Source organism: Mesorhizobium sp. CA13 (assembly GCF_020165235.1).
Lineage (GTDB): Bacteria > Pseudomonadota > Alphaproteobacteria > Rhizobiales > Rhizobiaceae > Mesorhizobium.
Genome location: NZ_JAIUHS010000011.1, coordinates 1 through 115,343 on the forward strand (window position 1 = coordinate 1; position 115,343 = coordinate 115,343).

Annotated in this window: 96 protein-coding genes, 1 other RNA gene and 1 pseudogene (1 of these 98 running past the window's edge); 68 read left to right on the plus strand and 30 right to left on the minus strand. The window is 63.7% G+C overall.

Annotated elements, in window-relative coordinates; genetic code table 11:
* Window positions 1-14: 14 nt before the first annotated feature.
* The 5 genes from cysW to LB566_RS22385 all read right to left on the minus strand — a co-directional run bounded on the left by cysW (window position 15) and on the right by LB566_RS22385 (window position 11,156).
* On the minus strand, window positions 15-899 hold the full coding sequence (gene cysW / locus LB566_RS22365) for a sulfate ABC transporter permease subunit CysW (RefSeq protein ID WP_140552357.1): 885 nt from the start codon (window positions 897-899) through the stop codon (window positions 15-17).
* Complete coding sequence (gene cysT / locus LB566_RS22370; RefSeq protein WP_224627056.1) at window positions 892-1,743, minus strand: sulfate ABC transporter permease subunit CysT; 852 nt, start codon at window positions 1,741-1,743, stop codon at window positions 892-894. Before cysT ends, cysW begins: the two co-directional genes overlap by 8 nt.
* Window positions 1,744-1,764: 21 nt before the next feature.
* Window positions 1,765-2,790, minus strand: coding sequence for a sulfate ABC transporter substrate-binding protein (locus tag LB566_RS22375; protein WP_224627058.1), 1,026 nt, complete (start codon window positions 2,788-2,790; stop codon window positions 1,765-1,767).
* A gap of 562 nt (window positions 2,791-3,352) precedes the next feature.
* Window positions 3,353-5,446, minus strand: a complete 2,094-nt coding sequence (gene pbpC / locus LB566_RS22380; RefSeq protein WP_224627061.1) for a penicillin-binding protein 1C — start codon at window positions 5,444-5,446, stop codon at window positions 3,353-3,355.
* Window positions 5,447-5,657: 211 nt separating this feature from the next.
* Window positions 5,658-11,156 carry an alpha-2-macroglobulin family protein gene (locus LB566_RS22385; protein ID WP_224627063.1) on the minus strand — a complete coding sequence of 1,833 codons (5,499 nt, stop codon included), beginning with the start codon at window positions 11,154-11,156 and terminating at the stop codon, window positions 5,658-5,660.
* Window positions 11,157-11,427: 271 nt separating this feature from the next.
* Here LB566_RS22385 and LB566_RS22390 point away from each other — a divergent pair, with 271 nt between their 5' ends.
* The 6 genes and pseudogenes from LB566_RS22390 to LB566_RS22415 form a co-directional block, all read left to right on the plus strand.
* The gene (locus tag LB566_RS22390) at window positions 11,428-13,353 is read left to right on the plus strand and encodes an autotransporter assembly complex protein TamA (RefSeq protein ID WP_224627065.1); all 1,926 of its coding nucleotides are present in this window, start codon (window positions 11,428-11,430) and stop codon (window positions 13,351-13,353) included.
* 2 nt (window positions 13,354-13,355) lie between these two features.
* Window positions 13,356-19,409: a translocation/assembly module TamB domain-containing protein gene (locus LB566_RS22395; RefSeq protein WP_224627077.1), complete on the plus strand. Its 6,054-nt coding sequence runs from the start codon at window positions 13,356-13,358 to the stop codon at window positions 19,407-19,409.
* Window positions 19,410-19,673: 264 nt separating this feature from the next.
* Window positions 19,674-21,332, plus strand: a complete 1,659-nt coding sequence (locus tag LB566_RS22400; RefSeq protein ID WP_140553015.1) for an ABC transporter substrate-binding protein — start codon at window positions 19,674-19,676, stop codon at window positions 21,330-21,332.
* 150 nt (window positions 21,333-21,482) lie between these two features.
* Window positions 21,483-22,517: an ABC transporter permease gene (locus LB566_RS22405; protein ID WP_224627079.1), complete on the plus strand. Its 1,035-nt coding sequence runs from the start codon at window positions 21,483-21,485 to the stop codon at window positions 22,515-22,517.
* A 12-nt stretch (window positions 22,518-22,529) separates the two neighbouring features.
* Window positions 22,530-23,687, plus strand: coding sequence for an ABC transporter permease (locus LB566_RS22410; protein WP_224627081.1), 1,158 nt, complete (start codon window positions 22,530-22,532; stop codon window positions 23,685-23,687).
* Window positions 23,688-23,740: 53 nt separating this feature from the next.
* Window positions 23,741-26,038: pseudogene (locus LB566_RS22415) on the plus strand (dipeptide ABC transporter ATP-binding protein); the annotation flags it as partial.
* Window positions 26,039-26,465: 427 nt separating this feature from the next.
* Here the strand turns inward: LB566_RS22415 and LB566_RS22420 are convergent.
* Window positions 26,466-27,056: a transglycosylase SLT domain-containing protein gene (locus LB566_RS22420; RefSeq protein ID WP_140553022.1), complete on the minus strand. Its 591-nt coding sequence runs from the start codon at window positions 27,054-27,056 to the stop codon at window positions 26,466-26,468.
* Between the two features lie 217 nt (window positions 27,057-27,273).
* On the opposite strand from LB566_RS22420, the gene LB566_RS22425 reads away from it, so the two are divergent.
* Window positions 27,274-28,812: a trimethylamine methyltransferase family protein gene (locus LB566_RS22425; RefSeq protein ID WP_224627083.1), complete on the plus strand. Its 1,539-nt coding sequence runs from the start codon at window positions 27,274-27,276 to the stop codon at window positions 28,810-28,812.
* Between the two features lie 66 nt (window positions 28,813-28,878).
* A complete protein-coding gene (locus LB566_RS22430; protein WP_224627091.1) occupies window positions 28,879-31,320 on the plus strand; it encodes an FAD-dependent oxidoreductase in 2,442 nt (813 codons plus the stop codon).
* An 18-nt stretch (window positions 31,321-31,338) separates the two neighbouring features.
* On the opposite strand, the gene LB566_RS22435 is transcribed toward LB566_RS22430, so the two are convergent.
* On the minus strand, window positions 31,339-31,731 hold the full coding sequence (locus LB566_RS22435) for a DoxX family protein (RefSeq protein ID WP_140516674.1): 393 nt from the start codon (window positions 31,729-31,731) through the stop codon (window positions 31,339-31,341).
* A gap of 198 nt (window positions 31,732-31,929) precedes the next feature.
* On the opposite strand from LB566_RS22435, the gene LB566_RS22440 reads away from it, so the two are divergent.
* Window positions 31,930-32,418, plus strand: coding sequence for a hypothetical protein (locus LB566_RS22440; protein WP_181172624.1), 489 nt, complete (start codon window positions 31,930-31,932; stop codon window positions 32,416-32,418).
* A 72-nt stretch (window positions 32,419-32,490) separates the two neighbouring features.
* Here LB566_RS22440 and LB566_RS22445 read toward each other — a convergent pair whose 3' ends face one another.
* Window positions 32,491-33,267, minus strand: coding sequence for a VOC family protein (locus LB566_RS22445; protein WP_224627093.1), 777 nt, complete (start codon window positions 33,265-33,267; stop codon window positions 32,491-32,493).
* Between the two features lie 300 nt (window positions 33,268-33,567).
* Here LB566_RS22445 and LB566_RS22450 point away from each other — a divergent pair, with 300 nt between their 5' ends.
* The 5 genes from LB566_RS22450 to LB566_RS22470 all read left to right on the plus strand — a co-directional run bounded on the left by LB566_RS22450 (window position 33,568) and on the right by LB566_RS22470 (window position 37,793).
* Entirely contained in the window at window positions 33,568-34,932 is a 1,365-nt protein-coding gene (locus LB566_RS22450) for an NAD(P)-dependent oxidoreductase (protein ID WP_224627095.1), read from the plus strand.
* 2 nt (window positions 34,933-34,934) lie between these two features.
* On the plus strand, window positions 34,935-36,248 hold the full coding sequence (gene preA / locus LB566_RS22455) for an NAD-dependent dihydropyrimidine dehydrogenase subunit PreA (RefSeq protein ID WP_224627106.1): 1,314 nt from the start codon (window positions 34,935-34,937) through the stop codon (window positions 36,246-36,248).
* A gap of 109 nt (window positions 36,249-36,357) precedes the next feature.
* The gene (locus tag LB566_RS22460) at window positions 36,358-36,867 is read left to right on the plus strand and encodes an RrF2 family transcriptional regulator (protein ID WP_224627108.1); all 510 of its coding nucleotides are present in this window, start codon (window positions 36,358-36,360) and stop codon (window positions 36,865-36,867) included.
* 20 nt (window positions 36,868-36,887) lie between these two features.
* Entirely contained in the window at window positions 36,888-37,346 is a 459-nt protein-coding gene (locus LB566_RS22465; protein WP_140495113.1) for a carboxymuconolactone decarboxylase family protein, read from the plus strand.
* Between the two features lie 69 nt (window positions 37,347-37,415).
* On the plus strand, window positions 37,416-37,793 hold the full coding sequence (locus LB566_RS22470; protein ID WP_224627110.1) for a DoxX family protein: 378 nt from the start codon (window positions 37,416-37,418) through the stop codon (window positions 37,791-37,793).
* A 9-nt stretch (window positions 37,794-37,802) separates the two neighbouring features.
* Here LB566_RS22470 and LB566_RS22475 read toward each other — a convergent pair whose 3' ends face one another.
* Together LB566_RS22475 and LB566_RS22480 are read right to left on the minus strand one after the other, a co-directional pair.
* Window positions 37,803-38,525, minus strand: a complete 723-nt coding sequence (locus tag LB566_RS22475) for an SDR family oxidoreductase (RefSeq protein ID WP_224627113.1) — start codon at window positions 38,523-38,525, stop codon at window positions 37,803-37,805.
* Window positions 38,522-39,361, minus strand: coding sequence for an SDR family NAD(P)-dependent oxidoreductase (locus LB566_RS22480; RefSeq protein WP_224627126.1), 840 nt, complete (start codon window positions 39,359-39,361; stop codon window positions 38,522-38,524). The genes LB566_RS22475 and LB566_RS22480 overlap by 4 nt, the downstream gene beginning before the upstream one ends.
* Before the next feature lie 101 nt (window positions 39,362-39,462).
* Here LB566_RS22480 and LB566_RS22485 point away from each other — a divergent pair, with 101 nt between their 5' ends.
* Window positions 39,463-40,335, plus strand: coding sequence for a helix-turn-helix transcriptional regulator (locus tag LB566_RS22485; protein WP_224627128.1), 873 nt, complete (start codon window positions 39,463-39,465; stop codon window positions 40,333-40,335).
* A 15-nt stretch (window positions 40,336-40,350) separates the two neighbouring features.
* Here LB566_RS22485 and LB566_RS22490 read toward each other — a convergent pair whose 3' ends face one another.
* A complete protein-coding gene (locus LB566_RS22490; protein WP_224627130.1) occupies window positions 40,351-40,986 on the minus strand; it encodes a TetR family transcriptional regulator C-terminal domain-containing protein in 636 nt (211 codons plus the stop codon).
* Between the two features lie 227 nt (window positions 40,987-41,213).
* Here LB566_RS22490 and LB566_RS22495 point away from each other — a divergent pair, with 227 nt between their 5' ends.
* From LB566_RS22495 to LB566_RS22510, 4 genes are all read left to right on the plus strand, one after another.
* The gene (locus tag LB566_RS22495; RefSeq protein ID WP_140735079.1) at window positions 41,214-42,542 is read left to right on the plus strand and encodes an aspartate aminotransferase family protein; all 1,329 of its coding nucleotides are present in this window, start codon (window positions 41,214-41,216) and stop codon (window positions 42,540-42,542) included.
* 71 nt (window positions 42,543-42,613) lie between these two features.
* A complete protein-coding gene (locus LB566_RS22500; RefSeq protein WP_224627132.1) occupies window positions 42,614-43,864 on the plus strand; it encodes a Zn-dependent hydrolase in 1,251 nt (416 codons plus the stop codon).
* Window positions 43,865-43,927: 63 nt separating this feature from the next.
* On the plus strand, window positions 43,928-45,379 hold the full coding sequence (hydA, locus tag LB566_RS22505) for a dihydropyrimidinase (protein ID WP_224627134.1): 1,452 nt from the start codon (window positions 43,928-43,930) through the stop codon (window positions 45,377-45,379).
* A 2-nt stretch (window positions 45,380-45,381) separates the two neighbouring features.
* A complete protein-coding gene (locus LB566_RS22510) occupies window positions 45,382-45,759 on the plus strand; it encodes a hypothetical protein (RefSeq protein ID WP_224627136.1) in 378 nt (125 codons plus the stop codon).
* Window positions 45,760-45,782: 23 nt separating this feature from the next.
* Here the strand turns inward: LB566_RS22510 and LB566_RS22515 are convergent, their stop codons facing one another.
* Window positions 45,783-46,187, minus strand: a complete 405-nt coding sequence (locus tag LB566_RS22515; protein ID WP_140553046.1) for a cupin domain-containing protein — start codon at window positions 46,185-46,187, stop codon at window positions 45,783-45,785.
* A 130-nt stretch (window positions 46,188-46,317) separates the two neighbouring features.
* On the opposite strand from LB566_RS22515, the gene LB566_RS22520 reads away from it, so the two are divergent.
* The 6 genes from LB566_RS22520 to LB566_RS22545 all read left to right on the plus strand — a co-directional run bounded on the left by LB566_RS22520 (window position 46,318) and on the right by LB566_RS22545 (window position 51,304).
* Window positions 46,318-47,109, plus strand: coding sequence for an ABC transporter ATP-binding protein (locus LB566_RS22520; protein ID WP_224627138.1), 792 nt, complete (start codon window positions 46,318-46,320; stop codon window positions 47,107-47,109).
* A gap of 37 nt (window positions 47,110-47,146) precedes the next feature.
* Window positions 47,147-47,629 (plus strand): endonuclease domain-containing protein, encoded by a 483-nt coding sequence (locus tag LB566_RS22525; protein WP_224627149.1) that lies wholly within the window; start codon window positions 47,147-47,149, stop codon window positions 47,627-47,629.
* A complete protein-coding gene (locus LB566_RS22530; RefSeq protein ID WP_224627151.1) occupies window positions 47,630-48,508 on the plus strand; it encodes an ABC transporter permease in 879 nt (292 codons plus the stop codon).
* Window positions 48,505-49,659 carry an ABC transporter permease gene (locus LB566_RS22535; protein WP_224627153.1) on the plus strand — a complete coding sequence of 385 codons (1,155 nt, stop codon included), beginning with the start codon at window positions 48,505-48,507 and terminating at the stop codon, window positions 49,657-49,659. Before LB566_RS22530 ends, LB566_RS22535 begins: the two co-directional genes overlap by 4 nt.
* A gap of 38 nt (window positions 49,660-49,697) precedes the next feature.
* Window positions 49,698-50,669 carry an ABC transporter substrate-binding protein gene (locus LB566_RS22540; protein WP_224627155.1) on the plus strand — a complete coding sequence of 324 codons (972 nt, stop codon included), beginning with the start codon at window positions 49,698-49,700 and terminating at the stop codon, window positions 50,667-50,669.
* 185 nt (window positions 50,670-50,854) lie between these two features.
* Entirely contained in the window at window positions 50,855-51,304 is a 450-nt protein-coding gene (locus tag LB566_RS22545; protein ID WP_224627157.1) for a CHRD domain-containing protein, read from the plus strand.
* An 81-nt stretch (window positions 51,305-51,385) separates the two neighbouring features.
* Here the strand turns inward: LB566_RS22545 and LB566_RS22550 are convergent, their stop codons facing one another.
* The 3 genes from LB566_RS22550 to LB566_RS22560 all read right to left on the minus strand — a co-directional run bounded on the left by LB566_RS22550 (window position 51,386) and on the right by LB566_RS22560 (window position 55,217).
* Complete coding sequence (locus LB566_RS22550) at window positions 51,386-53,035, minus strand: thiamine pyrophosphate-binding protein (RefSeq protein ID WP_224627167.1); 1,650 nt, start codon at window positions 53,033-53,035, stop codon at window positions 51,386-51,388.
* The gene (locus LB566_RS22555; RefSeq protein ID WP_224627169.1) at window positions 53,032-54,204 is read right to left on the minus strand and encodes a CaiB/BaiF CoA transferase family protein; all 1,173 of its coding nucleotides are present in this window, start codon (window positions 54,202-54,204) and stop codon (window positions 53,032-53,034) included. Before LB566_RS22555 ends, LB566_RS22550 begins: the two co-directional genes overlap by 4 nt.
* Window positions 54,205-54,284: 80 nt before the next feature.
* Complete coding sequence (locus tag LB566_RS22560; protein WP_224627171.1) at window positions 54,285-55,217, minus strand: alpha/beta fold hydrolase; 933 nt, start codon at window positions 55,215-55,217, stop codon at window positions 54,285-54,287.
* Window positions 55,218-55,404: 187 nt separating this feature from the next.
* Here LB566_RS22560 and LB566_RS22565 point away from each other — a divergent pair, with 187 nt between their 5' ends.
* The 4 genes from LB566_RS22565 (at window position 55,405) to LB566_RS22580 (ending at window position 60,383) form a co-directional block, all read left to right on the plus strand.
* Entirely contained in the window at window positions 55,405-56,412 is a 1,008-nt protein-coding gene (locus LB566_RS22565; RefSeq protein ID WP_224627173.1) for a ribonuclease T2 family protein, read from the plus strand.
* Window positions 56,413-56,589: 177 nt separating this feature from the next.
* A complete protein-coding gene (ettA, locus tag LB566_RS22570) occupies window positions 56,590-58,239 on the plus strand; it encodes an energy-dependent translational throttle protein EttA (protein ID WP_224627175.1) in 1,650 nt (549 codons plus the stop codon).
* A 47-nt stretch (window positions 58,240-58,286) separates the two neighbouring features.
* Window positions 58,287-59,054, plus strand: coding sequence for a trans-aconitate 2-methyltransferase (gene tam / locus LB566_RS22575; protein WP_224627177.1), 768 nt, complete (start codon window positions 58,287-58,289; stop codon window positions 59,052-59,054).
* Between the two features lie 207 nt (window positions 59,055-59,261).
* Window positions 59,262-60,383 carry a beta-ketoacyl-ACP synthase III gene (locus LB566_RS22580; RefSeq protein ID WP_140553063.1) on the plus strand — a complete coding sequence of 374 codons (1,122 nt, stop codon included), beginning with the start codon at window positions 59,262-59,264 and terminating at the stop codon, window positions 60,381-60,383.
* A 17-nt stretch (window positions 60,384-60,400) separates the two neighbouring features.
* On the opposite strand, the gene LB566_RS22585 is transcribed toward LB566_RS22580, so the two are convergent.
* Complete coding sequence (locus tag LB566_RS22585) at window positions 60,401-60,967, minus strand: methyltransferase family protein (protein ID WP_224627179.1); 567 nt, start codon at window positions 60,965-60,967, stop codon at window positions 60,401-60,403.
* Window positions 60,968-61,147: 180 nt separating this feature from the next.
* Here LB566_RS22585 and LB566_RS22590 point away from each other — a divergent pair, with 180 nt between their 5' ends.
* The gene (locus LB566_RS22590; protein ID WP_224627181.1) at window positions 61,148-61,774 is read left to right on the plus strand and encodes an MOSC domain-containing protein; all 627 of its coding nucleotides are present in this window, start codon (window positions 61,148-61,150) and stop codon (window positions 61,772-61,774) included.
* A gap of 45 nt (window positions 61,775-61,819) precedes the next feature.
* Here LB566_RS22590 and LB566_RS22595 read toward each other — a convergent pair whose 3' ends face one another.
* From LB566_RS22595 to tsaA, 4 genes are all read right to left on the minus strand, one after another.
* On the minus strand, window positions 61,820-62,659 hold the full coding sequence (locus LB566_RS22595) for an SDR family oxidoreductase (protein ID WP_224627184.1): 840 nt from the start codon (window positions 62,657-62,659) through the stop codon (window positions 61,820-61,822).
* 135 nt (window positions 62,660-62,794) lie between these two features.
* Entirely contained in the window at window positions 62,795-63,751 is a 957-nt protein-coding gene (locus tag LB566_RS22600) for a D-amino acid aminotransferase (RefSeq protein ID WP_224627186.1), read from the minus strand.
* A gap of 129 nt (window positions 63,752-63,880) precedes the next feature.
* Window positions 63,881-64,195: a DUF2293 domain-containing protein gene (locus LB566_RS22605; RefSeq protein WP_140644196.1), complete on the minus strand. Its 315-nt coding sequence runs from the start codon at window positions 64,193-64,195 to the stop codon at window positions 63,881-63,883.
* Window positions 64,192-64,716, minus strand: coding sequence for a tRNA (N6-threonylcarbamoyladenosine(37)-N6)-methyltransferase TrmO (tsaA, locus tag LB566_RS22610; RefSeq protein WP_224627188.1), 525 nt, complete (start codon window positions 64,714-64,716; stop codon window positions 64,192-64,194). Before tsaA ends, LB566_RS22605 begins: the two co-directional genes overlap by 4 nt.
* Before the next feature lie 177 nt (window positions 64,717-64,893).
* On the opposite strand from tsaA, the gene LB566_RS22615 reads away from it, so the two are divergent.
* Entirely contained in the window at window positions 64,894-65,916 is a 1,023-nt protein-coding gene (locus tag LB566_RS22615) for an ArsR/SmtB family transcription factor (protein WP_224627190.1), read from the plus strand.
* Window positions 65,916-66,833, plus strand: a complete 918-nt coding sequence (gene metF, locus LB566_RS22620) for a methylenetetrahydrofolate reductase [NAD(P)H] (RefSeq protein WP_224627201.1) — start codon at window positions 65,916-65,918, stop codon at window positions 66,831-66,833. Before LB566_RS22615 ends, metF begins: the two co-directional genes overlap by 1 nt.
* Before the next feature lie 369 nt (window positions 66,834-67,202).
* Here the strand turns inward: metF and LB566_RS22625 are convergent, their stop codons facing one another.
* Complete coding sequence (locus LB566_RS22625; RefSeq protein ID WP_224627203.1) at window positions 67,203-68,132, minus strand: DMT family transporter; 930 nt, start codon at window positions 68,130-68,132, stop codon at window positions 67,203-67,205.
* Between the two features lie 205 nt (window positions 68,133-68,337).
* Between LB566_RS22625 and LB566_RS22630 the strand changes: the two genes are divergently transcribed.
* Window positions 68,338-69,558 carry an alanine racemase gene (locus tag LB566_RS22630; protein ID WP_140553076.1) on the plus strand — a complete coding sequence of 407 codons (1,221 nt, stop codon included), beginning with the start codon at window positions 68,338-68,340 and terminating at the stop codon, window positions 69,556-69,558.
* 77 nt (window positions 69,559-69,635) lie between these two features.
* Here LB566_RS22630 and LB566_RS22635 read toward each other — a convergent pair whose 3' ends face one another.
* Both LB566_RS22635 and LB566_RS22640 read right to left on the minus strand, forming a co-directional pair.
* Window positions 69,636-70,814 (minus strand): lytic murein transglycosylase, encoded by a 1,179-nt coding sequence (locus LB566_RS22635; protein WP_224627205.1) that lies wholly within the window; start codon window positions 70,812-70,814, stop codon window positions 69,636-69,638.
* A gap of 303 nt (window positions 70,815-71,117) precedes the next feature.
* Window positions 71,118-71,912 (minus strand): GH25 family lysozyme, encoded by a 795-nt coding sequence (locus tag LB566_RS22640; RefSeq protein WP_140553080.1) that lies wholly within the window; start codon window positions 71,910-71,912, stop codon window positions 71,118-71,120.
* Between the two features lie 316 nt (window positions 71,913-72,228).
* Here LB566_RS22640 and LB566_RS22645 point away from each other — a divergent pair, with 316 nt between their 5' ends.
* Window positions 72,229-73,608 carry a serine hydrolase domain-containing protein gene (locus tag LB566_RS22645; protein ID WP_224627207.1) on the plus strand — a complete coding sequence of 460 codons (1,380 nt, stop codon included), beginning with the start codon at window positions 72,229-72,231 and terminating at the stop codon, window positions 73,606-73,608.
* A gap of 4 nt (window positions 73,609-73,612) precedes the next feature.
* Here LB566_RS22645 and LB566_RS22650 read toward each other — a convergent pair whose 3' ends face one another.
* Both LB566_RS22650 and LB566_RS22655 read right to left on the minus strand, forming a co-directional pair.
* The gene (locus LB566_RS22650; RefSeq protein ID WP_224627209.1) at window positions 73,613-74,278 is read right to left on the minus strand and encodes a class I SAM-dependent methyltransferase; all 666 of its coding nucleotides are present in this window, start codon (window positions 74,276-74,278) and stop codon (window positions 73,613-73,615) included.
* On the minus strand, window positions 74,278-75,522 hold the full coding sequence (locus LB566_RS22655) for a DUF3419 family protein (RefSeq protein WP_224627211.1): 1,245 nt from the start codon (window positions 75,520-75,522) through the stop codon (window positions 74,278-74,280). Before LB566_RS22655 ends, LB566_RS22650 begins: the two co-directional genes overlap by 1 nt.
* Window positions 75,523-75,760: 238 nt before the next feature.
* Here LB566_RS22655 and LB566_RS22660 point away from each other — a divergent pair, with 238 nt between their 5' ends.
* From LB566_RS22660 to LB566_RS22690, 7 genes are all read left to right on the plus strand, one after another.
* Window positions 75,761-75,970, plus strand: coding sequence for a hypothetical protein (locus LB566_RS22660; protein ID WP_140495184.1), 210 nt, complete (start codon window positions 75,761-75,763; stop codon window positions 75,968-75,970).
* 152 nt (window positions 75,971-76,122) lie between these two features.
* Window positions 76,123-76,842 carry a J domain-containing protein gene (locus LB566_RS22665; protein WP_140639212.1) on the plus strand — a complete coding sequence of 240 codons (720 nt, stop codon included), beginning with the start codon at window positions 76,123-76,125 and terminating at the stop codon, window positions 76,840-76,842.
* Window positions 76,839-77,594 carry an N-acetylmuramoyl-L-alanine amidase gene (locus tag LB566_RS22670; protein ID WP_224627213.1) on the plus strand — a complete coding sequence of 252 codons (756 nt, stop codon included), beginning with the start codon at window positions 76,839-76,841 and terminating at the stop codon, window positions 77,592-77,594. Before LB566_RS22665 ends, LB566_RS22670 begins: the two co-directional genes overlap by 4 nt.
* Before the next feature lie 211 nt (window positions 77,595-77,805).
* Window positions 77,806-78,522, plus strand: a complete 717-nt coding sequence (locus LB566_RS22675; RefSeq protein WP_224627215.1) for a lytic transglycosylase domain-containing protein — start codon at window positions 77,806-77,808, stop codon at window positions 78,520-78,522.
* 65 nt (window positions 78,523-78,587) lie between these two features.
* Window positions 78,588-78,997: RNase P RNA component class A (gene rnpB / locus LB566_RS22680), an RNA gene on the plus strand.
* Window positions 78,998-79,165: 168 nt separating this feature from the next.
* Window positions 79,166-79,450 carry a type II toxin-antitoxin system ParD family antitoxin gene (locus LB566_RS22685; RefSeq protein WP_224627217.1) on the plus strand — a complete coding sequence of 95 codons (285 nt, stop codon included), beginning with the start codon at window positions 79,166-79,168 and terminating at the stop codon, window positions 79,448-79,450.
* Between the two features lie 70 nt (window positions 79,451-79,520).
* Window positions 79,521-79,685, plus strand: a complete 165-nt coding sequence (locus LB566_RS22690; RefSeq protein ID WP_224627219.1) for a type II toxin-antitoxin system RelE/ParE family toxin — start codon at window positions 79,521-79,523, stop codon at window positions 79,683-79,685.
* Between the two features lie 8 nt (window positions 79,686-79,693).
* Here LB566_RS22690 and LB566_RS22695 read toward each other — a convergent pair whose 3' ends face one another.
* Window positions 79,694-80,809: a cystathionine gamma-lyase gene (locus LB566_RS22695; protein WP_224627221.1), complete on the minus strand. Its 1,116-nt coding sequence runs from the start codon at window positions 80,807-80,809 to the stop codon at window positions 79,694-79,696.
* Window positions 80,810-81,217: 408 nt separating this feature from the next.
* Here LB566_RS22695 and mraZ point away from each other — a divergent pair, with 408 nt between their 5' ends.
* The 23 genes from mraZ to LB566_RS22810 all read left to right on the plus strand — a co-directional run bounded on the left by mraZ (window position 81,218) and on the right by LB566_RS22810 (window position 108,424).
* Window positions 81,218-81,676, plus strand: coding sequence for a division/cell wall cluster transcriptional repressor MraZ (mraZ, locus tag LB566_RS22700; protein ID WP_140495198.1), 459 nt, complete (start codon window positions 81,218-81,220; stop codon window positions 81,674-81,676).
* Window positions 81,673-82,704: a 16S rRNA (cytosine(1402)-N(4))-methyltransferase RsmH gene (rsmH, locus tag LB566_RS22705; RefSeq protein WP_224627223.1), complete on the plus strand. Its 1,032-nt coding sequence runs from the start codon at window positions 81,673-81,675 to the stop codon at window positions 82,702-82,704. Before mraZ ends, rsmH begins: the two co-directional genes overlap by 4 nt.
* A 3-nt stretch (window positions 82,705-82,707) precedes the next feature.
* Window positions 82,708-83,103 (plus strand): hypothetical protein, encoded by a 396-nt coding sequence (locus LB566_RS22710; protein WP_140553099.1) that lies wholly within the window; start codon window positions 82,708-82,710, stop codon window positions 83,101-83,103.
* Window positions 83,100-84,809 carry a peptidoglycan D,D-transpeptidase FtsI family protein gene (locus LB566_RS22715; protein WP_140495205.1) on the plus strand — a complete coding sequence of 570 codons (1,710 nt, stop codon included), beginning with the start codon at window positions 83,100-83,102 and terminating at the stop codon, window positions 84,807-84,809. The genes LB566_RS22710 and LB566_RS22715 overlap by 4 nt, the downstream gene beginning before the upstream one ends.
* 54 nt (window positions 84,810-84,863) lie before the next feature.
* Complete coding sequence (locus LB566_RS22720; protein WP_224627225.1) at window positions 84,864-86,318, plus strand: UDP-N-acetylmuramoyl-L-alanyl-D-glutamate--2,6-diaminopimelate ligase; 1,455 nt, start codon at window positions 84,864-84,866, stop codon at window positions 86,316-86,318.
* Entirely contained in the window at window positions 86,315-87,772 is a 1,458-nt protein-coding gene (locus LB566_RS22725) for a UDP-N-acetylmuramoylalanyl-D-glutamyl-2,6-diaminopimelate--D-alanyl-D-alanine ligase (protein ID WP_224627228.1), read from the plus strand. Before LB566_RS22720 ends, LB566_RS22725 begins: the two co-directional genes overlap by 4 nt.
* A gap of 24 nt (window positions 87,773-87,796) precedes the next feature.
* Window positions 87,797-88,879 (plus strand): phospho-N-acetylmuramoyl-pentapeptide-transferase, encoded by a 1,083-nt coding sequence (gene mraY / locus LB566_RS22730; RefSeq protein ID WP_140495211.1) that lies wholly within the window; start codon window positions 87,797-87,799, stop codon window positions 88,877-88,879.
* Window positions 88,880-88,886: 7 nt separating this feature from the next.
* Window positions 88,887-90,287: a UDP-N-acetylmuramoyl-L-alanine--D-glutamate ligase gene (gene murD / locus LB566_RS22735; protein WP_224627229.1), complete on the plus strand. Its 1,401-nt coding sequence runs from the start codon at window positions 88,887-88,889 to the stop codon at window positions 90,285-90,287.
* Complete coding sequence (ftsW, locus tag LB566_RS22740) at window positions 90,287-91,438, plus strand: putative lipid II flippase FtsW (protein WP_224627231.1); 1,152 nt, start codon at window positions 90,287-90,289, stop codon at window positions 91,436-91,438. The genes murD and ftsW overlap by 1 nt, the downstream gene beginning before the upstream one ends.
* Before the next feature lies 1 nt (window position 91,439).
* Window positions 91,440-92,567, plus strand: a complete 1,128-nt coding sequence (gene murG, locus LB566_RS22745) for an undecaprenyldiphospho-muramoylpentapeptide beta-N-acetylglucosaminyltransferase (protein WP_224627233.1) — start codon at window positions 91,440-91,442, stop codon at window positions 92,565-92,567.
* On the plus strand, window positions 92,564-93,964 hold the full coding sequence (gene murC / locus LB566_RS22750; RefSeq protein WP_140639201.1) for a UDP-N-acetylmuramate--L-alanine ligase: 1,401 nt from the start codon (window positions 92,564-92,566) through the stop codon (window positions 93,962-93,964). The genes murG and murC overlap by 4 nt, the downstream gene beginning before the upstream one ends.
* Entirely contained in the window at window positions 93,961-94,926 is a 966-nt protein-coding gene (gene murB, locus LB566_RS22755) for a UDP-N-acetylmuramate dehydrogenase (protein WP_140639200.1), read from the plus strand. Before murC ends, murB begins: the two co-directional genes overlap by 4 nt.
* Window positions 94,927-95,228: 302 nt before the next feature.
* Window positions 95,229-96,155 carry a D-alanine--D-alanine ligase gene (locus LB566_RS22760; protein WP_224627235.1) on the plus strand — a complete coding sequence of 309 codons (927 nt, stop codon included), beginning with the start codon at window positions 95,229-95,231 and terminating at the stop codon, window positions 96,153-96,155.
* Complete coding sequence (locus LB566_RS22765) at window positions 96,143-97,084, plus strand: cell division protein FtsQ/DivIB (RefSeq protein ID WP_140553116.1); 942 nt, start codon at window positions 96,143-96,145, stop codon at window positions 97,082-97,084. The genes LB566_RS22760 and LB566_RS22765 overlap by 13 nt, the downstream gene beginning before the upstream one ends.
* Entirely contained in the window at window positions 97,081-98,388 is a 1,308-nt protein-coding gene (gene ftsA, locus LB566_RS22770; protein WP_140553117.1) for a cell division protein FtsA, read from the plus strand. The genes LB566_RS22765 and ftsA overlap by 4 nt, the downstream gene beginning before the upstream one ends.
* 66 nt (window positions 98,389-98,454) lie before the next feature.
* Window positions 98,455-100,137, plus strand: a complete 1,683-nt coding sequence (gene ftsZ, locus LB566_RS22775; RefSeq protein ID WP_224627237.1) for a cell division protein FtsZ — start codon at window positions 98,455-98,457, stop codon at window positions 100,135-100,137.
* A 283-nt stretch (window positions 100,138-100,420) separates the two neighbouring features.
* On the plus strand, window positions 100,421-101,371 hold the full coding sequence (gene lpxC, locus LB566_RS22780; RefSeq protein ID WP_224627239.1) for a UDP-3-O-acyl-N-acetylglucosamine deacetylase: 951 nt from the start codon (window positions 100,421-100,423) through the stop codon (window positions 101,369-101,371).
* Between the two features lie 262 nt (window positions 101,372-101,633).
* Complete coding sequence (locus LB566_RS22785; RefSeq protein WP_224627241.1) at window positions 101,634-102,503, plus strand: outer membrane protein assembly factor BamD; 870 nt, start codon at window positions 101,634-101,636, stop codon at window positions 102,501-102,503.
* Between the two features lie 13 nt (window positions 102,504-102,516).
* A complete protein-coding gene (gene recN / locus LB566_RS22790) occupies window positions 102,517-104,190 on the plus strand; it encodes a DNA repair protein RecN (RefSeq protein WP_224627243.1) in 1,674 nt (557 codons plus the stop codon).
* Window positions 104,191-104,401: 211 nt separating this feature from the next.
* Window positions 104,402-106,606 (plus strand): NAD-dependent DNA ligase LigA, encoded by a 2,205-nt coding sequence (gene ligA / locus LB566_RS22795; RefSeq protein WP_224627245.1) that lies wholly within the window; start codon window positions 104,402-104,404, stop codon window positions 106,604-106,606.
* Window positions 106,606-107,298, plus strand: a complete 693-nt coding sequence (locus LB566_RS22800; protein WP_224627639.1) for a DUF2461 domain-containing protein — start codon at window positions 106,606-106,608, stop codon at window positions 107,296-107,298. The genes ligA and LB566_RS22800 overlap by 1 nt, the downstream gene beginning before the upstream one ends.
* A gap of 104 nt (window positions 107,299-107,402) precedes the next feature.
* Window positions 107,403-108,131, plus strand: coding sequence for an AzlC family ABC transporter permease (locus LB566_RS22805; protein WP_224627248.1), 729 nt, complete (start codon window positions 107,403-107,405; stop codon window positions 108,129-108,131).
* A complete protein-coding gene (locus LB566_RS22810; protein WP_224627250.1) occupies window positions 108,128-108,424 on the plus strand; it encodes an AzlD family protein in 297 nt (98 codons plus the stop codon). The genes LB566_RS22805 and LB566_RS22810 overlap by 4 nt, the downstream gene beginning before the upstream one ends.
* A 29-nt stretch (window positions 108,425-108,453) precedes the next feature.
* Here LB566_RS22810 and LB566_RS22815 read toward each other — a convergent pair whose 3' ends face one another.
* From LB566_RS22815 to LB566_RS22825, 3 genes are all read right to left on the minus strand, one after another.
* Complete coding sequence (locus LB566_RS22815) at window positions 108,454-110,298, minus strand: aminopeptidase P family protein (RefSeq protein WP_224627252.1); 1,845 nt, start codon at window positions 110,296-110,298, stop codon at window positions 108,454-108,456.
* An 86-nt stretch (window positions 110,299-110,384) separates the two neighbouring features.
* A complete protein-coding gene (locus LB566_RS22820; RefSeq protein WP_224627254.1) occupies window positions 110,385-111,257 on the minus strand; it encodes a 50S ribosomal protein L11 methyltransferase in 873 nt (290 codons plus the stop codon).
* A gap of 10 nt (window positions 111,258-111,267) precedes the next feature.
* Window positions 111,268-111,846 (minus strand): SCO family protein, encoded by a 579-nt coding sequence (locus LB566_RS22825; protein ID WP_140495247.1) that lies wholly within the window; start codon window positions 111,844-111,846, stop codon window positions 111,268-111,270.
* A gap of 220 nt (window positions 111,847-112,066) precedes the next feature.
* Here LB566_RS22825 and LB566_RS22830 point away from each other — a divergent pair, with 220 nt between their 5' ends.
* From LB566_RS22830 to LB566_RS22840, 3 genes are all read left to right on the plus strand, one after another.
* Window positions 112,067-112,570, plus strand: a complete 504-nt coding sequence (locus LB566_RS22830) for a CreA family protein (protein WP_224627255.1) — start codon at window positions 112,067-112,069, stop codon at window positions 112,568-112,570.
* Window positions 112,571-112,656: 86 nt separating this feature from the next.
* Complete coding sequence (locus tag LB566_RS22835) at window positions 112,657-113,298, plus strand: DapH/DapD/GlmU-related protein (protein ID WP_224627257.1); 642 nt, start codon at window positions 112,657-112,659, stop codon at window positions 113,296-113,298.
* Window positions 113,299-113,631: 333 nt separating this feature from the next.
* A complete protein-coding gene (locus tag LB566_RS22840) occupies window positions 113,632-114,072 on the plus strand; it encodes a low affinity iron permease family protein (protein WP_181169327.1) in 441 nt (146 codons plus the stop codon).
* A gap of 80 nt (window positions 114,073-114,152) precedes the next feature.
* On the opposite strand, the gene LB566_RS22845 is transcribed toward LB566_RS22840, so the two are convergent.
* The gene (locus tag LB566_RS22845) at window positions 114,153-115,019 is read right to left on the minus strand and encodes an SDR family NAD(P)-dependent oxidoreductase (protein WP_224627259.1); all 867 of its coding nucleotides are present in this window, start codon (window positions 115,017-115,019) and stop codon (window positions 114,153-114,155) included.
* Between the two features lie 158 nt (window positions 115,020-115,177).
* On the opposite strand from LB566_RS22845, the gene LB566_RS22850 reads away from it, so the two are divergent.
* Window positions 115,178-115,343 carry the 5' portion of a hypothetical protein gene (locus LB566_RS22850; protein ID WP_224627261.1) on the plus strand. The gene runs 116 nt beyond the window's last position, so the window shows 166 of its 282 coding nt (coding positions 1-166); the start codon lies at window positions 115,178-115,180; its stop codon lies off the right edge, out of view.

Below are 115,343 nucleotides of genomic sequence, written 5' to 3' on the forward strand. Positions count from 1 at the left end.
TTGGGCGACATGCATCAATGTCCACGCGCCGCGGCGATCTCGGCGCCGTAACGCATCTCGAGCAGTGTCTTCAGGACCAGCGTCACCAGCGCCAGGCCGGCCAGCAGCGAGGCGACGGCAAAGGCGCCGACGGCGTTGTATTCATTGTAGAGGATTTCGACATGCAGCGGCATGGTGTTGGTCAGGCCGCGGATATGGCCCGACACAACCGAGACGGCGCCGAACTCGCCCATGGCGCGCGCATTGCACAACAGCACGCCGTAAAGCAGCCCCCATTTGACGTTGGGCAGCGTCACATACCAGAAGGCCTGCCAGCCATTGGCGCCAAGCGACAGCGCGGCCTCCTCGTCGCCATTGCCCTGCTCCTGCATCAGCGGGATCAACTCGCGGGCCACGAAGGGGAAGGTGACGAAGATGGTGGCCAGCACAATGCCGGGCACGGCGAACAGGATGACGATGCCGTGCGCCTTCAGCCAGGCGCCGAGCAGCCCCTGGGCGCCGAACAGAAGCACATAGACCAGGCCCGAGATGACCGGCGAGACCGAGAACGGCAGGTCGATCAGCGTGGTCAGGAAGGCCTTGCCCTTGAACTCGAACTTGGCGATCGCCCAGGCGGCCGAGATGCCGAAGACGACATTGAGCGGCACCGAGATCGCCGCCACCAGCAGCGTCAGCCGGATCGCCGAGCGCGTGTCGGGATGGGCGAGCGCTTCGGTGTAGGCGCCGACGCCCTTGGCGAAGGCTTCGTTGAAGACGATGATCAGCGGCAACAGCAGGAAGATGCCGAGGAAGGCGAAGGCGATCGCCATCAGCACGGCCTGCGCCGGGCGGCTTTCGGTCACCGCCGCCGAGCGGCTGTCGTGATGCGGCTCGTAGGATTTGATCTCCGGATCAGCCATAGCGCTTGCGGCTCCATGTCTGCGCCAGGTTGACGACGAGCAGCATGAGGAATGACAAGGCCAGCATGATCGCGGCGATGGCGGTCGCCGCCGGGTAATTGTACTCCTCCAGCCGGATGACGATCAGGAGCGGCGCGATCTCGGATTTGTAGGGCAGGTTGCCGGCGATGAAGATGACCGAGCCGTATTCGCCGACGCCGCGCGCGAAGGCCAGCGCGAAACCGGTGACGATGGCCGGCGCCAGGCCCGGGAACAGCACCCGGGTGACGATCTGGAAGCGGCTGGCGCCGAGCGTGGCGGCGGCCTCCTCCACCTCCTTGTCGATCTCCTCCATGATCGGCTGCACGGTGCGCACGACGAAGGGCAGGCCGATGAAGACCAGCGCGATGACGATGCCGAGCGGCGTGTAGGCGACCTTGAGCCCAAGCGGCAGCAACAGCTTGCCGATCCAGCCATTGGGCGCGTAGAGCGTGGTCAGCGCGATGCCGGCCACCGCCGTCGGCAGCGCGAAGGGCAGGTCGACCATGGCATCGACGATGCGGCGGCCGGGAAAGCGGTAGCGCACCAGCACCCAGGCGACCAGCGTGCCGAAGACGACATTGACGGCGGCCGCGACAAAGGCGGTGCCGAAGCTGATGCGGAGCGCGTTGACGGTGCGCCGGTCGGTGGCGATCGCCCAGAAGTCGGTCCAGCCCAGCGCCGCCGAGCGCCAGATCAGCCCCGACAGCGGAATGAGGATGATGAGGGTCAGGTAGGCAAGCGAGAAGCCGAGCGTCAATCCGAAACCCGGAATGACGCTCGGCTGTCGAAACCGCCAACCCGCCCGAGCGGGTGCTGTGATCATATCGTCCTGAATATCGACTGCTTACTGGGGCTTGTAGATCTGGTCGAATATACCACCATCACCGAAATGGTAAGGCTGTGCTTTCTTCCAGCCGCCGAATTGTGGGTCGTCGATGGTGACCAGCTTGATCGGCGGTAGCTTGGCCAGGTCCTCTGCCGGCACCAGATCGGGCTTGGCCGGACGATAGTGGTTCTTGGCGATGATCGTCTGCGCTTCCTTGGAATAGAGCCAGCCCAGATAGGCTTCGGCGACCTTGCGCGTGCCCTTGGCATCCACATTGGCGTCGACCACCGCGACCGGCGGCTCGGCCAGGATCGAGGTCGGGGGATAGACGATATCGAAATTTTCGGCACCGAACTCGTCGAGCGCCAGATAGGCCTCGTTTTCCCAGGCAATCAGCACGTCGCCCAGGCCCTTTTGCGCGAAGGTCACCGTCGAGCCGCGCGCACCGGTATCGAGCACCGGGGCGTTGGCATAGAGCTTGCCGACGAACTCCTTCGTCTTGGCCTCGTCGCCGCCGTCATTGGCGTTGGCATAAGCCCAGGCGGCGAGATAATTCCAGCGCGCGCCGCCTGATGTCTTCGGGTTGGGCGTAATCACCTGGACGCCGTCCTTGACGAGGTCGCTCCAGTCGTGGATGCCCTTGGGGTTGCCCTTGCGGACGAGGAAGATGATGGTCGAGGTGTAGGGCGCCGAATTGTTCTCGAATTTCGTGCGCCAGTCCGGATTGATCTTCTTCGACTTGGAAACGATGGCATTGATGTCGCCTTCGAGCGCCAACGTCACCACGTCGGCGTCGAGGCCGTCGATCACGGCGCGGGCCTGGGCGCCCGATCCACCGTGCGACTGCTGTATGGTGACCGTTTCGCCTGTCTCGGCTTTCCAGTGAGCGGCGAAGGCCTCGTCATAGGCCTTGTAGAGCTCGCGTGTCGGATCGTACGACACGTTGAGAATGGTGGTATCGGCGAACGCGAAACCGAGCGTGCCGAACTGGACGGACGTGGCGACCAGTGCGCCGAGCAGTCTCCTGAAACGAGGTTTGGTCATTTCTGCCTCCGTTGAACCCACGTCAAATCTACCGAATTGATAGAATTTAGATGCATTAAATGTTGCCTTTTTTGCCGTTTTGGAGAAAATCTTGGACCTGATTTCGCGGTGCGGAGAAACATTTTCCCTCAAACGTCCCCTTGGCGAATCCCCATCGATCTATCTAGGAACAAGCGGTGCCGAAGCAAGGCTGTGGCATTCGGTCGGCACGTTATCCGGCTGGGACTGGGAAATCGAAGCGCTGCTTGGCGAAGGGCTCGTGATTCAGCGTGAGGTGCCGCCATTCGCGTGCATAGTTCTTGACTCCGGCCGAGTGCATCGCGCCGAGCACCAGCTTGCGGTACAGGAAAATTGTCCGTTCCGGCGTAACGGATACCCTGGCGGATCGAGGGGGCCGGCAAGGCGGACGAAGCCGGCGGGCAGGGCGTCGGCGCGGGCTGGGAGGAGATTGCGGGTAAAGGAACCTAGCGTCGCGAGTATTGTCGCCGCTACCGGTGACGGTCGGCGCGAGGCGCTGTACCTCAGGCGAAGAAGCGCAATCCCCTGAATCGCTTGTGCAATCTTATTCAACAAACACCTTCACACTTGCCGCGCGTCCCGCCGCATCGATCACGGTCAAGGTCGAGTAGCCGGTGCCGTCCGGTTGCCAGGTCGCGGTACGCCGGCGGTCGATGCCGGTCAGCGGCTTGCCGTTGGCCAGCCAGCGGAACGGCGCGCGCCCGCCTTGCAGCTTCAGTACCAGCGGGGAGGCGTCGGCCGAGTCGGTGGCGAGATCGACGCGGGCGCCGTCGGGCGGAAAGATGATGGTCGGCGCGGGCTCTGTGGGGGTCGAGGCCTGAACCAGGCCGTCGGACCCGGCGCCGAAGCGGGCAAGCGTCACCGGCAGGTCGTTGCGTCGAGGAGTGAAGGCGCCGGGGGGCTTGCCCGGCAGCGGCACGGTGGCGAGACCCGAGCGAACAAAGCCCTCGAACAGGATTGGGGCTGCCGACACATAGCCGGACAGGCCAGGCACCGCGCCGGCATCGGGACGGCCGACCCAGACGCCCAGCACGTAGCGGCCGTCGAAGCCGACAGACCAGGCGTCTCGGTAGCCGTAGGAGGTGCCGGTCTTGTACGCGATGCCGCGCTGCAACGCACCCTCGGGCGGCTTGACGCCCGACAGGATGTCGATGATCTGCCAGTTCGCCTGGTCATCGAGGATGGTCGTGGTGGTGCGCTCGGCATCGGCCGGCTCGGTGCCATCATGCAGCGTGTGCGTCTTGCCGCCATTGGCGAGCCCTGTATAGAGCTGGACGAGATCGCGCAGCGTAATTCCAACGCCGCCAAGGCCGATGGCCAGGCCCGGCGCCTCGTTAACCGGCAGGATCGGTTTTACCCCAGTCTGGCGGAAGCGGGCCGTCAGCCGCGCGGGACCGACCGCGTCGAGCACGCGGATCGCCGGCACGTTGAGCGACAGTTGCAGCGCCTGCCGGATGCTGACGTCGCCCTGATAACCCATGTCGAAATTCTTCGGCCGGTAGCCGCCGAAATCGGCCGGACTGTCCTCGATCAGGGTTTCCTGCGCCACCAGTCCCTGTTCGAAGGCAAGGCCGTAGATGAACGGCTTCAGCGTCGAGCCGGGCGAACGCACGACCTTTGTCATATCGATCCAGCCGGAGCGGCTGGCGTCGAAGAAATTGGCCGAGCCGACTTCGCCCAGAATGTCGCCGGTGCGGGAATCGGCCAGCACCATGGCGACGGAGAGACGCGGCCCAAGCTTGGTGGCGGCGTCGCGCGCTACCTGTTCCAGTCCTTCCTGGACGCTCTTGCGGACCGTCAGCTTGAGCGGCTGGCCGGGAACGGCCTTGGGCAGCATCGCATAGGCGGCGTGCGCGGCGAGCGCCGGCAATTTATGGCGCAGGCCAGACACATCGTCGAGCGCGGCGCGCGCGGCCTCGCGTTCGCCAAGCAGGCCAGCCGAGGCCATGCGGGTCAGCACGCGGTCGCGGGCGGCGTGCGCGATCGCGAGGTTGCGGTCGGGCCGGCGCTTCTCCGGCAGTTGCGGCAGGGCGACGAGAAGCGCGGCTTCCGAGACGGTGAGCCGCTTTGGCTCCTTGCCGAAATAGGCGAGCGAAGCGGCGCGTACGCCTTCGAGATTGCCGCCATAGGGCGCCAGCGTCAGATAGCGTTCGAGGATCTCGCGCTTGGACAGCCGCCGCTCGATCTGGATGGCGCGCAGCATCTGCTTGAGCTTGGAGCCGAGGCTGCGGCTCTCGCGCGGCTCTATCAAGCGGGCAAGCTGCATCGACAGCGTCGAGCCGCCGGAAACGATGTGGCCACTGGCGGCGAACTGGCCGGCGGCGCGGCCAAGCGCCAGCACATCGACGCCCTCATGGTCCCAGAAGCGCTTGTCTTCATAGGTGACCAACATCTCGACGAACTGCTTGTCGACCTGATCGAGGCGGGTCCCGAGCCGCCAATAACCGTCAGGCGTGGCGAAGGCGCGCAAAAGCTGGCCGTCACGATCCTGGACTTCCGTCGAGACGGTGAGCTTTTCCGGAAGCGGAGGCGGGAAGGCGCGGTCGAGCTGCCAGAGGGTAGCGGTTGAAAGAGCGATAACGGCCACCAAGGAGGTTCCAGCGATGGCTGCCCGGCGCAGCAGTGTTGTTGAGAGCATGGCGCTGCCCCTCATCCGCCTGCCGCCACCTTCTCCCCGTATAGTGACGGGGAGAAGAGGGCGGTCGCGATCGTCGGCACCTTTTCTGCAACGTTGGACATTGGCGAAAGCGTCGATGCAATCCTCTTTCTCCCCGTCACTATACGGGGAGAAATGCCCGGCAGGGTAATAAGGGGCAGCGCAAACCTCACGTTCATGTCCGTCAAGGCGCCTACGGCGCCTTGACCTCCATCATGCCGGTGGCGGTGCGGGCCGAATATTGCGGCCGGTACATGTCCTCCACCGTTGCGGCCGGATGGGCGTAGGTGCCCGGCGTCACGGCTCGTACGACATAGGCGAGCGTCAGATTGTGGTCGTGGTCGCCGTCGCTGGGGTTGAAGGCGGCGACGAAACGGTCGTCGCGGAACTCCAGATGCGCGGCGTCGGTCTGCGCTAGCCAGGAGAAGTTCGACAATTGGGCGCTGGAGACCAGGCCGGGATTGTCGATCTCGAAGCCGGCCGGCAAAAGGTCGGTGATTAAAAGACGCGAAGGCCAGTTGTTCTGTTCATTGACCTTCAGCACGACGACATAGCGTTCGTTCTGGGTTGCCTCCGTCACATTGGCTTCGGTGCCATCGAGCTTGTAATAGGTGCGCTCGATGGTGAACCCGTCACCCCCGGCCGGCAAGGGCTGCACCGGCGACGCCACGGTGGTGACGACGGCCTGCAGCGGGGTCTTGCCGGTGTTGGCGATGGTGAGCGGGCTGTCGGCCAGATCGCTGCCGTCGATCCTGTCGGAATAGCCGCCGGCGTGCGGCGCGCCATTGATGGTGAGCGTGATCGAGTCATTGCCCTCCTTCAGCGCCCGGGCCGCCAGCAGCATCCAGGATTCATCCTGGGTGCTGGTCCAGCGGACCTCGGCGCGTTCCCTGGTCACCAGCTTGATCAGCTCCGGTACGACCGAAGGCACCGGCTTCGAGTCCGCCGCAAGTGCCAGCATTGCCGCCCCGTCGCGCAGCGCCGAGCCGTAGTCGGAACGATAATAGTCATAGGCGGTGCTCGATTTGGCGAGCTGCAGCGCGGTCTTGAACGTTGCTTCCGAACGCTGCGTGTCGCCATACAGCGCCAGGCTCGCCGCCAGCTGGGCAACGGCCATCGGGCTGGTGAACGCCTCGAGCTGGGTGTCCGCGTAATAGCGCAGATCGCCGATCGAGGCCTTCTTGTTGCGGGCGAGCACGTAAAGCGCGTAGGCGATCTCGCTGCCGCGGTCCTGTACACTCTGGTCGTAACCGAGCGAGTTCTGCAGATTGCCCAGCGCCTGGTTCATGGCGAGCGCCGGCACATCGTATTTCTGCTCGCGCGCCCTGGTCAGGAAGTCGGTGACATAGGCGTCGAGCCATAGATCGCCGGAGCCCGGGCCCCACAGGCCGAAGCTGCCGGCCGAAGCCTGGTAGCTCAGCACCTTGTAGATCGCGTCCTGGATGCGGCCATGCAACTCGGGATCGCTCTCCATGCCGACGCCCGAGGCCATTTCGTTGACATAGAGCAGAGGCATCGCCCGGCTGGTGGTTTGCTCGGCGCAGCCATAGGGGTAGCGGTCGAGCGTCATCAGAAGCGAAGGCACATCGAAGGCCGCCGCCTGCGAAACGCCGACACTGACCGAAGCGCCGTCGAGCAGGCTTGCCGCCAAAAGCTCCTTGTCGACGCGCAGCGCGCCGCCATCGCCCTTGAGGTCGACCACCATGCGGGTGGTGACCGGCAGTTGTGCCGGACGGACCGGCACGTAGAGCGTCTGTTCGACCTTGGTGCCATCGGCGTGCGCCAGCTTGATGGTGAGTGAGGCATTGCCTGCCGTCTGGGCGATCAACGGCACGGTCAGGGTCTGGCGCTTGCCCTGCGCCAGCGTCAGTTTCTGGGGCAGGGGCTTGTCGCCCGTCGAGAGACCGCCCGTCGTGTCGATCGACAGCGCATAGTCGCCGGCCGGGCCGTCGGTGTCTGCGATGTCGAGCCGCATGACGGCGGCGTCACCGGGCGCCAGGAAGCGCGGCAGGCCGGCGGTGATCACCACCGGATCGCGCACGATCACGTCCGACTGGGCGTGGCCGACCGCTTCCTTGGTCCAGGCGACGGCCATGACGCGAACCGTGCCGTTGAACTGCGGAATATCGAAGTCGACGCGTGCCTTGCCGTCGGCGTCGAGCTGCACCGGACCGGAAAAGAAGGCGACCAGCTTTTCGGTCGGCGGGCTGCCCTGCGCCTGCATGTTGGCGCCGTCGCCGCCGGTCCTGAGCTTGCCCATGGTGCCGAGCGAACCGTCGATCAGGCGGCCATAGAGATCACGGATTTCCATGCCCAGCATGCGCTGGCCGAAGAACCAGTTGTCCGGGTCCGGCGCCTTGTAGTTGGTCAGGTTGAGGATGCCGACATCGACGGCGGCGACAGTGACATAGGCATTGCTGCCCGGCTCCACGCCGGCGACAGCGACCGGGATCGACAGCTGCTGGCGCGGCATGGTCTTGTCCGGCGGGGCGAGTGTGACGGCGAGCTTCTTCGATCCCGGGTCGACCTTCAGCCATTTCACGCCGATGGCGCGGGCCGGCATGCGGCTTTCCTGCGCCTCGCCAGGCCGGAACAGGGTTGCGGTGACATAGGCGCCGGCGCCCCAGTCGTCGCCGACCGGGATGTCGACCGTGCTGCCGCCGGCCGGCACCGACGCCGTGACGGTCTTCAACAGCTTGTCGGAACCGATGTTGACCAGAAGTTCGCCGGCAAAGTGCGGCGAGACCTTGAGCCTGGCCACTTCTCCGGCGGCATAATTGTCCTTGTCGAGGGCGATCTCGAGACCATCAGGCGTTTCGGTGGTGGTGGAGGAGACATACCAGCCGCCATCGAACTCATAGCTGGTCGCGGGCCCTTCCGGATCCGCCGTCTCGACTTCGAGCCGGTAGCGGCCCCAGTCGACCGGGATCGACACCGTCGCCTCGCCGTCGGCGCTAAGGTCGACCTGGCCATTGGCGATCGATTTGGTGAAGGTGACGGGTTCGTAATTCCATGAGTTGTTGGAGCGGTACCACTGGTAATTGCGCTCGACCTTGACCAGCGACCATTGCGCGCCTTCCAGCGCCTCGCGCTTGCCATCGGGGTCGACGGCGATCAGGCTGAACTTCGCCGTGCCGCCCTGCGGCACCTCGTCATCGGCGAAGTCCGGCCGGATGCCGATCATGTGGCCTTGCGGGCGGATGCCGATATTGAGCGAGCGCTCGATGGCGCGGCCGCCGGTCTCACGCATGCGAACCGTAACCTTGGCGTCGATAAGTTTCGTGGTCGACGGCAGTTGCTCGACGGAGACCGGGAAGGTCGCCTTGCCATCCTCGCCGACCACCGGAAGATCGGTGAACGGGGTGACGGTCGGTTCCGACGACTGCTCGTCGGCAAGGCCGAAGGAATAGCCCTTGAAGCGGTCCCAGTTACGTGCGGTCGACAGGGTCAGTTCGCCTTCGAGCGCGAGGCCGGCAGCCGGTGCGCCATAGAGAAAGCGGCCGTCCACGGTGATGTTGGCGGTTTGGCCCAGCGCGATCTCCTGCTTGTCGGCCTTCATGTCGAATTCGATGCGGTCCGGCACGAAATCCTCGACCAGGAACATCTGGCTGGCGACCGCCGGCTGTTTGGGATCGGTATAGATCGATACCGACCAGGTGCCGCGCATGGCGTTCGGCTGGAGCGGCAGATCGACGGCGTGCCCGCCGGCCGACGCACCGTCGCTGACGATGCGGCGATCCTCGACGCCGTCGGGGCGCGAGAAGATGAAGGTCAGCGGCAGGTTCTCGACCGCCTTGGCGGCGCCGTCACGGGCAAGAGCCGCGACATGCACTTCCTCGCCGGCGCGGTAGATGCCGCGCTCGGTCCAGGCATAGACATCGAGCGCGCCCGGCGCTGCGCGTCCGGTGACGCCGCGGTCGGACAGGTCGAAGCCGGCGCGGGCCATGTCGAGGAAGACGAAATCATCGTCGCCCTGCCTGGCCATCAGCACGGCGGGCACCATGCCGCCGTCGCCGCGCGTCAGGCCGGGATTGAACACGGCGTGGCCCTCGGCATCCGAGGTCGCGGTGCCGAGAATCTCGTTGTTGCGGGCAACCAGCGTCAGTTCGGCGCCCGCTATCGGCTTGGCGCTGCCGAGCGAACGGGCAAAGACATTGAGCCCATCCTGGCCGGTATAGGTCGAGAGGCCGATGTCGGAAACGACGAACCATTGCGTGGCCATCGCGTTGTAGTCGTCGCTCTTGTCGCTGACGGCCTGGGCAGTCAGCACATAGACGCCGGGCTTGCGCCGCGGCAGCGCCTCGTCGACCGGGAAGGAGGTGGTGACCTCTTTGTTCAGGTCGTTGGAAATGTCGAGCTGGCCTTCCCAGACCGGCTCGCCCATCTGCTCGGAAATGTTTGCGACGTCGTAGCTGTCGAGCTGATGCAGGAACTGATAGCCGGACAGGAGCTGGGCCAGCGAGCGGTCGCCGATGCGATAGAGCTTCATCTCGGCGGCGTTCATGTTGACGGTGACGACGGGGATGCCGCGGCGCGCGCCGGCCGGCAGCACGAAGCTGTCGCCGGTGAAGCGGGCCGAAGGCGCACGGTCCTGCACATAGATCGACAGCACGACGGGCGCGGCGGTCACTTCGCCGATGGCGGCCGGCAGGCCGGCACGGAAGGTCACGTCATAATGCTGGCCGTGTTCCAACCCTTCGACGCAGATCTGCTTGTCCTTGGCTTCAACGCCTTTGGGCGGCTGGTTGTCGACGGTGACGAATTGTGCGTAATCGACGCTGGTCTTGACCAGTTCCTCGGAAAATTGGGCGCAGATGCGCGGTGCGCTGGTGTCGGCATCGACGGTGTGGTCGATGACGCGGAAACCCTTGCGAGCCTTGAGATCGGAATAGTCGGCCTGGACCGCCGGCGAGGGCACCAGGGCAAGACTGGCTTCAAAAGCCTGCAGCGCGGGGCGATAGAGGTAGCGCTCGCCAAGGCCGGAGCCGATGAGCGCCAGCGCCTCCGCGCGCGTCCTGGCTGTACGCAAGAGCTTGTAGGCATTGAACGCGGCCGACGTGCCGTTTGCCGGCAAGGTGGAGGCCTCGGATGTGTTGGCCGCCGGCTGCACGGCAAGCGTTTCGCGCGCCAGGTTGAGCCAGAGCTGGCCATCGTCGGGCATGACCGAGACCCCGGCCTCGTATTTCTGCATGGCGGTGCGATGATCGCCGGTGAGCACCGCCTGCTCGGCCGCCGTGGTCAGCGCCGCCATGCCCTCGGTCGGCCTGTCATAGGCCGGGCCAAGCAGCCTGTTGCGGTATTGCTGGGCCTGGTCGGCCATCCAGTTGGGGAAGAAGGCGAGTTCCGGCGGCGCGCCGATGTCGGGGTCGCCGTCGATATTGACGACCTTGCCCGCGACCGCGCCGTTGAAGGGCTTCAACTGGTTATAATCGGATTTGAGGAAGCACCATTTGGCCTTGGTGTTATAGGTGAAGGCGCGGCAGGCAGGATCGCCCAGGCAAGTGGTCTTGCATTGATCGAGCGTAACATTCTGGTCGGACCGGAGGTCGAAACCGAAATAGTCGGAATTGTCGGTCGTTGCGACTCGCCGTGCTTCAGCCGCTTGCGCGACGGCACCCGAGGCTAAGACATTGGCCCAGGCGAAGAAGAGAAGGATCAGGAAAGACAGACCACGAGCCGCGCGCATTGCCATAACACCCTCCAGACAGTGCAGACGTCCGGGCATGTTCAAGCTTCAGTCAGGCTTGTCAACATGAGGACGCGGCAGGGTTCCGCCTGCCAACAGTTTCCTTTCCGGCAAACAGCCGGTAGTACCTCCATAGGACAGGGGATCACGCATTCTTGCGGCAACGCAAAAGGTGTGAATTCCAAGCCCGTCCTATTTCAGACAATTGGATTGTGGCCCCTTTACGAGCGCTTCAGAACTTCATTCCAATTTTAGTTTTGTAAAGTAGGTTGTTGTAATGCCGGCGTATGAAAGGCAGATGTCAGGGGGTACCGCGCAAGGGCGCGTGCTTTCGCGCGCGCTGCTTCTGGCCGTGATCTGCTGCTCGCTGATCGCCGGGGTGGGACCGGCGGCCGCCTTCGAAATCTTCGGCATCAAGCTGTGGGGCTCATCGAGCGATGAGGATGCTGACATCGTCGATCCGATGCGCTATGCCGTGACCATCTCCGCGCCCGACGCCGACAAGGACCTGTTAAAAAAGCTCGAAAACGCCTCGGCGCTGAAGAGCGACGAAGACCATCCCGTCTCCGGCTCGCTCGGTCTGATGGCCAAGGCGCGCAGCGATCGAGAACAGCTTGTGGCGGCGCTCTACGCCGATGCCCGCTACGAAGGCGTCGTCAACATCACCATCGAGGGCAAGCCGCTGGACGAATTGCCGCCGGACGCTGAATTCAAGGGTCCGCAGCCTATTCCCGTGGTCGTCAACATCGCCGCGGGTCCCAAATTCACTCTCGGCGATATCCGGCTGGAGGGTGATGCCGCTGGACTGATGAGCGCCGACTACGGCCTGATATCAGGCGGCGACGCCGGGTCTGGCGCGGTGCTCAAGGCCGAGGCGCTGATCGTGCGCACGCTGAAGGAGCAGGGCAGGCCGCTGGCCGAGGTGACCAGCAGGCAGATCGTCGCCGACCATGCCACCTCGACCCTCGACGTGACGCTGACGGTCGCTGCCGGGCCAGTCGCCGGCTATGGCGCGACCACTGTGGAAGGCACCGAGAAGGTCGACCGCGACTTCACCGAATACATGACCGGGCTGAAACGGGGCCGGCAGTACTCGCCGCAGGAGATCGACGATGCGCGCGACAGATTGCTGGCGCTCGAGGTCTTCAACAGCGTGACTTTCAAGGAGGCCGACAAGCTCGATGCCGAGGGCAACATTCCGATCGGCGTCCAGGTCAGCGAGCGCAAGCCGCGTTTTTTCGGGCTGGGCGGCACCTTCTCGAATACGGAAGGGCTGGGGCTGGAGGGGTATTGGGGTCATCGCAACCTGTTCGGCCGGGCCGAGAAGCTGCGCATCGACGGCGCCATCAGCGGCATCGGCAGCAATGACCTGTCCGAATTGAACTACAATGCCGGCATCATGTTCGAGAAACCCGGCGTGATCGGCCCGGCATCTAAATTCTTCGCCGGCATCAAGACCGTGCTCGAACATCCCGACGCCTATGACCATTTCTCGGTCAAGGGCAACACCGGCCTGTCCTATGAACTGACCAAGAAGCAGACCGTATCGGCCGAGGTGGCGCTCGACTATTCACGCATCCACGATTCCTTTGGCAAACATAAATACCTGATCGCTAGCATCCCGCTGCAATATGTCTACGACGACAGGGATGTCAGGCTGAACCCGACCAAGGGCTTCAGGTTGTTGGCCTATGCCGAGCCGAGCTACGACATATTGAGCGGTGCCGCCTTCCTCAAGCTGAAGGGCGAGGGATCGGCCTATCAGTCGCTGGATACCGCTTCGAAATACGTGCTGGCCGAACGTGTCGCCCTCGGCTCGATCGTCGGCACCAGCCTGCAGAACGTGCCTGCCGACCGGCGTTTCTATTCCGGCGGCGGCGGCTCGGTGCGCGGCTATGCTTATCAGGGCATCGGCCCGAAGGATTTCACCGGCCAGCCGATCGGCGGTCTTTCCTTCTTCGAGACCTCGGTCGAGATGCGCATCGCCATCACCGACACGATCGGCATCGTGCCCTTCGTCGACGCCGGCACGGTATCGACCAGGTCGTTCCCCGATTTTTCCGACGTCAAGGTGGGCGCCGGCGTCGGCTTGCGCTATGTGACGCCATTCGGGCCGCTGCGTATCGACGCCGCCGTGCCGCTCAACCGCGACCCAGGCGACCCTCATTTCGGCATCTATGCCGGCATTGGCCAAGCGTTTTGAACATGAAGACGGTCTGGCGCATCCTTCGTATTTTTCTCTACACGCTGCTGATCGTGGTAGCAGGCGCCATCGGCGCGCTTTTCGTGCTGACCAAGACCGAGCGTGGACGCGACAATCTCGCCGGCATCATTTCGCGCGTGGCCTCGAGCGATGAGCGTAAGGTCACCGTTAGCGGCATCGACGGTATCTGGTCGGGCGCGCTCAGTGTCGACCATGTTGTGCTGGAGGACCGCGAGGGCGCCTGGCTGGTGGCACGCAAGGTGGCCATCGACTGGTCGCCGCTGGCGCTGTTGTCCAAAAACTTCAGCGCCGACCGCATCGCAGCGGAGCGCATCGAACTTGCGCGTCTGCCGGTGGCCGGCACGCAGCAGCCGGTGCAAGGCGGCGCGACGACGCTGCCGGTTTCCATTGATATCAAGCAGATCGACTTGCCGGAGGTCGCGCTCGGCCAGCAACTGGCCGGCAGCGGCATCGCCGAACTCGCCGCCAAGGCCTCGGTGAAGGCCGACGCCGCACCGCTGTCGATCGAGACGGTGCTCAACATTACCCGCCATGACGGAAAACAGGGCAACGTCGACGCGCAGATCCATTTCGCGCCAGCGGACAACAAGCTCGACCTCAACCTCAAGGCGTCGGAACCGGCCGGCGGCATCATCGCCAATCTGCTCAACCTGCCGGACACGCCGCCGGTCGACATCGTCGTCTCGGGCACCGGGCCGCTGGCCAACTGGAGTGGCGTCGGCACCTTTCTTGTCGATCACCGGATCGTCACACAGCTCACCGGCCGCCATCAGCTCACCGACAAAGGTAACTATCTCGAAGCCAAGGGCGACGGCGATTTCGCCCGCTTCCTGCCGGAGAACCTGAAACCATTGTTTGCCGGAAAGACCAGCTTCGATATGGCGGGCACCGCCACGTCAGCGGGCGGGATCAGCGTCGACCGGGCCAACATCGATAGCGATGCCATGCACGGCACCGCGACCGGTATCGTCGATCCCGCCGGAGCCAGCGACCTTTCGGTCGAACTCGCCGCTAAGGGACCACCCGTGGTGGTTAGCGTCGGCAGCAAGGCGCAGCCGATCACGCTGGCGATCAAGAATGCCACCGCCCGGGCGTTCGGCGACGGCAAGGCGCCGATCGTCGACATCGGCGCCTCCTTCGTTTCGATCGTCGCCGGCGGCACGCGGCTGGACGACCTGGCGGCGCAGATACACTCCGACGGTTTCGACATCCAGAACCGCACTGGTCCGGTTACCGTCAAGCTTGGGGCCGGCGGCCTGAAAACCGACGTCGCGACGCTGGCGCCGCTGATCACTGGCAAGGTCGATGTCGGCCTGGCCGGTTCCCTCAGCAAGGACGCCATTGTCATCGATCAGGGCACGCTCCGGTCCGATGCCCTCAATGCCTCGCTGACGGCGACCGTGGCGCTCGCCGACCTGTCGATGCAGCTCAAGATGAATGCCGATGCCGTGGCGACCGCCTTCCCGCAGCAGATCGCCTCGGTGCTCGGCGGGCGGGTGAAGTTCTCGGCCACAGCATCGCGCGATCCGCAGGGCTCGTTCGCCGCCAACTCGATCGAACTCACGTCCGGTTCGCTCAGCGCCAGCGGTACCGCCAGCATGCAAGGCACCGACATACTGGCCGATATCAAAGGCAGGCTGGGTGACGTTTCGGTGCTGTCGCCGACGGTCGGCGTCCCGGTCGAGGGCGGTGTCGATTTCGCCCTGTCGGCAAGCGGCGCCATGACCGCGCCGGATTTCACCGTCTCCGCCGACAGCGATAGCCTTACGGCCTCGGGCCGCACGGTGAAGGCGATCAAGCTGACCGCGAGCGGCAAGGCCGACATTACTAACCCTTCCGCCAATGTCTCGCTGACCGGCGCCGTCAACGACCAGCCGCTCGACATCAAGGCGGCGCTGGTGACGAGCGAAGGCAAGCGCTCGATCAACGGCTTTTCGGTGTCTCTGGGCGACAACAAGGTGTCGGGCGATCTGGCGCTGGATGACAAGTTCATGCCGCTGGGCACGCTCATTCTTGCTGCGCCTGCCATCGATCAGCTTGCGGCGCTGGCCGGCCAGGCGGTGACCGGCGACATCAACGGCACCATTCGCTTTGCCAAGAGTGGCGACGCGCCCTCGGTCGCCATCGACGCCACGAGCACGTCGATCGCCCGCGGCGAGGTGACGGCGAGCACGATCGCCGTCAATGCGTTGATTGCCAACTATCTCAAGGCGCCGGCGATTTCAGGCTCGATCAAGGCCGATGCTGTGACGTCGGGGACCACCCAAGTCGGCGGCATCGTCGTCGATCTGAAGCGCGACGGAGACTGGACGAATTTTGCCGGTGCCGCCACCGTATCGGGTATTCCAGCGAAGGCGTCGGGGCGGGTGAAGATCGCCGATGGCGTCACCAGCGTCGAGATCGCCTCGGGCGAGGCGACGGTTCGCGGCATCAAGGCGGCGATTGCCGAGCCGTCGACGCTCAGCATCGCCGACGGCACCACCAGCATCGAAAAATTGGCGCTCGATGTCGGCGGCGGCTTGGTGGCGCTGTCCGGCACCGCCGGCCAGACGCTCGATCTCGCGGCAAAGGTCTCCGCCTTGCCGGCTGCCCTTGCCGACGCCTTTTCGCCCGGCCTCGATGCCGCTGGAACACTTGATGGCAGTGCCGAGATAACAGGCTCGCCGTCCGCTCCGGACGTCCGGTTCAACGTGCAACTGGCTGGCGCCGAAACCGGCCAGACGCGCCAGGCCGGGCTCGGGCAGCTCGCAGTCGACGCGGCCGGCAGCTACACCATGGCCGGCGGCGTCCTCCTCGACCACGCGACGCTCTCCGGTGGCAAGGTTTCCGGTCAAGCCGCCGGCACGATCAATCCGAACGGCGCCAGCGATTTCGCCCTCGACCTCGTCTCGTCCGGTCCAAGTCTGCCGCTCACGGTCGGAAGCGCCGAGAGTCCTGTCAAGATCGAGGTCCGGTCGCTGTCGGCAAAGGTGGCGGGCGAGAGCACGCGGGCCCGACTGGATATGTCCGCGATCCTGCCCTCGATCGCCACGAGACCGGCGAAGGTGGACGGGCTGAGCCTGGCATTGCACTCGGATGCGTTCGATCTGAAGAACCGCACCGGGCCGGTTTCGGGCACGGTTTCGGTGGATAGGGTAGGGCTCGACAATCCCACCATCGCGCCGCTGATCGCCGGCAAGGTCACGGCCGCGCTCAGCGGGCGCCTGTCAGCCGACGCTGTCGCCATCGACAGCGGCTCGCTCCGAAGCGATGCGCTGAACAGCCAGGTTGCCGGCCTGGTGTCGCTGCGAGACGGCGCCATCGACCTCAAGCTGAAGGCGGATGCACCATCGTCGGCCCTGCCCGCCGCTGTGCGCGGCATGCTCGGCGAACGGGCGCAACTGAGCGCCACGCTGAAGCGCGAGCCTAACGGCAATATCGCCATAGGCGGATTGACACTGGCCTCCGGCGCGCTGACCGCACAGGGGCAGGCGAGCCTTGCGGACAACAAGGTGGCCGCCGACATCAAGGGCGCACTGGGCGACGTTTCGCTGCTGTCGAAGGATGCCAAAGGCGCTATCGCCTTTGCGCTGAATGCGCAGGGGCCGGCGACCGCGCCGGATCTGTCGCTGACCGTCGACAGCGACAAGCTTTCGGTGGCGTCGCGCGAAATCACCGGGCTCAGACTTACCGCCACCGGCAAGGCCGACGCGGCCAAGCCGGCGGCCAATGTGCAGCTGACAGGCAATGTCGCGGGCCAACCCCTGCAAGGCAGTGCGGTGCTAGCGACTGCGGACGGCAAGAGCGCCATCAATGGCCTGCTTTTGTCGCTGGGCCAAAACAGGATTTCCGGCGATCTGGCGCTGGACGACAAGTTCGTGCCCGAAGGCACCGTCTCGCTCGACCTGCCCGATATCGGGCCGCTTGCCGCACTGGCGCTGGAAAAAGCGGAAGGCGACGTGCGCGGCACGATTGCGTTCTCGAAGAACGGCGCCGCGCCGCAAGTCGCCATCAAGGCGAGGACCGCCTCGGTCACGCGCGGCGACCTTCAGGCGAAGGCCGTGTCCATCGACGCATTGATCGCCAATTACCTCGCCGCGCCAGTCATCTCCGGGAAAATCCATGCCGACACCGTCACATCGGGCGGCACGGTGATCCGCGGCATCGACGTCGACCTGAAGCGTGACGGCGACTGGACCGGCTTTTCCGGCGGCGCAACGGTGAAAGGAATACCGGCAAAGGCCGCGGGCCGCGTGAAAGCCGCCAACGGCACGACGACCATAGAGCTTGCTTCCGGCGAGGCGACCGTCCAGGGCATAAAGGCCGCCATCGCGCAGGCTTCGACTGTCACCATTGCCAATGGCACGACGACGCTGGACAGGCTGGTGCTCAACCTGGGTGGCGGCACGGCGACGGTGACCGGCAAGATCGGGCAGGCGCTAGACATCAACGCGGCGCTGGCGCGGGTGCCGATCTCGCTTGCCAACAGTTTCTCGCCGGGCCTCGATGCCGCCGGTTCGCTTTCGGGCACGGTGAAGGTCACCGGGGCGCCAGCCAGCCCCAGTGCGGCGTTCAACCTCGACGCGACCGGTGTGCAGACTTCGCAGACCCGCGGCGCGGGTGTCGGCGCAGTGAGTGTTTCTTCCTCGGGCACCTTTGCCGGCAACAAGCTGACCTTCAACGCCAATGTCAGCGACGGAGCCGGTCTTGGCCTCAAGGGCGGCGGCACGGTGACGACATCGGGCACGCCGGCGCTCGCGCTCGACTTCAATGGCGCCGTGCCGTTCGGCATCCTTAGTCAGAAGCTCGCCGCGCAGGGCCTGTCGCTGACGGGAACCGCCAATGTCAATGTGCAGGTGCGCGGCCCCGCGACATCGCCGGTCATCGGCGGCAGCATCGGCACGTCGGGCGCCCGCCTGCTCGACGCGCGTTCCGGGCTTGCCGTCAACGACATCGCAGCCGAAATCTCGATCGGCAATGGTGTCGCCAGGATCAACCGGCTGACCGGTACGCTGTCGACGCGCGGCAGCCTGTCGGCCAGCGGCACGGTCGGCATCGATCCGGCGCGGGGGTTCCCGGCCGACCTGTCGATCAAACTCACCGACGGCCGCTACACCGATGGGCGGGTGGTCACCGCCAATCTTGGCGGCGACCTGACGATCAAAGGACCGCTGACGTCGGCGCCGGTGATTGCCGGCACCATCAACCTCGCCAAGACCGTCATCACCGTTCCGGACAAATTGCCGGGGTCGCTCTCGGCTCTCGACGTCAAGCACAAGAACGCGCCCGGCGCGGTGAGGGCGCAGGACAAGGCATTGCGCCCGGCCACGACCAGCGGCAAGAGCGGCGGCAGTGGGCTGGCGCTCGACGTCACCATCAACGCGCCGAACCAGATCTTCATCCAGGGCAGGGGCGTGGACGCCGAACTCGGCGGCTCGCTCAGGCTGACCGGTCCGGCCTCCTCGCCGCAAGCGGTCGGCACTTTCACGCTGCAGCGCGGGCGGCTGTCGATCCTCGGCAAGCGGCTGACCTTTACCGAGGGCACGGTCGGCTTTTCCGGCTCGCTGGTGCCTTATCTCAACCTGACGGCGACAACGACGACGAGCAGCGCCACCGTCACCATCGTGGTGTCGGGCGAAGCGACCAATCCGAAATTCACCTTCACCTCGGTGCCGGCGCTGCCCGAGGACGAAGTGCTGGCGCAGCTGATCTTCGGGCGCTCCATGTCGAACCTGTCGCCGCTGCAGATCGCGCAACTGGCCGAAGCCGCCGGACAGTTGGCCGGCGTCGGCGGCTCGACGTCGCTGCTCGAAAACCTGCGCAGCGCGATCGGCGTCGACGATCTCGATGTCACCACCGACGAGAAGGGCGGCACGGCGGTTTCTGCCGGCAAGTACCTCAACGACCGCACCTATGTAACCATCCAGAAGGGCGACAAGCCGGGCTCGGGCAAGGCCATGATCGACCTCAATGTCGGGCGCGGCGTCAAACTGCGCGGCGAGGCAACGGACGCCGGCGAAGCCAAGGGCGGCATCTTCTACGAGAAGGAATATTGAAGCAGGGACATGGGCTGGCCCTCATCCCGGCGAGGGCTGGCACTGTCGCAAACCGCGCCAATGTCTCAGTTTAATTCCCCTGAAGAGATTTAGGGGAAATCCGTCGCGCACTAGCAATTTTGCGCCAAGACTGTCGCTATCACGCGAACCGCTCCCCCTCCAAAGTTGCACATTCGTCGATATGTTCCCAATCCATGCCGTCTTTGACATCATGGCCTGGATGCGGAATGTTAATCGGCGGAAAGCCAACAATGGGAGTTAGTCATGACAATCTACAAGAGTAATGGCGACAGCGTTCCGGATCACATCCTGGCCATGGCCGAAGAAGCCAAGTCGGGTAAGGTCGATCGCCGCGAATTCCTCGCGCTTGCCAGCGTCTTCGGCGCTTCGACGGCCATGGCCTATGGCCTGCTGGGGCTCGCCGCCCCGACGCCGGCCAAGGCCGAGGAGGTGCAGGGAAAGAAAGGCGGCGTGCTCAAGGTGGCAATGTCGGTCAAGGATCCCAAGGATCCGCGCACGGCCGACTGGTCGGAAATCTCCAATGCCGAGCGGCAGGCGCTCGAGCCGCTGGTGAAATACACCCACCAGTACACATTCGCGCCCTATCTCCTGGAAAGCTGGGACATCAATGACGATGCCACCGAGTACACGCTGCATGTGCGGCCGGGCGTCGAGTGGAACAATGGCGACAAGTTCACCGCCGACGACGTGATCTACAATTTCACCCGCTGGGCCGACAAGGCCGCGGAAGGCAATTCCATGCCGGGCCGCCTCGGCAGCCTCGTCGACGACAGCACAAAGAAATTGCGCGAGGGGTCGGTCATCAAGGTCGACGACATGACCGTCAAGCTGAAGCTCACCAAACCCGATATCGCCATCATCCCCAACCTGACCGACTATCCGGCATTGGTGGTGCACAAGAGCTTCGACGAGAAGGGCGCCAACTTCAAGAACTGCCCGATCGGTACGGGTCCGTTCGAGCTCGTCTCCTATGACGTCGGCCAGAAGGTCGTCTACAAGCGCCGCGAGACCGGCAAGTGGTGGCAGGGCGAAGCCTTCCTCGATGGCGTCGAGTTCATCGATTACGGCACCGATCCGGCCGCAACGGTCTCGGCTTTCGAATCGGGCGAAGTCCAGACCAACCATGAGACGACCGCCGACTACGTCAAGATCATCGCAGACGTCGGCGCGCCGCCTTCCGAGGTCGTGACCGCCGCCACCGTGGTGTCGCGCTTCAACGTCAACGCCAAGCCTTATGGCGACCAGAAAGTGCGTCAGGCGATGTGCCTGGCCGTGGACAATTCGGTGGTGCTGCAGCTCGGCTACGGCAATGCCGGCACGCCAGCCGAGAACCACCATGTCGCGCCGATCCATCCCGAATATGTCGAGCTGCCCAAGATCAAGCGCGACATCGCCAAGGCCAAGCAGATGCTGACGGAAGCCGGCGTGATCGATTTCGAACACGAGCTGATCAGCAACGACGAGGACTACCACAAGAACACCACGGACGCGATCGCAGCCCAGCTGCGCGAGGCCGGCATCAAGGTGAAGCGCACCGTGCTGCCGAGCTCGACCTTCTGGAACGACTGGACGAAATATCCATTCTCGGAAACCAACTGGAACATGCGTCCGCTTGGCATCCAGGTCATCGCCATCGCCTACCGCTCGGGTGAAGCCTGGAACGAGACGGCCTACGCCAATCCGGACTTCGACAAGAAGGTCAACGAGGCGCTCGGGATCGCAGACGCGGAGAAGCGCAAGGTGGTGATGAAGGATATCGAGCAGATGCTGCAGGATTCCGGCATCATCATCCAGCCTTACTGGCGCAAGCTCTATATCAACATCAAGCCGGAGGTGAAGAACCACTCGATGCACCCCACCTACGAGCACGACTTCGGCAAGGTCTGGCTCGATCAGGCGTGACCCACAGCCTGCCGGGAGCGGAGGCGCCAGCGTCTTTCGCTCCCGCGGCATCGCCGCCGTTGCATTGGATGCAGCGGCGGCATGACGTCACAAGGTTTTTGATACAGGGTTGAACCTATCTGACCCCAACCCGGCCGGCAGGGGGGTACAATGTTCTCATTCATCGCCAGACGCATCGGCACGATACTGCTCACGATGCTGTGCCTGACGCTGGTCGTCTTCTTCCTCGTCAATCTGGAACCCAACCTGAAGAAGCTGGCGATCAGCCAGACCGAGATGCACACCTCGGCCGAACAGCTGGAAAGCTGGCTGGTCAATCATGGCTATCGGCAGAACTTCTTCGTGCGCTACGGCCAGTGGCTCGGCGTCCTGCCCAAGCAGCCGGTCACCGATCCGGCAACCGGCAAACCGGCGCAGCGCTTCTCCTTCTGCAACGATCCGGCCGAGCCGAAGTTCTCCGGCGTGCTCCAGGGTGATTTCGGCTGCTCGACCAAGTTCAAGACCACGGTGGCGGCCAAGCTGTTCCCGGCGCTCGGCGCTACCGGCATCCTGATGTTCTGCGTGCTGGCGGTGATGGTGCCGGTCTCGCTGCTGATCGGCATCCTGGCCGGCATGCGCGAGGGGTCGCGCACCGACCGCGTGCTGTCGGTCGCCTCGATCGCCTCGACGGCGACGCCCGAATATGTGTCGGGCGTCATCTTCACCGTCATCTTCGCCTCCTGGCTCGGCTGGCTGAACGGATCCGCCGCATCGGCAAGCCAGGGCATCACCTTCTACAACTTCACGCTGCCGGTGATCACGCTGGCGATCTACGGCATCGGCTACATTGCGCGCATGACACGTGCCTCGATGGTCGAGGTGATGACGCAGCAATATATCCGCACGGCCCGGCTGAAGGGTCTTTCCTTCAAAAGCGTGGTGGTCAAGCACGCGCTGCGCAACGCTCTGATCGCGCCCTTCACCGTGATCATGCTCCAGTTTCCCTGGCTGCTCACCGGCGTCGTCATCGTCGAGGTGATGTTCCGCTATCAGGGCTTCGGCTACACGCTGGTCGAGGCCGCCGGCAACAACGACATCGACCTTTTGCTCGGCTGCTCGCTGGTCTCGGTGTTCATCGTCCTGATCACGCAGCTCATTTCGGATGTCGGCTACGCGTTCCTCAATCCGCGCATTCGGGTCCAGTAGGGGAGACGGCGCATGCAAGCCCAATATATCGGCGCCTCCACCGTCGTCCTCGAAGTGCTCTGGCGCTTCTGGCTGGTCTGGCTCGCGCTTCTCATCGTCATGGGCGCGAGCTTCCTCTACAAGAAGAAGCTGGCTCTCTATGGCCAACTGTTCGACAGCGGCGTCGGCATAGCCGGCGTCGCCATCTGCCTGTTCTGGCTGTTCACGGCGATCTTCGCCTCGACCATCTCGCCTTTCGATCCGCTCGGCCAGATTCCCATCATGAAGGATACGCTGCCGGGAGCCATCGAACCGCAATCGGGCCTCGCCTATCTGTTCGGTGGCGACAAGCTCGCCCGCGACGTCTTTTCGCGCATGGTCTATGGCAGCCAGATCGTACTGATCATCGCGCCGGCGGCGACCGGCTTCGCGCTCATGGTCGGCATCACGCTCGGCCTGCCGGCCGGCTATTATGGCGGCAAGATCGATACCGTGCTGTCGTTCCTGGCCAATCTCGTGCTGGCCTTCCCGGTCATCCTGCTGTTCTACCTCCTGGTGACGCCGGGCATCATGGACACGCCGATCCCCTACGCGCTGGCCGGCGTGTTCTTCCTGTTCCCGATCATCTTCTTCTGCGTGCTGTTCTGGACGCGGTACAAGAACCGACCCGACCGGATCTACATCCTGCTCGGCCTGACGCTGGTTGTCGGCGGCTGGATCTATGCCGGCCTGGTGTTCGATGCCGATCCGCTGAAGATCGTGCACATCGACCCCAACCAGCTCAACATCTTCGTGGCGGTGGTGTTCGCCTCGAGCCCGGGCGTGTTCCGCATCGTGCGCGGGCTGACCATGGACATCAAGACGCGCGACTATGTTGCGGCGGCGCAGACACGCGGTGAATCGCCCTGGTACATCATGCTGTGGGAAATCCTGCCCAATGCGCGCGGACCGCTGATCGTCGATGCCTGCCTGCGCATCGGCTACACCACCATCCTGCTCGGCACGCTGGGCTATTTCGGCCTCGGGCTGGCGCCGGAAAGTCCCGACTGGGGCACCGCGATCAAGGATGCCAGCCGGCTGCTGCGCTCCTTCATCCATCCCGCACTGCCGCCGACGATCGCGCTGATGTCGTTCGTGCTGGGGCTGAACCTGCTCGCCGATTCCCTGCGCGAGCAATCGATGAAGGATTGATGGCGGGGTCCTCGACCCTACTTGCCCGGAAGAACCAAGGATTGGAGCGACCCATGAACGAGGCAGTTCGAAATCCGGCCAGGCCGAACAATGGGCCGATCATCGAGATCGAGAACCTGTCGATCTCCTTCTTCACCCGCAAGGGCGAGATACCGGCCGTGATGGATTTTTCCTGCACGGTCATGCCCGGCGAAGCGATGGGCATTGTCGGCGAATCCGGCTGCGGCAAGTCGACCGTGTCGCTCGGCATCATGCGCGACCTCTCCAACATCGGCAAGATCGTCGGCGGCAAGATCAAGTTCCAGGGCAAGGACATGGGCGAGCTCTCCGAGGAGGAGCTGCGCAGCATCCGCGGCAATAAGATCGCCATGATCTACCAGGAGCCGATGGCGAGCCTGAACCCGGCGATGAAGATCGGCCAGCAGTTGATGGAAGTGCCGCTGATCCACGACAAGGTGTCGAAGGAAGAGGCCTATAAACGTGCGCTCGAAATGGTGCGCTCGGTGAAGCTTCCCGATCCGGAACGCATGATGCGCTCCTATCCGCATCAGCTTTCTGGCGGTCAGCAGCAGCGTATCGTCATCGCCATGGCGCTGCTGTCGAAGCCGGCGCTGCTTCTCCTCGACGAGCCGACGACCGCGCTCGACGTGACGGTGGAGGCGGGCATCGTCGAACTGGTGAAGGGGCTGGGCGAGAAGTTCGGCACCTCGATGATCTTCGTGTCGCACAACCTTGGCCTGATCCTGGAGACCTGCGACCGCATCACGGTGATGTATTCGGGCGAGGCCGTCGAGACCGGCAAGATCAAGGACGTGTTCGACCGGATGCGTCATCCCTATACGCAGGGCCTTTTCCGCTCGATTCCGCTGCCGGGCGCCGACAAGAACTCGCGGCCGCTGATCTCGATCCCCGGTCAGCTGCCCCTGCCGCATGAGCGGCCGAAGGGCTGTAATTTCGGCCCGCGCTGCCACCATTTCGTCGAGGGCGTCTGCAACGCCGCCGAAATCCCGATGATCGAAGTCGCGGGACATGAAGGTCATTTCTCGCGCTGCGTGCGCTTCAACGAAATCGATTGGGACGCCCTGCCGCCCGGCGCCAAGAAGGTCAATGAGAAGGTCGTGCCTGGCGCACCGGTACTCAAGATCGAGGATCTGAGGAAATACTACAAGGTTGGCGGCAGCGAGGTGTTCGGCTCGAGCGAGGGCCGCGTCGTCAAGGCCAACGAAACGATTTCGTTTACGGCGCGCGAATCCGAAACCGTCGCCATTGTCGGCGAATCCGGCTGCGGAAAATCGACGCTGGCGAAAGTGCTGCTCGGGCTCGAGACGGCGAGCTCCGGCAAGGTCACGCTCGCCAACAAGGAAATCCAGTCGACCGGCATCGAGAGCCGCAGCGTCGACACGGTGTCGTCCATCCAGATGGTTTTCCAGAACCCGTTCGATACGCTCAACCCCAGCCATTCGGTCGGCTCGCAGATCATCCGCACGCTGGAGAAATTCAACGTCGGCAAGACCGTCGCCGACCGGCGCAAGCGCATGCTGGAATTGCTCGACCTGGTGAAGCTGCCGCGCGCCTTCGAAAGCCGCAAGCCGCGCCAGCTTTCGGGCGGCCAGAAGCAGCGCATCGGCGTGGCGCGCGCCTTTGCCGGCGATGCCAAGGTGGTGGTGGCCGACGAACCGGTCTCGGCGCTCGACGTGTCGGTCCAGGCGGCGGTGACTGAGCTGCTGATGGACATCCAGCGCAAGAACAAGACGACGATGCTGTTCATCAGCCACGATCTGTCGGTCGTGCGCTATATCGCCGACCGTGTGGTCGTCATGTATCTCGGCTATATCGTCGAGCAAGGCACGACCGACCAGATCTTCGCGCCGCCCTATCATCCCTATACCGAGGCACTGCTTTCAGCGATCCCGATCGCCGACACCAGCGTGGTCAAGAAGCACATCGTGCTCGACGGCGATATTCCCTCGGCGATGAACCCGCCGACAGGCTGTCCATTCCAGACGCGCTGCGGCTACAAGAGATTGGTGCCGGACAATCTGTGCGAAACCAAGGTGCCGCCGGTCAAGAACCTCGGCGGCGGCCATATGAGCCTGTGCTGGCTCTCGGACGACGTGCTGGCGACGATGGAGCCGGTGATCAAGTTCGACAAGCAGCATGCCGACCGTGAGGGCGTGCCGGACGACGCGCCGCATGGTGTCGGTCCGGGCTTTGCCGGTGCGCCTCCGAAGCGGCCGCATGGTAAGACGACCAGCACGGAAGCCGATGCGGTGGGGCAGGCCGCAGAGGAAACCGAAGCCGTCTCAAAGGCCCGTCGTCATGAGGTCCGCGACGAGGTTTCGGAGACTGGTCGTCCGGCGACGGATGCCAACGCAACCTCCGCGCCGTTCACGCCAAGAACGCTTGGTGACGGCCGGCAGGCCGAGAGTGCATACGTTGCACCGCTTGCCCCGCCGGCTCGGCTGGCCGACGCAAGTGCCACCGACAAGAACCGTCCGACCGGCATCGCCAGGCCGATCAAACCCGACAATCTCAAGCTGATTTCGGGCGTCGGCCCGAAAACAGAAGGCATCCTCAACGACCTCGGCATCTTCACCTACGCCCAGGTCGCCGCGTGGAAAAAAGCCGAGCGCCAATGGGTCGACGACTATCTTAGATTCAAAGGCCGCATCGAGCGCGAGGACTGGACCAGGCAGGCCAGGGTGCTCGCCAAGGGCGGCGAGGCGGAATATATCAGGGTGTTCGGCAGGAAGCCGCGCTGACGGACCGGCGCGCCTCTCAGCTGCCGCACTGCCTCAGCTGTTGGGCATAGTCGCGGGCCATCTTGTCGGTCGCCCGGGCATAGCCCTGGACGCCGGCGTCGCCACGGTTGCCACGGCCATAGGCGGTCCAGCCGAGATAGTAGGCGAGGTAGAGATTGTAGGTGTCGTTGCGGGCGACGCCGTAGGTATCCGCTGTCTTGGAATGGTACCAGCCGACGAAATCGACGGCGTCGGCGAATTTGGTCCGGCGCGCCGCCCAGTTGCCGGTTTCGCTCTGATATTGCGACCATGTACCGTCCAGCGCCTGCGAGAAGCCGGTGGCCGACGAAACGTGCTTCCACGGGATGAACCCGAGCAGTTTGGTGCGCGGCGGCCGGGCGTTGCTCTTGAAACCGGATTCCTTGCGCACCGTCGCCATCAGAACGGGAACGGGCACGCCGTATTTCTGCTCGGCGCGTTCGGCGGCCGACTGCCAATTGTCGAACCAGCCGTCATTCTGGTCGAAGACGGCGCAGACATTGTTGATGTGGCTGGGGGCGGTCGCGCAGGCCGAAAGTGCCAGCAGCATACCAACCGCTACAATTTTACTAAAACTCGACCTACGCATCGGCAGAGCAATAGGCTCAAATCATAAAGGGAATCTTGCCACGCCCGTTAACGCGTCGCCGACGCGGGCGGTTCGGAAAGTGCCATATTGATTGTCCGACATATCTTGTCGCTTTTTATAAATCAATGTTTCGAAAATGCCGCCTCGGTTAAAATCACGTCCGCAAACGACGTATTTCTGACAGCTGGCGCGGTTTGCCGAGGCTTTGATGCCCGATATGAACGAACCAAGACGCAAGCGCGGCGCCGAGCGCACCAGCAACCGGGGGCCAGGGCCCATCCCGCAGTTGCCGGCGAGGCGGGTGACCAATCCCTATCCTCCGATGGCCTTGCTGTCGTCCGACCAGATCGAGGCCATCCATCAGGCGTCGATGCATATATTGGAGAATTTCGGCATCGAGGTGATGAGCCTACGGGCGCTGTCGCTGTTCGAGCAGGCCGGTGCCAGCGTGGACCACGCGTCGGCGAACGTCCGCATCGACCGCGGCATGGTCGACGAGGCGCTGAAGACGACGCGGTCCAACTATACCCTTACACCGCGCAATCCGGCCAACGTCGTTCATCTCGGCGGCAACACCATCAATTTCACGCTCGTTGCCGGTCCGCCCAATGTGCACGACATGGAGCGCGGCCGCCGCGCCGGCAATTTGCGCGATTATGCGGATCTGACCCAGCTGGCGCAGCATTTCAACTGCGTGCACATGCTCGGCAACCAGGTCTGCGCGCCAGTCGAATTGCCGGCCAATTCGCGCCATCTCGACACCTATTTCACCAATCTCACGCTGACCGACAAAAGCTTCCATGTCTCGGCGATCGGCCGGGGCAGGGCGCTCGACGGCATCGAGATGATGGCGATCGCGCGCGGGCTGACGCTGGACCAGTTGGGCGACGATCCCGGCATCGCCACCATCATCTCGGTCAACTCGCCGCGCCGTTTCGACGAGATGATGGCCGAGGGGCTGATGACGATGGCCGAATTCGGCCAGTCGGTGGCGGTGACGCCGTTCACGCTGATGGGCGCGATGAGCCCGGTGACGCTGGCGGGTGCTTTGGCGCAGCAGAATGCGGAGGCACTGTTCGGCGTCGTGCTGACGCAGCTTGTGCGTCCGGGCGCGCCGGTCATGTATGGCGCCTTCACCTCCAATGTCGACATGAAGTCGGGCGCGCCGGCCTTCGGCACACCTGAAAACACCAAAGCTAACATCGCGTCGGGGCAACTGGCCCGGCGCTACGGGCTGCCCTACCGGACAACGCCGGGCTCAGCGTCGAACGCCGCCGATGCGCAAGGCGCTTATGAGACGCTGATGGCGCTGTGGGGCGCGGTGCTCGGCCACGGCAACCTCGTCTATCACGCCGCCGGCTGGCAGGAGGGCGGGCTGACTGCGTCGTTCGAGAAATTCATCATCGACGTCGAAATGATCCAGCACATGATGGAGTTTTTGCGCCCGATCGTGGTCGATGAGGCCGAGCTTGCCGTCGAGGCGCTGGGCGCGGTGCCGACCGGCGGCCATTTCTTCGGCGAGCCGCACACGCTGGAACGTTATGCGACGGCCTTCTATCAGCCGATGCTTTCGAACTGGCAGAATTTTGAAGCCTGGCAGGAAGCCGGCGGCCTCGACGCAACCGCGCGCGCCACGCGGTTGTGGAAGAAGGCGCTCGAAGACTATGTCGAGCCTCCGATGGACATCGCCGTGCGCGAAGCGCTGGAGGCCTATGTGGCCAAGCGCAAGGAAGCGATTGGGGCGGGCGAGCCGTGATGCGCCACGAACGTCCCGTTTTGAATCATCCAACCCGTCCAACTAACTGATATCAGAGAAGAAATCATGAAATCGCATGCAAGGGTCGTGGTCATTGGCGGCGGGGTCGTCGGGTGTTCGGTGCTGTTCCATCTCGCCCGCCATGGCTGGACCGACGTCGTGCTTCTGGAGCGCGACGAGCTGACTTCAGGCTCGACGTGGCACGCGGCCGGCGGCATGCACACGATCAATGGCGATCCCAACGTCGCCAAGCTGCAGAAATACACGATCAACCTCTACAAGGAGATCGAGGAGCTTTCCGGCCAGGCGACCGGCGTGCATCTGACCGGCGGCGTGCTGCTGGCGGCGACCGAGGCGCGGCTCGACTGGCTGCGTGGCGTCGTCGCCAAGGGTCGCTATCTCGGCATCGATCTCGAAGAAATCTCACCGAAAGAAGCGGCCGAACTGATGCCGCTGCTCGACCCCAAGCAGTTCGTCGGTGCTGTCCGCAACAAGGAGGACGGCCATCTCGATCCCTCCGGCGTCACCCATGCCTATGCCAAGGCTGCGCGGAAGCTGGGCGCCGAGGTCGAGCGCTTCACCAAGGTCGAGGACATCGTGCGGCGTCCCGACGGGCTGTGGCGCGTCATCACCAACAAGGGCGAGGTCGTGGCCGAGCATGTCGTCAACGCCGGTGGCCTTTGGGCGCGAGAGGTCGGCCGCATGGTCGGGCTCGAACTGCCGGTGCTGGCCATGGAGCACATGTACCTGATCACCGAGGATATGCCGGAAGTCGCCGCCTGGAACGCCAAGACCGGCACCGAGATCATCCACGCCGTCGATTTCGACGGCGAGCTCTATCTGCGCCAGGAGCGCGGCGGCATGCTGATGGGTACCTATGAGAAGGCCAACAAGGCATGGTCCGAGCACCAGACGCCGTGGAATTTCGGCCACGAACTGCTGGAGCCGGACATCGACCGCATCGCACCGTCACTGGAAGTCGGCTTCCGGCATTTCCCGGCCTTTCAGAACACCGGCATCAAGCAGATCATCAACGGACCCTTCACCTTCGCGCCTGACGGCAACCCGCTGGTCGGGCCGGTGCGCGGTTTGCCGGGCTTCTGGGTGGCCTGTGGCGTCATGGCCGGTTTCAGCCAGGGCGGCGGCGTTGGGCTCGCGCTGTCCAACTGGATGATCGAGGGCGATCCCGGCGCCGACATCTGGGCCATGGACGTTGCGCGCTATGGCGACTGGGCGACGATGGCCTACACCAACGCCAAGGTGCGCGAGAACTATTCCAGACGCTTTTCGATCCGCTTCCCCAATGAGGAATTGCCCGCCGGGCGGCCGCTGAAGACGACGCCGGTCTACGACCTGCTGTCGGCCAAGGGCGCGCAATGGGGCGTGTCCTATGGGCTGGAAGTGCCGCTCTGGTACGCGCCGGAAGGCGTCAGGGACGAGTTCTCGTGGCGCCGCTCGAGCGATTTCGCCCATGTCGGCAGGGAGGTTGCAAACGTTCGCGGGGGCGTCGGCCTCGCCGAGATTTCGAACTTCGCCAAATATGGCGTGACAGGCGAGGGTGCTGCCGCATGGCTCGACCGGCTGCTTGCCTGCAAGCTACCGAGGCCAGGCCGCATGACGCTGGCGCCTATGCTGAAGGAGGACGGCAAGCTCATCGGCGATTTCACGCTGGCCAATCTCGGCCCTCTTGATCGAGATGGGGAAGAGTGGTTCATCGCCGGTTCCGGCATTGCCGAGCAGTACCATATGCGCTGGTTCGAAAAGCATCTGCCCGCGGATGGTTCTGTCCGCATCGAGGCATCGGGCGCGAAGCTCACCGGCCTTGCCCTCGCCGGGCCGAAGGCGCGGGACGTACTGGCCAAGGTCACGCGGACGGACGTCTCGAACGCCGCCTTTCCCTTCATGGCCATTGGCAAGATGGATATCGGCATGGCGCCCTGCCTGGTTGGCCGCGTCAGCTACACAGGTGATCTCGGCTATGAAATCTGGGTGGCGCCGGAATATCAGCGCGCGGCGTTCCAGGCGCTGATGGCGGCGGGCGAGGAGTTCGGCATTGGCCTGTTCGGCTCCCGTGCGCTGAACGCACTGCGGTTGGAAAAGAACTATGGCTCGTGGGCGCGCGAATACCGGCCGATCTACGGACCGCTGGAGGCAGGGCTCGATCGCTTTGTCGCCTATGGCAAGGAAGCCGATTTCATTGGCAAGACCGCGGCGTTGGCAGAGCGCACGCAGGGCGGCAGGCTCAGGCTGCGGGCCTTCATCGTCGAGGCTGCCGAGGCCGATGTCATCGGCGACGAGCCGATCTGGTTCGGCGGCACGGTGCGTGGCTGGGTGACGTCAGGCGGCTATGCGCATCATTCAAGGAAATCGGTCGCCATGGGCTACGTGCCGAAGGAGATCGCCGAGGAGAGCGAAGGCTTCGAGATCGAAATCCTCGGCAGGCGCCATGCCGCACGCATGCAGCCGGTACCGCTGTTCGACGCCAATTTGGAGCGGATGCGGGCGTGAACAATCCGCATCCGGCTCTCAGGCAGCGCGGCGATTGTCGAGCGCAAAGGCGCCAGGGCCGGCGAAGAACAGATAGAGGAAGATAAAGCAGAACGAGATCGCCAAATCGCCGCCATTGTTGACGGGGAAGAAGCCGCGCGGCATGTGCGCCATGAAATAGGCGATCGCCATCTCGCCCGCCAGAAGGAAGGCGACTGGGCGGGTGAACAGCCCCAGCGCCAGCAGGATGCCGCCGGCGAACTCGAGAATGCCGGCTGTCAGGGTCAATCCGCTGAGGGCGTGAGGTTCGGCGCTTGCCGGGAAATTGAACAGCTTTTGGCTGCCATGCTCGATGAACTGCAGCGCGGTCATGATGCGCAGAACGCCGAGCGCCTGTGGCTGGTATCGGGCCAAGCCTTCGAAAAGCGCCATCTGAAACTCCGTTTTCACCCCCAGGTCCGGCCTAGATTATCGTCCTGAGATGGACCATTCACTTCCCGCTACCTAACATCAACAAATGGTGATGCGAGATGTTCCGCAACGCGTCGATATTTTCCTCCTAGGGTTGCATTATTATCTCTATGGTTGTATCGATTTGTAGATAGTCGAAATCGTTTGGGGTCTCTCGCCATGAAAAAAGTCGTCATCAGCTTTTTCGCAATCCTTGCCGGCACCAGCTTCGCAATGGCCGAGGACGCCGGCTGCGAGGCGTTCAAATGGCCGGTAACGCGTGAGCAGGCGCTGTTCGCCGCGCCTCCTTCTGCCGCGTCAGGGGCGACGCTGGCGATCGGCGCTGCCGCCGATCTGGTCCTGGTGCCGGCCGAGACAGCGGAATTCGCCCTCCCGCCCGAACGTGCCCCCGCGCCTGGCACATTCGGCGCCGTCGCCAGCATGGTTGTGCCGCCGGAAGGGGGCATCCAGATAAGCCTGTCGGGCGAAGCCTGGATTGATGTCATTCAGGACGGCCATACCGTGAAATTGGCCGGCTACAGCGGGGTCAAGACCTGTCCGGACATTCGCAAGAGCGTTCGATTCAAGCTTGCGCCCGGCCCGGCCACCGTCCAGTTCAGCGGTGCAAAAAAGGCAGGCCTGAAAGTCGCGGTGCTGACGCCGGAATAGCTCGGCGCCAAGCTGGGGACACGGCCCTCAATCTTACGATCAAAGGCCGTCCTCCTGTGCGACGTTGAGCCCTTACCGTCCGGGCGCCATCAAGGCGAAATGGGCGCCTTGCGGATCCTGGCATTGCACGATCCAGCTGCCGCCGGGGACCTCCATTGGGCCCATCAGGATCTTGCCGCCATTGTCGGTCACCCGTTTTGCCGCCGCGTCGATGGCGGTTACGTTGAAATAAAACTGCCAGACCGGCACCGGGATCTGTTCGGGTTTGTTCATGATGCCGCCACCGGATTCGGGGCCGGCCGCGAAGGTTTGATAGGTTCCCATCGGTCCCATGTCGAAATCGCCGGCATTGGTCCATCCGAACTGGCTGGAATAGAAGTCGAACGCGGCCTTCCAGTCGGTTGTGTAAAGCTCGTGCCAGCCGATATGGCCCGGCGTGCTGGCCGGCACGACCGGCTGGTCGGGCCCGTTCGGCTGCAGGAACATGAAGGTCGCGCCTTGCGGATCGGCGACGACGGCGAAGCGGCCGACGCCCGGAATGTCGTCGGGCTGGCGATGAACGGCGCCGCCTGCTTTCTGCAGCGACGCCGTGGCAGCATCGACATCCCTGGTGTGGATATAGCCAAGCCAGGCGGGAGGCATGCCCATTTTGGCGGGATCCTCGGGCATCGTCATCAACCCGCCGACACCACGCTCGCCGACATTCATGACGATGTAGCGCGGCATGCCGGGAGCCTTGTCGAAGGGTTGCGCGGTCCAGCCGACCACCTTGGTATAGAACGCCTCGGCGGCATCGAGGTCTGATGTCATCAATTCGTACCAGAAAAAGGGCATTGGGGATTTCGGCATCATCGGTCTCCTCACCTTTTGCGTCGATCGTCCTCCGATCCATCATAGGACGATCTTCGAGACGGAAATCCGACAGCGGAGGAAAAATTTGCGTGTCCCAGGCGCGCCGTGGCCGCGCCGGCCGCCTTGCGGAAAGCCTTTCCTCGAAGGTTCGATATTCGCGCATCACGGACTTAAAACATGAACTGAAATATCATGTTTTATTCGAGCCTTTTCAGCGGCTTATGTCGAAAATTGACCAATTGATAAAAAAATAAAACGTGCTAGCCTTTCCTAAAACGAAAACAAGGGGAACTGACGATGGCAGAAGGCCAGTTCAGGGAAGGCATTGCAGGCGGCCGGCTGCCTGCCGACCAGTACGCGGACAATTTTTCCGACCTGCATCCGCCGCTCGATCACCACGAGGCGCTGGTCGAATCCGATCGCTGCTATTTCTGCTACGACGCGCCGTGTATGAACGCATGCCCGACCTCGATCGACATTCCGCTGTTCATCCGCCAGATCTCCACGGGCAATCCGATCGGCTCGGCCAAGACCATTTTCGACCAGAACATTCTGGGCGGCATGTGCGCCCGCGTCTGCCCGACCGAGACGCTGTGCGAGGAGGTCTGCGTGCGCGAGGTGGCGGAAGGCAAGCCGGTGCAGATCGGCCGGCTGCAGCGCTATGCCACCGATATCGCGATGAGCGAGAACAGGCAATTTTATCCACGTGCCGCGCCGACAGGCAAGGCGGTCGCCGTGGTGGGCGCCGGGCCGGCCGGCCTTGCCGCCGCCCATCGGCTCGCCCGCCATGGCCACGACGTCACAATCCTGGAAGCGCGCGCGAAGGCGGGCGGGCTCAATGAATATGGCATCGCCGCCTATAAGAGCGTCGACAATTTCGCCCAGGCCGAGGTCGACTATGTCACCTCGATTGGCGGCATCGATATCCAGAACGGCAAGGTGCTCGGCCGCGACTATCAGCTTTCCGACCTGATCCGCAATTATGACGCGGTGTTCCTGGGCACGGGGCTTGGCGGCGTCAATGCGCTGCGCGCCGATGGCGAGGATGCGGACGGTGTTGTCAATGCGGTGGAGTTCATCTCCGAGCTGCGACAGGCCAGCGATCTGGCCAGCCTGCCGGTCGGCCGCCGCGTCGTCGTCATCGGCGGCGGCATGACGGCGATCGATGCCGCGGTGCAGTCGAAGCTGCTTGGCGCCGAAGAGGTGACGATTTGCTACCGGCGCGGCCAGGAACATATGAATGCTTCCGAATTCGAGCAGGATTTGGCGGCCGCCAACGGCGTCGTCATCCGACACTGGCTACAGCCGAAACGGGTGATTGCCGAAGGCGGCAAGGTCAATGCCATCGAGCTCGAATATACCGCCATGAGCGGCGACAGGCTTGCCGGCACCGGCGAGACGCTGACCCTCGTTGCCGACCAGGTATTCAAGGCGATCGGCCAGAGTTTCGTCCCCGCTGCGCTCAACGGCAGCGGTGCTGCGATCGAGCTCGAGGCCGGGCGCATCAAGGTCGATGCGGAAGGGCGCACTTCGCTGGCCAAGGTCTGGGCCGGCGGCGACTGCATATTCGGTGGCGATGACCTGACCGTCTCGGCCGTGGCGCAAGGGCGTGACGCGGCGGAATCCATCCACCGGGCACTGACCTCGAACGGGAGGGCATGAGCATGGCAGATATCAGGAACAATTTCGTCGGCATCAAATCGCCCAATCCGTTCTGGCTGGCCTCGGCGCCGCCGACCGACAAGGCCTACAATGTCGTGCGCGCCTTCAAGGCTGGTTGGGGCGGTGTCGTCTGGAAGACGCTGGGCGAGGAGGGCCCGCCGGTGGTCAACGTCAACGGCCCGCGCTACGGTGCGATCTGGGGCGCCGACCGCCGTCTGCTTGGCCTCAACAACATCGAGCTGATCACCGACCGCGACTTGCAGACCAATCTGCGCGAGATGAAGCAGGTCAAGATGGAGTGGCCCGACCGGGCGCTGATCGCCTCGATCATGGTGCCTTGCGTCGAGGAAAGCTGGAAGGCGATCCTGCCGCTTGTCGAGGAGACCGGCGCCGACGGCATCGAGCTCAATTTCGGCTGCCCGCACGGCATGTCGGAGCGCGGCATGGGCGCCGCCGTCGGCCAGGTGCCGGAATATATCGAAATGGTTGTGCGCTGGTGCAAGCAGTACACGCGCATGCCCGTCATCACCAAGCTGACGCCCAACATCACCGATATCCGCAAGCCGGCGCGGGCGGCGCATGCCGGCGGCACCGACGCAGTGTCGCTGATCAACACCATCAACTCGATCACCGGTGTCGATCTCGACAATTTCGCGCCGATGCCGACCATCGACGGCAAGGGCTCGCATGGCGGCTATTGCGGCCCCGCGGTGAAGCCGATCGCCATGAACATGGTGGCCGAGATCGCGCGCGACCCCGAAACGCAGGGGCTGCCGATCTCCGGCATTGGCGGCATCACCACCTGGCGCGACGCCGCCGAGTTCATGGCGCTCGGCGCGGGGAACGTGCAGGTGTGCACGGCGGCGATGACCTACGGTTTCAAGATCGTCCAGGAGATGATCGCCGGTCTCGAAAACTGGATGGACGAGAAGGGCCATCGCTCGCTCGACGAGATCATCGGGCGTGCCACGCCCAATGTTACGGACTGGCAGTATCTCAACCTCAACTATGTCGCCAAGGCGCATATCGACCAGGATGCCTGCATCAAATGCGGCCGCTGCCACATCGCCTGCGAGGACACCTCGCACCAGGCGATCACCAGCGTGGTCGCCGGCGTCAGGCATTTCGAGGTGATCGAGGCCGAATGCGTCGGCTGCAATCTGTGCGTCAATGTCTGCCCGGTCGACAACTGCATCACCATGGAGCCGCTGGCCGCCGGGGTGATGGACCAGCGCACCGGCATGCCTGTGTCGCCGGTCTATGCCAACTGGACCACGCACCCGAACAACCCGATGGCCAAGGTGGCGGCGGAGTAGAGCGGAACAATCGAGGAAAAAGCGGCGTCTTCGAGCGCCGTTTTCGTTTTCCTATTGCAGATAATAAATATCCAGGATATAAATTATCCATGTATAGGAGATTCGCACCATGAAACTGGGCGAGGGCGTCGAAGCGGCCATCCACTGCGCGGCGACGCTGGCGGGCGTCGATGGCGACAGCACCATGCCAGGTGCGGCCCTCGCGGAGGCGTTCGGCCTGTCGCCGAGCTATCTCCTGAAGCATTTGAACATGCTGACGGCGGCGCGCATCCTGGAGTCGGTTCCCGGGCCGGCGGGCGGCTACCGGTTGGCGAAGCCGGCCGAACGCATCACGCTGCTGGACATCGTGCTGGCGGTCGAAGGGCGCGAGCCGGCTTTCCGCTGCGGCGAAATCCGCCAGCGCGGCCCGACGAAACTCGATGCGTCGGCCTATGTCAGGCCGTGCGGCATCAATGCTGCGATGCTGAAGGCGGAGCGCGCCTATCGCGCGGCGCTAGCCGAGGTCAGGCTGTCCGACATCGTGGCGGACTTCATGAAAGGCGCCGATCCGCGATCGGTCGCGGCAAGCTGCGCTTTCGCCGAGCGCCACCAGCGGCAGCAGAAATCCCGTTCAACCTAGCAAGCATGAAAGGAAAGATGATGAGACAGAGGCTCCAGTTCTTCGCCAAGGCGCCCGAGATCATGAAAGCGGTGTCGGCGCTCAACAAGGCGGTCGACGAATGCGGGCTTGAGGAAAGCCTGCTGCACCTGATCAAGCTCAGGGCCTCACAGATCAATGGCTGCTCCTTCTGCGTCGAGATGCACAGCCGCGAGGCGAGGCGCGACGGCGAGACCGAACAGCGGCTTTATCTGGTTTCGGCTTGGAAGGAATCGCCGCTGTTTTCGGAGCGCGAGCGCGCCGCTTTGGCCTGGACCGAGGCCGTGACGCTGATCGCCAACAATGGTGTTTCGGACGAGCTCTATGCCCGCACGCTGGAGCATTTCTCGGAAGAGGAGTTGGTCAAGCTCTCCGTGGCGCTGGGCATGATCAACACCTGGAACCGGCTTTGCATTCCGTTCCACGCCATTCATCCGATGCCTGCCGCCAAGGCCGCCTGATTGCTCGATCACGATCGGAGCGCCGCCGAGGGAGGCGGCGCTCCCACTATTTCAAAGGGAGAGCGTTTGATGCTTGCCGATTTGCCCGCCGCCTTGTTGGTTCTCGGCCGGCTGTTGCTTGGTGGCGGGTTTGTCTTCGCCGGCCTGCGCAACATTCAGAACGCGGGCTTCTTGACGGGGCTGATGGCCGCGCGAGGCGTGCCGCAGGCGCGGCTGGCGCTTTGGGCCGGCATCGTCCTGCAGATCGTCGCCGGCATGCTGGTGATGGTAGGCTTCTGGACCGCGATTGCCTGTATGGCGCTGGTGCTGTTCCTGATCGTCGCCACGCCGATGTTCCACAATTTCTGGGACCATCAGGGGCAGGAGCGTGCGTCGCGTATCAATGGTTTTGTTGGCAATATCGCGCTGAGCGGCGGCTTCCTGACACTGATCGCCCAGTCGCTTTGACGGTTGCAGCTAGGCCGCGAACCGCAAACCACCATCGCAGGTCAGCACCTGGCCGGTCATGAAGCCGTTGGAGACGAGAAAGGCTATGGCCGAGGCGACGTCCTCGGCGCGGCCGATGCGGCCGACCGGTGTCTTGCCGGCATATTCCGCGAAGACCGCTTGTCGCTGCTCGTCCGGCAAAAAGTCCCACCAAGGCGTGTCGATGACGCCGGGCGCCACGACGTTGACGCGCAGCGGCTTCAGCTCGACAGCCAGGATCGGCGCCACCGTCAGGAGCATGCCATTGACGGCGCCGATGCCGGCGACGCCCGGCGTGGCGAGTTGGGCGGACACCGCCGAGATGAAGGTGACCGATCCTGATTTGTCCAGCGTCGGCAAGGCCGCCTGCAGGCAGGATAGTTGCGGCCGCACCTTTTCGTCGACTCCGCCAGCGATGTCGGCAAGGTCAAGGGTATGGAACGGGCCGAGGCCCTTGCCGCCGCTGGCCGCCAGAACGAGGTGATCGAACGGGCCGAGACGCTCGAAGAACTGGCGCACTTCATTCGGCTTTGACGCATCGAACGTCGCCTTGTCGGCGGCGCCGCCAAGGCTTTTCCAGGCACCGATGAGCCTCTCCTGGTTGCGTCCTGTGATCGTCACCTTCATGCCCGGGCCGAGCAGTTTTCGCGCCGTCGCCAAGCCGATGCCGGATGAGCCGCCGATGATGACTGTGTGTTCGATCTTCTCGGTCATGAGTGCTGGTCCTTCGATGCCGCCTGCCCGACAAGGTCGAGGCTCAGGCTCCGCAGTTGCTGTCTTGCTGTGCTGTCGTAAGCCTGGGCGTCGGCGCGGGATTCGCGAAGGCCGTCGAAATAGAGGCCGCTGCGCCCTTCGAGATCAGGCGAGGTGGCGAGATTGAGGATGGCGTCGGCGCCGGTCTCGACCGAGCTCCATGGTGTCACGCCGGCCTGGCGGACCATGGTGGTGTTCATGTAGCTCGCCGGGTGCAGGGCGTTGACGGTAACCCCGCTGCCCTTGAGCTGCTCGGCGAGATCGACGGTGAAGAGGATCTGCGCTAGCTTGCTTTGGCAGTAGGCGCGCACGCCGCTGTAGCCGCGGGTGAGCATGACGTCGCTAAAGTCGATGGCCTGCTGGCCCGCCGAGGCGACGTTGACGATACGCGCCGGCGCGCTGGCCTTCAGCAGCGGCAGAAGTTCCGATGTCAGTAGGAAACCGGCAAGATAGTTGACGGCGAAGCGCAGTTCGTAGCCGTCGGCGCTGACCTGCCTTTTGGCGTTTTGGCCCGCCGTGCCGACACCGGCATTGTTGATGAGGATGTCGAGCCGAGCGGTTTTTTCACGCACGGCCTCGGCGAGCCGGCGCACCTCGGCCAGCGAGGCGAGGTCGGCTGCGAAGAACTCGGCCTTGCCGCCGGCCGCCTCGATGTCCACGACCGCCGCCTTTCCGCGCGCTGCGTCGCGTCCGTGCACCAGCACCCGGGCGCCACCTGCGCCCAGCCGTTGCGCGACGACCCGGCCGACACCGTCGGTCGAACCGGTGATCAGGATTGTCTTGTCTTTCAGGTCCATGTTTGAGCCTCCATTCGTCGCTCTCGACAGAAGATGGGGCAGCGCGCGCGCGCCAAACAGATCAAACTTTATCCTGGTATCGGTACTGCTATAATAAGATCATGGATGCTCCTTCTCATTCCGCTGAAGACAGCCGCCGGCGCGAGCTCGGCGCCTTCCTGCGCTCGCGCCGCGAGAGGCTTTCGCCACTGGCCGCCGGCATTGCCTGCGGCGCGCGGCGGCGCACGCCGGGCCTGCGGCGCGAGGAGGTGGCGCTGATCGCCGGCGTCGGCACCACCTGGTACACCTGGCTGGAACAGGGCAGGGAAGTCAGGCCCTCCGTAGAGGTGCTGGCGGCGCTCTGCGAGGCGCTGCGCCTCGACGCTGTCGAGAAGCGGCATTTGTTCATCCTCGCTGGCCGCCAGCAGCCGGAGCATCGTATGGCGACGCCCGAAAAGGTCGACGGGCCGTTGCTGCACATGTTGGAGAGCCTCGTCCTGCAGCCTGCCTATGTCGTCGGCCGGCGTTGGGACGTGCTCGCCTGGAACCCGGCAGCCGCCGCGGTGTTCGGCGATTATGGCTTGCTGGAAGGGGACGCCCGCAACATCGTCCATATGGTGTTTACCAGCCCGCACCATCGCCGCCTGCTCGTCGACTGGGAAGAGCTTGCTCGCGTGGTGCTCGCTTCGTTTCGCGCCGAAAGCGCCAAATATGTCGGTGATCCCGATTTCGACCGGTTGATCGCGCTGATGATGCGCTCGAGTCCCGAGTTCCGCGATTGGTGGCCCCGCCGCGACGTGGCGCGAAAGCTGACCGGTCTGAAGCACGTCCGCCACCCGACGGCCGGCGCGATGGCCTTCGAGCATATGAGCCTGTCGATCGACGATGGATCCGACATGCGGCTGGTCGTCTACACGCCGCTGGCCGAGCAGAACTCGATCGCCAAGCTCCAGAGCTTGCTTGATAGGCTGCCGGCGGAGCGGCGCAGCGCCTGAGCCTTCAGGGCAGGGTCAGGCCTTCGGCTTCAACCCGTCGAGGAACAATTGCTCCAGGAACCTCGCTGCGTCCCCGAAGCGGCCGTCGCCGCCACGGTTCGGGCCGAGCACGGCGCGGACCTGGACGTCGAAATCGGCATAGTGCTGGGTCGTCGCCCAGATCGAGAAGATCAGGTGCCAAGGATCCGTCCTGGCGATCTTGCCGGCGCGCATCCAGCCCTTGATGACGGTTGCCTTCTCGTCGACCAGCGTCTTCAGTTCGCCGGTCAGCAACGGCATGATGCGTGGTGCGCCCTGCAGGATCTCGTTGGCGAACAGCCGGCTCTCTCGCGGAAAATCGCGCGCCATTTCAAGCTTGCGCCTGATGTAGCTCCTGAGCTCGGTCAGGGGATCGCCGATGTCGTCGAGTTCCCTGAGCGGCGCCAGCCATGTGTCGAGCAGGCGCTGCATCAGCGTCTCGTGAATCTCTTCCTTGCGGCGAAAGTAATAGAGCAGGTTGGGCTTCGACATCCCCGCAGCTTCGGCGATCTGGTCGATGGTCGAGCCACGGAAGCCGTTGGTGGAGAACACCTCGAGTGCGGCTTCGAGAATGAGCTCGCGCTTCTCCTGCTGGATGCGGGTGCGGCGAGGGGCTTCCGTGCTGGTGTTCACCGTTGCGCGCCCTCGTGTTGAAAGCGGTCTGGCCCAATTCTCTGGACCAGTTTTTCCCCGGCCTGTGGAACGCACTTCAGGAGCCGCATTTCCGCTAGTAATCCCTTGACCGCCGACAAGGCGGTGCTAACGTTTGTCCAATCGGTCAAAAATTTGCGTAGCACGAAAGCGCGGCAAAGACCAAGCGTTGGACGTACCGAAACAGGTTACAAGGGGAAGTCTTGGTCATGTCCAACCGGCTGAAAGTCACGCCGAACGATCTCAGTGCATTCTGGATGCCGTTCACGGCAAACCGGCAGTTCAAGCAGGCGCCACGCATGTTCGTGTCCGCCAAGGACATGCACTACACGACCAGCGATGGCCGCAAGGTGCTGGACGGCACCGCCGGCCTCTGGTGCGTCAATGCCGGCCATTGCCGGCCCAAGATCACCGAGGCGATCCAGCAGCAGGCGGCCGAACTCGACTACGCTCCGGCCTTCCAGATGGGCCACCCGATCGTGTTCGAACTGGCCAACCGCCTGGTCGACGTTGCGCCGAAGGGCATGGACCACGTGTTCTTCACCAATTCCGGTTCGGAATCGGTCGAGACCGCGTTGAAGATGGCGATCGCCTATCACCGGGTGAAGGGCGAGGGCTCGCGCACCCGTCTGATCGGACGCGAGCGCGGCTATCACGGCGTCAATTTCGGCGGCATTTCGGTCGGCGGCATCGTCACCAACCGCAAGATGTTCGGCACGCTGCTCGGCGGCGTCGACCACATGCCTCACACCCACCTGCCGGAGAAGAACGCCTTCTCCAAGGGCGTGCCGGAACATGGCGCGGAACTCGCCAACGAGCTGGAGCGCATCGTTGCGCTCCATGACGCCTCGACCATAGCGGCCGTCATCGTCGAGCCGGTCGCTGGCTCCACCGGCGTCATCCTGCCGCCCAAGGGCTATTTGCAGAAGCTGCGCGAAATCTGCACCAAGCACGGCATCCTGTTGATCTTCGACGAGGTCATCACCGGTTTCGGCCGTCTTGGCGCGCCGTTCGCGGCCGATTATTTCGGCGTCACGCCTGATATCATGACCACCGCCAAGGGCGTCTCCAACGGCGTCATCCCGATGGGCGCGGTGTTCGTGAAGAAGGAAATCCACGACGCCTTCATGACCGGCCCCGAGCACATGATCGAGTTCTTCCACGGCTACACCTATTCGGGCAATCCGATTGCCTGCGCGGCGGCCCTTGGCACGCTCGATACTTACAAGGAAGAGGGCCTGCTCACGCGCGGCGAGGAACTGGCGCCCTATTGGGAGGACGCGCTGCATTCGCTGAACGGCGAGCCGCATGTCATCGACATCAGGAACATCGGCCTGATCGGTGCGATCGAGCTGGCGCCGATCGCCGGCAGCCCGACCAAGCGGGCATTCTCGGCCTTCGTCAAGGCATTCGAGCGCGGCGCGCTGATCCGCACCACCGGCGACATCATCGCGCTGTCGCCGCCCCTGATCATCACCAAGGGCCAGATCAACGAACTGATCGACCATGTGCGTGAAGTGCTGAGGTCGATCGACTAGACTTGCCTTTGTCTGGGCGGGTGGCGATGGGAACCGCCACCTGCCCGGACTATGAAATGGAAGGACTTTGAATGGCCGCACCCGGCGAGAATCTGCGAATCAATTCAGACCGTTTGTGGGATTCCATCATGGAGATGGCGAAGATCGGTCCCGGCGTTGCCGGCGGCAACAATCGCCAGACCGTGACCGACGAGGACGGCGAGGGCCGGCATCTGTTCAAGCGCTGGTGCGACGCGGCCGGGCTCGAAATGGGCGTCGACGAGATGGGCACCATGTTTGCCCGCCGCGAAGGCACCGACCCCAGCCTGCCGCCGGTCTATGTCGGCAGCCATCTCGACACGCAGCCGACCGGCGGCAAATATGACGGGGTGCTCGGCGTGCTCGGCGGCTTGGAAGTGGTGCGCTCGCTTAACGATCTCGGCATCAAGACCAAACATCCGATTGTCGTCACCAACTGGACCAACGAGGAAGGTGCGCGCTTCGCCCCGGCGATGATGGCGTCCGGCGTGTTCGCCGGCGTGCTCGACCAGGCCGATGTCTACGAGCACACGGACAAGAACGGCAAGAAATTCGGCGAGGAGCTTGAGCGGATCGGCTGGAAGGGCACGGAAAAAGTCGGCGATCGCAAGATCCACGCCTTCTTCGAACTTCATATCGAACAGGGGCCGATCCTCGAGGACGAGGGCATCGACATCGGTGTCGTCACCCATGGCCAGGGGCTGAAATGGCTGCAGGTGACGCTGACCGGCAAGGAGGCGCATACCGGCTCGACGCCGATGCCCAAGCGCCGCAATGCCGGGCTCGGCATGGCGCGCGTGATCGAACTGGTGCACGAGATTGCCATGGACTACCAGCCGGACGCCGTCGGCGCGGTCGGCCACATGGAAGTCTATCCGAACTCACGCAACATCATCGCCGGGCGCACCGTATTCACCATCGACATCCGCTCGCCGGAGAAGGAAGTGCTCGACGCCATGGATGGGCGCATCCGCGAAGGCATCGACACGATATGCGAGGCGCTCGACATCCAATACAAGATCGAGCAGGTCGGCCATTTCGATCCGGTCACCTTCGACAAGGGCTGCGTCAAGGCGATCCGTGATGCCGCCGACCGGCTCGGCTACACGCACCGCAACATCGTCTCGGGAGCGGGCCACGACGCCTGCTGGATCAACCGCGTCGCGCCGACCGCCATGGTGATGTGCCCTTGTGTCGACGGTCTCAGCCACAACGAGGCCGAGGAGATCTCCAAGGAATGGGCGACGGCAGGAGCCGACGTGCTGTTCCATGCCGTGGTGGAGACGGCGGTCATCGTGGAGTAAGCTGGAAAGCTGGATTTCCAAACGCTGCTCGCTAGAAGCGCGAAGGAACAAGGGAACAAGAAAATGACCAAAGTCATCCGCAACGGCACCATCGTCACCGCCGACCGCACATGGAAGGCCGACGTGCTGATGCAGCACGGCAAGATCGTCGCCATCGGCTCCGACCTGCATGGCGACCATGAGTTCGACGCCACCGGCTGCTACGTCATGCCCGGCGGCATCGATCCGCATACTCATCTCGAAATGCCGTTCATGGGCACCTATTCGGCCGACGATTTCGAGTCCGGCACGCGCGCCGCCCTTGCCGGCGGCACGACGATGGTGGTCGATTTCTGCCTGCCGTCGCCGCAGCAGTCGCTGCTCGAGGCCTTGCAGATGTGGGACAACAAGACCTCGAAGGCTGCCTGCGACTATTCCTTCCACATGGCGATCACCTGGTGGGGCAAGCAGGTGTTCGACGAGATGGCTACCGTCGTCGACAAGGGCATCACCTCGTTTAAGCATTTCATGGCCTACAAGGGCGCGCTGATGGTGGACGACGACGAGATGTACGCGTCGTTCCAGCGCTGCGCCGAGCTCGGCGCGCTGCCGCTGGTGCATGCCGAGAATGGCGACGTGGTTGCGGCGCTCTCGCAGAAGCTGCTTGCCGCCGGCAACAATGGCCCGGAGGGGCACGCCTATTCGCGCCCGCCGGAAGTGGAAGGCGAGGCGACCAATCGCGCCATCATGATCGCCGACATGGCCGGCGTGCCGCTCTATGTCGTGCATGTTTCCTGCGAGCAGGCGCACGAGGCCATCCGCCGGGCGCGTCAGAAAGGCATGCGGGTGTTCGGCGAGCCACTGATCCAGCACCTGACGCTGGACGAGAGCGAGTATTTCGACAAGGACTGGGACCATGCGGCGCGCCGCGTGATGAGCCCGCCCTTTCGCAACAAATTACACCAGGATTCGCTGTGGGCCGGCCTGCAGGCGGGATCGTTGCAGGTGGTTGCGACCGACCACTGCGCCTTCACCACGGACCAGAAGCGCTTCGGCGTCGGCGACTTCACCAAGATCCCGAACGGCACGGGCGGCCTCGAGGATCGCATGCCGGTGCTGTGGACCAGGGGCGTCAACACCGGGCGGCTGACGATGAACGAATTCGTCGCCGTAACCTCGACCAACATCGCCAAGATCCTCAACATGTACCCGAAAAAGGGCGCCATCGTCGAAGGCGCGGATGCCGACATCATCGTGTGGGATCCCAAACGCAAGAAGACGATTTCTTCGAAGAAGCAGCAGTCGGTCATCGACTACAATGTCTTCGAAGGCGTCGAAGTGACCGGCCTGCCGCGCTTCGTCTTCTCGCGTGGCGAATTGTCGATCGAAGAGGCCCAGGTAAAGGCCAAGCCTGGCCATGGCCAGTTCGTCGGCCGTGAGCCGAATGCGGCGGTCAATCGGGCACTGTCGACCTGGAAGGAGATCACCGCGCCGCGCAAGGTGGAGCGGACAGGCATTCCGGCGACCGGGGTTTGAGCATGCGCGCCTTTCTGTTGGCCGCCGCGTCGGTCGTCGCGGCGGCGGCCGGCCATGCGTCTGCGGCCGGCATCGACCTCACCAAGCCCTATGGCAACAAGTCCGGCTGCATCAACAGCAACGGCCAGCAGGTCTATGCGGAGGACATGCTGCTTTTGACCGACAAGGAGTTCATCACGGTCGCCAGCGCCTGCACCTTTACCGGCAAGCAGGCGCAGGCCGACGGCTCGCTGGTGCTGAAGGCGCAATGCCAGGCGGAAGGCGAAGAAGGGCAGTCGCCAATCCAGTTCACCGTCAAGCGCAGCGCCAGGAATGCCAAGAAGCTGGTGATCGCCGACGAAGACGGCGCGCTCTACGGAGAAGTCTCCCGGTGCCGATGACGCCGAAACCCTTCCCACCAGCGTCAGGCGACCAATGCATCCAGTTCCGGCAACAGGACAACGCTTTCCTGCTCTTTGGGATCGGTGCGGGCAATGACGGCCGAAGACGGGGCCCCGCTCAGATTGGCGGGCAGATGCGGCACGCCGGCCGGAATGTAGAAGAGGTCGCCGGCTTTGGCGACGATGTGGTTCTCAAGCCGGTCGCCGTACCAGGTATGGACCTCGCCGGAGAGCACGTAGATCGCCGTTTCATGGTTCTCATGCAGATGCGCCTTGGCGCGGGCGCCGGGCGGCATGGTGAGCACATGCATGCAGATACCAGATGAGCCGACCGACTCGGTGGCGATCCCGGCAAAATAGGTCAATCCCTGCTTGCCTTCATAAGAGCTTTCAGGGCGGATAAGATGGCAAGTGGGTTTAGGCGACATCGGGGAAACTCCGGGCGTCGAATAAGTGGAACAAGACCAATGGGACTGGGTGAGTGGAAAACAACATCGCGATAAAAGCAATCGGAATCGGGCCGGCGCCGCAGGGGCAGGAACAGGCAGGCCGCGGCCGATGACGGAGATTTCGCCAGCCGTCGTCGCGGCAAGCAAGCTTGGCCTGACCTTCCAGACCAATGACGGGCCGGTACAGGCGCTGTCCAATGTCGACCTGACCATCGGCAAGGGTGAGTTCGTTTCCTTCATCGGGCCGTCGGGCTGCGGCAAGACGACCTTGCTGCGGGTCATCGCCGATCTTGAGAAGCCGACCTCGGGGACCATTTCGGTCAACGGCATGACAGCAGAACAGGCGCGCGAGAAACGCGCCTACGGCTACGTCTTCCAGGCCGCCGCCCTGTTTCCCTGGCGCACCATCGAGCGCAACGTCGCGCTGCCGCTGGAGATCATGGGTCTGTCCGGGGCGGAGCAGGGAGAGCGGATCAGGCGCACGCTCGAGCTCGTCAACCTTTCCGGCTTCGAGAAGAAGTATCCCTGGCAGCTTTCCGGCGGCATGCAGCAGCGCGCCTCGATCGCTCGCGCGCTCGCCTTCGATGCCGATCTTCTGTTGATGGACGAGCCTTTCGGCGCGCTGGACGAGATCGTGCGCGACCACCTCAACGAGCAGTTGCTGGAACTGTGGGCGCGCACCAACAAGACCATCTGCTTCGTCACCCATTCCATTCCGGAAGCCGTGTATCTGTCGACGCGCATCGTGGTCATGTCGCCGCGACCGGGCCGCGTCAGCGATGTCATCGAGTCGACGCTGCCGAAGGAGCGGCCGCTCGACATCCGCGAGACGCCGGAGTTCCTGGCGATCGCCGCGAGGGTGCGCGATGGCTTGAGGGCAGGGCACAGCTATGATGATTGAGGGGGACGGGTTTCCTCCTCTCCCCAACGGGGAGAGGGTGGCCGGAACGAAGCGGAGGTCGGGTGAGGGGGCGGCGCCGACGGATCCGACCAAGAGAAAGGTCGGTGCAACCGCTCGCGCCCGGCAGCTCCGATTCGACGAAACCGAGGCTGAATACCGGCTTTGGGGCGAGTTGAGAGGGCGCCACCTCAATGGCTACAAATTTGTTCGGCAAATGCCGCCCGGCCCTTTCTTCGCTGACTTTGTTTGTCGCAAGGAATGGCTGATTGTCGAACTTGATGGCAGCCAACATGCGGATTCACAAACCGACCCCGCAAGGACAGCTTGGTTGAACGGACAGGGCTATTCGGTTCTCCGGTTCTGGAACCATGAGGTTTTGGCCGAGCGCCGAGCGGTCCTTGATACGATCTTGGCTTGCCTCGACGGAAAGATTTTTATCCCCTCACCCGACCTCGGCTTCGCTCCGGCCACCCTCTCCCCGTTGGGGAGAGGAGGGCGCCCAACTGGCGAGGCCCGCTAGATGGACACTTTCCGTTCCAAGCTCATCCCGGTCACCTCGATCCTCGCCGGCGTGGTCGTGCTCTGGTACGTCTTCGCGGTTATCCTCAACACACCCTTCCAGCGTGATCTCGATCAGCGCTCGAACACGAGCTCCGGCACCGTCGAATTCATCGGCAAGACGCTCTCGCAGCCGAAGCCGACGCTGCCGGCGCCGCACCAGGTGGCGGTGAACTTTTTCGAGAACACCTTTTTGCGCAGCGTCACCTCCAGCCGCAGCCTGGTCTACAACGCCTGGGTGACGTTGTCCTCGACGCTGCTCGGCTTTGCCTTCGGCACGGCGCTCGGCATCATCATCGCGGTGGGCATCGTACATGTGGCGACGCTCGACCGCAGCCTGATGCCGTGGATCATCGCCTCGCAGACCATCCCGATCCTGGCGGTGGCGCCGATGATCATCGTCGTGCTGGCGGCGATCGGCATTACCGGACTGATCCCCAAGGCGATGATTTCGACCTATCTGTCGTTCTTCCCGGTGACGGTGGGCATGGTGAAGGGGCTGCGCTCGCCCGAGATCATGCATCTCGACCTGATGCACACCTATAATGCCAGCCGTGCGCAGACCTTCTGGAAATTGCGCGTGCCGGCCTCGGTGCCGTTCCTGTTCACCTCGATGAAGGTGGCGGTGGCGGCCAGCCTGGTCGGCGCCATTGTCGGCGAACTGCCGACGGGTGCTGTCGCCGGCATCGGCGCCAAGCTGCTCGCCGGCGCCTATTACAGCCAGTCCATCGATATCTGGTCGGCGCTGGTCGCCGGCTCGATCGTCGCCGCGCTGCTGGTCATGGTGGTCGGCATTGCCGGGCGCCTCGTCGACCGCGCCATGGGCGGGAGGCCGGCATGAACCGGCTGAAACCTTCCTGGCAGGCGGTGCTGGCCATTGTGCTGTGCGTGGCGGGGCTTGCGCTTGGCGCGATCGCCGCGCCAAAGGTGGATCCGCTGGCGCAGCCCGCAGGGACGTTGATGTATCCCTATGCAGCGACGGGCTGGCTGATCTTCGGCGTGCTTCTTCTCTCGGCCTTGATCTCGATGGCCAGAATACCGTCCATCGTCGAAGCTGTCGTGCTTTTCATCGGCGCCCATCTCACTGCCTGGCTGCTGATCTCGGGCATCGCCGGTTTCGAAGGCACCGCACTGGCGCCTTACTTCCTGCTGCTCACCACCGCCTGGCTGCTTGGCTGGCGCTGCGTCGCGGTGCTATCGGGACTGCACCCCACGGAAAGCTGGATGCGCACTGCGCTACGCCTGATCATCCCCGCCATCTTCGGCGCCTGGATCCTGATCATCTGGGAAGCGGTGACGCGTGGCGCCGGCATCCCCTTCATCCTGCTGCCGCCGCCGAGCGCCATCGGCGCGCGCATCGCCAGTTCGCTGCCGATCCTTGGCGCCGATGTCCGGCAGACCATCTTCAAGGCGGTGATCTTCGGCTATGTCGTCGGCAGCGGGGCCGGCTTCGTCACGGCCATTCTCGCCGACCGGGTGCCGTTCCTGCGGCGCGGCCTGCTGCCCATCGGCAATATGGTCTCGGCGCTGCCGATCATCGGCGTGGCGCCGATCATGGTGATGTGGTTCGGCTTCGACTGGCAGTCCAAGGCGGCTGTCGTCATCATCATGACCTTCTTCCCGATGCTGGTGAACACCGTCGCCGGTCTGGCCGCGTCCGGCCATATGGAGCGCGACCTGATGCGCACCTATGCGTCCGGCTACTGGCCGACGCTTATCAAGCTCAGGCTGCCGGCCGCCGCTCCCTTCATCTTCAACGCGCTGAAGATCAACTCGACGCTGGCGCTGATCGGCGCCATCGTCGCTGAGTTCTTCGGCACGCCTGTCGTCGGCATGGGCTTCCGCATCTCGACCGAAGTCGGGCGGATGAACATCGACATGGTCTGGGCCGAAATCGCAGTTGCAGCCCTTGCGGGTTCGGTCTTTTATGGCGTGGTCGCTCTTGTCGAAAGAGCCGTCACGTTTTGGCATCCCTCTGTCCGTGGTGGATAGGGGCGGTGGGTTTGGGCACTAACTCCAGAGGGAAAAAAATGAAAAGACTGATTATTCCTGTACTGGCCGGCGCGATGTCGCTGGCCGCGTTCCAGGCAATGGCTGCCGACAAGGTGACGTTACAGCTGAAATGGGTCACGCAGGCCCAGTTTGCCGGCTACTACGTCGCCAAGGCGAAGGGCTTCTATGAGGCCGAGGGTCTCGACGTCGACATCAAGCCGGGCGGTCCCGACATTGCGCCCGAGCAGGTGATCGCCGGCGGCGGCGCCGATGTTATCGTCGACTGGATGGGCGGCGCGCTGGCAGCCCGCGAAAAGGGCGTGCCGCTGGTCAACATCGCCCAGCCGTTCAAGAAGGCCGGCATGGAACTGGTCTGCCCGAAGGACGGCCCGATCAAGACCGAAGCCGACTTCAAGGGCCACACGCTCGGCGTCTGGTTCTTCGGCAACGAATATCCGTTCTACGCCTGGATGAACAAGCTTGGCCTCAAGACCGATGGCGGCCCGGACGGCGTCACCGTTCTCAAGCAGAGCTTTGACGTGCAGCCGCTGATCCAGAAGCAGGCGGACTGCATTTCGGTCATGACCTACAATGAATACTGGCAGCTGATCGACGCCGGCTACAAGCCGGAGCAGCTCACCGTGTTCAACTACTCGGCGATGGGCAACGACCTGCTCGAGGACGGGCTTTATGCCTCGGAGGACAAGCTCAAGGATCCGGCCTTCGAGGACAAGATGGTGCGTTTCGTGCGCGCCTCGATGAAGGGTTGGAAATATGCCGTCGATCACAACGACGAAGCGGCCGAGATCGTCATGGACGGCGGCGGCCAGGACGAGAACCACCAGAAGCGGATGATGAGCGAAGTCGCCAAGCTGATCGACAATGCCGACGGCAAGCTCGATCCGGCGACCTACGAGCGTACCGCCAAGGCGCTGCTCGACCAGAAGATCATCACCAAGGAGCCGAAAGGCGCCTATACCACCGCGATCACCGACAAGGCGATCAAGTAAGCCTCGAACTGGCCTCGTGACGGGGCTCGATGGCTGGTGTTGGAGGGGCGGGTGACCGCCCCTTTTTCATGTGGCCAAATCACAAAAGCGTGTGCCTGGATACATTGCGGCGGCCGAGCGTTGCGTCGAAGGCATGCGCGTGCGGGGGAGCCACGACGGATGCGACAGCCAAACGGAGGTTCTTCATGCGTATACAGACCGTCTTGCCGATGCTTTCGGCGGTGGCCATTTCGACCGCTTTCCTGTTCGCATCGCCGGCCCTAGCCGACATGGTGAAGTTCAAGGCGACGCTCGATGGCAGCCAGCAAAGCCCGCCCGTCACCACCAAGGGCAAGGGAACCGCCACATTCACCTTCGACACCGCCAAGAAGAAACTCAGTTGGAACGTTAAATATTCCGGCCTCAGCGGGCCGGCGACGGCCGCACATATTCATGGCCCGGCGGCGATGGGGGAAAATGCGGACCCCGTAATCCCGTTCAAAAAACTCAAGAGCCCGATCAAGGGGTCGGCGACATTGACGGATACGCAGGTGACCGATCTGGAGGCCGGCAAATATTACGTCAACATCCACACCGCCGCCCATAAGGATGGCGAGATCCGCGGTCAGATCGAAAAGGCGGCGGCGTCGATGTAACGCGCCGTCGCTCAGGGGGCGCCCGTATTAGCTTGAAGGCTTTGCGGGCAGCGCCCCCTCTGTCCTGCCGGACACCGACCTTCAGACCTTGTCTCTTATCTGCGTCATCGTGCGGGTCGGCGTGATTGCCTCCGGATCGAGCCTGATCTCGATGATCGCCGGCTTGCCGCTAGCGCGGGCGCGCTCGAAGGCAGGGGCGAAGTCGGCGGTCCTCTCCACCGTTTCGCCATGGCCGCCATAGGCACGCGCCAGGGCGGCGAAGTCCGGATTCTTGAGGTCGGTGGCGACCACCCGCCCGGGGTATTCACGCTCCTGGTGCATGCGGATGGTGCCGTAGATGCCATTGTTGACAACGATGACGATGATCGGCAACCCGTACTGCACGGCGGTCGCGAATTCCTGCCCGTTCATCAGAAAGCAGCCGTCGCCGGCGAAGGCGACCACGGTGCGATCCGGGAACAGCGCCTTGGCTGCGACAGCGGCAGGCGTCCCATAGCCCATCGAGCCTGAAGTAGGCGCGCCCTGTGTGGCAAAGCGGCGGAAGCGATGGAAGCGGTGCACCCACGTGGCGTAGTTGCCGGCGCCGTTGGTCAGGATCGCGTCGTCGGGGAGCACCGTTTCGAGATAGGTCATGATCGGCCCCATCTGGACGGCGCCCGGACCGCTTTCCGGCGGCGTCGACCAGTCGAGATAAGCGGCGTGCAGCTTTGCCGTATCCGCCGCCCAGCCCGGCGATGCCGGTCCCTTCCGTTTGGCGAAGGCGCGCACGAAGGCGGCGGGCGAGGCGTTGATCGCAAGCGTTGGGCGGTAGACGCGGCCGAGTTCGCCGGCATCGGCATGGACATGAACCAGCATCTGGTCGGGGTAGGGGCTTTTCAGGAGCGTATAGTCCGAGGACGGCATCTCGCCCATGCGGCCGCCGATCAGCAGCACCAGATCGGCCTGCTTGATCGCTGTCGCCAGCTTCGGGTTGATGCCGATGCCGACATCGCCGGCATAGTTCGGGTGCAGATGATCGAACAACATCTGGCGGCGGAAGGAGCATCCGACCGGCAGCGACCACGCCTCGGCGATGCGGGTGATTTCCTGAACAGCCTGGAAATCCCAACGTGTGCCGCCCAGGATCGCGATCGGCCGTTTGGCGGCATTGAGCAGCGCCTCGATCCGGTCGAGTTCGGCTTCGGCGGGGCTGGTCTCGACCGGGGTGTAGGCGAGCGCAGCCGGTGCGTCGACGACACTGGTCAGCATGTCTTCCGGCAGCGAGATGACGACAGGGCCTGGGCGGCCGGAGGTCGCCACGGCAAAGGCGCGGGTGACGAATTCGGGAATGCGCGAGGCATCGTCGATCTCCACCACCCATTTGGCGATGTCGCCAAAGAACCTGACATAGTCCACTTCCTGGAAGGCCTCGCGCTGCTTGGCATGGCTGGCGACCTGGCCGATGAACAGGATCACGGGAATCGAATCCTGCATGGCGATGTGGATGCCGGCGGACGCATTGGTGGCGCCGGGGCCGCGGGTGACGAAGCAGATGCCGGGTTTGCCGGTGAGGCGGCCTTGGCAGTCGGCCATCATGGCGGCGCCGCCTTCCTGGCGACAGACGATACTGCGGATCGATGAATCGTGCAGCGCGTCGAGCACCGCGAGATAGGATTCGCCTGGCACGCAGAAGATACGGTCGGTGCCGTTGGCCTCGAGCGCGTCGACGATCAATTGTCCGCCGGTTTTCATTTTGCTCTCTCCAGTTCGGCAAGGATTTCGTCAGTGTGTTCGCCCAGGCGGGGCGAGGGGCGCTCATAGACGAGCGGTGTTTCGGACATGATCATCGGTGCGCGAACCGAGGGCAGAAGATTGCCATGGCCGTCGTCGAGGTCGAGCCGCATGCCGCGCGCGATCGCCTGCGGGTCGGCGAACATCTGTCCGATCGTGTTGATCGGGCTCGCCGGCACGCTAGCCGCTTCGAGCTTGGCCAGCAGAGGGTCGCGATCCCTGGTCTTCAGCGCCTCGACGATCCGCTCGCGCAGCTTCACCCGGTTGGCGACGCGGGCCGGATTGGTGCCGAAATCGGGATTGCCGGGCAATTCGTCCAGCCCGACCACCGCGCAGAACCTGGCGAACTGGCCGTCATTGCCGACCGCCAGGATGATGTGGCCGTCCCGGACCGGCAGCACCTCGTAGGGCGCAATGTTCATATGCGCGTTGCCCATCTGCACCGGCGACTTGCCGGAAACGAGATAGTTGAGGTTCTGGTTGCCGAGCGCCGAGATCTGGGTGTCGAACAATGCCATGTCGATGTGCTGGCCTTCGCCAGTTTTTTCGGCGTGGCGAAGGGCCGCCTGGATGGCGATGACGGAATAGAGGCCGGTGAAGATGTCGGAGATGGCGACGCCGGCCTTTTGCGGCTCGCGTCCGGCCTCGCCGGTGATCGACATCATGCCGGCCATGCCCTGGATGATGAAATCGTAGCCGGCGCGCGGCGCGTAAGGACCGTCCTGGCCGAAGCCGGTGATCGAGCAATAAACGAGGCGCGGATTGATCTTGCGCAGGCTGTCATGGTCGAGCCCGTATTTCTTCAAGCCGCCAAGCTTGAAGTTCTCGATCAGCACGTCAGACGTTGCCGCCAGCCGGCGCACGGTTTCGGCGCCCTCCGGCGTGGAAAAATCGATGGCGATGGAGCGCTTGCCGCGATTGCAGGAATGATAATAGGCGGCCGACAGGTTTTCGCCATCCTTGCCCATGACGAAGGGCGGACCCCATTTGCGGGTGTCGTCGCCGCCATCGGGGCTTTCGACCTTGATGACGTCGGCGCCGAGATCGGCAAGCAACTGCCCGGCCCAGGGCCCCGCAAGGATGCGGGCGAGTTCGACGACGCGGACGCCTTTCAGCGGGGGCTCAGCCATAGATCACCAGAATTGGTCGGAACCGAAGCCTCTATCAACAGAGATTGCCGCTGTCACGGTTCTTGCGATGGGCCAACGCTTCACCGCTTCAGGACCGCCTCTGCCCACCCCGCGAAATCGTCCATGACGATGTCGCGATTCACCTCGTTCAGGCTTTCGTGACGGGTTTCGCTGTAAACCTTTGAAACGAGATTCGAAAAGCCCATTTTGCGCATGCGTTGGGCAAGATGGGTGATCGCTTTGCCATGGTCCGACGCAGGGTCTTTTTCGCCCCCCACGACGCTGACGGGAAGATCGCGCCGAACGCCGGCAAAACCTGCGTCCCTGCCGCCATTGAGTGCCATCTGGACGACATCGCGCCACATCGACACCGAGGCGTCCCAGCCGCATAGCGGGTCGGCGATGTATTTCGCCACCTCCGCCTCGTCGCGTGACAGCCAGTCGAACAAGGTCCGGTGGTTGGGCACCGCCTTGCCCCAGGCCTGGAAGGTGAGTTTCGGCAGCAGGCGCGATGGGACATCCGAGCCGAGCCGCATCCTTTCCCAGGCAAGGATGCCGAGTGCCACCTGCCCGAGCAGGCCAGCTGAAAAATTGCCGTTCCAGATGGCGGCGGCATGAATGCGATTCGAATGCGCCAGGAGGAAGTTCAGCGCCACGGAGGCGCCCATCGAATGGCCGAACAGGATGACGGGCAGGCCCGGCTGCTCCCTGGTGATGAGATCATGAATGGCGCCGACATCGGCTATGACCTTGGCGGGGCCGTCCTCATGCGCGAACCTGCCCAGCGGTGCGTCGGGCGCCTTGGTCGCGCCATGGCCGCGATGGTCGTGGACATAGACATGGAAGCCGCGCGCGCCCAGGAAATCGGCAAATCGGCCATAGCGCGCCGCATGTTCCGCCAGCCCGTGATTGATCTGGATGACGGCGCGCGGATGGCCCTCGGCCTGCCGGACCAGAAGATTGAGGTCGGCGCCGGTCGGCGAAGGGACCATGCGCTGCTGGCTGAACGACATTCAGTGATTTCCACCCTGGCCCGCCTCGGTGGCGCCAGCCTTGTTTGCGCCGGGGCCGGTTCAGCGTCAATCCGCCATTCCGGATTTCTCGCGATGATGTTTCTTGCGTTTGGCCGGTGGAATATCGCAATTCTGACATGGAGACAGCTTCAGTCTGTCGGCCACCTTTTTCACCCAGGGATTCCCCATGCGCATTGCTGTTGTTTTCGGATTGGCCATTTCGGCGGCATCATTGACGGGCGCGGCCCATGCCGACGTCAGGATGAGCGGCACCTTCGTTGCCGATGCCTCATGTCCGGCAACGCAAGCCATCAAGAACGGCAAGAATCCCGGCAATGTCTCAACCGATGCCGGCCAGAGCTACCAACTTCTGGCGGGCAACAAGGATGCGCCGACGCATTATCTCATCCTGGTACCGGGCGCGGATCCGGATCGGCGCTGGGTGAAGGTCAGTTGCGGACATCTCTCCGGCAGCAGCGCAGCAACGCTGCCGGCGACCCCCGGCGGGCAGGGCAAGCCGGCGGCGTCGGGAAAACCCGAATATGTCTTCGCGCTGAGCTGGCAGCCGGCTTTTTGCGAGACCAAATCCAGCAAGAGCGAATGCAAGGCGCAAAACCCGAATGAATTCGATGCCAGCAACTTCACCTTGCACGGCCTGTGGCCGCAGCCGAACGGGAATTTCTATTGCCAGGTACCGGCCGGGGACAAGGCCAACGACAGTCCGGCGCACTGGAAGGATCTTCCGCCTGTCAATTTGGATGCCGACACGCGCACGGAACTCGACAAGGTCATGCCCGGCACTGCTTCGCAGTTGGAGCGGCATGAATGGATCAAGCACGGCACCTGCTACGGCAAGAACCAGCAGGAGTACTTTTCCGACGCGCTCAGCCTGATGCGTGAGGTGAACGGCTCGGCTGTGCGCGACCTCTTCGCCAAGAACATCGGCGGCAAGCTGACGGCGGATCAGATACGCGGCGCCTTTGACCGGGCTTTCGGCGCCGGCGCCGGCGATCGCGTGCGCGTTTCCTGCGTCATCGATCCGTCGAGCGGGCGGCGGCTGATCGGCGAGTTGACGCTCGGCCTCGCCGGTCCGATCGGCCCGAACAGCTCGCTCAAGGACCTGCTGCTGGCCTCGGTGCCGACCAACAAGGCCGGTTGCCCGACCGGAACCGTCGACGCGATCGGGTTCCAGTAAATCCTGAGCTCATTCCTGCCGGGAGGCAGGCCGGGGCAACGCCAATGCCCGTTGTTAGTGCGGCCTGTGATCGGTTCGATGCGGCGAAAGCGATTGCCGTTCGGCCCCGCATCGCCTACATAGCGGCCAACCTCCATTCAAATCGACGAACAAGTCAGTTTTTCAGGGAAAGCGCGCGTGGCACGCCAGTTCATCTATCACATGTCCGGCCTGTCGAAGGCCTACGGCACCAAGAAGGTGCTCGATAACGTTCATCTGTCCTTTTACCCGGACGCCAAGATCGGCATTCTCGGCCCTAACGGTTCGGGTAAGTCGACCATCCTGCGCATCATGGCCGGGCTCGACAAGGAGTTCCAGGGCGAGGCGTGGCTGGCCGAGGGCGCGACCGTAGGCTACCTGGCGCAGGAGCCGCAGCTCGACAACAGCAAGACCGTGCGTGAAAACGTCATGGACGGCGTCGGCAGGAAGACCGCCATCATCGAGCGCTACAACGAATTGATGATGAATTATTCCGACGAGACGGCCGACGAGTCGGCCAAGCTCCAGGACGAGATGGATCGGCTCAACCTTTGGGACCTTGAGCAGCAGGTCGAGATGGCGATGGACGCGCTGCAGTGCCCGCCGGCCAATTCCGAGGTGACCAATCTGTCGGGCGGCGAGCGCCGCCGCGTGGCGCTGTGCCGGCTGCTCCTGGAACAGCCCGATCTGCTTTTGCTCGACGAGCCGACCAACCATCTCGACGCCGAGACCACGGCCTGGCTGGAAAAGCACCTGCGCGATTATCCGGGCTCGGTGCTGATCATCACCCACGACCGCTACTTCCTCGACAACGTCACCGGATGGATCCTCGAGCTCGATCGCGGCCGTGGCATCCCTTACGAGGGCAACTACACCAAATATCTCGACGCCAAGGCCAAGCGCCTGATCCAGGAAGGCCGTGAGGACGACGCCCGCCAGAAGTCGATCTGGCGCGAGCGTGAGTGGATCCAGTCCTCGCCCAAGGCGCGCCAGACCAAGTCCAAGGCCCGTATCAAGGCCTATGAGGAACTGGTCGAGCAGTCGCAGAACCGCAAGCCGACCGACACGCAGATCGTCATTCCGTCGGGTGAGCGCCTCGGCAATGTTGTGATCGAGGTCGAAGGGCTCACCAAGGGCTTCGGCGACGAGCTTTTGATCGAGGACCTGTCGTTCAGGCTGCCGCCGGGCGGCATCGTTGGCGTCATCGGCCCGAACGGCGCCGGCAAGACGACGCTGTTCAAGACCTTCACCGGCCAGGAGAAGCCGGACGCCGGATCGATCCGCATCGGCGAGACGGTCAAGCTCGGCTATGTCGACCAGAGCCGCGACGCGCTGGATCCGAACAAGACGGTGTGGGAAGAAATCTCCGGCGGTGCCGAAGTCATCAAGCTCGGCAAGCACGAGGTCAACAGCCGCGCCTATTGCTCGTCCTTCAACTTCCGTGGCGGCGATCAGCAGCAGAAGGTCGGCAACCTTTCGGGCGGCCAGCGCAACCGCGTCCATCTGGCCAAGATGCTCAAAGGCGGCGGCAATGTGCTTTTGCTCGACGAACCGACCAACGATCTCGATACCGAGACGCTGAGCGCGCTCGAAGATGCGCTGGAAGCCTATGCGGGCTGCGCGGTCATCATCAGCCACGACCGCATGTTCCTCGACCGGATGGCGACTCATATGCTCGCCTTCGAGGGCGACGCGCATGTCGAATGGTTCGAAGGCAATTTCGAGGAATATGAGAAGGACAAGCTTCGCCGCCTGGGTGCGGAAGCGGCGGCCCCGCACCGCATGACGCATAAGAGGCTGACGCGGTAAAGGTTTGCGAAGGCGGCGGATTTCTCAAGACGATATGAGGAGCTTAGATGGCTGATTGGTCCGCCGCCCAATATCTGAAATTCGAGGACGAGCGCACGCGGCCGGCGCGGGACCTGGTCGCTCAGGTTCCGGTGGATTTTCCGCGCCGTGTCGTCGATATCGGCTGTGGGCCTGGCAATTCGACCGAATTGCTGGTCGAGCGCTGGCCGGATGCCGAGGTCAGCGGCTTCGACACCTCACCCGACATGATCGAGAAGGCGAGGACGCGCCTGCCCAACGTCACTTTCGATCTGGCGGACGCTGCCGCATGGCAGCCCGAGAAGCGGGTCGACGTGATCTTCGCCAATGCCGTGTTCCAGTGGCTGCCTGACCATCCCGCCGTGTTCGAGCGGCTGATGGGGTTTCTGGCGCCAGGTGGCGCGCTCGCCGTGCAGATGCCCGACAATATGGGCGAAGATTCCCACAGGCTGATGCGTGAGACGGCCGCCGAAATGCCGTTCGCAGCCAAGATGAAGGGCGCGGCGCGCGCGCCGCTGCCGCCGGTATCGTTCTACTATGATCTGTTGTCGCCGCTCTCGGACCGGCTCGACATCTGGCACACGGTCTACAATCATCCGCTGGCCGATGCCGAAGCGATCGTGGAATGGGTGAAGTCGACGGGCCTGAAACCTTTTGTTGATCCGCTGGGTGCGGATGAGCGCAAGATGTTCCTCGACAGCTACACGGCCAAGATCGCCAGGGCCTATCCCAGGACGGCTAATGGCAAGGTGCTGTTGCGTTTTCCCCGCATCTTCATCGTCGCCAAGCGGGCTTGAAGATGGCTTGGTACGGTTCGTGCGCGGCCGCCACGACGGCGCATGCTGGAACAGCCCGCAGACGAACACCAAACTGTGCGCATGGTGAGGGGACGCGGCAACCGGTTTAAGCTGGCATAAACCGGCTCAATGCGACAAGGGTTGCGCCGGGCCTCCCTAGCGCCCACATCAAAGCCCCTGAACGCCTGCGGATGGGACGGACTGAACATGCATCGCGTCATCATCAGCGGCATCGGCGTCGAAATCCCCGAGCCCGAGATCAGCAATGAGGAACTGGTCGCCAGCTTCAACAACTGGGTCGACACGGAGAACGCGCGCCGGTCGGGCACGGACCAGCCGCTGCTGCAGAAATCGGACAGCGATTTCATCGTCCACGCCTCGGGCGTGCGCAGCCGTCATGTGATCGAGCGCGAAGGCATACTCGATCCGACCCGCATGGCGCCGCGCATTCCCGCACGGCCGGACGATGCGCTGTCGCTGGAGGCCGAGTTCGGCATCGCTTCGGCCCGCAAGGCGCTTGACCATGCCGGGCTGACGCCGTCCGATATCGACCTGGTGATCTGCTCGGCCTCGCACCACCAGCGGCCCTATCCGGCGATCGCCATCGAGATGCAGCAAGCCCTGGGCACCAAGGGGGCGGGGTTCGACATGGGGCTCGGCTGCTCCTCCGCCGCGGCGGCACTGCACATGGCGGTCAATCTGGTGCGCGCGGGCGCGCATAAGCGCATCCTGGTGACGACGCCGGAGATCATCACCGGCCATCTCAATTTCCGCGACCGGCAGACGCATTTCATCTTCGGCGACGCCTCGGTGTCGATGGTGGTCGAGGGGCTGGCACTCGGCGAGAAACGGCCGGGACGTTTCGAGGTGCTCGACACGCGTATCTGGACGCAGATGTCGAACAACATCCGCACCAATCTCGGCTATCACACCCGCACCGCACAGGACGATCCCTACAGGATCGATCTGGAGGGCAACCTCATCAAGCAGGTCGGCAACAAGGTGTTCAAGGAAGTCACCGTCGCCGGGCACAAATTCATCGTCGAGTTCCTGGCCGAGCACGGCCTGACGCCGCAGGCGGTGCGACGCTTCTGGCTGCACCAGGCCAATGCGCGCATGAACGCCATGATCCTGAAACTGTCATTCGGCCACGAGGTCGATCATGACCGCGCGCCCATGGTGCTGGAGCGTCTCGGCAACACGGCGGGCGCCGGCGCCATCGTCGCGTTGTCGGAGAACCATGCTGACATGAAGGCGGGCGACTTCGGGCTGATCTGCGCTTTCGGCGCGGGGTATTCGATCGGCGGCGCGCTGCTGCGGATGCTGTAGGACGGGCGCTTGCCGCTTCAGGCCGGCGGGAAGGGAACCAGCATCGGCACGCGGCGCGCGTAATCGTCATAGGCGGGCCCAAGCTCGCCGCGCAGGAAACTTTCCTCCAGCCTCGCCTTGACGACGATCCCGGCAAGCAGCAGGGCCGCACCCGCGACGCCCCATACCGTGCCCTTGACGGCCATGGTGGCAAAGATCGAAAGCAGCAGGCCCGTATAGATCGGATGACGGACAAGCGCGTAAGGACCGGTGTCGATGACGCGATGATCGGCCTTGGCGGTTACCGTGCTGGACCACAGCCGGCCGAGATGCAGGCGGGCCCACCATGCAAAGGCGATGCCGATGGCGATCAGGGCGACGCAAATCCAGGCTTGGGGTAGCGGGAGTGTCCAGAGCCGAAGCCGGCCCACATAGCCGTGCGCCGGAACGAACAGCAGGACGGTACCGGCGAGCCAGAGAACCCGATATCGCGCCTCCGCCCTGAAATCCGCCCGCTTGCGCACGGGATCGGCCCATGACGCGGCAAGAATCCACGATACCAGCCAGAACAACCAGAGCGCGGCAACGGCGTGTCCCACCTGCATGACCCGAACCTCCTCCCGATCTGGCGCCCTCGTCTATGCCGGCGGCACGGCGGCAATGCGGCGCGCTGTGGGCGGCAACTGCGTTTCCGGTAAGAAAGTCGTGATCGGCATCAAACGGCGTGATCGGATCATCAGCGCTTTCGACTGGACCGCATTGCGGAGGGCCTCTAGACCAGACCGATGCAGGAAACCAACCCAAGGCTTTTTCCGGCGGACCTGACGGTCGACATCGTGCCGGGCCGCAAGCTGGTGGCAAGGGCGGCGGCGCTCTATGCCGCTCCGTTCGACCATTTCGAAACCAAGGCGGTCGAGAAATTGCAGCTGGGCTTCGACGGCATAGCCGGCGATTTTCATGCCGGGATAACGCGACGCTCCGGCGGGCGCGAACCGTGGTATCCGCGCGGCACCGAGATGCGCAACGAGAGGCAGTTGTCGCTGGTGGCGGCGGACGAACTCGCGCTGGTCGCCGAACGCATGGGCCTAGAGGAGATCAAGCCCGAGTGGATCGGCGCCAATTTGCTGATCGAAGGGGTGCCGCATCTTTCGATGTTGCCATCCGGCTCGCTGCTGTTCTTCCAGGGCGGCGTGACGATCAAGATCGATGCCCAGAACAAGCCATGCCGCGTCGCCGGGCAGTCGATCGCCGAGCATGTCCGGGCGGCGGACCGCGACGCCACTGCGCTGCTCTTTCCGAAAGTGGCCAAGCGGCTGCGGGGCCTTGTAGGCTGGGTCGAGAAGCCCGGCATCGCCAGGTCCGGCGAGGAAATCTCCGTGCGGGTGCCCGAGCAGTGGATTTATCGCGCCTGACGAGGTAGCCACGCCGCTCGAAACGGCGTGGCTGAGCGACCCGGACTAGGCCTTGCGGTTCTTGTTGGCGCCTTGCGCCATGACCGAAACATGGTCCCACTTTTCCCAGGTGGCGATGCGGTTGGCGTATTCCTGCTTGATCATCGGCAGCCCGCCGTCGCCGAAGAACACTCTGAGAGGTGGCTCGGCCGCGTCGACGATGGCCAGCATCGCCGGTCCGGTGGCCTCGGGATCGCCGGCCACGGCGCGGCTGCGGCGCTCCGCCATGGCAGCGCGGACGGGCGCATAGGCGTCCAGCGCTTTGGAGACCTTGGCCGACGGACCGGCCCAGTCAGTGGAGAAGCCGCCGGGCTCGACCAGCGTGACATGGATGCCGAACTCCGCGACCTCGAGGCTCAGCGACTGGCTGAAGGCTTCCAGCGCCCATTTCGAGGCGTGGTAGAGGCCAAGCGAGGCGAAGGCATTGACGCCGCCGATCGACGAGATCTGGATGATGTGGCCGGAGCGCTGCGCCCGCATGATCGGCAAGGCGGCCTGGGTGACCCACAGTGCGCCGAACACATTGGTTTCGATCTGGTCGCGGGCTTCCTGCTCGCTGACTTCCTCGATAGCGCCGAAATGGCCATAGCCGGCATTGTTGACGACGATGTCGAGCCGGCCAAACCGCTTGTGCGCCTCGGCGATTGCGGCATCGACGGCTTTCTTGTCGGTGACATCGAGCTTTATCGCGGCGATGTTGTCGCCATATTTCACGGCGAGATCGGCGAGCGTGCCGGCATCGCGGGCGGTTGCCGCGACGCGGTCGCCGCGGGCGAGCGCGGCCTCGGCCCAGACGCGGCCAAAACCCTTCGACGATCCGGTGATGAACCAAACCTTGTTTGTCATGATGAAGTCCTTGCCCGTGCGGGGCTGTGATTTTTCGGAGCTAAACGGAGGCTTCTCCGCTTTTTTGCCATATACGGTGCGTCCCGCGACTTTCCAGAGGCGGTGGCGGAATTATTTGGACGGAGCGGCGACCGGTCAGGGGTAGCGTACAGCGCTCGACCAGGCCGGATCCTCATGCTTGTCCCAATAGAGCGCCATCAGTCGGCGGGTGATCGCGCCGGGCCTCCCGTCCGCGACCGGGCTGCCGTCGATCATCGTGACCGGCATGATGCCGCCGGCTGTCGAGGTGATGAAGACCTCGTCGGCTCCGCGCAATGCCGCGACGCTGACATCGGCCGGAGCGGCGGAGAGGTTTTCCTGCGCACAGAGATCGAAGACGGTGCGGCGGGTTATGCCGGGCAGGACGCCGATCGCCGGCGTCGAGAGCTTGCCGTCCTTGACGCAGAAGACGTTGAAGCCCGGGCCTTCGGCGACATTGCCGTTGAAGTCGAGAATGAGCGCTGTCTCGGCGCCGCGGTCATAGGCGTCGTAAAGGCCGCGCACCAGATCGAGCCAGTGGTAGTTCTTGATCGCCGGGTCGATCGAGGCCGGCGGAATGCGCACCTTGTCGCTGATGGCGACCCGCAGTCCGCGCTGCAACTGCTCGGCATTGGCTACCGAGCCGAACGGCACGGCAAATGCCATGAAGCGATTGATCGACTGCCGCGGATCGCGGCTGAAAGTAGGGGAAGCGCCGCGCGTGCACAGCATTTCGACATAGGCGGCGCGGTGTCCCGACAGTGCCACGCAATCGTGCAGGATCCCGGTCACGCCGTCGCGGTCGAACGGGATCGTCATGCGCAATTTCTCCAGTCCTCCGAAGAAGCGGTCGAGATGCAGGTCAAGCCTGAAGAAGCGGCCGTTCCAGACATGCACGGTGTCGTAAGTGGCATCGGAATGCAGGAACCCCCAGTCCAGCACGGAGATCTTGGCCTGCGACATCGGCAGGTACTGGCCGTCGAGGAAGGCGATGCCGTCGGGATAGGCATGCGGGTCTACGTGGCGGTCGCTCACCACAGGCAGCGGCTGTGTATCCTGTGCGGTCTGGCTCATCAGCACCTCCTTGTGTCACAGGCTATCGGTGTCAGGCAGCGGGCATAGAGCCAGTCATTCGGCGTCGTTCGTCCTCGAACTGAAGCTGGCCAGCCATGCAACCGAGTGCCGTGCCGGACGGCAACCGCTTCAATCATCCTCGTCGTCGGCGTCGAGCAGGCGGGTGGCGCGCCAGCGGGTAAGCACGACATTGGTCTGCTCGATGACGAAGAAGCGCGCCGAGTCGCGGTCATAGCCTTCGGCGAGCAGCTTTTCGTAGTCGGTATGGGCGTGGCGGATATGGGCAATGGTCGCCAGCCACACGGCAATGGTCGGCGGCAGGGTCTTCATGTGAACGGAGCCGGCATCGGCTCGGATCTTCTCCATGTCGGCATAGGGCGCCAGCGGCAGAAGCGCTGTCAGCGCCTTGGCGAGGGCGCGTCGACGGCCGGTCGGCGCCTTCATCGTTCGTCGCGCCCTTCGATGGTCGCCTCGGCAAAGGCATCGGTCGATGCGAAATAGGGCTTGATGTCGATGATTGGGGTGCCATCGAGCACGTCGATGGCGTCGATGTCGATGCGCCCGGTGGCGATGTCGATCGCGAGCAGTTTCGCCACATGCAGGCCGATCGGGTTTGGCCGGGCAGGGGAGCGCAGGCCGAATACGCCTTTTGCTTCAGCGGCATGGCGCGGTTTCTGAACGATCAGAGTCCGCGGCGCGTGGTGCAGCCACGACAGGATGACGAGGTGGCTGGGGCGCTCCAGCCCTTGCAGGCCGGCCCGGTAGGCCGGGTCGATCGTCAGTGCTGCCGGCTGCCCGGTTTCGCGCGCCGCGCGCATGTTCTTGGGGCAGGTTTCGCGCGTCGTCCATGGCGAGGCGATGCGGCCGATGAAGATGACGCCGCCATCGGCCGGCATCAGCGCCGGATCTATCTCCAGCCTCTGCTCGCCCTCCCGCGCCTCGAACATCTCACGCCGTCCAGTCATTTTATCCATCTTTTGGTTGGCGCATGTCGTTACCCAAAACCGCTACACATTTTTGGACGATATGCACCGGGAAATCATGCATGCGGCATTTTCTTGTCCGGAAGCGACATAGCGCTTGCAAGGTGTCGAAAATCGACATAAACATATGTTTATATCTTTTTCAAAGAGAATACGCTGATGCATGTCTCGCTCGACACCATGGTGGACACATTGAAGGCGGCGGCCGAATCGAGCCGCCTGCGCATACTGGCGCTGCTGTCGCGCGGCGATCTCACCGTGTCCGATCTTACCGAGATTCTCGGCCAGTCGCAGCCGCGCGTGTCACGCCACCTGAAGCTGCTCCTGGAGGCGGGACTGATCGGCCGTTACCAGGAGGGGTCGTGGGCCTTCTTCAGGCTGTCGGACACGGATTCGGCGCGCGACTTCGTGCTGCGGCTGGTCGCCGGCATTCGCGGCGCCGATCCGCAGGTCGAGCGCGATCTCGAGCGGCTGGCCTCGGTCAAGCGCAAGCGGCAGGACCGCGCGGCGGAGTATTTTTCGCAGAATGCGGCAAGCTGGGACCACATCCGCTCCCTGCACGTGCCGGACCGTGCGGTCGAGGCCGCCCTCATTAAACTCGTCGGCAAGCGGCCATTCCAGTCGATGCTCGATCTCGGCACCGGTACCGGGCGCCTCCTGGAAATCTTCTCGCCACTCTACCGGCGCGGCATCGGCATTGACATGTCGCGCGAGATGCTGACCGTCGCGCGCGCCAATCTGGACAAGGCCGGCGTCTCCAATGCTCAGGTGCGGCAGGGCGACATCTTCTCGCCGCCGGTCAAGCGCGACGCCTTCGATCTCGTCACCATCCATCAGGTGCTGCACTATCTCGACGATCCCGCCCGCGCCGTCCATGAAGCGGCGCGGCTGCTGCGCCCTTCCGGACGGCTGGTGATCGTCGATTTCGCGCCGCATACCCTGGAATTCCTGCGCGACGAGCATGCGCATATGCGCCTCGGCTTTTCCGACCGGCAGATCGGCGAGTGGTTCTCCGAAGCGGGCCTCGATCTCGAAGATGCCCAGGAGTTCGAGCCGCGCGGCGGCACCGAGGCCAGGCTCACGGTCAAGCTCTGGCTTGGCCGCGACCGGCGCCTGCTGATCGCCGATCCTGCCAATGACAGCCAGCAGACCAAAGTGCGTTCGATAGGGGAAATCGCCTGATGAACCAGTTCCGCTTTTCCCGCCGCCCCGACATTGGCGACAAGGTCAGGGTTTCCTTCGAATTCTTCCCGCCAAAGTCTGACGAGATGGAAGCGAGGCTGTGGGACACGGTCACCCGACTGGAACCGCTGAAGCCGAAATTCGTCTCGGTGACCTACGGTGCCGGCGGTTCGACTCGGGAGCGCACGGCACGCACCGTAGGCCGTATCCTGAAGGAGACCAGCCTGACGCCGGCAGCGCACATGACCTGCGTCGACGCTCCACGCCCTGAGGTCGACGCGGTCATCCAGGAATTCGCCGGCATGGGCGTGAAGCGGTTCGTCGCCCTGCGCGGCGATCCCGCCGCGGGCGTCGGCACCGCCTATCGTCCGCACCCGGACGGCTATGCCAATGGCGCCGAGCTGGTCGGTGCGCTGAAGAGCGTGGGCGATTTCGACATCTCGGTGTCGGCCTATCCCGAAAAGCATCCGGAAAGCCCCGACTTCGCCACCGACATCGACATGCTGAAGCGTAAGGTCGACAATGGCGCGACGCGGGCGATCACCCAATTCTTCTTCGACAACGATCTCTACGAGCGCTATGTCGAGCGCGCGCGTCGAGCCGGCATCTACATTCCGATCGTGCCGGGCATCCTGCCGGTGCACAATTTCACCCAGGTCGCCAATTTCTCGGCACGTTGCGGCGCGCTGGTGCCGGCATGGCTGGCCGAGCGTTTCGACGGTCTGCAGAACGATCCGCAGACGCATGCGTTGGTCGCGTCGGCGGTGGCGGCCGAGCAGGTGCTGGATCTGGTCGAGCGGGGCGTGGGCGATTTCCACTTCTATACGATGAACCGGGCCGACCTCGTCTTTGCCGTCTGCCACATGATCGGCATCCGCTCGCATGAGGCGGAAGTGGCTGGCTCCGCAGCCGCCTGAACGGGGCTTGAGATGCAGAAAGGCCGGGTAAAAACCCGGCCTTTCAAATTGGTTGATTATTGGGTGCTGGTCTTCCCCGTTTTGGCGGGTTCAGGGAAGAACGCCTATAATGAGGGCGCCGATGAATGCAAACGCAGCACAGATCATCAATGCGTTGATTGGCCTCGTAAGTCCCATGACATAGCCTCCTCTTAAAGAGCTATGGCCGGAGTCTAGGGTCATTTGTGCCACAGGCAAGCGGAAAATGTGCTGCATTGCGACGCGATTGTGGAGTTTGCGACCTCATTTCGCCGTTAGGCGTTGAAACTTCTAGGCAAAACCAGATGCGAACCTGTGAATAAATTATGGCGGCTTCGTGTCGTTGGCATGTCATGGCAGCGCTACCCTGCGGATGAACAGCCGCCCGTCTATGGTAACCAGGCCAAGACCGATCAGCATCATGCCGCCGATTTCGAACAATTCCAGCCGGCCGCCGAGGAACAGGAAGCCGAGCAGCATGGCACTCACCGGCACGATCAGCGTCACCAGTGAGGCGTTGGTGGCGCCGGCCGAGGCGACGAGGTTGAAATAGAGGATATAGGCGAAGGCGGTGGACAGCAGCGCCAGCGCCAGCACCGCCGCCCAGACCGGCGCCGAGGCCGAGAGCAGGCCGGCGGGACCGTGCGCAAGCACCACGACCGGGATCATGATGATGGTCGAGGCGGTCAGCTGCCCAGTGGCGATGACCGGCGAAGGCACGCCCTTGAAGCGGCGGGCGACCATCAGTGCGACGCCGTAGGACAACGATGCTCCGATCAGCGCGAATTTGGCCCAGACCGGGCCGCCGAGGCCGGCTACCAGGCCGGGGCCAATCATCACAGCCGTTCCGGCGACGCCAAGCGCAATGCCGGCCAGCTTGTTCCAGGAGAGCTTCTCGTCCGATGTCAGGGCGTTGGCGAGGATCAGCGTCCAGAACGGCGTTGTCGCATTGAGCACCGAGGCGACGCCGGCGCCAAGCTCGGTCTGGCCGGCGAAGATCAGCGAAAAAGGCACGACGTTGTTGGTGAAGGCCAGCAGGAAGAACAGTCCTGCATGAGGAAGGGCAAGGCGGAAGGACGGGCCGCGCAGGAAGAGATAGAGCTGCAAAGCGAGTGCCGCGATGGCGACGCGAAACAGCACCAGCACCAGCGGGTGAAGCTCCGCCACGGCAATGCGGGCGAAGAAAAAGGAGCCGCCCCAGATCGCGCCGAGCGGCAGAAGCTGCGACCAGTCCTTGAGCGCCATCGGTCCGCGCGGTGCTGATGTCGCCGCTATTGCCATGTGATGCGTTCTCCCCGGACGGCCGAATGCAGGCAGCCAGACAGAAGCCATATCGGCTTCGCAGGCAAGAACCACCCGAAACCTGCCGAGGGGCTGTCCCCTGACAAAGCCTAGCGCCCTGCCGTCAGGCGCACGAGACACAGAATTGTTTTCATTGGCCGCTAGCTTGGATTAATTGTGCGCAGGCTAGGTCAAGGATTCGTCCATGCAGCGATTCGAGAATGCCCGCGAGGCGGCACTGGCGCTTCGCCCGGACGATCCGGTCTACTGCTTCCGCCCGCAGGTGCTGAAGGCCGATGCCTTGCAGTTCATGGGCATGTTCCCCGGCAAGACGGCCTATGCGGTCAAGACCAATGGCGAGCAGATCGTGCTGAAGACGCTGGTCGAGGCCGGCGTCTCCGCTTTCGACGTGGCCTCGCCCGGCGAGTTCGCCGCCGTGCGCGCGGTCTCGGCCGATGCCGAGATGCTCTACATGCATCCAGTCAAGGCGCAGTCGGACATCAAGCTGGCGTTGGAGACATACGGCATCCGCGTCATTGCGCTCGACCACGAGGACGAGATCACCAAGCTGACGCGGGTGGTCAGGGCGCTCGACATCGACCCGGGCGCCGTCAGCGTGTTCGTGCGGGTGCAGACCAAGGGCCATGCGGCTTACGAGCTGTCGAAGAAGTTCGGCGCCGGGCCGGCCTACGCGGTCGAGCTCGCCGAGCGGCTGAACCGCACCGGCTACAAGGTCGGGCTATGCTTCCATGTCGGCAGCCAGATCGAGGATCCCGACACCTACGAAAGGGCATTGGCCTCGGCCGACTGGGTGCGCAACCGGCTGACCTTCGACCTGGCCGGTCTCGATGTCGGCGGCGGTTTTCCGGCCGAATACGGACACGATCCCAATCGCAAGCAGGTCGCGATGCCGTCGCTCGGCCAGATCATGTCGCGGCTTTCTGGAGACCTCAAGGAATACCAGTTCGACCAGATGCCGCTGGTGGCCGAGCCCGGCCGAGTGATCGTGGCGCGCTGCCTGTCGCTGATCGTGCGCGTGCTGTTGCGCAAGGGCAAGCGGCTCTACATCAATGACGGCATCTGGGCGTCGCTATCGGATTCATGGACCGGCAAGATCACGCTGCCGGCACGCTTCATTCCCGATCCGGCGATCCGCACGCGCAATGGCGATGAGAAGACCATCGTGCCGTTCAAAGTCTGCGGCGCGACCTGTGATTCCGTCGACATATTGTCGCGGCCGTTCTGGCTGCCGGAAACCGTCGACACCGGCGACTGGATCGAGATAGGCCATATCGGCGCCTATTCGCTGTCGCTGAGAACCCGCTTCAACGGCTTCTATCCCGACACTTTCGTCGAGGTGGCGACGTCGTTCGACGAGGGCGATGCGCCGGTGGGATTGGCGAGTCTGGAGACGATGGCGGATTAAGCAGTGAGTAGTGAGTAGTGAGTAGTGAGTAGTGAAATCGGTCCGTCACTATTCCCTACTGACAGCTTCATTTCCCATCACAGCTTCGCTAGAAGCTCCGGCGTCGGCCAGCCGTCCACGGGCAATCCCAGCCGCGTCTGCTCCTTGCGGATCGCTTCGCGGGTGTTGGTGCCCAGGATCCCGTCGACCGTGCCGACGTCGTAGCCCTTGGCTTCCAGCTTGGTCTGCAAAGCCTTCATCTGCTCGTTGTTGAGCCCCGGTTCGGGATTGCGCGGGTCGATCGGTGGCGCGCCGGCCAGCCGCGCGGCAAGATTGGCCGCGGTCAGCGCGTAGGTGAAGGACTGGTTCCATTCGAGATAGACGTCGAAATTGTCGTAGGTGAGGAAGGCCGGTCCCTTGCGGCCCATGGGCAGCGCCAGCCCGGCCTTCAGGCCCTTGTCGACCAGCGGCGAGCCGTCGGGATTGGTGACACCCCACTGCGCCCACTGCGTCAGCGGCAATTTGTTGGTGCGCCCGGTCTGGTCCCAAGGCATCTCGTCGGGCACGCGCACTTCCTGGATCCAGGGCTCGTCGCGCTTCCAGCCGCGCGACAGCACCTTGTTGGCCGTGGTCATGATCACATCCGGCACACTGCCCCGCAGGTCGATCTTGCCGTCGCCGTCGCCGTCGACGCCACGGGCGAGATAGTCGGAAGGCAGGATCTGCGTCTGGCCGATCTCGCCAGCCCAGGCGCCGTTAACGTCGGCCGGCAGCACACCATGATCGATCAGTTCCAGTAGAGGCACCAGTTGCTGCCGGAACAGCTGCGGGCGACGACAATCATGGGAAAGCGTGACCAGCGCGCTCAGCGTATGAAAATCGCCCTGCACGGCGCCGAAATCGGTCTCCAGCGCCCAGAAGGCGGTGATGACCGGCGCCTGGACGCCGAACTGCTGGTCGGCGCGGGCGAAGATATCGGCGTATTTCTTCATGTTCGCCGCGCCCTGCTTCAGCCGGTAGGCGGAGATCATCCGGTTGGAGAACTCGATGAATGTCTGGGTGAAGACGCCCTGCGCACGGTCGCGCGCCAGCGCCCTCTCGTCGAAGCTGGCATCCTCGAGCGCCTCGAGACCGACAGCGCCGACACCCGCCGCCCTGGCTTCCGCGGCCACGCCTTGCTTCCAGGTTTCGAAGTCGCCGCCGCATTCCTGCGCAATCGCCGGCAAGGCCGTGGCGCACAGGAACAGCGCCGCGAGGGCTTGGGAACGCAGTCGCATCGACTTCCTTTCGACATTCATGATTCCGAGCGGCCTGGCGTGTCCATCTGGATGCGCGCCGCACGGAATACCGGCGGTTGCACTTTTGCCCGCCGGCCGTGTCGAAAGCAGGCGGCAGGCCCGGTGTCAACGGGTGTTCTGCCGCAGCCCTTTTTCCAGGCGGCTTGGCTGCCGTCGACACGGTGTCAACGGGTGTTCTGCCGCAACCCTTTTCCCAGGCGGCTTGGCTGCCGTTGACACGGTGTCAACGGGTGTTCTGCCGCAGCCCTTTTCCCAGGCGGCTTGGCCGCCGTTGACACGGTGTCAGCGGGTGTTCTGCCTCAACCATTTGTTCCAGGCGGCCTGGCTGCCGTTGAAGACGTTTATATCGGACTTGCCGGTCATGCCGGGAACGATGCCGGTTCCAGTGTACTGCCAGAAGGTGAAGGGGTGGCTGCCATATTTCTGGCGCGGGTGGCCGGCGACGGAGCGTAGCCAGTAGGGATAGCCGCGGAAGGTCGACAGCTCGTTGTCTTCAAAGAAGTCCACCGACGTATAGATGATCGGCTTTTTGCCGTAGTGCCGCTCGACGATTTCGAGGAAGGTGGTCATCTCCGCGCGCACGGTGGCCGCGTCCGGCCGCAGTCTGCAGGTTGGCGATTTCGGGTTCCATTCCATGTCCAGTACCGGCGGCATGGCCGAGGGGTCGACGGGGACATTCCGGATGAACCAGCGCGCCTGTACCGCCGCCGGAGTGCAGAAATAGAAGAAATGATAGGCGGCACGAGGAATGCCGGCGGCTTTGGTGCGCGCCCAATGCTCGTTGAAATAATCATCAAAACGGTCGCCGCCCTCCGTCGCCTTGATGAAAGCGAAGGAAATGCCGCTGGCCTTGGCGGTCGGCCAGTCGACCGAGGTCTGGTATTTCGAGACGTCGGTGCCGTGAACGGCGTAATTCCACGGCGCGCCGCTGTCCCATTCATGCGGCTTGGAATCGGCGAAGCGGGGCGCGCGCGCCGCAACCGTGGGGGCGCTGGATGGCGACAGTGGCGACAGATCCTCCACGGTCGAGCAGGCGCCCAGCAGCGTCAGCATGAAAAGGACCGCGAGACGGCGCATCACAACTCCCGAGCCGGTTTCAGCCGGTCGCTGATGGGTCTGTAACTGATGGCCGGCGCTTGGTCTGGCCCCCGCCGGACGACAGCCCCACTCCATCGCCCGGTATCTTCAAAGCGCGCATTTTTCGGCGCGCTTCAACTATTTGTCTTCGTGCCGTGACCCCAAAAACGCTGCGCGCTTTTGGGCGACATGCATCTGTGATCGCCGATCATGGTTGATATCTGGTTGACGGCGCTCGACAACAGCCCTGATTTTGCGGAAGCAATGGCGGCAAATCGATGACATGGATCGAGCCTTCATTCGGGGGATGGGAAAGATGCGGATCATTGCCAAGATCGTCAAATGGCTGCTCGGCCTGGTGGTGCTGGCGGTCGTGGCGCTGTTTGGGTGGCTCTATTTCGCGCCGCCCGAACTGATCCGGGTCGGCTCGGGCTATTCGGCAAAGATCGTCTGCTCCAACGTTTTCATCGCCGGACGCGACGCCAACGAGGTGCTTGCCGTCGACGTGCAGGCGCCTGGTCATCCCTTGCTCAAGCTGATGCGGGTCTCGGTCGACAAGAACCGGGGCACAGTCTCCGCCGGCCTGCTTGGCTTCCTCGGCAAGAGCATCGCGGTTTCCCGCGACGGGCTGGGCTGCGCCTCGGTTCCGGATGGCGATGTCGGCAAGGCGCGGCGCACGGCGATCCATGTCGAACCCTCGGCGGTAGGACAGGACGCGCTGTGGCCGGAAGGCGAGCGGGTCGAAGTCTCGCAGAACCCGGAGGTGGCGAAGATCGTCGACGATGCCGCCATGACAGGCGCCGGCATGCGCGCCGTGGTGGTGGTCAAGAACGGCCGCGTCGTGGCGGAACGCTATGGTGATGGTTTTTCCGCCCGGACGCCGTTGCTCGGCTGGTCGATGACCAAGACGGTCAATGCCGCCATAGTCGGCACGCTGGTCAAGGACGGCAAGATGGCGATGACCAACCAGGGCCTTTTCGAGCCCTGGAAGGCCGATGGCCGCGCCGCGATCAGCCTTGCCGACATGATGGCGATGTCGAGCGGGCTGGAATTCAACGAGGACTATGGCGACGTCGCCGATGTGACGCGCATGCTCTATCTCGAACCCGACATGGCGGGTTTTGCCGAAGCCAAGCCGCTCACCGGCGAAGTGGGCAAGGTGTTCTCCTATTCGAGCGGAACGGCGGTGATGCTGTCGCGGCTCTGGCAGGATGCGATCGGCGACAAGGCCAAGGCGTTGACGTGGCCGCGCACCGCGCTGTTCGAGCCGCTGGGCATGCACAGCGCCGTGCTCGAGACCGACGAGCAGGGCACATTCGTCGGCTCATCCTATCTCTACGCCACCGCCCATGACTGGGCCCGCTTCGGCCAGTTCCTGCTGCAGGGCGGGGTCTGGAACGGCAACCAGATATTGCCGGCCGGTTTCGTCGACTGGATGCGCGAGCCGGCGTCGGCCTCGAAAGTCTACGGCAAAGGGCAGGTGTGGATCGAGGCGCCGGGCGACGAGGAAAACCCCGGTGCCGGCGTGGTGGCCGGCCTGCCCAAGGACACCTACTGGATGGAAGGTCATGACGGGCAGACCGTCGCCATCATTCCTTCCGAGCAACTGGTGGTGGTGCGGTTCGGCCTGACGCCGGCCAAGCTCGGCTATCGCCCGCAGACGATGGTGGGGGCGCTGGTGAAGGCGCTGCGCTAGCCGGTCAGCTGCTCGGCCGGACCACCGCCAGCCAGGCGTAGCCACGATAAAGTGTGCGCAAACGGAAGGTTGCGCCGGTTTTTCGCGATTCCGATTCCAGTACCTCGCGCAACATTTCACGCGGCGCGACGTGGAATTTTCTGAGCCAGCCGCGAAGCAGGGTCCGGAACCAGTCCGGCAGGCCTTCCTGCTGGCCGAAGTCGACGATGTGCAGGGAACCACCCGGAGCGAGCGTTGTCAGCGCGGCGGAGACCGTCTTTTCCCAGTCGGGGATCATCGACAGTGAATAGGACACGAAGACACGGTCGAAGCTGTCGCGGCCAAACAGTGCCTTTGCCTCGAAGTCCGTGGCGTCGCCCCTTGCCAGCATGACGCGATCGGACATGCCTTCGCGGGCAATCGCGGTGCCGGCGGTCTCCAGCATCTCTGCCGAGATGTCGAGGCCGAAGAAGCGCGCGCCGGGATAGCTGCGGGCGGCGAGGATGATGTTGCGCCCGGTGCCGCAGCCGAGCTCCAGCACCGTGCCACCCGGGGGAACGTCCAGCCCTGATATCAGCCGGTCGCGGCCGAGCAGATAGTATTTGCGGGTCAGGTCGTAGATGTGGCGCTGCCAGCGGTAGACGCCGTCCATCAGTTCGGCGTGGCTGGCAGGCAGCTCGGTCGTGCTCATCAGGCGCGCTTAACGTAGAGATGAAAGCCGCCATAGATTGCCGAGCGGTCGCGGCCCGAGAATTCGCGCGAGGCGTCGCTCTCGTAGCTCCATTGGTCGAGCAGGGAAGCGGAGACACGGCCCGGAAGCAGACTTGGCTCGGCCGCGGTGCGGAAGACGACGCGAGCGCCGGCGGAGGCGGTGCGGGTGATTTCCGACCACAGCGCATTGAGCTGGTCGTCGGTCATCCAGTCCTGCGCGTCGAGCAGGACGAAACGGTCGACCGCTCCGGCGTCCTTGCCTGCCAGAAATTCGATCAGATTGGCATGGTGGATGGCGACGCGGTCGACGTTGCCGCGGATGGTCTCGTAGTTCTGCCTTTCGAGATAGGCGGGCAGGGCGGCTTCGCCGGGTTCAGGGTAGCGCCGGGCAAAGGCCTGCCAGGCGAAATAGTTGTTTTTCAATGGAAAATCGCATGCGAGCTTCTCCAACCGGGCTTTCAGCACGCTGGCCATGGTGCCGTCGCCGGAGGTGATCAGGGAATCGTACTGCGCCGGTGGGATGCCGAGGCCGAACAGCGAGGCCTTGCGCGAAGTCGCCCATTTCAAGAGTTTCTTGTCAAACACCGGCGCCAGCTCCTCGTTGAAGAAGCGGCGCTGCTCGCCGATGTTCCTGGCTTCCATTATGCCGGCAGGGTCGACGCCGAAGAATTTCGCCGTGCGGTGGCCCATGGCGATGAATAGGCCAAGCAGGCCGGTCTGGTAGAAATTACGGTCGAAGACGGCGATACGCCTGATACCGTGCCAGTTGCGGCGCTCCCAGTAGTGGCGGCTGACCGGATCGAGATGCGGCGCGATGAAGCGGTCGTAAGCTTGCGAGTTGTGGCTGGTGTCGGCGGCGCCGAAGAAGCGGAACAGGTCGCCCTGCGATGGCAGGTGGCGCACGGCCTCCAGCTTCATGCGGTTCAAGGCTATGTGAGCGGCATTGAGATCGACGGCGTCGATCCTGGCCGGCGACCGGGTGAGATAGGCCAGAATATTGCAACCGCCGGAGGCAATGGTGACGACGCGGTGGCCTTCGCCAAGCTGCATTGCGTCCATGTCGACATCGGGATCTTCCCAGATCTGCGGATAGACCAGGCCCGAAAACAGGAAGGCGAACAGCCGTTCGGAAATTCCGGCCTTCGACAGGGGACGGTTCTGGTAGACCGCTTTTCCAACTTCCTTGCCGCGGCGAAAGATCAGATCTGCGGAAACGTCCGTCATGGCAAGGTGATTCCCCATTTGCTTTGCCGCAAGCGGGTAACGCCCGGCGATGACAGGTGGATGACAGCGATCGGCACAGGGGAGCGCAAAGCTGTTTCACCCTTGGGCAGGCGCCCCAAGGGGAGGATGCGAGCGATGTTACATGCGGAAACGCATCGTTACGAAACTCATGGCCGAGTGATGCATTTCCTTCTCGACCGTTCACTGCAACGTGAGCGTGTGTTGAAGGAGAGATATCATGAAAAAACTCATTCTTGCGTCGGTGTCCGCCCTTGCGCTGCTCGGCGTCGCTGCATGCAGCGACAGCGGCACGGGGACGGATAACACCACCACCCAGAGCACCAATCCGCCGGCCGAGCAGCCGATGAAACCCGCGGCGCCCGCGGATAATTCGACCAAGCCTGCCGAGCCGGCTCCGGCAACGCCCGCTCCTGCGCCCGCGCAGTAGTCCATTAGTACCTGTGTTCTGGTGAGGGCCGGCGTCTTGCCGGCCCTTCGCCCAGGCGGGTAGCGGCTCCCGCACGAGATCGATCGTCGTCGAGGTATGATGCCGGCGTTATTGGCTTGATAGCGGGGACCGGTTGGCTCTAAGAAGCGGCCATGTCGATTTGGGACCGCCTCGGCGACTTCATCACGCGGATTTCGTCTTCAGCCTCGTCGGGCGTCGCCGACGTGGTCGAGGCCGTGCGGACGGTTTTTTCCGGCGATGCGGATCTGCGCCGCCGCGTTGCCTTCTCCGTGGCGATGATCGCGCTCTCGGCCAAGATGGCCAAGGCCGACGGGGTTGTCACCCAGGACGAGATACGCGCCTTCCAGGAAATATTCGAGGTGCCGCCAAAGGAGACGCGCAATGTGGCGCGGCTCTACGATCTGGCCAAACGTGACGTTGCCGGCTTCGAGACTTATGCCGAGCGCATGGCGCAGCTTTGCGGCTCCGGCCATTCGAACTGCATGATGCTGGAGGATATACTCGACGGCCTGTTCCACATCGCCAAGGCCGACGGGCTGATCCATGAGCGTGAAGGCCAGTTCCTGCATCGCATCGCCGAAATCTTCCGCATAGACGAGGTGCACTACGAGGCGATCCTTGCCAGGCACGTCGATCTTGGCGCCGCCGACCCCTATGTCGTGCTCGGCATCGAGCGCGGCAAGCCGTTCGAGGAGGTCAGGAAACGCTACCGCAAGCTGGTTTCCGACAATCATCCCGACCGGCTGATCGCGCGCGGCCTGCCGCAGGAATTCATCAAGATCGCGACGACGAGGCTCGCGGCGATCAACACCGCCTATGAGATGATCGAGCGGGGCCTGCGGCACGCATGAGCGGCTTCCTGCCCGACGAGCCGAGCGCCGAGGTCAGGGTATCGCCGAATTTCGGCCCACGGCGCGAGACGCTGAAGCCCGACATGATCGTGCTGCACTATACCGGCATGCCGACAGGCGCTGGGGCCGAGGCGTGGCTATGCGATCCTGCCAGCGAGGTCTCCTCGCATTATCTGGTGCATGAGAATGGACATATCGTGCAGATGGTCCGGGAAAGCGACCGCGCCTGGCACGCTGGGAAGAGTTCGTGGTTCGGACGCACCGACATCAACTCCTGTTCCGTCGGCATTGAGATCGTCAACCCGGGGCATTCATTGGGTTATCCCGGTTTTCCCAAGCGACAGATCGATGCGGTGATCGGCTTGTGTGCCGGAATAGCCAGCCGGCATGCGATTGCTCCCCAGCGGGTGCTGGCGCACTCCGACGTGGCGCCGGGGCGCAAGATCGACCCTGGCGAGAAGTTTCCCTGGCGGGCCCTGTTCGAGGCCGGCGTCGGCCACTTCGTGGCGGCAGCACCGATCAGGCGCGGCGCCGTGCTGAAGGCCGGCGAGGCCGGCGCCGATGTCGAGGCGCTGCAATCGATGCTGGCGCTTTACGGCTATGGAGTCGAAATATCGGGTGTTTTCGACCAGCAGACGCGGGTCGTGGTCCAGGCTTTCCAGCGTCATTTTCGGCCACGTCGAATCGATGGAGCGGCGGACGGATCGACGATGCGCACGCTTCAACGGCTGCTCGCTTCCCACCCAACTTGACCTTGGGTCAGGATGCCGTCCAAGTAATGCTTTTCCGACATTAAGTTACAACCTGTCACTTAAAGTGACTTGCTTCGCCTTCATTGCGCGCAATTCGGGCCTCAAAGGGCGATCCGTACAGTTTGTCGGATGTCTAACCCCCCGGATGATCCGACATTAATCAAGCAATGCCGCGCGGAGATCTTCGCGCGTTCAGACAGAACAGGATCACATGCAGAAATTGACCGTTGTAACGGCAGCTCTTGCTGCCGGCGTAATGACTTTTGCCTTCGGGGCGGCAAGCGCCGCGCCGCTGAGCCCACGGGCCGACCAGGGGCTCGTCGCAGCGACCGCCAAGGGCAAGGCCATTTCGGCCAAAAGCAGCAAGGATGTGAAGGCGGCGAAGCGGTCTTCCGCGAAAGTGGAGAAGGCGAGCTGGACCAAGGCCAAGAAGCCGAGCACGAGACAGAAGGCCAGGCGAGGCCGCAAGACCGTCGATAAAACGACGACGGCATCGATCGGGATCAAGGACGCAGTGGCCTCGACGGCAGCGGTGGCCAGCGGCGATCAGTATTCGGCCATCGTGGCGCGTTACGCCGCAAGCTATGGCGTGCCGGCGTCGCTCGCTCACGCTGTGATCAAGATCGAGAGCAACTACCGGCCGAACCTCGTCGGCGGCGCCGGCGAAATCGGCTTAATGCAGATCAAGCCGGCGACGGCGCGGATGATGGGCTATAGCGGCTCGGCCAATGGGCTCTTCAATCCGGACACCAACATCAAATACGGCATGAAGTATCTTGCCATGGCGCGGGATCTCGGTGGCGGCACGACCTGCGGCACGATCCTGAAATACAATGCCGGCCATGGCGCCACCCGGATGAACCCGGTCTCGGCCGCCTATTGCAGCAAGGTCAAGGTGCAACTGGCGGCTGTCGGGTCGCCGGCGTGACAAGAACCGGTCGTAACCGGCTTTTTTGGTTGCGTTTTGTGGCGTGAACCCCTTTATACGCTTGGCCAGCTGGCCGGGCGGCCGCACCAGCAAAAGCCGAAAGGCCGCGGGTGAGGAAAGTCCGGGCTCCATGGAGACACGGTGCCGGCTAATGGCCGGCGGGGGCGACCCCAGGGAAAGTGCCACAGAAAGCAAACCGCCACGACTTGGCTTTGCCGGGTCGGGGCAAGGGTGAAAGGGTGGAGTAAGAGCCCACCGCGCGACTGGCAACAGGAGCGGCACGGTAAACCCCACCGGGAGCAAGACCGAATAGGGGCGGTGCGAGGGGAAACCCTCGAGGGCTGTTTCCGGCTCACCGTCCGGGTAGGTTGCGTGAGGCGCATGGCAATATGCGCCCAAGATGAATGGCCGCCACGTTCTCGCGCCGCAAGGGGCGAGGGCCATACAGAACCCGGCTTACAGGCCAGCTGGCAATTTTTCTCCGAAAGAAGCCTTTGAGATCAGCAGGTTGCGTCCTGGGGCGCGCCTGTTGATTCAACGGCTTTTTGTTGCCTGCCAATCCGCATCCACGGTCGCGGGGACTTTCTTGAATTCGGTACGATTAAATCGTACCATGCTTCAGCAAGTGGATGAGGAGCTGGTCATGGGACAGGTCGACAAACGCAGCATCACCCTCTCGCCGGAACTGGCGGCGGCGGTCGACGATGTGGTCGCCGCTGGTGAATATGCTTCGGCTAGCGAGGTGATCCGTGATGCGCTCCGGCAATGGAAGGATCGGCGCGATCTGCTCGGCTATACCGTCGAGGAGCTGTGCAGGCTGGTGCAGGAAGGCATTGACAGCGGGCCGGCGTTGGACGGGCCGCCAATCGTGGATCGACTGCGGGCCAAATATCTGAAAATGGCTGGTTCCAAAGGCTTTCACGAGTGAAATACCGCCTGCTTCCCAAAGCAGTGGTCGACCTCGAGAATATCGGTGAAGGCGGTGGGATCTGCTGACTTTGCATCCCCTCTCAGGCGCGCCGCGCGACGACATCGCACCCGGTATCCGACATCTGATCGTCGGCAATTATCTCACCTTGTACCGTGTAGAGGACGATGCGATCGAAATCCTTCGCGTGCTGCACGGCCATCGCAACTTCGAAACCGACGACCTCGGTTCGTAATCGATTTGTCAGTCGCCGATCCTGTCCAGCGACGCCTCGATCGCCGCCCAAAGCTCTTCAACTGGTTCGCAGCCGACTGAGAGGCGGACGAAGCCGGCTGGAACCGCATCGCCGCGCTTCGAACGCCGCTCGGCAGAGGTGTGGACGCCGCCGAAGGACGTCGCGGCCTGCATCAGTTCGCAGTTGTTGATGAATTCCTCGGCCTTCTGTTCCGAAGCGAGTTCGAAGGAAACAAGAAAGCCGAAGCGTTCCATCTGGGCGCGGGCAAGGTTGTGTGAAGGATCGCCTTCCAGGCCGGGATAGCGCAGGCCCGTGATCGCCGGGTGACCTTGCAGGCGCCGCGCGATCACTTCCGCCGAGGAGCACATGCGGTCGAAGCGTACATCGAGCGTTTCGAGGCCGCGATGCACAAGCCACGCTTCGAACGGCCCTGGAATGCCGCCGGACGTTTCGCGCCAATCCGTCACCGCGGCGATGATGTCGGCGTTGCGGCACGCGACATGGCCGAACAGCACGTCGGAGTGGCCGTTGGGCGCCTTGGTGTCCGCGGCGATGACGATATCGGCGCCATGGTCGAGCGGGCGCTGGCCGAAGGGCGTCATCGTCGTGTTGTCGACAACGAGCAGCGCGCCCGCTTTGTGTGCGGCCGCGGCGACCGCCGCAATGTCGCATATGTCCAGCCCCGGATTAGCGGGCGTCTCTACGAACGCCAGACGATAGCCTTCGAAACCGCCATCGAGGAAGGTCGAGGTTGGCCTCACATCGTAGGCGATGCCGAGTGGTTTCAGGAAGCGTTCGGCCAGTGCCCTTGTCGTGTGATAGCCATCCGAAGGCAGAAGAATGCGGTCGCCGGCCTTGAGGACAGCGAAAAATGCCGCCGAAATCGCCGCCATTCCGGAAGGAAAGGCGACGCAGGGCGCATCTTCCAGATGCGCCAGCATATGCTCTACCGCATCCCAGGTCGGATTGCTGAAACGACCATACTGGTTGAAGCCCGTGGCGTCGCCCGGCGCGTGAAAAATGGCGGCCATGGTGAGTGGCAGGGGGATGGAATCGCCGACGGCAAGTGCCTTGCGACGGAGGTGGGCAAGAGCCGCGGCGCGCGACCGTGCTGTTTCAGACATCGACATTCCAACCCTCTTGGTGACCCTGGACGTGTGGTGAGACGCTATGCCCGGCAACAGCTCACGACAAGGCGCGTCCGGTTAGGCCAGGCGGCTCTAAACGCTTCGTTAGGCTTAATGATCCATAAAGACGAGACGTGTTTTCAAAGCCGCTTCTATCGGTCGCGACTGCATGTTGTGAAGCCTATTCCCGTTGACGCCCATAGTACCCCATGATATCCCATACCGATACCAAAGCCTTCGTTCCGTGTCAGGGTGAAGCGTACGCCAACCGGGCAGTCGCGGCGGCTGCGCGTTTGCTGGTTTTCGCCCCTTTCACGGAGGCGGGTTCAGGGCAGGGAACGCGTAGTGGTGGCGCGTGCAACACGACGAAGAGGGGTGCGGCGGCCCAAGCTGCTGTGACGTGGGATGGACCGGTTTCTTTCGAACACGGTGAGCAGGATCGATGCGAAGGGGCGGGTGTCCGTTCCTGCGCATTTTCGCGCCGTCGTTCAGAAACGCGGCTATTCGGATCTCTACGCGCTGCGCTGCCTAGATCTGCCGGCCATGGACGTCGGCGGGCCCGATCTGCTAGACCGCTACGAGCAGCGCATCGCGCTCGAGGATCCGTTCCAGCAGACGGCGGACGACATGTCGTTCTTCTGCCATGGCGACGGAACATTCCTGAAGCTGGACCAGGATGGTCGCATCACGATCAGCGACTTCATCCGCGAACATGCCGGCCTTTCGGCGGAAGTAGCCTTTGTCGGACGCGGCAATTTTTTTCAGATCTGGGAGCCGGGACGGCTTGCGGCCTACGGAGCGCAGGCGCGGGCCCGGCTTTTGCAGCTTCGGCAGGGGACGAAGCCTGGGGAGCGACCGGAATGACGGTGGGCCACGGCGATGATATCAACGCCGTTGGCGGACCGGCCCGCCACATTCCGGTCCTCCTTGCCGAAGTGTTGGAGGCGCTCTCGCCGGCGGAAGACGACGTCATCGTCGACGGCACGTTCGGCGCCGGCGGCTACACCAGGGCCATCCTGGCGGCCGGCGCGTCCGTGGTTGCCATCGATCGCGATCCGGATGCCATAGCGGCCGGTCGCGATCTCGAAGCCCAATCAGGCGGCCGCCTGAGACTGGTGCAGGCGCCGTTCTCGACGCTGGACCAGCATGTCGAAAGTGCCGACGGCGTCGTGCTCGACATCGGTGTTTCCTCGATGCAGCTCGACCAGGCGGAGCGCGGGTTTTCGTTCCGCACCGATGGGCCTCTCGACATGCGCATGGCGCAGGCGGGCCTCAGCGCCGCAGATGTCGTCAACAACTTCAAGCCGGGCGATCTTGCCCGCATCTTCGGCTTCCTCGGGGAGGAGCGCCACGCCGGGCGCATCGCGCGCATGATCGAAGCGCGTCGCGAAAAGCGTCCGTTCGAGCGCACGCTGGAGCTTGCCGACGCCATCGAGACGCATATCGGCCGGGCGCCGAAGGACAAGATCCATCCCGCCACCCGCGTCTTTCAAGCGCTGCGCATCTTCGTCAATGACGAACTCGGCGAGTTGGCCAAGGCGCTGTTCGCCGCCGAGCGGGCGCTGAAGCCGGGCGGACGGCTTGCGGTGGTGACATTCCATTCGCTGGAGGACCGCATCGTCAAGCGCTTCATCGCCGATCGCTCCGACGCCGCGAGCGGCTCGCGCCACATGCCGGAAGCACGGGCACGCAGCGCCACCTTCAGCAAGTCCGGCGGCGGCGTGACACCGGGTGATGCCGAGACCGCGGCCAACCCGCGCGCCCGCTCGGCAAGACTGCGCGCCGCCATCCGCACCGATGCGCCGGCGCGTGCTGGCGATTTTTCGATTTTCGGCCTTCCAAAACTTCCCGGCCCAAAACTTCCTGGCATCGAGCGGCCGGGGGAGAGGTAGCACGTGTTTCGTTCCAGCGACATCGTCCTCATCGCCGTCATGGTCTCGGCGGCGGCCCTGACCTACAAAACCAAGCGCGAGGCCGAGGACCAATTGGCAGCCGTGCAGAAGATTCATGCTGAGATACGCTACGAGGAGGACACGATCGACCTGCTCAAGGCCGACTGGAGCCTGCTCACCCAGCCATCGCGGCTACAGAAGCTCGCCGAACTCTACAAGTCGCAGCTTGAACTGGAGCCGGTCAGCGCGCACCAGATCGTCGGCCTCGGCGACCTGCCGGCCAAAGCCCTCGACATCCAGGACATCCTGAACGGGCGCCAAGGCGGCATGGCAGACAATTCCGGCCACACCCCCTCGGACGGCAAGGATCCCATCGTGACCGGAGGCATCGCCCAATGATCGGCAAACTGCTGAAACGTCGCCCCAGGGCCAGCGAGGACGGTTCGATCGTGGTCGATGGCGCCCGCAAGGCGACCGGAGGCAAGGGCAAGGCGCGCATCGTCATGACGATGGCGGTGTTCTTCGGTATCTTCTCGATCATTTCCGGGCGGCTGGTCTATCTCGGCTTCCAGACCCCCGACATGTCAGGCGGCCCGCAGAGCCGGGTGACGGCCTCGCGGCCCGACATTGTCGACCGCAACGGCGAGGTGCTGGCGACGGACATCAAGACGGCATCGCTGTTTGCAGAGCCGCGCCGCATCGTCGACGCCGACGAGGCGATCGAAAAGCTGTCGACGGTGCTGCCGGAGATCGATTACGAGCAGACCTACCATAAGCTGAAGAGCGGCGCCGGCTTCGTCTGGCTGCAGCGGCAGCTGACGCCCAAGCAGCAGGCCGACATCATGCAGCTCGGCATTCCCGGTTTCGGCTTCCGCACCGAGAAGCGCCGTTTCTATCCGAGTGGGGAAACCTCATCTTACATTGTCGGCCTGACCAATATCGACAATCAAGGCATTTCCGGCATGGAGAAATATATCGATGAGCAGGGCCTGAGCGACCTGCAGGCGTCGGGCCTGGCGGTGGCCAAGGATCTCAAGCCGGTGAAGCTCTCGATCGATCTGCGCGTCCAGCATGTGGTCCGCGACGAGATTGCCGCCGGCCTGGAGCGCTATCGGGCCATGGGCGCAGGCGCCGTCGTGCTCAACGTCAAGACCGGCGAAGTGGTGGCCATGGCCTCGGTGCCGGATTTTGATCCGAACAATCCCTACAATGCACAAGACAAGGACCGGCTGAACCGGATGTCGGCGGGACTCTATGAGATGGGCTCGACCTTCAAGAGCTTCACATCAGCCATGGCGCTCGATTCCGGCAAGGCGACGATGGCGAGCCGCTTCGACGCTTCGCATCCAATCCGGGTTGGGCATCAGGCCATTCACGATTTCCACGGCAAGAACCGTGTGCTGTCGTTGCCGGAGGTGTTCCTCTATTCGTCCAACATCGGGTCGGCCAGGGAGGCCGAACTGGTCGGCATCGAGGCGCATCGCGAATTCCTGCATCGTCTTGGCATCTTGGACAAGATGCAGACCGAACTGCCGGAAGTCGCCCGTCCGACTGAACCGAAGGTCTGGAAACAGGTCAACTCGTTCACCATCGCCTTCGGTCATGGCGTGTCGACGACGCCGTTGCAGGCGGCTGTGGGCTGCGCGGCGCTGATCAATGGCGGATATCTGATGGAGCCGACATTCCTGGTCCGCAGCCAGCAGGACGCGATGGCGGCGGCCAAGAAAGTGGTAGCCGACAAAACGGTCGAGGGCATGCGCTATCTCTATATGCTCAACGCCGAGAAGGGCTCGGCCAGAAATGCCAGGGTTCCCGGCTACCGCGTTGGCGGCAAGACCGGAACAGCCGAGAAGGTCATCAATGGCCGCTACTCGAAGGAGTTGAATTTCAATACGTTCGTCGCCGCATTCCCGATGGACGATCCGCAATATCTCGTGTTTACGATTGCCGATGCTCCGCACCCGGAAAAGCCGGGCATGACGGACGTCGCGGCCGCGAATGCCGGGGTCATGGCCGGCAATATCATCAGGCGTTCCGCGGCCATGCTTGGCGTGAAGCCAGATTTCAGCCATGAAAATGGTGCAACGCTGGTTTCCTATCAATGATTCTCAGGGCGCGCCGGCAACTGCGCGCTATTTTGTTGCGGTGAACGGAACTCGATGAAGCTCAAAAATCTAACCGGTATCCTGCCAGTCGAAGGAACAGCTTCCGCCGATCTGGAGGTTACCGGCATCTCGTCGGATTCCCGCCAGGTAAAACCCGGTGTCGTCTTTTTCGCGCTCGCTGGAAGCAAGGCGGATGGCACCGCCTATGCCGCGGATGCCGCCGCACGAGGGGCTGCCGCGATCGTCGCGGGCAAGGACAACGCCCTTGGCGGACTGCCGGTTCCAGTGTTGGCCGTCGATGACCCGCGCCTGGCGCTGGCCCTGAGCGCGGCCCGTTATTTCGGCAAACAGCCGCAGACGATGGTGGCGGTCACCGGCACCAGCGGCAAGACCTCGGTCGCCGCTTTCGTCAGGCAGATCTGGGAGCAGGCCGGCTTTGCGGCGGCCTCGATCGGCACCACCGGCGTGGTGGCGCCGGGCCGCAACGATTATGGCTCGCTGACGACGCCAGATCCGGTCGCCTTGCATCAGCTGTTGCGTGAACTGGCGGACGCCGGCGTCACCCATGCCTCCATGGAGGCCTCCAGCCATGGTCTCGACCAGCGCCGTCTCGACGGTGTCAGGCTGGCCGCCGGCGGCTTCACCAATCTCGGCCGCGACCACATGGACTACCATCCGACGGTCGAGGACTATCACCGGGCCAAGCTGCGTCTGTTCGACGCGCTGCTGCCGAAGGGCGCGCCGGCCGTGATCTTCGCCGACGATCCGTGGTCGGCGCCAACCATCCAGGCGGCGAAGGCCGCAAGGCTCGACGTGATGACGGTCGGCCGCCATGGCGATTTCCTGATGCTGAAGCGGGTCGAGCATGAGCGCCACCGCCAGCGTGCCGAGGTCGAGGCCGACGGGATGCTCTACGAGATCGACCTGCCGCTGGCCGGCGATTTCCAGATAGCCAACGCGCTGGTTTCGGCCGGGCTTGCCATCTCCACGGGAACGCCAGTCGCCAAGGCCTTGAAGGCATTGGAGAAACTCAAGGGCGCGCCGGGCCGACTAGACCTTGTCGGGACCACTGCAAATGGTGCGCCGGTCTATGTCGACTATGCGCATAAGCCTGACGCGCTGGAAAACGTGCTTGCCTCGGTGCGCCCGTTCACCACCGGCCGGATCATCGTCGTGTTCGGCTGCGGCGGCGACCGTGATCGCGGCAAACGGCCGATCATGGGCGAGATCGCGACGCGGCTCGCCGACGTCGTCATCGTCACCGACGACAATCCGCGCTCGGAAGTGCCGGAGACGATCCGGGCCGCGATCCTTGCCGCCGCTCCCGGCGCGATCGAGATCGGCGACCGGCGCGCGGCGATCCACGAGGCCGTGGCCATGTTGCATGCCGGGGACACGCTGATCGTGGCCGGCAAGGGCCATGAGGAAGGCCAGACGATCGGCACCGAGACCCTGCATTTCTCCGACCACGAGGAAGTTCGTGCCGCGCTGCTGGAGCGTGCCGCATGAATTTGCTGTGGACATCCGAGGCGCTGGTCGCCGCCATGGACGGACGACCGATCGGGCCGATGCCGGACGGCATATCGGGCATTTCGATCGACAGCCGCAGCCTTCAGCCGGGCGACGCCTTCTTCGCCATCAAGGGCGAGGCGATGGACGGCCATGATTTCGCGACCGCCGCCATCAAGGCCGGAGCCGGCGTGCTGGTCGTGGCCGAAGGCAAGCTGCCGTCGCTTGGCCGGCTGACGGCACCGATGATCGTCGTCGAGGACGTGCTGGTGGCGCTGGAAAAGCTCGGTGTCGCATCGCGCGACCGTTCCCATGCCAAGACCATCGCGGTGACCGGTTCGGCGGGCAAGACGACCACCAAGGAAGCGCTGCGCCACGTGCTGTCGGCGGCCGGCAAGGTGCATGCCTCGGCGCAGTCGTTCAACAACCATTGGGGCGTGCCGCTCACCTTGGCGCGCATGCCGGCCGATTGCGACTATGCCGTGTTCGAGATCGGCATGAACCATCCCGACGAGATCAGGCCGCTGGTCAAGATGGTAAGGCCGCATGTCGCCATCGTCACCATGATCGCGGCGGCACATCTCGGCTTCTTCCGCAATCTGGACGAGATCGCCAAGGCGAAGGCCGAGATTTTCGAAGGGCTGGAACCCGGCGGCGCGGCGATCCTCAACCGCGACGACGCGCGTTTCAAGCTTCTCGACAAGATGGCGCACGCCGCCGGCGTCGAGCATGTCTATGGGTTCGGCGAGAACGCGCGCTCAACCTTCAGACTGGTCAAATGCGAGATCCATGCCGATCATTCCGACATTGCCGCCAGGATCGGCGGTCACGAGGTGACGGCTCGCATCGGCGCGCCCGGCCGCCACATGGTGCAGAACATTCTGGCGGTCCTCGGCGCGGCCCGTCTGGTCGGTGCCGATCTCGACAAAGTTGCCCTGGCGCTGGCCGATCTCTCGGCCGAGCGCGGCCGTGGCAAACGCCATGTGCTGCGTCATCCCGGTGGCTCGACTTCGAGCCATCCCGGTGGACCGATCACGCTGATCGACGAAAGCTACAACGCCAACCCCGCCTCGATGGCGGCCGCCATGGCGCTGCTCAACGCGACGCCGGTGACGGGCGAAGGCCGCCGCATCGCCGTGCTGGGCGATATGCTGGAGCTCGGCGAACATTCGGCCAAGCTGCATGCTGCACTTGCCGGTCTTATCGTCGGCACCGGCACGCAGACCGTTTTTCTCGGCGGTCCGGAGATGCGGGCGCTGGCGGAAGCTCTGCCGGGCGAGATCAGGACGGAATACCGCGCCAACGTCGAGGAATTGAAGCCGGTGCTGTTTGCCGCACTGAAGCCAGGCGACGTGGTGATGATCAAATCGTCGAAGGGCATCGGCTTTGCAAAGCTGGTCGATGCGTTGCTGGGCAAGTTCCCGGCTGAAACGACAATCGGCAAACAGACCTAGGGCCAAGTCGGGGACGAAAAGCGCATGTTCACACTGCTCGTCGATTTCGCGGACAAGATCTCGGTCTTCAATGTCTTCCGCTACATCACCTTCCGCACCGGCGGGGCGCTGATCACCTCGGCGCTGATCGTCTTCATCTTCGGGCCGACCATCATCAATTCGCTCAGGCTGCGCCAGGGCAAGGGCCAACCGATCCGCGCCGACGGGCCGCAGACGCATTTCAAGAAGGCCGGCACACCGACCATGGGCGGACTGATGATCCTGTCCGGCATCATCGGCTCATCGCTTTTGTGGGCCAATCTGTCGAGCATCTATGTCTGGGTGGTGCTGCTGGTGACGCTGGGCTTCGGCTCGATCGGCTTCTACGACGATTATTTGAAGGTGACGAAACAGTCGCATCTCGGCTTTTCCGGCAAGGCTCGGCTGGCGCTCGAATTCGTCATCGCCGGCATCGCCGCCTGGGCGATCATGCATAACGGCCAGGCGCCGTTCTCCTCGTCGCTGACATTCCCCTTCGCCAAGGAATTCCTGATCAATCTCGGCTGGTTCTTCGTTCCGTTCTCCTGCTTCGTCATCGTGGGAGCGGGCAATGCGGTGAACCTCACCGACGGCCTGGATGGCCTGGCGATCGTGCCGATCATGATCGCGGCGGCGTCCTTCGGCGTCATTGCCTATCTCTCCGGCAATGCCGTGTTCGCCGAATATCTGCAGATCCATTTCGTGCCCGGTACCGGCGAACTGGCCGTGGTGCTTGGTGCTGTCATCGGTGCCGGCCTCGGGTTTCTCTGGTTCAACGCGCCGCCGGCGGCGATCTTCATGGGCGACACTGGTTCGCTGGCCATGGGCGGGCTGATCGGCACCGTTGCGGTCGCCACCAAGCACGAGATCGTGCTGGTTATCGTCGGCGGCCTGTTCGTGGTCGAGATCCTGTCGGTCATCATCCAGGTCGGCTATTTCAAGATGACCGGCAAGCGTGTGTTCCTGATGGCACCGATCCACCATCACTTCGAAAAACTCGGCTGGACCGAAAGCCAGGTGGTGATCCGCTTCTGGATCATCGCCGTCATCCTGGCGCTGGTCGGCCTTTCCACCCTCAAGCTCAGATAGGCCTCCCGTGATTCCCGCCGCATCTTTCGCAGGCAAGCGTGTTTCGCTCTTCGGGCTCGGCGGCTCGGGGATCGCGACCGCGCGCGCGCTGATCGAGGGCGGGGCCGAGGTGCTGGCCTGGGACGACAATCCCGACAGTGTCGCCAAGGCGGCGGCCGACGGGATTTCAACCGGCGACCTGCGCGCAGCCGACTGGGCCCGGTTTTCCGCTTTCGTGCTGTCGCCCGGCGTGCCCCTGACGCATCCCAAGCCGCACTGGACGGTGGAACTGGCGCGCGGTTCGGGTGTCGAGATCATCGGCGACGTCGAGCTTTTCTGCCGCGAGCGAATGCTGGGCGCACCGACGGCGCCGTTCATCGCCATCACCGGCACCAACGGCAAGTCGACGACGACCGCGCTCACGGCGCATATCCTCAAGGCTTCCGGGCGCGATACGCAGATGGGCGGCAATATCGGCCGCGCCGTGATGACGCTCGATCCGCCGCAACCCGACCGTCACTATGTCGTCGAATGCTCGTCCTACCAGATCGACCTCGCGCCCTCGATCGACCCGACCGCCGGCATCCTGCTCAATTTGACGCCAGACCACCTCGACCGTCACGGCACCATGCAGCATTACGCTTCGATCAAGGAGCGGCTGGTTGCCGGCAGCGAGACCGCGATCATCGGCATCGACGATTCCTGGTGCGCGCAGATCGCCGAACGGCTGGAGCGGGCTGGGCGGCACGTCATCCGCATTTCCAAGCGGCTGCCGCTGACCGACGGCTATTTCGCCGACGGCACCGATCTGATGGAAGCCGTGCATGGCCGCTACAGTCGGGTCGCCTTCCTCGAAGGCATCGGCTCGCTGCGCGGGCAGCACAATGCGCAAAACGCGCTTGCCGCGGTCGCCGCCTGCCTCAAGGTCGGGCTCGACCTCGGCGAGATACAGTCCGGGCTGGAAAGCTTTCCGGGACTGGCGCATCGCATGGAGCAGGTCGGCCGCAAGGGTCACGTGCTGTTCGTCAACGATTCCAAGGCGACCAACGCCGATGCGGCGGCCCCCGCGCTGTCGAGCTTCAGCCGCATCTACTGGATCGCCGGCGGCCTGCCCAAGGAAGGCGGCATCGAGCCGCTGCGCGGCTTTTTTCCGCGTATCGCCAAGGCCTATCTGATCGGCGAGGCAGCGCCGGCCTTTTCGGCGACGCTGGGCGAGGCGGTGCCGTATGAGATATCGGGCACGCTTGCCGCGGCGGTCGCGCATGCGGCGCACGACGCGGCCCAGGACGATGGCGGCGAGGCGGTGGTGCTGTTGTCGCCGGCCTGCGCCAGCTTCGATCAGTTCAAGAATTTCGAGGTCCGCGGCGAAGCCTTCAGGCAAGCTGCGAATGCTATCGAGGGCGTCAAACCCATCGGAGGGGCACGATAATGCAGAGCCGTCTCGACAAAAGCCCGGTTGCGACCTGGTGGTGGACCATCGATCGCTGGTTCCTGGCGGCGTTCCTGTCGCTGATGGGGCTGGGCATAGTCTTGTCCTTCGCCGCAAGTCCCGCGGTCGCCGAACGCATCGGCCTCGACAGTTTTCACTTCGCCACCAGGCAGATCATCTTCACCGTGCCGGCGCTCGGCGTGATGCTGGCGGTGTCCTTTCTCGATTCCAGAGAGATCCGGCGCATGGCGCTGATCATGCTGTGCCTGATGCTGGTGCTGATGGTGGCGGTGCTCTACATCGGCGTCGAGGTGAAAGGCGCGCGGCGCTGGGTGTCGCTTGCCGGCCTGTCGATCCAGCCCTCGGAGTTTTTGAAACCCGCCTTCGTCATCATGTGCGCCTGGCTGTTCGCCGAACACAAGCGCCAGCCCGACATTCCGGGCAATCTCTTTGCCATGCTGCTCTTGGTGCTGGTCGTATCGCTGCTGGTGGCGCAGCCGGACCTCGGCCAGACCATGCTGACGACCGGCACCTGGGGCATCATGTTCTTCATGGCGGGGCTGCCATGGCTATGGATCGTCGTGCTGGGTGCCGCCGGCGTCGGCGGCGTCTTTGCCGCCTATACGGTGTTTCCGCACGTCGCTCTGCGTATCGACAAGTTCCTCACCGGCGAAGGCGACACGTTCCAGGTCGATATGGGCCGCGACGCATTGATCAATGGCGGCTGGTTCGGCGTCGGGCCGGGCGAGGGCACCGTCAAGCGGGTCATCCCCGACAGCCATGCCGATTTCGTCTTTTCAGTCGCGGGCGAGGAATTCGGACTGATCATGTGTTTCTTCATCATGTCCATCTTCGCCTTCATCGTGCTGCGCGGCCTCAACACGGCGCTGAAGGAGCATGACGATTTCACCCGCTATGCGGTTGGCGGCCTCGTCACCGTGTTCGGCCTGCAGGCAGTCATCAACATGTGCGTCAACCTGCAACTCGTGCCGGCCAAGGGCATGACGCTGCCGTTCATCTCCTATGGCGGCTCTTCGCAGATTGCCATCGCCATCTCGATGGGAATGGTGCTGGCGCTGACGCGCAAACGGCCGGAAAAGCGCAAGCAGGTTGGCTTTACCTTGCCGCAGCGCGCCATGCCGGCGGAGTGACATGGCCAGAGGCGTGATCCTTCTCTCGGCGGGCGGAACCGGCGGACATCTGTTTCCGGCGGAAGCGCTGGCGCATGAGTTGAACGCGCGTGGCTGGACGGTGCATCTGGCGACCGACGACCGCGCCGAGCGCTTTGCCGGCCATTTCCCGGCTGCCGCCGTCCATCCGATCCAGTCCGCGACGCTAGGTTCGAAAAATCCTGTCGCCCTGCTTGGCGCCTTCTGGAAAATCTGGCGCGGCGTGCGCCAGGCATCCGCCATCATCGGCAGGATCAAGCCCGATGCCGTGGTCGGCTTCGGCGGCTACCCGACCTTGCCGCCGCTCTACGCCGCGACGCGGCGCAAGGTGCCGACGCTGATCCACGAGCAGAACGCTGTGATGGGACGCGCGAACCGGGCGCTGGCCAGCCGCGTCGATGCGATTGCCGGCGGCTTCCTGCCGCAAGACGACAGCCCGGTCGGCGCCAAGACGGTGACGACAGGCAATCCGGTTCGCCCACAGGTGCTCGAAGCCGCAAAGACCGCCTACGTTGCCTCGGCCGGGGATGATCCCTTCCGCCTGCTGGTGTTCGGCGGCAGCCAAGGCGCGCAGTTCTTCTCCGATGCGGTCCCGGCGGCCGTCGCTTTGCTCCCCGAGGCACTGCGCAAGCGGCTGGTGATCACGCAGCAGGCGCGGGCCGATGATGTCGGGCGGGTGAAGGCGGCCTATGCAGCGCTCGGCGTCGGTGTCGAGGTCTCACCTTTCTTCAGCGACATGGCGGCGCGCATAGCGGCCGCACAGCTGGTGATGTCGCGCTCAGGTGCCTCGACCGTGTCGGAAATCGCCGTCATCGGCCGACCGGCGCTGCTGGTGCCCTATCCCTACGCGCTCGATCACGACCAGGCCGCGAACGCAGCCGCTCTTGCGGCCGCCGGCGGTGGCGAGGTGGAGCCGCAATCCCCACTTTCGCCCGAGCGCATCGCGGCGTTGATCGGCGCCCTGATGGACGAGCCCGAACGGCTCACGGCAATGGCTGCCGCGGCGAAGTCGGTCGGCAAACCGGACGCCGCGCGGTTGCTCGCCGATCTCACAGAGGCTATTGCGTCCCGCAAAACCGTTTCGGATTTCAGGAAGGGAACGCCCGCATGAAGATGCCGCAGACCATAGGCCTCGTGCATTTCATCGGCATTGGCGGCATCGGCATGAGCGGCATCGCCGAAGTGCTGCACAATCTCGGCTACAAGGTGCAGGGGTCCGATCAGGCCGACAGCGCCAATGTGCAGCGGCTGCGCGACAAGGGGATCGAGTGCTTTGTCGGCCACAGGGAAGAAAACCTCGGCGATGCCGAAGTGGTGGTCGTCTCGACGGCTATCAAGAAATCCAACCCCGAACTGAAGGCGGCGAGGGAGAAATTGCTGCCGATCGTGCGCCGCGCCGAAATGCTGGCCGAACTGATGCGCTTCCGCCAGGCAGTGGCGATCGGCGGCACGCACGGCAAGACGACGACGACCTCGATGGTGGCGACGCTGCTCGAAGCCGGCGGGCTCGATCCGACCGTCATCAATGGCGGCATCATCAACGCCTATGGCACCAATGCGCGCATGGGGGACGGCGAGTGGATGGTGGTCGAAGCCGACGAGAGCGACGGGACCTTCCTCAAGCTGCCGGCCGATATCGCCGTCGTCACCAATATCGATCCCGAACATCTCGATCACTACGGCAGTTTCGACAAGGTACGCGAAGCCTTCCGCCAGTTCGTCGAGAACGTGCCGTTCTACGGCTTTGGCGTCATGTGCACCGACCACCCGGAGGTGCAGGCGCTGGTCGGCCGCATCGAGGACCGCCGCGTCATCACCTATGGCGAGAACGCGCAGGCCGACGTGCGCTTCGCCAACCACCGCATGGCCGGCGCGACCTCGGAATTTGATGTGGTGATCCGCGACCGCAAGGGACGCGGCCAGACGACGATATCGGATCTGCGCCTGCCGATGCCCGGCCGCCACAACGTTTCCAACGCGACGGCGGCGATCGCGGTGGCGCATGAGCTCGGCCTGTCGGCCGAGGCGATCAAGAAAGGCCTGTCGTCCTTCGCCGGCGTCAAGCGCCGCTTCACCCGCACCGGCTCCTGGAATGGCGTCGAAGTGTTCGACGATTACGGCCACCATCCGGTCGAGATCGCGGCGGTGCTGAAAGCCGCGCGCAGCGCCACCAAGGGCCGCGTCATCGCCATTGCCCAGCCGCACCGCTTTACCCGGCTGCATGATCTGTTCAATGAGTTCTCCGCCTGCTTCAACGACGCCGACACGGTGATGGTGGCGCCGGTTTACGCCGCCGGCGAAGAGCCGATCGAGGGCGTGACTTCGGACGCGCTGGTGTCGCGCATCCGCGCCGGCGGCCATCGCGACGCGCGCTACATCGAGGGTCCGGAGGCAATAGCACCTGTCATCCGTGATCTGGCCAGGCCCGGCGACTTCGTCGTCTTCCTCGGCGCCGGCAACATCACGCAATGGGCCTATGCGCTGCCCAAGGAACTGGCCGTCTCATGATGCAGGGCCAGGCGCTGATCGACAGACTTGGCGGCCGGCTTGCCGGCCTGCGCGGCCGCATCACGCCGAATGCCGAGATGGACAAGATCACCTGGTTCCGCGCCGGAGGACTGGCCGAGGCGCTCTTTCAGCCAGCGGACGAGGCGGATCTCGCTGCTTTCCTGAAAGCGGTTCCCGAAGAGATACCGCTCACCATAGTCGGCGTCGGCTCGAACTTGCTTGTGCGCGATGGCGGTATTCCGGGCTTCGTCATAAGGCTGTCGGCCAAGGGGTTCGGTGAAACCGAAATTGTTTCGCCGACATCGATCAAGGCTGGCGCGGCTACGCCCGACAAGCGCATCGCGGCGGCGGCGCTGGAAGCCGGCATCGGCGGCTTCCATTTCTACCACGGCATACCGGGCGCCATCGGCGGGGCGCTGAGGATGAACGCCGGCGCCAATGGCGTCGAGACGCGCGAGCGCGTCGTCGAGGTGCGTGCGCTCGACCGCAAGGGCAACGTCCAGACGCTGAGCAATGCCGATATGGGCTATGCCTACAGGCACTCGTCGGCACCGTCCGGGCTGATCTTCACCTCGGCGATTTTCGAGGGCTTTGCCGAGGACAAGGCCGTGATCAAGGCGGCGATGGACGCGGTGCAGAACCATCGCGAGACGGTGCAGCCGATCCGGGAGAAGACCGGTGGCTCGACATTCAAGAATCCTGAAGGCACCTCAGCCTGGAAAGAGATCGACAAGGCAGGGTGCCGCGGCTTGCTGATCGGCGGCGCGCAGATGTCGCCCATGCACTGCAATTTCATGATCAACACCGGGACGGCGACCGGCTACGAACTCGAATATCTCGGCGAAACGGTGCGCGCTCGGGTGCTCGAACATTCCGGCATCCGACTGCACTGGGAGATCAAGCGCATCGGGGACTTCCGCCCCGGACACGCCGTGCAGGAGTTTCTTGGACAGCTGCTCTAGCCGCGGTTGAAGTTCATGTGACGCATGAACTTCAACCGGTCCGGAACGACCGCGCGACCGTTGCTCCAAAGACTCAACAGCACGGTTTTCGCATCCATTTTCTCAGAAAGTGAATCTCTCGGAATCATAAGCACTTGCCAGTGAATCAACTCTCTGATTCTCTGCTCCAAAGCGTTTCCTGATTTGAGTCGTTCGACGCGTTTTCCCGCGTTTTCCGTCTGGGGGGCAACCTGCCGGGAGACTCGGACTCAATGTTGCGGAAATCTTGGTTTTTGATCCGCCGTGAGAGGGGATGACGGGGAATGAAAAACAAGCATGTGGCCGTCCTGCTGGGTGGTTTCTCGTCCGAGCGGCCCGTGTCCCTGTCTTCGGGAAAGGCCTGCGCCGATGCGCTTGAGACGGAAGGCTATCAAGTCACGCGCGTCGATGTCGGGCGCGACGTCGGCTCCGTGCTTGCCGATCTCAGGCCGGATGTCGCCTTCAATGCGCTGCATGGTCCTTTTGGTGAGGATGGCACCATTCAGGGCATTCTCGAATATCTCGGCATTCCCTACACCCATTCCGGCGTGCTCGCCTCGGCGCTTGCGATGAACAAGGAGCAGTCGAAGAAAATCGTGAAATTGGCCGGCGTCCCCGTCGCCGAATCGAAGGTCGCCAATCGCTTTGCTATTCAGAACAGCCATCCGATGAAGCCGCCTTATGTGGTGAAGCCGGTCAATGAGGGGTCGAGCTTCGGCGTCGTGATCGTGCATGAGGGGCAGTCGCATCCGCCGCAGGTCATCGGCTCGTCCGAGTGGAAATATGGCGATACCGTCATGGTCGAGCGCTACATCCATGGGCGCGAGCTGACCTGTGCCGTCATGGGCGACGTGGCGCTTGGCGTCTGCGAGATCATCCCGACGGGCCATTCGTTCTATGACTACGATTCAAAATATGTCGCGGGGGGATCAAAACACGAATGCCCCGCAAAAGTTTCACCGAATATTTACCAAAAAATACAGACACTGGCGCTCAAGGCTCACCAAGCTGTCGGCTGTCGGGGTGTTTCCCGGTCGGACTTCCGTTATGACGATCGTCACTCCGAAAATGGCGAGGTTGTATGGCTCGAGGTCAATACCCAGCCGGGCATGACGCCGACGTCTCTGGTGCCTGAAATCGCCGCCCAGGCAGGGCATTCGTTCGGCGATCTGTTGAGTTGGATGGTGGAGGACGCTTCGTGTCTGCGTTGAAGTGGGGGCAGGGCAAGGGGAAGGGCGCGGCCGGGCCGGCGCTGTTCGGCCTGCCATTGTCATCAGGCCATTTCGTGCTGCCGCGCGTGCTTCGCCGCCCGGTGCGTATCCTGGCGCGCCTGGGCGAAGGCGAGTTCCAGGCGCCGCGCTTCTCCGCCGCGCTCATGTCGGCCGTGCTCATTTTTTCGAGCGGCGCCTATGGCGCCTATCTCGGCGGTCACGCCGACGGCATCGTCCAGAGCATCACCGCCCGCACCGGCTTCGCCGTCGACCAGGTCAAGGTTGTCGGCAATCGCCAGACGTCCGAGATCGATATACTCGACAGGCTCGAACTCGATGGCTGGACGTCGCTGATCGGCTTCGATGCCGAGGCGGCACGGGAACGCATCGCCACCTTGCCCTGGATCGAGGTCGCCGCGGTGCGCAAGGTCTATCCGCACACGTTGGAGGTGCGCGTCGAGGAGCGTCAGGCGTTCGCGCTTTGGCAGCAGGGCAGCGATCTCTCCGTCATCGAAAAAGACGGTGCCGTTATCGCGCCGTTCTCGGGTGGCAAGCAGGTGCTGCTGCCATTGCTGATCGGAGCCGGCGCGCCGGCCAAGGCACCGGAATTTCTGGCGAAAATCGAAAAATACCCGGATCTCGTGACCCGCATCAGGGGCTATGTCCGTGTTGGCGATCGGCGCTGGGACCTGAAGCTGGACAATGGCATCACCGTCAAGCTCCCCGAGGATGGCGAGGATCAGGCACTCGCCGAGCTCGTCGGCATGGATCATGACAAGGGGCTGTTGTCGCGCGACATCGCCGCCGTCGACATGCGGCTGTCCGACCGGCTGGTCGTGCAACTGACGCCGGAGGCGGCGACCCAGCGCGAAGCCGCGCTCAACGAAAAACCAAAGGCGCTGAAGCGCAAGCCGGAGACGAAGATATGAGCTGGCTTGGCGGTTCAGGCGATGCCTCGTCGCGCCGCTCCGGCACCTTGACGGTGCTGGATGTCGGTTCGAACAAGGTCTGTTGCATGGTGGCGAAGCTGAAGCCATGCGATGACGGCAAGCTGCTGCGCGGACGCTCGCACCGCATCCAGGTGATCGGCATCGGACACCAGAAGTCGCAGGGCGTCAAATCGGGCGTCGTCATCGATCTCGACCGTGCCGAACATGCCATTCGCCTCTCCGTCGACGCCGCCGAGCGCATGGCGGGGCTGACGGTCGATTCGCTGATCGTGAACATGACTGCCGGCCGGCTGAAGAGCGAAGCCTTCTCGGCTACCATAAACCTCGGCGGCCATGAGGCCGACGAGGCCGACATCAAGCGGGTGCTCGGTGCCGGCGCCAAGCAGGCGCTGAAGACCGAGCGCGAGGTGGTCCATTCGCTCCCCGTCGGCTTCTCGCTCGACGCTGAGCGCGGCGTGCGCGATCCGCGCGGCATGGTCGGCGACACGCTTGGCGTCGACATGCATGTGCTGACCGGCGACGCCGCTCCGATGCGCAATCTGGAGCTCTCCATCAACCGCTCGCATCTTTCGGTCGAGCGCATGGTGGCGACGCCTTATGCCAGCGGGCTGGCGGCATTGGTCGACGACGAACTGGAACTGGGCGCCGCCTGCATCGATATGGGCGGCGGCACGACGACGATCTCGGTGTTTTCGGAAGGCAAGTTCGTCCATGGCGACGCCATCGCCATCGGCGGCAACCACGTCACGCTGGACATGGCCAAGGGACTGTCGACCTCGCTCGATGCCGCCGAGCGGCTCAAAGTGATGCACGGTTCGGCGTTGCCCGGCAGCGCCGATGACCGCGACCTGGTCTCGATCCAGCCGATCGGCGACGAGGGCGAAGTGCCGCTCCAGATTCCGCGCTCCGTCATGACGCGCATCGTGCGCGCCCGCATCGACGAGACGCTCGAGCTTTTGCGCGACCGGCTGAACAAGTCCGGCTACGGCAATGCGGTGGGCAAGCGCGTGGTGCTGACCGGCGGCGCCAGCCAGCTTGCCGGCCTGCCGGAAGCGGCGCGCCGCATCCTGGGACGCAATGTGCGCATCGGCCGCCCGCTTGGCGTGGCGGGCCTGCCCGAAGCGGCGAAGGGGCCGGCCTTCTCGGCGGCCGTCGGCTTGTTGATCTACCCGCAGATGGCGAGCTTCGAGAGCCATCCGGCGAAAGGAATTTCCGGTCTCAGGATGACCGGAACGGGCGGAAAACTGCATCGCATGAGTCAGTGGTTGAGAGACAGTTTCTAATTGACGGGGACAGCCCCATAAGTGGCCGCGGCGGCGAAGCGGCAGGAAAGGCAAAGGACGGAGACAATGACCATCAATCTGCAAAAGCCGGACATCACCGAGCTTAAGCCACGCATCACCGTGTTCGGCGTCGGCGGCGGCGGCGGCAACGCCGTCAACAACATGATCACCGCCGGTCTGCGCGGCGTCGAGTTCGTTGTCGCCAACACCGACGCGCAGGCGCTGACCATGTCGAAAGCCGACCGGCTGATCCAGCTCGGCGCGCATGTTACCGAGGGGCTCGGCGCCGGATCGCAGCCGGAAGTCGGCCGCGCGGCGGCGGAAGAATGCATCGACGAGATCATCGATCACCTGTCCAACACCCATATGTGCTTCGTCACCGCGGGCATGGGCGGCGGTACGGGCACGGGAGCGGCGCCGGTTGTGGCGCGCGCCGCCCGCGAGAAGGGCATCCTCACTGTCGGCGTCGTAACCAAGCCCTTCCATTTCGAAGGCCAGCGCCGCATGAAAACGGCGGATTTCGGCATCGAGGAGCTGCAGAAATGCGTCGACACGCTGATCGTCATCCCCAACCAGAACCTGTTCCGGCTGGCCAATGACAAGACCACCTTCGCCGACGCGTTCGCCATGGCCGACCAGGTGCTCTATTCGGGTGTAGCCTGCATCACCGACCTGATGGTCAAGGAAGGCCTGATCAATCTCGACTTCGCGGACGTTCGTTCGGTCATGCGCGAGATGGGCAAGGCGATGATGGGCACCGGCGAGGCATCGGGCGAGGGCCGCGCGATGGCGGCCGCGGAAGCCGCAATCGCCAACCCGCTCCTCGACGAGACCTCGATGAAGGGCGCCAAGGGTCTGCTGATCTCGATCACCGGCGGCCGCGACCTGACGCTGTTCGAAGTCGACGAAGCGGCGACCCGCATCCGCGAGGAGGTCGACCAGGATGCCAACATCATCCTGGGCGCCACTTTCGACGAGGAGCTCGAAGGCGTCATCCGCGTCTCGGTTGTCGCCACCGGCATCGACAAGTCGGCGGCCGAAATCGCCGCCGCGCCGATCTCGATCCGCACCGCGCCGCAGAAGCCGGCCGCCCGCCCGGCCGTTGCCGCAGTGGAAAGCCGCCCCGCGCCGGTCCAGCAGGCTGCGTACGAGCCGCGCGCCGCCGATCCTGTCGCGGAAGCGATCCAGATGGCCGAAGCAAACGCCGCGGCGATGGCGCAAGCCCGTCCGGCGCCGGTTGCCCATGCGGATGATTTCCGTCCGCAGAGCAAGATCTTCCAGGCTCCGCCGGCGCAGCCGCAGCCGATCGTGCAGCCCGTGGTCCAGCAGATGCAGCCGGCGCCCCAGCCGCGCGAGATCCTGCGTGAAGTCCAGCAGCCGGTCGCGATGGCTCCCCAGCGCATGCCGCGCGTCGAGGACTTTCCGCCCGTCGTGAAAGCCGAGGTCGACGCCAAGAGCCGCCCCGCCGATCATGAGAACAGCGGACCGATGGGGCTCCTGAAGCGTCTGACCAATGGTCTGACGCGCCGTGAGGAAGAGCCGGCACGCCTGCAACCGGCGCAGCCGCGCGAGCCCAAGCTGCGTCAGGCCGCGCCGGAAGTGCGCCGTCTGGCAAGCCAGGACGCGCAGCTCTACGCGCCGCGTCGCGGCCAGCTCGACGACCAGGGCCGCTTGACGCCGCAGGCCAGGGCGACTCAGGACGACGACCAGCTGGAGATTCCGGCGTTCCTGCGCCGCCAGGCCAACTGAGCGGTTAACGGGCTGTAACAATTGTTAACAGGCAAGCAAGCAATTGCTTGCCTGTTAACGTTTAAAGGAATGCAAATTCAAGCACTTAAGACATCATCCATACGTCGGCTGCGGTTACAAAGGGTAAGAAACCGTGATTTGGACTATCCCTGCCGGGACATTATCTTCGCTGCCTACCGTCGTCGGTTTGCCGGGATTTCGGGGGAAGTGACCTGGCCTGCCGATTTTTTACAAGAGAGCCGCGCCCTCGGGCTGGAGAAGCGGACCTAGGCATTTCGGGCTTATGGGGATTGTCTTGCACGACTATCAGACGACAGTGAAGACGCGCGCGTCGCTTACGGGCACCGGCGTTCACAGCGGCAAGGAAGTTTCCATCAGCTTTCTCCCGGCGGATGCCGACACCGGCATCGTCTTCCAGCTTTTCAATGAGAACGGGCAAGGCCGCGAGTTCCGCGCCCTGTTTTCCGAGATCGGCGCAACCGACCTTTGCACCATGCTCGGTGATCCCTCTGGCGAGCACATCGCCACGGTCGAGCACATCATGGCGGCGCTGTTCGGGCTCGGCATCGACAACGTCATCATCGAGATCGACGGCCATGAGGTCCCTATCCTCGACGGCAGCGCCATGGCGTTCGTCGAGGCCATAGACCAGGCCGGCATCGAAACGCTGTCGGTCAAGCGGCGCTACATCCGGATCGTCAAGCCGGTCCGCATCGAGAACGGTGCCTCCTGGGCTGAGTTCAGGCCCTATGATGGTACCCGCTTCGAGGTCGAGATCGATTTCGAAAGCCCGGCGATCGGCCGGCAGCTGTTCGCGTCCGACATCAATGCGGACATTTTCCGCCGCGACATCGCGCGCGCCCGCACCTTCGGCTTCATGAAGGACGTCGAGCGGCTGTGGGCGGCGGGCTATGCGCTGGGATCCTCGCTCGAGAATTCGCTGGTGATCGGTGACGACAACCGCGTCATCAACATGGGCGGCTTGCGCTACCCCAACGAATTCGTACGACACAAGACGCTGGATGCCATGGGCGACCTGGCGCTGGCCGGGGCCCGCTTCATCGGCTGCTTCCGCTCCTATCGTGGCGGCCATAGGCTGAATGCGGCCGCCTTGCGGCGCGTGCTGTCGGACCGTACCGCATTCGAGGTCGTCGAAACGACTCGCCGCGAGCGCGGCCGTGCGGCCGAGATGAGCACCGTCAACGCGCCTCTCTATGCGCCCTGGATGATCTGAGTCACAGCCACTTTTCGGATACCATCGCAGCTCGCTGGTGTTGCATGAATGCATCATTTGTCGGCGAAATCGCAGGGATGCTCCGGTGCGGCCCGGCCGCCACAAAAATGTTCGATTGCCTAGACATAGCGTTGCCGGGCAAGGCGGTTATGGTTTATGGCTGCTGCCGTCGATAGTGCATGTCGCCTGGAAGTGGGGACCAGTTTTGGGGAAACGATATGCAACAGGCACTGAAATAACGCCGAAAGGGCGCAATCCAATCATGTTCTTCAAGCGAGTTGGTCAATTGAAAGCGCCGCAGCGGCCCGTTTTCCTGGCGCTTTCGGTGGTTGTTCCATCGCTCTTCCTGTCTGCTTGCATGTCCTCGGAAAAAGATATCGACCTGTCGACCTATGTCGATCAGACCGAGCCGGCGGACGTTCTTTACAACCAAGGCCTCGCCAATTTGAATGCCGGACGTCTCGACGAGGCGAGCAAGAAGTTCGACGCGGTCGACCGCCAGCATCCTTATTCGGAGTGGGCCCGCAAATCGATGGTGATGGGCGCCTTCGCCGACTATCGCAAGGGCAGCTACGACGAAGCGATCTCGTCGGCCAAGCGTTATCTGACGCTGTATCCGTCAACGGATGACGCGGCTTATGCGCAGTACATTATCGGCCTTAGCTACTACCGCCAGATCAAGGACGTGACGCAGGATCAGAAGGAAGCGCGCCAGACCGTGCAGACGATGCAGGATCTCGTGACGCGCTGGCCTGATTCAGAATATGTCGATGACGCCAAGGAAAAGATCCGCTTCGCCAACGACCAGCTCGCCGGCAAGGAGATGCAGATCGGCCGCTATTATCTCGAACGCCGCGAATACATCGCCGCGGTCAAGCGCTTCCGCAATGTGGTCGAGAACTATTCCAACACCCGCCATGTCGAGGAGGCGCTGGCGCGCCTGACCGAGAGCTATTATGCGATAGGCCTGACTTCGGAGGCGCAGACCGCCGCCGCCGTTCTCGGCACCAACTATCCCGACAGCCCATGGTACAAGGATTCCTACAAGCTCCTGCAGAGCAACGGGCTTGCGCCGCGCGAGAATGCCGGGTCGTGGATATCCAAGGCCGGGAAACTGATCACCGGCGCCTGATGCAGGCGTAACCATGCTTTCCAGGCTGTCGATCCGCGATATCGTCCTGATCGAGAAGCTGGATATCGACTTCCAGCCCGGTCTCTCGGTGCTGACGGGCGAGACCGGCGCCGGAAAATCGATCCTGCTCGACGCCCTGTCCTTGGCACTTGGGGCTCGCGGTGACGCTTCCCTGGTGCGCCACGGCGCGGCACAGGGCCAGGTGATTGCCGTGTTCGACGTGCCGCGCAACCATCCGGTGCGCGCGCTGCTTGCCGAGAATGCGATCGAGGACGACGGCGACATCATCCTGCGCCGCTTGCAGACGGCGGACGGCCGCACCCGCGTCTTCGTTAACGACCAGCCGTCCAGCGTGACGCTGATGCGCGACGTCGGCCGCGCGCTGGTCGAGATCCACGGCCAGCACGACGAACGCGCGCTTGTCGATCCCGGCGCGCATCGCGACGTGCTCGACGCTTTCGGCGGTCATCTCGGCGCCGTCCGGTCGACGGGCGAGGCCTGGCGGCACTGGCGTGCCTGCGAGCAGGAGCTTTCGCGCCATCGCGCCAAGGTGGCGGCGGCGGCACGCGAAGCGGACTACCTGCGCGCAGCGGTCACCGAGCTGACCAAGCTCGATCCGCAGCCGGGTGAGGAAACTGAGCTTGCCGACTTGCGCGCCCACATGATGCGCGCCGAGAAGATCGCCTCCGAAATCCATGACGCGCAGGACGTGTTTTCGGGTCCATCCTCGCCCTTGCCGCAACTGGCCAGCCTGCTCAGGCGGTTGCAGCGCAAGGCCGGCGAGGCCCCAGGGCTGCTCGACGAAGTGGTCAAGTCGCTGGATGAGGCGATGCTGTCGCTCGACGCGGCGCAGTCGGGCGTCGAGGCGGCCTTGCGCGCCACCGAATATGATCCGCAGCGGCTGGAAAAGGCGGAAGAGCGGTTGTTTTCGCTGCGCGCGGCATCGCGCAAGCACAGCGTTGCCGTCGATGATCTGGCGCAATTGCGCGACACGATGGTTGCCGATCTTGCCGATCTCGACGCCGGCGAGGAGCGCCTGCACGGGCTGGAAAAGCAGGCGGCCGCCGCGCGCGAGGCCTATGATATCGCCGCCGCGCAGTTGTCTTCGCTTCGCCATGCGGCGGCGGTCGGCCTGACCAAGGCGGTGATGGCCGAACTGCCGGCGCTGAAGCTCGAACGCGCTGCCTTCATCGTCGAGATGAAGAGCGAGGCCGAGAGCCGCATGGAAGAGGGCATCGACCAGATCGAGTTCTGGGTGCGCACCAATCCCGGCACGCGGCCCGGGCCGATGATGAAGGTTGCTTCCGGCGGCGAGCTTTCGCGCTTCCTGCTGGCGCTGAAGGTAGCGCTGGCCGACCGGGGCTCGGCGCCGACGCTGGTCTTCGATGAAATCGACACCGGGGTGGGCGGCGCCGTGGCGGATGCCATCGGCCAGCGGCTGGCAAGATTGTCGAAGCGCGTGCAGGTGCTCTCGGTCACCCATGCACCGCAGGTGGCGGCCCGCGCGGCGACGCATTTCCTGATCTCCAAATCCGGCAGTACCGACAAGGTCGCGACCGGCATCGCCGAAATGGACCGAGCGGCGCGCCAGGAAGAGATCGCTCGCATGTTGGCCGGGGCCACCATCACCGACGAGGCGCGCGCTGCGGCCGAGAGGTTGCTGCGGGAGAACACGGCGGCTGCCTGAAAGCTCGGTTTTCGCGAAGGCGAGTCAGGATATGGCTGCATCCTGCTGTTCAGGAATGATTTTTTCGCAGGCCGGCTCCCTCCTGCCAAATCCTGATTTATAGTGGCGCCCAACCAAAGCGCGCCGCGCCTTGGTTATTGTTTTGCGCATGTCGTTGCCCCAAAATCGCACCATATTTTGGGCGGCGTGCATTGGTCAGGGAAGCCGTGCGATGTCTGAAAGACCCGTCGATTCACTCAGTGAGAGCGAAGCCGAAGCGGAGCTGAAGCGCCTGGCGCAGGAGATCGCGGAGCATGACCGCCGCTACCATACCGAGGACGCGCCTGTTATCACCGACGCGGCCTATGATGCGCTGACCCGGCGCAACCTTGCCATCGAGCAGCGCTTTCCCGCCCTGGTGCGCGAGGATTCGCCATCGCGCAGGGTGGGTGCCGCGCCGGCGGAGGGCTTTGCCAAGGTGCGCCATGCGGTGCCCATGCTCAGCCTCGCCAAGGCTTATACCGACGAGGACGTCGCCGACTTCATCGAACGCGGCCGGCGCTTCTTCGACCGCGACAAGGATCTCGACATCGCCTTCACGGCCGAACCCAAGATCGACGGCCTGTCGGCGTCGCTGCGTTACGAGAACGGCGTGTTCGTGCAGGGCGCAACGCGCGGCGATGGCGCTGTCGGCGAAGACATCACCGCCAATCTCAGGACCATCGCCGATATTCCCGGCAGGCTGAAAGGCTCGGACTGGCCCGAAACCATCGAGATACGCGGCGAGGTCTATATGACCTATGCCGAGTTCGAGGCGCTGAAGGCACGCTCGGCGGCCGCCGGCGGCCAGGACTATGTCAATCCGCGCAACACAGCGGCCGGCTCGCTGCGCCAGAAGGATCCCTCCGTCACCGCCAGCCGCAACCTCAAATTCTTTGCCTATGCCTGGGGCTACACGACAGCCGATCCCGCTCCGACACAATACGATTCGGTGCAGAAATTCGCGGAATGGGGCTTCAAAGTCAGCCCGCTGATGGTGCGGGCAAAGTCGGTCGACGAGCTGATCGCGCATTATCACCGCATCGAGGAGCAGCGCTCCTCGTTGGGTTACGACATCGACGGTGTCGTCTACAAGGTCGACCAGCTGGAGTTGCAGCGCCGGTGGGGCTTCGTAACCGGCGAACCGCGCTGGGCGATCGCGCACAAATTTCCGGCCGAACAGGCGATGACGACCGTGCAGAAGATCGACATCCAGGTCGGGCGCACCGGCACGCTGGCGCCTGTCGCGCGGCTTGCACCGGTGACCGTCGGCGGCGTCGTGGTCGAGAACGTCACGCTGCACAATGAGGACTACATCAAGGGTTTCGACAGCAACGGCCAGCCGATCCGCAACGGCATCGACGTGCGCATCGGCGACACTGTGGTGATCCAGCGGGCGGGGGATGTCATTCCGCAGATCGTCAGCGTCGTCGTCGACAAGCGCCCTCCCGATGCCGTGCCTTACGAATTTCCACATACTTGCCCGATCTGCGGCTCGCCGGCGACGCGCGAGATCAACGAGAAGACCGGCAAGGAGGATTCCCGCAGGCGTTGCACGGGCGAACTGATCTGCCCCGCGCAAGCCGTGGAAGGGCTGCGCCACTTCGTGTCGCGCGGGGCCATGGACATAGAGGGCCTGGGCGCGGAAAACATCGACCTGTTCTTCAATGCGGGCCTGGTCAAGACGGCCGCCGACATCTTCACGCTCAGGGACCGGCGTCCAGCCGTCACCAAGGCGCTGGCCGAGCGGCGCGAGGAGCAGGCGAGGCAGCGCGAGGCGGCGTCGGGCAAGACGCGCAAGAATGTGCGCAGCGTCGAGGACCGCAACTATGAAGGGTTGGACAAGCTGTTCGCCGCCATCGATGCGCGCCGCGAACCGGAGCTCGACCGCTTCATCTTTGCGCTTGGGATCCGCCATATCGGCGAAACGACGGCGGCCGTGCTTGCCCGGACGTTTTCAACAATCGAGGAACTGATCCGCGTAGGCAAGGAGACCGCGGCGGCTGGCGATCCGCATAGTGTCTTCCCGTCGATCAACGGCATCGGCGATACGGTGATCAACGCGCTTGCCGATTTCTTCGGCAATGAGCGCAATGACGACGTGCTTGAGGCGTTGCTCAAGCAGGTCAGGCCGAAGCCGTATGTCGTTACCGTCTCGGCCGACAGCGTGGTCGCGGGCAAGACCGTCGTGTTCACGGGCTCGCTGGAAAAGATGACGCGTTCCGAAGCCAAGGCGATGGCCGAACGGCTGGGCGCCAAGGTGGCGGGCTCGGTTTCGGCCAAGACCGACCTGGTGGTGGCGGGGCCCGGCGCCGGCTCGAAACTCAAGCTTGCCAGTGAACTCGGCATCGAGGTCATAGACGAGGACGCGTGGCTGCAGCGGATCGGCAAGGCGTGATGTCGGGCGAATTCAAGGGGTTCGGCCAGAAGGCTATTCCGTTCCTGAAGGCGCTCGATTTCCACCAGAGCCGCGACTGGTTCGTAGAGAATCGCGACCTGTTCGAACAGGAATTGCGGGATCCGCTGGGCGATCTGGTGGAGACGCTCACACGCCGTTTCGGCGAGGCAGGGCTCGGCCTCAAGGGCGACCGCAAGAAATCATTGTTCCGGATCAACCGGGACGTGCGTTTCGCAAAGGACAAGCGGCCTTACAACCGGCATCTGTCGGCGATCCTGTCGCCCGACGGCACCAAGATGGAGCAGGGCGTGTTCTATGTCCATGTCGGGCTGGAACGCTGCTTCGCCGATATTGCCTGGTGGCAGCCCGCCCCGGAACTGTTGCTCGCCATGCGCAAGGCGATCGCAGCAAAGCCGGACAGGTTCCGCGCCCTGGTGGCCGCCTTGAAGAAGAATGGCCTGGAGTTCGAGACGGAAGGCCGCATGAAGCGCACGCCGCGCGGCTTCGAGCATGTCGGCGATTCCGATCTGGCCGAGGCGATCCGCAACCGCCATTTCTATGTGCAGCATGTAATCGATCCGGCGGGGATCCACACTGCGGCCCTGGTCGACGAGCTGGTCGATTTCACCATGCGCGCCAAGCCGCTGCTCGACTGGGGCAGGGCGATAGAGGGCAAGATCGCGCAGGGCTAGGATTGGTCCCGGCGATCATTTCCGCTGATCGTTGGGCTCAACCGAATTCGTGTGACAAGGCGGGCCACGCTACCTAGATCAGGCCATTCTCCTGGGAGTTATCGATGGTGTCGGACGCAATCTCCGAGCACGGCGCAAAGAGCGATTTCTGGCAAGGCGTGCGGCTTTCCATGCCGGTCGTTGTGGCGTCGGCGCCGTTCGCGGTGCTGTTCGGGGCGCTGGCCGTCGACAATGGCCTTTCGGTGTTCGAAGCCTTCCTGATGAGCGCGCTGATATTCGGCGGTGCCAGCCAGATGGTCGGCATCGAGCTGTTCGGCCAGCATGTCGCGCCCTGGCTGATCGTGCTGTCGATCTTCGCCGTCAATTTTCGCCATGTGCTCTATTCTGCCGGCATTAGCCGGCGCATAGCGCACTGGCCCGTGGTCAGCCAAGCGCTCGGCTTCTTCATCCTCACCGATCCGCAATTCGCCGTCGCCGAGGCGAGGGCGCAGTCCGGCGAGACGGTCGGCTTCGCCTGGTATCTCGGGCTCGGCCTGCCGGTCTATATATTCTGGGTGATCGAAAGCGCGCTCGGCGCGGTGTTCGGCAAGCTTATCCCCGACACGCATGCGCTGGGCATCGATTTCCTGCTGCCGATCTATTTCCTTGGCCTGGTGATGGGCTTCCGCAAGCGGCCGTTGTGGCTGCCGGTGGTCGTCGCCAGTGCTTGCGCCTCCATCATCGCCTACAAGACAATAGGTTCGCCCTGGCACGTCTCGATCGGCGCCATTGCCGGCGTGCTGCTGGCCGTCATCCTGCCGCCGCACCACTCAGGCGTGAAGATACGGCCATGAGCACGACGTTCTGGATCGTCATCGCCGGCGCGATCGCCACTTATCTCACCCGCGTCGGCGGGCATCTGGTCATCTCGCGCTTCGACAACATCCATCCGCGCGTCGAGGCCGGCCTCAACGCGGTGCCGGCGGCGGTGCTGACGACGCTGGTGGCGCCCGAGCTGTTGAATGCCGGCCCGGCGGAATGGGCGGCATTGGTCGTTACCGCCGCGGTTTCGCTGCGCGGCGGGCTGATGGCGATGTTTTTGGCGGGGGCTGCGATGCTGATCCTGGCGCGGCAGTTCGTGGGGTAGAGTTCGAGGCGCCAACGTTCGAAGTTAGATCAAACCTTCGCGTCGTGCGGCAGCGGCGCGGTTGCCTTCTCCAGCCAGGCCAGCGTCTCGCCGTCGAGCATCGGGCCTATCTCGGCCAGCACGCGGGCGTGGTAGGTGTCGAGCCAATGCAGCTCGTCGCGGGTCAACAAGTCCGAGCGCACCAGCCTGACGTCGATCGGCGCCAGGGTCAGCGTCTCGAAACCGTGCATGGCGATGTCACCGCCATCGATCTGGGCGGCCGGCGTCACCAGGATGAGGTTCTCGATTCGGATGCCGTAGGAACCTTCCTTGTAGTAGCCCGGCTCGTTGGACAGCATCATGCCTTCGAGCAGCTTTTCAGTGCCGGTGCGGGCGATGCGTTGCGGGCCTTCGTGCACGGCCAGATACGAGCCGACGCCATGGCCGGTGCCGTGCGCGAAGTCGCAGCCATGCTTCCACAGCGCCATGCGGGCGACGGCATCGATTTCCGAGCCGCGCGTGCCGGCGGGGAAACGCAGCGTGGAAATGCCGATCATGCCTTTCAGCACCAGCGTGAAACGTTCGCGCATTTCCTCGGTCGGCTGGCCGATCGGCACGGTGCGGGTGATGTCGGTGGTTCCGTCCTGATATTGGGCGCCGGAATCGAGCAGGAACAGCTCGCCGGCGTGGAGCTTGCGGCTGGTGGCGCGTGAGACGCGGTAATGCATGATGGCGCCGTTCGGGCCGGCGCCCGAAATAGTGTCGAAGGAGACGTCGCGCAGCGGCATCTGCGTTTCTTCGCCGGTCTGCCGGCGCGTCTCTTCCAGCCGGGTGACGACCGCGATCTCGTCGAGCGAGCCGGGCTTCTGATGATCGAGCCAGCACAGAAGCTTGGCCACGGCCGCGCCGTCGCGGCGATGCGCGGCGCGCGAGCCGTTGATCTCGGCCTGGTTCTTGGTGGCGCGCGGGATGCGGGCCGGATCGACCGCTGAGATCACCTCGCCGCCATTGTCCTCGACCAGCATGCGCAGCTTGTCGGCGGCCAAAACTGGGTCTAGCGCGATTTTCGCGCCGCTTTTGGCCAGCGCCACGACCGCCGCCTCGAATTCACCGGGCTCATGGGGCTCGGCGAGCTGAGTGAGATACGCCGCGACCTGGCGCGAGAATTTTCGGCTGTCCATGAATAGCTGGTGCGATCCGTCGGCGGCGAGGATGGCGAAGCCGAGCGCCAGCGGCGTGTGCGGCACGTCGCCGCCACGGATGTTGAAGGCCCAGGCGATCGAGGAGGGATCGGTCAGCACCGCATGGGTGGCGCCCTCCTTGCCGATCGCCGCTGCCAGCCGCGCCAGCTTGTCCTTGGCGAGCTGGCCGGCAAAGCCGATGGGATGGAGTTCGACGGGAGCGACCGGTGCATCCGGCTGATCCTTCCAGATGATGTCGATCGGGTTCGTCGCGAGCGGCACCAGCGCGGCGCCGGTCTTGTCGGCCGAGGCCTGCAGCGCCTTGATCTCGCCGATCGTGTGCAGCCAGGGATCGAAGCCGAGCCGCGCGCCCTTGCCAACGTTATCCTTGAGCCAATTTGCAGGCGGATTGTCGACCAGGCTCTCGATTGAGAAGATACCGAGATCAACCTCGCCGCGCACCTGCAGCGTATAGCGTCCGTCGACGAAGATGAAGGCGCGGTCGCGCAGGATGATGGCAACGCCGGCGGAGCCGCTGAAGCCGGTCAGCCATTTCAGCCGCGCCGAGCGGTCGGCGACATATTCGCCCTGATGCTCGTCGGCGCGGGGAACGACAAATCCATCCAGGCCGTTTTCCGCCAGCCATTGGCGCAGCAGCGCCACGCGCGGTCTGCCGACGGCCGGATCGCCAGCGGAATCAAAGGTCTGGAACATGGTGGCGTCTCCCTCGGATAGTGCCCGACCGTAGCGCATGGAGCTGGAAACCGGAATCGATTTCAGCAGGGCCAGACGGGGCTGCGTCACCGTTTGAGATGGATCGTCACCCAGCCTTCGCGGTGCAGCGTTCTGACATGGCGAAAACTCTGGCCGACATAGGCGGAGATCACCGCGTCGCGCTGCCGGTCGAGGATGCCTGACAGCACCAGCGAGCCGCCGAGGCTGATGTGTCGCGCCATTTCCGGCGCAAGCCGCATCAGCGGCCGCGCCAATATGTTGGCGATGATCAGGTCGAAAGGCGCACGCCTGGCAAAGATCGGATGGTGGAATCCGGGCGCGGTCACCGTCTCCACCAGCGCCTTGACGTGGTTGAGCCGCGCATTGGCGGCGGCAACGCTTACCGCCACCGGATCGATGTCGGTCGCCAGCACAGGAATATGGTAGAGCTTGGCCACGGCGATGGCCAGCACCGCGCTGCCGGTGCCGAGGTCGAGCGCGTTGCGCGGCCGCTCGCGCCGCGTCACCTTTTCCAGCATTTCCAGGCATCCGGCGGTGGTGCCGTGGTGGCCGGTGCCGAAGGCCAGCCCCGCTTCGATCTCGATGGCAAGCTCGCCACTATGGCGTTTGCGGCGATCATGCGCGCCATGCACGAAGAAACGGCCGGCACGCACCGGTTTCAGCCCTTCCAGCGAGCGCGCCACCCAGTCGATATCGGGCAAGGTCTCGCGCTCGACCGGCCTGGACAGGGCCAGCCCTGCCAGAATGTCCTTCACCCGCGCCTCGACCGCATCGACATCGCCGTCGGCATAGAGAGAGACTTCATGAATGTCCGCGTCCTCATCGACCTCCAGCACCGCGATCGGCAAGCCTTCGTCCTCGAAGGCGGCATCGAGGGCGGCGAAAATTCTGGTGGATTCGATCTTGCCGGCGGTGAAATGGAGCCGCGTCTGGGTCATGGATTTCGCATCAGCCCTTGGCCGCGAGGCGTTTGAGCTTTTCCACGGCGGTGTCGGCGCTTTCTCCATAGGCGATCGTGCCGGCGAAATCGCCCTTGCCGTTGAGCAGCAGCACCGAGGCGGTATGGTCCATCGTGTAGTCGCCGTCTCCGGTGTCGACTTTCTTCCAATAGATGCCGAAGGACTTCGCCATGGCGTGGACCTTGTCCGGGTCGCCCGATATGCCGGTGATGCGGTCAGAGAAATTGCTGACATAGGCGTTCATGACCGCGGGGGTGTCGCGCTCCGGATCGACCGAGACGAAATAAGCATGCAGGTTCTTGCCGTCGTCGCCGAGCGTCTTAAGCCAGCCGGACAGTTCGAACAGCGTGGTCGGGCAGACCTCTGGGCAATGGGTGAAGCCGAAGAAGACGACGCTGGGGTGGCCCCGGAAGGCGGCCTCGGTGATCGGCGCGCCTTTCTGGTCGACCAGCGTAAAGGCGGCACCGAAAGGCTCGCCGCCATAGTGGCCGCGATACCAGTCGAAGGTCAGCCAACCTATGCCGGCCGCCATCAGGACGAGAATGCCGACCAGTATTGAGCGCATCATCAGTAGGATTCCGTCTTGTAATTTCATCGGCATGCCGGCCATGGCCAGGCAGGCCTTGGGTCAGCGAACAGTCTTAGCGGTTCGACCGGGTACACGCAAAGGTGCCGCGTTGACGCAACCGGCTGTGATCTGTGACGGCGTTTTGATCGCGGCCGGCGGCTTGCAATGCAATGTCCTTCGCCCCACCTGAGACCGGCAAACTCGAACCCCGGAGGCTATCTTGCAACGACTGATTGGGCGAAATCTGATCGGCGGCGCCTTGGCCGCGTGCCTTGTCCTTGGCGCCGGTGCCGCAGTCGCCGATGAAGTCGGCAAGGTCGGCGTCGACTGGCTCGGCAACGACATCATCGTCGAAGCGATCAAGGACCCGAAGGTGGACGGCGTCACCTGCCACGTGTCCTATTTCGACCGCGGCATCATCGACCGTCTGCACAAGGGCAACTGGTTCGAGGATCCTTCCGATTCCTCGATTTCGTGCCGCCAGACCGGTCCGATCACCATCGGCGACATCGACATGAGCGAAGGCGGCGAGGAGGTGTTCAAGCAAGGCATCAGCCTGATCTGGAAGAAGCAGGTGGTGAACCGCATCTACGACAAGGCCAACGAGACTCTGATCTACCTCTCACATTCGCGCCAGGTGCAGAACGGCTCGGCCAAAATGTCGATCACCACCGTGCCGCTCTACGGCCAGAACGTGGTGTGGACCAAGGGCAAACCGAAATAGATGGATCGGGTTCTTTCGTGCAATTGACCTGACCGACAATTGCTGCCGACTTGCGGGAGTTATTGCCCTGACGTAAAGCCGCCAGTATGGACCCTTCCGAAAATCTCGTGCTGAAAGACCCTGAGCCGCGTATCCATCCGACGGCGGAGCTGAAAGCATGCAAGCTCGGCCGCTACGCCTCGATCGGCGAGCGGGTGGTGCTGCGCGAAGTGAGCGTCGGCGATTTTTCTTATTTCGAGCGGCACGCCGAGGCGATCTACACGAGCATCGGCAAATTCTGCTCGGTCGCCGCCAACAGCCGCATCAATGCGCTGGACCATCCGATCGAGCGGCTGACCCAGCACAAGGTCAGCTACCGGCCCAACGAATATTTCCGCTGGCTGGGCGTCGATGCCGCATTCCGCGAACGGCGCCAGGCGAAGGCCGTGAGTATCGGCCATGACGTGTGGATCGGCCACGGGGCCGTGATCATGCCCGGCCTCACCATCGGCAATGGCGTCGTCATCGGCGCCAACGCCGTCGTCACGCATGACGTGCCGCCCTATACGATCGTCGCCGGAGTGCCGGCCAAGCCGCTTCGGCCGCGCTTCGCAGCCGATATCGCGGCGCGGATCGAGGCTCTCGCCTGGTGGAACTGGCCGGTCGAAAAGCTCGCCAGCGCCGTTCCCGACATGCAGGCCATGACCATCGAGACCTTCCTGGACCGCTGGGAAAATCACGCCGCGTGAGTTCGCGCCGGCGCGGCTGAAGAGCACGCGCATTTGCGCCAAAGGCGCGCTTCAGGGAACCGCTGCGCGAGCGCTCCGGACTGAACCCCTTCCGTCATGCGGGGGTGGCGCAACGGAAGGGGCTGGAGGTAAACCGCTGTGAAGCGGAAGGAACAGGCCTGTTTGCCTGCACCGTTACTATGACACCAAACTGATAAAGTGTGTTGTCCTTCCGATTCTCCTCATGCGTGCATTCGATTGCGGCGGTTGTATTTCTTTCCGATGGGAACCCGACATGGCCGCCGGTTGTTCCTTCCGGCGTACCGCACGGCGCGGCGCTGTTTGAGGGATCCCATGATCGAGAAGCTTTTCACCAAAATCGCCAACCGGGTAGCCCACCTTGCGGGGCTGTCGCCGACATTCGCACTCTGCTGCCTGATCGTCATCATCTGGGCAGTAAGCGGCCCACTCTTCGCCTTCTCGGACACTTGGCAACTGGTGATCAACACCGGGACGACGATCATCACCTTCCTGATGGTGTTTCTCATCCAAAACACCCAGAATCGAGACGGCGCGGCAATCCAGGCCAAACTCGACGAGTTGATCCGGGTCAGCGAAGCCAAGAACACCTTCATCGGTATCGAGCATCTGACCGAAGCCGAGGTCCAGGAGATCCGTGCCAAATGCGAGCGGGCAGCGAAGCGGCACGACGAGAAAATCGCGGCCATAGCTGCCAAGAAAGCCGTGGCGTCAAAGCGCAAACCGAAAAAGCAGGTGGCTCGAAGCACCGGCTGAAACCGGTTAACCCCCAAGAGTTCCGTCGTTGCTCGAATGCGACCTGATCCGAACACCGGCTCTCATTTTTTCGGACATGCTCATTGCTTCATGAATGCCGCAAAAGCATCCTTGTGGTCGGGGTGCCAGCGTGACAGAGCAGGGCGGTTTTCGATGATATCGCCGATTGCCCAGGCCATGCGTTTCTCATCCAGCGGGCGCGTCACCTCGTTGTCAGGGCACAGGATATAGAAGTCGCGCTTTGTCAGGGATTCCAGCATGAAATCAATGACCTGTTCGCCAGTCCAGGCGCCGGCCGGCTTCTCGGTCGCGCCCTCGGTCAGGCCGGTATAGGTGAAGCCGGGAATGAGCAGATGCGCCGACAGATGGGCGCCCGGTTCGTTGCGCAGGGCATGCGCCAGTCCCTCGGTGAAGGTCTTCACGCCCGCCTTGGAGACGTTGTAGGCAAGGTTTCCAGGCGGCGTGGTGATGCCTTGCTTGGAGCCGGTGTTGACGATCAGACCCGGCTGGCGGGCCCCCAGCATGCGGGGCACGAAGGCTTCGACACCATGCACGACGCCCCAGAAATTGATGTCCAGCAGCTGCTTCCAAGCGTCGCGGTTCTCCCACGGCTTGCCCGGGTTGTTGCCGATACCAGCATTGTTCATCAGCAGCGACACATTGCCGAAGGCGCCAAAGGCTCTTTCGGCGAGACGATCTACGTCTTGTGCCTTCGAAACGTCGGCAGCGACGGCCAGCACGGCATCGTCGCCGGCGATGGCGGACACAATACGGGCCGCATCCTCAAGACGCGGGCCGGCGACATCGGCAAGCACGATCTTCATGCCCAGGAGAGCCAGCCGCTTCGCGGCCGCAAGACCAATGCCGCTGGCGGCACCGGTAATGACGGCGGCATTGCCCGAACCAAGCGCGGGCAGGGCGGTCTGGATCTCGATGTCGGTCAGCATGGGCGGCGGCTTCCTTCTTGCGATGGCGCCGAACTTAGCGCCGGGGCAGGCTGGCGCAAGCCTCCATCCGACTGCCTGCTTTTTCGACAGGCATGGGGCCGGGTTGACCGGTCCGGCCGAGACTGCGCATGGTGCCTCGCAAAAAGGAGATTTCCCGATTGACGGACTGGATCGAAATCCTGAAGCAGCAGACCACCACCGGCGATCAGATGAGCCGCGAAGTGCCGCAGATGCTGGCAAATCCGGAGATCAGCGAAGCACAGGTGAAGACGCTGTTTTCGGCTTTGGAAAAACAGGCGGATTTCGTCGAGAAGCTGCGCATGG

What these genes read in the sequence shown, in the direction of transcription:
- LB566_RS22815 (WP_224627252.1), bottom strand. Translation starts at nt 110,298, where the DNA reads ATGTTCCAGACCTTTGATTCCGCTGGCGATCCGGCCGTCGGCAGACCG.
- LB566_RS22530 (WP_224627151.1), top strand. Translation starts at nt 47,630, where the DNA reads ATGGACACTTTCCGTTCCAAGCTCATCCCGGTCACCTCGATCCTCGCC.
- LB566_RS22655 (WP_224627211.1), bottom strand. Translation starts at nt 75,522, where the DNA reads ATGACGGACGTTTCCGCAGATCTGATCTTTCGCCGCGGCAAGGAAGTT.
- LB566_RS22475 (WP_224627113.1), bottom strand. Translation starts at nt 38,525, where the DNA reads ATGACCGAGAAGATCGAACACACAGTCATCATCGGCGGCTCATCCGGC.
- LB566_RS22600 (WP_224627186.1), bottom strand. Translation starts at nt 63,751, where the DNA reads ATGAGCCAGACCGCACAGGATACACAGCCGCTGCCTGTGGTGAGCGAC.
- preA (WP_224627106.1), top strand. Translation starts at nt 34,935, where the DNA reads ATGGCAGATATCAGGAACAATTTCGTCGGCATCAAATCGCCCAATCCG.
- LB566_RS22585 (WP_224627179.1), bottom strand. Translation starts at nt 60,967, where the DNA reads ATGCAGGTGGGACACGCCGTTGCCGCGCTCTGGTTGTTCTGGCTGGTA.
- LB566_RS22515 (WP_140553046.1), bottom strand. Translation starts at nt 46,187, where the DNA reads ATGTCGCCTAAACCCACTTGCCATCTTATCCGCCCTGAAAGCTCTTAT.
- pbpC (WP_224627061.1), bottom strand. Translation starts at nt 5,446, where the DNA reads ATGCTCTCAACAACACTGCTGCGCCGGGCAGCCATCGCTGGAACCTCC.
- rsmH (WP_224627223.1), top strand. Translation starts at nt 81,673, where the DNA reads ATGACGGTGGGCCACGGCGATGATATCAACGCCGTTGGCGGACCGGCC.
- metF (WP_224627201.1), top strand. Translation starts at nt 65,916, where the DNA reads ATGAACCAGTTCCGCTTTTCCCGCCGCCCCGACATTGGCGACAAGGTC.
- LB566_RS22445 (WP_224627093.1), bottom strand. Translation starts at nt 33,267, where the DNA reads ATGCCGAAATCCCCAATGCCCTTTTTCTGGTACGAATTGATGACATCA.
- LB566_RS22615 (WP_224627190.1), top strand. Translation starts at nt 64,894, where the DNA reads ATGCATGTCTCGCTCGACACCATGGTGGACACATTGAAGGCGGCGGCC.
- LB566_RS22630 (WP_140553076.1), top strand. Translation starts at nt 68,338, where the DNA reads ATGCAGCGATTCGAGAATGCCCGCGAGGCGGCACTGGCGCTTCGCCCG.
- LB566_RS22675 (WP_224627215.1), top strand. Translation starts at nt 77,806, where the DNA reads ATGCAGAAATTGACCGTTGTAACGGCAGCTCTTGCTGCCGGCGTAATG.
- ftsA (WP_140553117.1), top strand. Translation starts at nt 97,081, where the DNA reads ATGAGCTGGCTTGGCGGTTCAGGCGATGCCTCGTCGCGCCGCTCCGGC.
- LB566_RS22560 (WP_224627171.1), bottom strand. Translation starts at nt 55,217, where the DNA reads ATGTCGTTCAGCCAGCAGCGCATGGTCCCTTCGCCGACCGGCGCCGAC.
- LB566_RS22720 (WP_224627225.1), top strand. Translation starts at nt 84,864, where the DNA reads ATGAAGCTCAAAAATCTAACCGGTATCCTGCCAGTCGAAGGAACAGCT.
- LB566_RS22410 (WP_224627081.1), top strand. Translation starts at nt 22,530, where the DNA reads ATGCAAGCCCAATATATCGGCGCCTCCACCGTCGTCCTCGAAGTGCTC.
- LB566_RS22595 (WP_224627184.1), bottom strand. Translation starts at nt 62,659, where the DNA reads ATGACAAACAAGGTTTGGTTCATCACCGGATCGTCGAAGGGTTTTGGC.
- cysT (WP_224627056.1), bottom strand. Translation starts at nt 1,743, where the DNA reads ATGATCACAGCACCCGCTCGGGCGGGTTGGCGGTTTCGACAGCCGAGC.
- LB566_RS22395 (WP_224627077.1), top strand. Translation starts at nt 13,356, where the DNA reads ATGAAGACGGTCTGGCGCATCCTTCGTATTTTTCTCTACACGCTGCTG.
- LB566_RS22420 (WP_140553022.1), bottom strand. Translation starts at nt 27,056, where the DNA reads ATGCGTAGGTCGAGTTTTAGTAAAATTGTAGCGGTTGGTATGCTGCTG.
- LB566_RS22660 (WP_140495184.1), top strand. Translation starts at nt 75,761, where the DNA reads ATGAAAAAACTCATTCTTGCGTCGGTGTCCGCCCTTGCGCTGCTCGGC.
- LB566_RS22485 (WP_224627128.1), top strand. Translation starts at nt 39,463, where the DNA reads ATGGATGCTCCTTCTCATTCCGCTGAAGACAGCCGCCGGCGCGAGCTC.
- LB566_RS22430 (WP_224627091.1), top strand. Translation starts at nt 28,879, where the DNA reads ATGAAATCGCATGCAAGGGTCGTGGTCATTGGCGGCGGGGTCGTCGGG.
- LB566_RS22805 (WP_224627248.1), top strand. Translation starts at nt 107,403, where the DNA reads ATGGTGTCGGACGCAATCTCCGAGCACGGCGCAAAGAGCGATTTCTGG.
- LB566_RS22685 (WP_224627217.1), top strand. Translation starts at nt 79,166, where the DNA reads ATGGGACAGGTCGACAAACGCAGCATCACCCTCTCGCCGGAACTGGCG.
- LB566_RS22820 (WP_224627254.1), bottom strand. Translation starts at nt 111,257, where the DNA reads ATGACCCAGACGCGGCTCCATTTCACCGCCGGCAAGATCGAATCCACC.
- LB566_RS22695 (WP_224627221.1), bottom strand. Translation starts at nt 80,809, where the DNA reads ATGTCTGAAACAGCACGGTCGCGCGCCGCGGCTCTTGCCCACCTCCGT.
- LB566_RS22460 (WP_224627108.1), top strand. Translation starts at nt 36,358, where the DNA reads ATGAAACTGGGCGAGGGCGTCGAAGCGGCCATCCACTGCGCGGCGACG.
- cysW (WP_140552357.1), bottom strand. Translation starts at nt 899, where the DNA reads ATGGCTGATCCGGAGATCAAATCCTACGAGCCGCATCACGACAGCCGC.
- murC (WP_140639201.1), top strand. Translation starts at nt 92,564, where the DNA reads ATGAAGATGCCGCAGACCATAGGCCTCGTGCATTTCATCGGCATTGGC.
- LB566_RS22535 (WP_224627153.1), top strand. Translation starts at nt 48,505, where the DNA reads ATGAACCGGCTGAAACCTTCCTGGCAGGCGGTGCTGGCCATTGTGCTG.
- recN (WP_224627243.1), top strand. Translation starts at nt 102,517, where the DNA reads ATGCTTTCCAGGCTGTCGATCCGCGATATCGTCCTGATCGAGAAGCTG.
- LB566_RS22785 (WP_224627241.1), top strand. Translation starts at nt 101,634, where the DNA reads ATGTTCTTCAAGCGAGTTGGTCAATTGAAAGCGCCGCAGCGGCCCGTT.
- LB566_RS22645 (WP_224627207.1), top strand. Translation starts at nt 72,229, where the DNA reads ATGCGGATCATTGCCAAGATCGTCAAATGGCTGCTCGGCCTGGTGGTG.
- LB566_RS22845 (WP_224627259.1), bottom strand. Translation starts at nt 115,019, where the DNA reads ATGCTGACCGACATCGAGATCCAGACCGCCCTGCCCGCGCTTGGTTCG.
- LB566_RS22470 (WP_224627110.1), top strand. Translation starts at nt 37,416, where the DNA reads ATGCTTGCCGATTTGCCCGCCGCCTTGTTGGTTCTCGGCCGGCTGTTG.
- LB566_RS22640 (WP_140553080.1), bottom strand. Translation starts at nt 71,912, where the DNA reads ATGCGCCGTCTCGCGGTCCTTTTCATGCTGACGCTGCTGGGCGCCTGC.
- LB566_RS22390 (WP_224627065.1), top strand. Translation starts at nt 11,428, where the DNA reads ATGCCGGCGTATGAAAGGCAGATGTCAGGGGGTACCGCGCAAGGGCGC.
- LB566_RS22825 (WP_140495247.1), bottom strand. Translation starts at nt 111,846, where the DNA reads ATGATGCGCTCAATACTGGTCGGCATTCTCGTCCTGATGGCGGCCGGC.
- LB566_RS22450 (WP_224627095.1), top strand. Translation starts at nt 33,568, where the DNA reads ATGGCAGAAGGCCAGTTCAGGGAAGGCATTGCAGGCGGCCGGCTGCCT.
- LB566_RS22565 (WP_224627173.1), top strand. Translation starts at nt 55,405, where the DNA reads ATGCGCATTGCTGTTGTTTTCGGATTGGCCATTTCGGCGGCATCATTG.
- LB566_RS22510 (WP_224627136.1), top strand. Translation starts at nt 45,382, where the DNA reads ATGCGCGCCTTTCTGTTGGCCGCCGCGTCGGTCGTCGCGGCGGCGGCC.
- LB566_RS22385 (WP_224627063.1), bottom strand. Translation starts at nt 11,156, where the DNA reads ATGGCAATGCGCGCGGCTCGTGGTCTGTCTTTCCTGATCCTTCTCTTC.
- LB566_RS22635 (WP_224627205.1), bottom strand. Translation starts at nt 70,814, where the DNA reads ATGCGACTGCGTTCCCAAGCCCTCGCGGCGCTGTTCCTGTGCGCCACG.
- LB566_RS22835 (WP_224627257.1), top strand. Translation starts at nt 112,657, where the DNA reads ATGGACCCTTCCGAAAATCTCGTGCTGAAAGACCCTGAGCCGCGTATC.
- tsaA (WP_224627188.1), bottom strand. Translation starts at nt 64,716, where the DNA reads ATGACTGGACGGCGTGAGATGTTCGAGGCGCGGGAGGGCGAGCAGAGG.
- LB566_RS22375 (WP_224627058.1), bottom strand. Translation starts at nt 2,790, where the DNA reads ATGACCAAACCTCGTTTCAGGAGACTGCTCGGCGCACTGGTCGCCACG.
- mraY (WP_140495211.1), top strand. Translation starts at nt 87,797, where the DNA reads ATGTTCACACTGCTCGTCGATTTCGCGGACAAGATCTCGGTCTTCAAT.
- LB566_RS22555 (WP_224627169.1), bottom strand. Translation starts at nt 54,204, where the DNA reads ATGGCTGAGCCCCCGCTGAAAGGCGTCCGCGTCGTCGAACTCGCCCGC.
- LB566_RS22550 (WP_224627167.1), bottom strand. Translation starts at nt 53,035, where the DNA reads ATGAAAACCGGCGGACAATTGATCGTCGACGCGCTCGAGGCCAACGGC.
- LB566_RS22520 (WP_224627138.1), top strand. Translation starts at nt 46,318, where the DNA reads ATGACGGAGATTTCGCCAGCCGTCGTCGCGGCAAGCAAGCTTGGCCTG.
- LB566_RS22440 (WP_181172624.1), top strand. Translation starts at nt 31,930, where the DNA reads ATGAAAAAAGTCGTCATCAGCTTTTTCGCAATCCTTGCCGGCACCAGC.
- LB566_RS22725 (WP_224627228.1), top strand. Translation starts at nt 86,315, where the DNA reads ATGAATTTGCTGTGGACATCCGAGGCGCTGGTCGCCGCCATGGACGGA.
- LB566_RS22435 (WP_140516674.1), bottom strand. Translation starts at nt 31,731, where the DNA reads ATGGCGCTTTTCGAAGGCTTGGCCCGATACCAGCCACAGGCGCTCGGC.
- LB566_RS22800 (WP_224627639.1), top strand. Translation starts at nt 106,606, where the DNA reads ATGTCGGGCGAATTCAAGGGGTTCGGCCAGAAGGCTATTCCGTTCCTG.
- LB566_RS22425 (WP_224627083.1), top strand. Translation starts at nt 27,274, where the DNA reads ATGAACGAACCAAGACGCAAGCGCGGCGCCGAGCGCACCAGCAACCGG.
- LB566_RS22400 (WP_140553015.1), top strand. Translation starts at nt 19,674, where the DNA reads ATGACAATCTACAAGAGTAATGGCGACAGCGTTCCGGATCACATCCTG.
- ftsW (WP_224627231.1), top strand. Translation starts at nt 90,287, where the DNA reads ATGCAGAGCCGTCTCGACAAAAGCCCGGTTGCGACCTGGTGGTGGACC.
- murB (WP_140639200.1), top strand. Translation starts at nt 93,961, where the DNA reads ATGATGCAGGGCCAGGCGCTGATCGACAGACTTGGCGGCCGGCTTGCC.
- LB566_RS22590 (WP_224627181.1), top strand. Translation starts at nt 61,148, where the DNA reads ATGCAGGAAACCAACCCAAGGCTTTTTCCGGCGGACCTGACGGTCGAC.
- LB566_RS22495 (WP_140735079.1), top strand. Translation starts at nt 41,214, where the DNA reads ATGTCCAACCGGCTGAAAGTCACGCCGAACGATCTCAGTGCATTCTGG.
- LB566_RS22810 (WP_224627250.1), top strand. Translation starts at nt 108,128, where the DNA reads ATGAGCACGACGTTCTGGATCGTCATCGCCGGCGCGATCGCCACTTAT.
- LB566_RS22760 (WP_224627235.1), top strand. Translation starts at nt 95,229, where the DNA reads ATGAAAAACAAGCATGTGGCCGTCCTGCTGGGTGGTTTCTCGTCCGAG.
- LB566_RS22545 (WP_224627157.1), top strand. Translation starts at nt 50,855, where the DNA reads ATGCGTATACAGACCGTCTTGCCGATGCTTTCGGCGGTGGCCATTTCG.
- mraZ (WP_140495198.1), top strand. Translation starts at nt 81,218, where the DNA reads ATGGACCGGTTTCTTTCGAACACGGTGAGCAGGATCGATGCGAAGGGG.
- LB566_RS22405 (WP_224627079.1), top strand. Translation starts at nt 21,483, where the DNA reads ATGTTCTCATTCATCGCCAGACGCATCGGCACGATACTGCTCACGATG.
- LB566_RS22625 (WP_224627203.1), bottom strand. Translation starts at nt 68,132, where the DNA reads ATGGCAATAGCGGCGACATCAGCACCGCGCGGACCGATGGCGCTCAAG.
- LB566_RS22665 (WP_140639212.1), top strand. Translation starts at nt 76,123, where the DNA reads ATGTCGATTTGGGACCGCCTCGGCGACTTCATCACGCGGATTTCGTCT.
- tam (WP_224627177.1), top strand. Translation starts at nt 58,287, where the DNA reads ATGGCTGATTGGTCCGCCGCCCAATATCTGAAATTCGAGGACGAGCGC.
- LB566_RS22670 (WP_224627213.1), top strand. Translation starts at nt 76,839, where the DNA reads ATGAGCGGCTTCCTGCCCGACGAGCCGAGCGCCGAGGTCAGGGTATCG.
- hydA (WP_224627134.1), top strand. Translation starts at nt 43,928, where the DNA reads ATGACCAAAGTCATCCGCAACGGCACCATCGTCACCGCCGACCGCACA.
- LB566_RS22540 (WP_224627155.1), top strand. Translation starts at nt 49,698, where the DNA reads ATGAAAAGACTGATTATTCCTGTACTGGCCGGCGCGATGTCGCTGGCC.
- LB566_RS22605 (WP_140644196.1), bottom strand. Translation starts at nt 64,195, where the DNA reads ATGAAGGCGCCGACCGGCCGTCGACGCGCCCTCGCCAAGGCGCTGACA.
- LB566_RS22500 (WP_224627132.1), top strand. Translation starts at nt 42,614, where the DNA reads ATGGCCGCACCCGGCGAGAATCTGCGAATCAATTCAGACCGTTTGTGG.
- LB566_RS22715 (WP_140495205.1), top strand. Translation starts at nt 83,100, where the DNA reads ATGATCGGCAAACTGCTGAAACGTCGCCCCAGGGCCAGCGAGGACGGT.
- murG (WP_224627233.1), top strand. Translation starts at nt 91,440, where the DNA reads ATGGCCAGAGGCGTGATCCTTCTCTCGGCGGGCGGAACCGGCGGACAT.
- LB566_RS22840 (WP_181169327.1), top strand. Translation starts at nt 113,632, where the DNA reads ATGATCGAGAAGCTTTTCACCAAAATCGCCAACCGGGTAGCCCACCTT.
- LB566_RS22580 (WP_140553063.1), top strand. Translation starts at nt 59,262, where the DNA reads ATGCATCGCGTCATCATCAGCGGCATCGGCGTCGAAATCCCCGAGCCC.
- lpxC (WP_224627239.1), top strand. Translation starts at nt 100,421, where the DNA reads ATGGGGATTGTCTTGCACGACTATCAGACGACAGTGAAGACGCGCGCG.
- LB566_RS22465 (WP_140495113.1), top strand. Translation starts at nt 36,888, where the DNA reads ATGAGACAGAGGCTCCAGTTCTTCGCCAAGGCGCCCGAGATCATGAAA.
- LB566_RS22650 (WP_224627209.1), bottom strand. Translation starts at nt 74,278, where the DNA reads ATGAGCACGACCGAGCTGCCTGCCAGCCACGCCGAACTGATGGACGGC.
- LB566_RS22480 (WP_224627126.1), bottom strand. Translation starts at nt 39,361, where the DNA reads ATGGACCTGAAAGACAAGACAATCCTGATCACCGGTTCGACCGACGGT.
- ligA (WP_224627245.1), top strand. Translation starts at nt 104,402, where the DNA reads ATGTCTGAAAGACCCGTCGATTCACTCAGTGAGAGCGAAGCCGAAGCG.
- ftsZ (WP_224627237.1), top strand. Translation starts at nt 98,455, where the DNA reads ATGACCATCAATCTGCAAAAGCCGGACATCACCGAGCTTAAGCCACGC.